This window comes from Thioalkalivibrio sp. ALM2T, assembly GCF_000381505.1.
In the GTDB taxonomy this organism is placed as follows: Bacteria; Pseudomonadota; Gammaproteobacteria; order Ectothiorhodospirales; family Ectothiorhodospiraceae; genus Thioalkalivibrio; species Thioalkalivibrio versutus.
Window position 1 is genome coordinate 57,439 of record NZ_KB906560.1, and the last position, 105,890, is coordinate 163,328.

At 66.2% G+C, this 105,890-nt stretch carries 110 protein-coding genes, 2 tRNA genes and 6 pseudogenes (1 of these 118 running past the window's edge); 55 read left to right on the plus strand and 63 right to left on the minus strand.

Annotated elements, in window-relative coordinates:
• On the plus strand, positions 1 to 251 hold the 3' end of the coding sequence (locus tag F816_RS0107135) for an EAL domain-containing protein (protein ID WP_019594154.1). It extends 2,149 nt beyond the left edge of the window; only the last 251 of its 2,400 coding nucleotides appear in the window; the start codon falls outside the window, past its left edge; it ends in the stop codon at positions 249 to 251.
• Between the two features lie 345 nt (positions 252 to 596).
• On the opposite strand, the gene F816_RS0107140 is transcribed toward F816_RS0107135, so the two are convergent.
• Positions 597 to 1,136, minus strand: a complete 540-nt coding sequence (locus F816_RS0107140; RefSeq protein ID WP_026333182.1) for a DsrE family protein — start codon at positions 1,134 to 1,136, stop codon at positions 597 to 599.
• Between the two features lie 312 nt (positions 1,137 to 1,448).
• Here F816_RS0107140 and F816_RS14960 point away from each other — a divergent pair, with 312 nt between their 5' ends.
• Entirely contained in the window at positions 1,449 to 1,718 is a 270-nt protein-coding gene (locus F816_RS14960; protein ID WP_019594156.1) for a hypothetical protein, read from the plus strand.
• A gap of 66 nt (positions 1,719 to 1,784) precedes the next feature.
• Here F816_RS14960 and F816_RS0107150 read toward each other — a convergent pair whose 3' ends face one another.
• The 3 genes from F816_RS0107150 to F816_RS0107160 form a co-directional block, all read right to left on the minus strand.
• Positions 1,785 to 2,480, minus strand: a complete 696-nt coding sequence (locus F816_RS0107150; RefSeq protein WP_019594157.1) for an MOSC domain-containing protein — start codon at positions 2,478 to 2,480, stop codon at positions 1,785 to 1,787.
• Positions 2,481 to 2,552: 72 nt separating this feature from the next.
• Entirely contained in the window at positions 2,553 to 2,696 is a 144-nt protein-coding gene (locus tag F816_RS14965) for a hypothetical protein (protein ID WP_019594158.1), read from the minus strand.
• A gap of 103 nt (positions 2,697 to 2,799) precedes the next feature.
• Positions 2,800 to 3,864, minus strand: coding sequence for a triacylglycerol lipase (locus F816_RS0107160; protein ID WP_026333183.1), 1,065 nt, complete (start codon positions 3,862 to 3,864; stop codon positions 2,800 to 2,802).
• A gap of 83 nt (positions 3,865 to 3,947) precedes the next feature.
• Between F816_RS0107160 and F816_RS0107165 the strand changes: the two genes are divergently transcribed.
• Complete coding sequence (locus tag F816_RS0107165; RefSeq protein ID WP_231363389.1) at positions 3,948 to 4,742, plus strand: nuclease-related domain-containing protein; 795 nt, start codon at positions 3,948 to 3,950, stop codon at positions 4,740 to 4,742.
• Between the two features lie 15 nt (positions 4,743 to 4,757).
• Entirely contained in the window at positions 4,758 to 5,459 is a 702-nt protein-coding gene (locus tag F816_RS0107170; protein ID WP_026333184.1) for a DUF4197 domain-containing protein, read from the plus strand.
• On the opposite strand, the gene F816_RS0107175 is transcribed toward F816_RS0107170, so the two are convergent.
• From F816_RS0107175 to F816_RS0107190, 4 genes are all read right to left on the minus strand, one after another.
• Positions 5,453 to 6,682 (minus strand): bifunctional diguanylate cyclase/phosphodiesterase, encoded by a 1,230-nt coding sequence (locus F816_RS0107175; RefSeq protein WP_019594162.1) that lies wholly within the window; start codon positions 6,680 to 6,682, stop codon positions 5,453 to 5,455. The two genes, F816_RS0107170 and F816_RS0107175, sit on opposite strands and share 7 nt — an antisense overlap.
• Positions 6,683 to 6,924: 242 nt before the next feature.
• The gene (locus tag F816_RS0107180) at positions 6,925 to 7,863 is read right to left on the minus strand and encodes a hypothetical protein (RefSeq protein ID WP_019594163.1); all 939 of its coding nucleotides are present in this window, start codon (positions 7,861 to 7,863) and stop codon (positions 6,925 to 6,927) included.
• A 19-nt stretch (positions 7,864 to 7,882) separates the two neighbouring features.
• Entirely contained in the window at positions 7,883 to 9,025 is a 1,143-nt protein-coding gene (locus F816_RS0107185) for a hypothetical protein (protein ID WP_019594164.1), read from the minus strand.
• Positions 9,026 to 9,227: 202 nt separating this feature from the next.
• Positions 9,228 to 10,238, minus strand: a complete 1,011-nt coding sequence (locus F816_RS0107190) for a TIGR00341 family protein (RefSeq protein ID WP_019594165.1) — start codon at positions 10,236 to 10,238, stop codon at positions 9,228 to 9,230.
• Between the two features lie 141 nt (positions 10,239 to 10,379).
• On the opposite strand from F816_RS0107190, the gene F816_RS0107195 reads away from it, so the two are divergent.
• Entirely contained in the window at positions 10,380 to 11,621 is a 1,242-nt protein-coding gene (locus F816_RS0107195) for an HD-GYP domain-containing protein (RefSeq protein WP_019594166.1), read from the plus strand.
• A gap of 36 nt (positions 11,622 to 11,657) precedes the next feature.
• On the opposite strand, the gene F816_RS0107200 is transcribed toward F816_RS0107195, so the two are convergent.
• The 4 genes from F816_RS0107200 to F816_RS0107215 all read right to left on the minus strand — a co-directional run bounded on the left by F816_RS0107200 (position 11,658) and on the right by F816_RS0107215 (position 15,523).
• Complete coding sequence (locus F816_RS0107200) at positions 11,658 to 11,972, minus strand: hypothetical protein (RefSeq protein ID WP_026333185.1); 315 nt, start codon at positions 11,970 to 11,972, stop codon at positions 11,658 to 11,660.
• Positions 11,973 to 12,168: 196 nt separating this feature from the next.
• A complete protein-coding gene (locus F816_RS0107205; RefSeq protein ID WP_019594168.1) occupies positions 12,169 to 13,281 on the minus strand; it encodes a flagellin in 1,113 nt (370 codons plus the stop codon).
• A gap of 108 nt (positions 13,282 to 13,389) precedes the next feature.
• Positions 13,390 to 14,028: a peptide-methionine (S)-S-oxide reductase MsrA gene (msrA, locus tag F816_RS0107210; protein WP_019594169.1), complete on the minus strand. Its 639-nt coding sequence runs from the start codon at positions 14,026 to 14,028 to the stop codon at positions 13,390 to 13,392.
• A gap of 187 nt (positions 14,029 to 14,215) precedes the next feature.
• Entirely contained in the window at positions 14,216 to 15,523 is a 1,308-nt protein-coding gene (locus F816_RS0107215; RefSeq protein WP_019594170.1) for a PAS domain S-box protein, read from the minus strand.
• A 97-nt stretch (positions 15,524 to 15,620) separates the two neighbouring features.
• On the opposite strand from F816_RS0107215, the gene F816_RS0107220 reads away from it, so the two are divergent.
• On the plus strand, positions 15,621 to 16,514 hold the full coding sequence (locus F816_RS0107220) for a hypothetical protein (RefSeq protein ID WP_026333186.1): 894 nt from the start codon (positions 15,621 to 15,623) through the stop codon (positions 16,512 to 16,514).
• Positions 16,515 to 16,658: 144 nt separating this feature from the next.
• On the opposite strand, the gene F816_RS0107225 is transcribed toward F816_RS0107220, so the two are convergent.
• The 8 genes and pseudogenes from F816_RS0107225 to F816_RS0107255 all read right to left on the minus strand — a co-directional run bounded on the left by F816_RS0107225 (position 16,659) and on the right by F816_RS0107255 (position 25,079).
• Complete coding sequence (locus F816_RS0107225) at positions 16,659 to 17,696, minus strand: phosphotransferase (RefSeq protein WP_019594172.1); 1,038 nt, start codon at positions 17,694 to 17,696, stop codon at positions 16,659 to 16,661.
• Positions 17,693 to 17,977, minus strand: a complete 285-nt coding sequence (locus F816_RS0107230) for an MliC family protein (RefSeq protein ID WP_018144242.1) — start codon at positions 17,975 to 17,977, stop codon at positions 17,693 to 17,695. The genes F816_RS0107225 and F816_RS0107230 overlap by 4 nt, the downstream gene beginning before the upstream one ends.
• A 134-nt stretch (positions 17,978 to 18,111) precedes the next feature.
• Positions 18,112 to 20,592 carry an EAL domain-containing protein gene (locus F816_RS0107235; RefSeq protein WP_019594173.1) on the minus strand — a complete coding sequence of 827 codons (2,481 nt, stop codon included), beginning with the start codon at positions 20,590 to 20,592 and terminating at the stop codon, positions 18,112 to 18,114.
• 171 nt (positions 20,593 to 20,763) lie between these two features.
• Positions 20,764 to 21,147 carry a hypothetical protein gene (locus tag F816_RS0107240; RefSeq protein ID WP_019594174.1) on the minus strand — a complete coding sequence of 128 codons (384 nt, stop codon included), beginning with the start codon at positions 21,145 to 21,147 and terminating at the stop codon, positions 20,764 to 20,766.
• Positions 21,148 to 21,353: 206 nt separating this feature from the next.
• Positions 21,354 to 21,968 (minus strand): annotated as a pseudogene (locus tag F816_RS14070) (diguanylate cyclase); the annotation flags it as partial.
• A gap of 295 nt (positions 21,969 to 22,263) precedes the next feature.
• Positions 22,264 to 22,678: pseudogene (locus F816_RS14075) on the minus strand (PAS domain-containing protein); the annotation flags it as partial.
• Positions 22,679 to 22,735: 57 nt separating this feature from the next.
• The gene (locus tag F816_RS0107250; RefSeq protein ID WP_019594177.1) at positions 22,736 to 23,515 is read right to left on the minus strand and encodes a hypothetical protein; all 780 of its coding nucleotides are present in this window, start codon (positions 23,513 to 23,515) and stop codon (positions 22,736 to 22,738) included.
• 7 nt (positions 23,516 to 23,522) lie between these two features.
• Positions 23,523 to 25,079 (minus strand): EAL domain-containing protein, encoded by a 1,557-nt coding sequence (locus F816_RS0107255; RefSeq protein ID WP_019594178.1) that lies wholly within the window; start codon positions 25,077 to 25,079, stop codon positions 23,523 to 23,525.
• 199 nt (positions 25,080 to 25,278) lie between these two features.
• Here F816_RS0107255 and F816_RS14510 point away from each other — a divergent pair, with 199 nt between their 5' ends.
• The gene (locus F816_RS14510) at positions 25,279 to 25,458 is read left to right on the plus strand and encodes a hypothetical protein (protein WP_081622680.1); all 180 of its coding nucleotides are present in this window, start codon (positions 25,279 to 25,281) and stop codon (positions 25,456 to 25,458) included.
• Here F816_RS14510 and F816_RS0107260 read toward each other — a convergent pair.
• Entirely contained in the window at positions 25,438 to 26,394 is a 957-nt protein-coding gene (locus F816_RS0107260; RefSeq protein WP_019594179.1) for a pentapeptide repeat-containing protein, read from the minus strand. The two genes, F816_RS14510 and F816_RS0107260, sit on opposite strands and share 21 nt — an antisense overlap.
• Before the next feature lie 85 nt (positions 26,395 to 26,479).
• Positions 26,480 to 27,406, minus strand: a complete 927-nt coding sequence (locus F816_RS0107265) for a patatin-like phospholipase family protein (RefSeq protein WP_019594180.1) — start codon at positions 27,404 to 27,406, stop codon at positions 26,480 to 26,482.
• A 149-nt stretch (positions 27,407 to 27,555) separates the two neighbouring features.
• Between F816_RS0107265 and F816_RS0107270 the strand changes: the two genes are divergently transcribed.
• The 3 genes from F816_RS0107270 (at position 27,556) to trxC (ending at position 29,856) form a co-directional block, all read left to right on the plus strand.
• Positions 27,556 to 28,131, plus strand: a complete 576-nt coding sequence (locus F816_RS0107270; RefSeq protein ID WP_026333187.1) for a hypothetical protein — start codon at positions 27,556 to 27,558, stop codon at positions 28,129 to 28,131.
• 38 nt (positions 28,132 to 28,169) lie between these two features.
• The gene (locus F816_RS0107275) at positions 28,170 to 29,048 is read left to right on the plus strand and encodes a cupin-like domain-containing protein (RefSeq protein WP_019594182.1); all 879 of its coding nucleotides are present in this window, start codon (positions 28,170 to 28,172) and stop codon (positions 29,046 to 29,048) included.
• Between the two features lie 373 nt (positions 29,049 to 29,421).
• Complete coding sequence (gene trxC / locus F816_RS0107280; RefSeq protein WP_026333188.1) at positions 29,422 to 29,856, plus strand: thioredoxin TrxC; 435 nt, start codon at positions 29,422 to 29,424, stop codon at positions 29,854 to 29,856.
• Between the two features lie 58 nt (positions 29,857 to 29,914).
• Here trxC and F816_RS0107285 read toward each other — a convergent pair whose 3' ends face one another.
• Complete coding sequence (locus tag F816_RS0107285; RefSeq protein WP_019594184.1) at positions 29,915 to 30,271, minus strand: hypothetical protein; 357 nt, start codon at positions 30,269 to 30,271, stop codon at positions 29,915 to 29,917.
• Positions 30,272 to 30,588: 317 nt separating this feature from the next.
• On the minus strand, positions 30,589 to 31,581 hold the full coding sequence (locus tag F816_RS0107290) for an MDR family oxidoreductase (RefSeq protein WP_019594185.1): 993 nt from the start codon (positions 31,579 to 31,581) through the stop codon (positions 30,589 to 30,591).
• 172 nt (positions 31,582 to 31,753) lie between these two features.
• Between F816_RS0107290 and F816_RS0107295 the strand changes: the two genes are divergently transcribed.
• Entirely contained in the window at positions 31,754 to 33,190 is a 1,437-nt protein-coding gene (locus tag F816_RS0107295) for a diguanylate cyclase (protein ID WP_019594186.1), read from the plus strand.
• 15 nt (positions 33,191 to 33,205) lie between these two features.
• On the opposite strand, the gene F816_RS0107300 is transcribed toward F816_RS0107295, so the two are convergent.
• From F816_RS0107300 to F816_RS0107310, 3 genes are all read right to left on the minus strand, one after another.
• Positions 33,206 to 33,529 carry a hypothetical protein gene (locus tag F816_RS0107300; protein WP_018170090.1) on the minus strand — a complete coding sequence of 108 codons (324 nt, stop codon included), beginning with the start codon at positions 33,527 to 33,529 and terminating at the stop codon, positions 33,206 to 33,208.
• A 137-nt stretch (positions 33,530 to 33,666) separates the two neighbouring features.
• Complete coding sequence (locus tag F816_RS0107305) at positions 33,667 to 34,410, minus strand: class I SAM-dependent methyltransferase (protein ID WP_019594187.1); 744 nt, start codon at positions 34,408 to 34,410, stop codon at positions 33,667 to 33,669.
• A gap of 123 nt (positions 34,411 to 34,533) precedes the next feature.
• Positions 34,534 to 35,238, minus strand: a complete 705-nt coding sequence (locus F816_RS0107310) for a TVP38/TMEM64 family protein (RefSeq protein ID WP_019594188.1) — start codon at positions 35,236 to 35,238, stop codon at positions 34,534 to 34,536.
• A 136-nt stretch (positions 35,239 to 35,374) separates the two neighbouring features.
• Between F816_RS0107310 and F816_RS0107315 the strand changes: the two genes are divergently transcribed.
• Complete coding sequence (locus tag F816_RS0107315; RefSeq protein WP_019594189.1) at positions 35,375 to 36,907, plus strand: AAA family ATPase; 1,533 nt, start codon at positions 35,375 to 35,377, stop codon at positions 36,905 to 36,907.
• 135 nt (positions 36,908 to 37,042) lie between these two features.
• On the plus strand, positions 37,043 to 37,504 hold the full coding sequence (locus F816_RS0107320; RefSeq protein ID WP_019594190.1) for a glycine zipper 2TM domain-containing protein: 462 nt from the start codon (positions 37,043 to 37,045) through the stop codon (positions 37,502 to 37,504).
• Positions 37,505 to 37,525: 21 nt separating this feature from the next.
• Here F816_RS0107320 and F816_RS0107325 read toward each other — a convergent pair whose 3' ends face one another.
• Positions 37,526 to 38,890 (minus strand): diguanylate cyclase, encoded by a 1,365-nt coding sequence (locus tag F816_RS0107325; RefSeq protein WP_019594191.1) that lies wholly within the window; start codon positions 38,888 to 38,890, stop codon positions 37,526 to 37,528.
• Positions 38,891 to 39,132: 242 nt separating this feature from the next.
• Between F816_RS0107325 and F816_RS0107330 the strand changes: the two genes are divergently transcribed.
• Positions 39,133 to 39,621 carry a PleD family two-component system response regulator gene (locus tag F816_RS0107330; RefSeq protein WP_018144221.1) on the plus strand — a complete coding sequence of 163 codons (489 nt, stop codon included), beginning with the start codon at positions 39,133 to 39,135 and terminating at the stop codon, positions 39,619 to 39,621.
• An 18-nt stretch (positions 39,622 to 39,639) separates the two neighbouring features.
• Here the strand turns inward: F816_RS0107330 and F816_RS0107335 are convergent, their stop codons facing one another.
• The 4 genes from F816_RS0107335 to amrB form a co-directional block, all read right to left on the minus strand.
• Positions 39,640 to 40,650 carry an adenosine deaminase gene (locus F816_RS0107335; RefSeq protein ID WP_019594192.1) on the minus strand — a complete coding sequence of 337 codons (1,011 nt, stop codon included), beginning with the start codon at positions 40,648 to 40,650 and terminating at the stop codon, positions 39,640 to 39,642.
• Between the two features lie 76 nt (positions 40,651 to 40,726).
• Positions 40,727 to 41,341, minus strand: a complete 615-nt coding sequence (locus tag F816_RS0107340) for a rhomboid family intramembrane serine protease (protein ID WP_018175744.1) — start codon at positions 41,339 to 41,341, stop codon at positions 40,727 to 40,729.
• The gene (gene amrA, locus F816_RS0107345; protein WP_019594194.1) at positions 41,331 to 41,909 is read right to left on the minus strand and encodes an AmmeMemoRadiSam system protein A; all 579 of its coding nucleotides are present in this window, start codon (positions 41,907 to 41,909) and stop codon (positions 41,331 to 41,333) included. The genes F816_RS0107340 and amrA overlap by 11 nt, the downstream gene beginning before the upstream one ends.
• Positions 41,906 to 42,706, minus strand: a complete 801-nt coding sequence (amrB, locus tag F816_RS0107350) for an AmmeMemoRadiSam system protein B (RefSeq protein ID WP_019594195.1) — start codon at positions 42,704 to 42,706, stop codon at positions 41,906 to 41,908. Before amrB ends, amrA begins: the two co-directional genes overlap by 4 nt.
• A gap of 85 nt (positions 42,707 to 42,791) precedes the next feature.
• Between amrB and amrS the strand changes: the two genes are divergently transcribed.
• From amrS to F816_RS0107390, 8 genes and pseudogenes are all read left to right on the plus strand, one after another.
• Positions 42,792 to 43,937: an AmmeMemoRadiSam system radical SAM enzyme gene (gene amrS, locus F816_RS0107355; protein WP_019594196.1), complete on the plus strand. Its 1,146-nt coding sequence runs from the start codon at positions 42,792 to 42,794 to the stop codon at positions 43,935 to 43,937.
• Positions 43,938 to 43,972: 35 nt separating this feature from the next.
• Positions 43,973 to 44,296 (plus strand): annotated as a pseudogene (locus F816_RS14080) (Hsp20/alpha crystallin family protein); the annotation flags it as partial.
• Between the two features lie 305 nt (positions 44,297 to 44,601).
• Positions 44,602 to 44,784 (plus strand): annotated as a pseudogene (locus tag F816_RS14085) (Hsp20/alpha crystallin family protein); the annotation flags it as partial.
• 79 nt (positions 44,785 to 44,863) lie between these two features.
• On the plus strand, positions 44,864 to 45,895 hold the full coding sequence (locus F816_RS0107370; protein ID WP_019594199.1) for a DUF2235 domain-containing protein: 1,032 nt from the start codon (positions 44,864 to 44,866) through the stop codon (positions 45,893 to 45,895).
• Positions 45,896 to 45,977: 82 nt separating this feature from the next.
• Entirely contained in the window at positions 45,978 to 46,358 is a 381-nt protein-coding gene (locus tag F816_RS0107375) for a DUF2237 family protein (protein WP_018144213.1), read from the plus strand.
• A 153-nt stretch (positions 46,359 to 46,511) separates the two neighbouring features.
• Positions 46,512 to 48,836: an HDOD domain-containing protein gene (locus F816_RS0107380; protein WP_026333189.1), complete on the plus strand. Its 2,325-nt coding sequence runs from the start codon at positions 46,512 to 46,514 to the stop codon at positions 48,834 to 48,836.
• Positions 48,837 to 49,047: 211 nt separating this feature from the next.
• Positions 49,048 to 50,295 (plus strand): HD domain-containing phosphohydrolase, encoded by a 1,248-nt coding sequence (locus F816_RS0107385; protein ID WP_051080091.1) that lies wholly within the window; start codon positions 49,048 to 49,050, stop codon positions 50,293 to 50,295.
• A 74-nt stretch (positions 50,296 to 50,369) separates the two neighbouring features.
• Positions 50,370 to 51,647: an EAL domain-containing protein gene (locus F816_RS0107390; RefSeq protein ID WP_026333190.1), complete on the plus strand. Its 1,278-nt coding sequence runs from the start codon at positions 50,370 to 50,372 to the stop codon at positions 51,645 to 51,647.
• Positions 51,648 to 51,824: 177 nt separating this feature from the next.
• Here F816_RS0107390 and F816_RS0107395 read toward each other — a convergent pair whose 3' ends face one another.
• Entirely contained in the window at positions 51,825 to 52,415 is a 591-nt protein-coding gene (locus F816_RS0107395) for a CPBP family intramembrane glutamic endopeptidase (protein WP_019594203.1), read from the minus strand.
• A gap of 159 nt (positions 52,416 to 52,574) precedes the next feature.
• Positions 52,575 to 54,194: a BCCT family transporter gene (locus F816_RS0107400; protein WP_019594204.1), complete on the minus strand. Its 1,620-nt coding sequence runs from the start codon at positions 54,192 to 54,194 to the stop codon at positions 52,575 to 52,577.
• A gap of 252 nt (positions 54,195 to 54,446) precedes the next feature.
• Between F816_RS0107400 and F816_RS0107405 the strand changes: the two genes are divergently transcribed.
• Positions 54,447 to 54,752 (plus strand): hypothetical protein, encoded by a 306-nt coding sequence (locus F816_RS0107405; protein WP_019594205.1) that lies wholly within the window; start codon positions 54,447 to 54,449, stop codon positions 54,750 to 54,752.
• Positions 54,753 to 54,935: 183 nt separating this feature from the next.
• Here F816_RS0107405 and F816_RS0107410 read toward each other — a convergent pair whose 3' ends face one another.
• The 5 genes from F816_RS0107410 to F816_RS0107430 all read right to left on the minus strand — a co-directional run bounded on the left by F816_RS0107410 (position 54,936) and on the right by F816_RS0107430 (position 58,932).
• Positions 54,936 to 55,202 (minus strand): DksA/TraR family C4-type zinc finger protein, encoded by a 267-nt coding sequence (locus F816_RS0107410; RefSeq protein ID WP_019594206.1) that lies wholly within the window; start codon positions 55,200 to 55,202, stop codon positions 54,936 to 54,938.
• 96 nt (positions 55,203 to 55,298) lie between these two features.
• Positions 55,299 to 56,495, minus strand: coding sequence for a tryptophan synthase subunit beta (gene trpB / locus F816_RS0107415; protein ID WP_019594207.1), 1,197 nt, complete (start codon positions 56,493 to 56,495; stop codon positions 55,299 to 55,301).
• 148 nt (positions 56,496 to 56,643) lie between these two features.
• Positions 56,644 to 57,267 carry a phosphoribosyltransferase gene (locus F816_RS0107420; protein WP_019594208.1) on the minus strand — a complete coding sequence of 208 codons (624 nt, stop codon included), beginning with the start codon at positions 57,265 to 57,267 and terminating at the stop codon, positions 56,644 to 56,646.
• A 43-nt stretch (positions 57,268 to 57,310) separates the two neighbouring features.
• Positions 57,311 to 57,844 carry a macro domain-containing protein gene (locus F816_RS0107425; RefSeq protein ID WP_019594209.1) on the minus strand — a complete coding sequence of 178 codons (534 nt, stop codon included), beginning with the start codon at positions 57,842 to 57,844 and terminating at the stop codon, positions 57,311 to 57,313.
• 92 nt (positions 57,845 to 57,936) lie between these two features.
• Positions 57,937 to 58,932 carry an LLM class flavin-dependent oxidoreductase gene (locus tag F816_RS0107430; protein ID WP_019568634.1) on the minus strand — a complete coding sequence of 332 codons (996 nt, stop codon included), beginning with the start codon at positions 58,930 to 58,932 and terminating at the stop codon, positions 57,937 to 57,939.
• A 92-nt stretch (positions 58,933 to 59,024) separates the two neighbouring features.
• On the opposite strand from F816_RS0107430, the gene F816_RS0107435 reads away from it, so the two are divergent.
• Both F816_RS0107435 and F816_RS0107440 read left to right on the plus strand, forming a co-directional pair.
• Positions 59,025 to 59,498, plus strand: coding sequence for an aminoacyl-tRNA deacylase (locus F816_RS0107435; RefSeq protein WP_019594210.1), 474 nt, complete (start codon positions 59,025 to 59,027; stop codon positions 59,496 to 59,498).
• Between the two features lie 101 nt (positions 59,499 to 59,599).
• On the plus strand, positions 59,600 to 60,037 hold the full coding sequence (locus F816_RS0107440) for a nucleoside deaminase (protein ID WP_018950818.1): 438 nt from the start codon (positions 59,600 to 59,602) through the stop codon (positions 60,035 to 60,037).
• A gap of 51 nt (positions 60,038 to 60,088) precedes the next feature.
• Here F816_RS0107440 and F816_RS0107445 read toward each other — a convergent pair whose 3' ends face one another.
• The 6 genes from F816_RS0107445 to sohB form a co-directional block, all read right to left on the minus strand.
• The gene (locus F816_RS0107445; RefSeq protein WP_019594211.1) at positions 60,089 to 61,162 is read right to left on the minus strand and encodes a succinylglutamate desuccinylase/aspartoacylase family protein; all 1,074 of its coding nucleotides are present in this window, start codon (positions 61,160 to 61,162) and stop codon (positions 60,089 to 60,091) included.
• 97 nt (positions 61,163 to 61,259) lie between these two features.
• Positions 61,260 to 62,165 carry a 30S ribosomal protein S6--L-glutamate ligase gene (gene rimK, locus F816_RS0107450; protein ID WP_018144195.1) on the minus strand — a complete coding sequence of 302 codons (906 nt, stop codon included), beginning with the start codon at positions 62,163 to 62,165 and terminating at the stop codon, positions 61,260 to 61,262.
• On the minus strand, positions 62,162 to 62,665 hold the full coding sequence (locus tag F816_RS0107455; RefSeq protein ID WP_019594212.1) for an ATP-dependent zinc protease: 504 nt from the start codon (positions 62,663 to 62,665) through the stop codon (positions 62,162 to 62,164). The genes rimK and F816_RS0107455 overlap by 4 nt, the downstream gene beginning before the upstream one ends.
• Positions 62,666 to 62,769: 104 nt before the next feature.
• A complete protein-coding gene (locus tag F816_RS0107460; RefSeq protein ID WP_019568638.1) occupies positions 62,770 to 63,234 on the minus strand; it encodes a DUF302 domain-containing protein in 465 nt (154 codons plus the stop codon).
• 194 nt (positions 63,235 to 63,428) lie between these two features.
• Positions 63,429 to 63,932: a DsrE family protein gene (locus F816_RS0107465; RefSeq protein ID WP_019594213.1), complete on the minus strand. Its 504-nt coding sequence runs from the start codon at positions 63,930 to 63,932 to the stop codon at positions 63,429 to 63,431.
• 77 nt (positions 63,933 to 64,009) lie between these two features.
• Positions 64,010 to 65,095, minus strand: a complete 1,086-nt coding sequence (sohB, locus tag F816_RS0107470) for a protease SohB (protein ID WP_019594214.1) — start codon at positions 65,093 to 65,095, stop codon at positions 64,010 to 64,012.
• A gap of 47 nt (positions 65,096 to 65,142) precedes the next feature.
• Here sohB and F816_RS0107475 point away from each other — a divergent pair, with 47 nt between their 5' ends.
• The 4 genes from F816_RS0107475 to F816_RS0107490 all read left to right on the plus strand — a co-directional run bounded on the left by F816_RS0107475 (position 65,143) and on the right by F816_RS0107490 (position 69,046).
• Complete coding sequence (locus F816_RS0107475) at positions 65,143 to 65,532, plus strand: hypothetical protein (RefSeq protein ID WP_019594215.1); 390 nt, start codon at positions 65,143 to 65,145, stop codon at positions 65,530 to 65,532.
• Positions 65,533 to 65,827: 295 nt separating this feature from the next.
• Positions 65,828 to 66,715, plus strand: a complete 888-nt coding sequence (locus F816_RS0107480) for a LysR family transcriptional regulator (protein WP_255349500.1) — start codon at positions 65,828 to 65,830, stop codon at positions 66,713 to 66,715.
• Between the two features lie 107 nt (positions 66,716 to 66,822).
• Positions 66,823 to 68,607: an N-acetylglutaminylglutamine amidotransferase gene (locus tag F816_RS0107485; RefSeq protein ID WP_019594217.1), complete on the plus strand. Its 1,785-nt coding sequence runs from the start codon at positions 66,823 to 66,825 to the stop codon at positions 68,605 to 68,607.
• Between the two features lie 7 nt (positions 68,608 to 68,614).
• Positions 68,615 to 69,046 (plus strand): DUF488 domain-containing protein, encoded by a 432-nt coding sequence (locus F816_RS0107490; RefSeq protein WP_019594218.1) that lies wholly within the window; start codon positions 68,615 to 68,617, stop codon positions 69,044 to 69,046.
• An 83-nt stretch (positions 69,047 to 69,129) separates the two neighbouring features.
• Here F816_RS0107490 and F816_RS14090 read toward each other — a convergent pair whose 3' ends face one another.
• Both F816_RS14090 and moaB read right to left on the minus strand, forming a co-directional pair.
• Positions 69,130 to 69,834, minus strand: coding sequence for a hypothetical protein (locus F816_RS14090; protein WP_155998540.1), 705 nt, complete (start codon positions 69,832 to 69,834; stop codon positions 69,130 to 69,132).
• A complete protein-coding gene (gene moaB, locus F816_RS0107500; RefSeq protein WP_019594220.1) occupies positions 69,831 to 70,376 on the minus strand; it encodes a molybdenum cofactor biosynthesis protein B in 546 nt (181 codons plus the stop codon). The genes F816_RS14090 and moaB overlap by 4 nt, the downstream gene beginning before the upstream one ends.
• Positions 70,377 to 70,435: 59 nt before the next feature.
• Between moaB and rluB the strand changes: the two genes are divergently transcribed.
• The 4 genes from rluB (at position 70,436) to F816_RS0107520 (ending at position 73,630) form a co-directional block, all read left to right on the plus strand.
• On the plus strand, positions 70,436 to 71,458 hold the full coding sequence (gene rluB / locus F816_RS0107505) for a 23S rRNA pseudouridine(2605) synthase RluB (RefSeq protein WP_019594221.1): 1,023 nt from the start codon (positions 70,436 to 70,438) through the stop codon (positions 71,456 to 71,458).
• A 5-nt stretch (positions 71,459 to 71,463) separates the two neighbouring features.
• A complete protein-coding gene (locus tag F816_RS0107510; RefSeq protein ID WP_019594222.1) occupies positions 71,464 to 72,105 on the plus strand; it encodes an endonuclease III domain-containing protein in 642 nt (213 codons plus the stop codon).
• A 79-nt stretch (positions 72,106 to 72,184) separates the two neighbouring features.
• On the plus strand, positions 72,185 to 72,400 hold the full coding sequence (locus tag F816_RS0107515) for a lipopolysaccharide assembly protein LapA domain-containing protein (protein WP_018144183.1): 216 nt from the start codon (positions 72,185 to 72,187) through the stop codon (positions 72,398 to 72,400).
• A gap of 42 nt (positions 72,401 to 72,442) precedes the next feature.
• A complete protein-coding gene (locus F816_RS0107520) occupies positions 72,443 to 73,630 on the plus strand; it encodes a nitrate/nitrite transporter (RefSeq protein WP_019594223.1) in 1,188 nt (395 codons plus the stop codon).
• A 45-nt stretch (positions 73,631 to 73,675) separates the two neighbouring features.
• Here F816_RS0107520 and F816_RS0107525 read toward each other — a convergent pair whose 3' ends face one another.
• Positions 73,676 to 74,395, minus strand: a complete 720-nt coding sequence (locus tag F816_RS0107525) for a hemerythrin domain-containing protein (protein WP_026333191.1) — start codon at positions 74,393 to 74,395, stop codon at positions 73,676 to 73,678.
• Complete coding sequence (locus tag F816_RS0107530; RefSeq protein ID WP_019594225.1) at positions 74,388 to 75,014, minus strand: hemerythrin domain-containing protein; 627 nt, start codon at positions 75,012 to 75,014, stop codon at positions 74,388 to 74,390. The genes F816_RS0107525 and F816_RS0107530 overlap by 8 nt, the downstream gene beginning before the upstream one ends.
• Positions 75,015 to 75,069: 55 nt before the next feature.
• Between F816_RS0107530 and F816_RS0107535 the strand changes: the two genes are divergently transcribed.
• From F816_RS0107535 to rnk, 5 genes are all read left to right on the plus strand, one after another.
• Complete coding sequence (locus F816_RS0107535; protein WP_026182008.1) at positions 75,070 to 75,468, plus strand: hypothetical protein; 399 nt, start codon at positions 75,070 to 75,072, stop codon at positions 75,466 to 75,468.
• Positions 75,468 to 75,920, plus strand: coding sequence for a glycine cleavage system protein H (locus F816_RS0107540; RefSeq protein ID WP_018144178.1), 453 nt, complete (start codon positions 75,468 to 75,470; stop codon positions 75,918 to 75,920). Before F816_RS0107535 ends, F816_RS0107540 begins: the two co-directional genes overlap by 1 nt.
• 10 nt (positions 75,921 to 75,930) lie before the next feature.
• Complete coding sequence (locus F816_RS0107545; RefSeq protein WP_019594226.1) at positions 75,931 to 76,599, plus strand: thioredoxin family protein; 669 nt, start codon at positions 75,931 to 75,933, stop codon at positions 76,597 to 76,599.
• Between the two features lie 49 nt (positions 76,600 to 76,648).
• On the plus strand, positions 76,649 to 76,996 hold the full coding sequence (locus tag F816_RS0107550; RefSeq protein WP_019594227.1) for a rhodanese-like domain-containing protein: 348 nt from the start codon (positions 76,649 to 76,651) through the stop codon (positions 76,994 to 76,996).
• 340 nt (positions 76,997 to 77,336) lie between these two features.
• Entirely contained in the window at positions 77,337 to 77,747 is a 411-nt protein-coding gene (gene rnk, locus F816_RS0107555) for a nucleoside diphosphate kinase regulator (RefSeq protein ID WP_019594228.1), read from the plus strand.
• A gap of 15 nt (positions 77,748 to 77,762) precedes the next feature.
• On the opposite strand, the gene F816_RS0107560 is transcribed toward rnk, so the two are convergent.
• From F816_RS0107560 to F816_RS0107575, 4 genes are all read right to left on the minus strand, one after another.
• Positions 77,763 to 79,196 carry a DNA polymerase Y family protein gene (locus tag F816_RS0107560; RefSeq protein WP_019594229.1) on the minus strand — a complete coding sequence of 478 codons (1,434 nt, stop codon included), beginning with the start codon at positions 79,194 to 79,196 and terminating at the stop codon, positions 77,763 to 77,765.
• Between the two features lie 160 nt (positions 79,197 to 79,356).
• On the minus strand, positions 79,357 to 79,989 hold the full coding sequence (imuA, locus tag F816_RS0107565; RefSeq protein WP_019594230.1) for a translesion DNA synthesis-associated protein ImuA: 633 nt from the start codon (positions 79,987 to 79,989) through the stop codon (positions 79,357 to 79,359).
• 319 nt (positions 79,990 to 80,308) lie between these two features.
• Positions 80,309 to 80,926: a transcriptional repressor LexA gene (lexA, locus tag F816_RS0107570; RefSeq protein ID WP_019594231.1), complete on the minus strand. Its 618-nt coding sequence runs from the start codon at positions 80,924 to 80,926 to the stop codon at positions 80,309 to 80,311.
• A 362-nt stretch (positions 80,927 to 81,288) separates the two neighbouring features.
• Entirely contained in the window at positions 81,289 to 81,780 is a 492-nt protein-coding gene (locus tag F816_RS0107575; RefSeq protein WP_018144171.1) for an Lrp/AsnC family transcriptional regulator, read from the minus strand.
• A gap of 179 nt (positions 81,781 to 81,959) precedes the next feature.
• On the opposite strand from F816_RS0107575, the gene F816_RS0107580 reads away from it, so the two are divergent.
• Positions 81,960 to 83,645 carry a 2-isopropylmalate synthase gene (locus tag F816_RS0107580; RefSeq protein WP_019594232.1) on the plus strand — a complete coding sequence of 562 codons (1,686 nt, stop codon included), beginning with the start codon at positions 81,960 to 81,962 and terminating at the stop codon, positions 83,643 to 83,645.
• Between the two features lie 143 nt (positions 83,646 to 83,788).
• Here F816_RS0107580 and F816_RS0107585 read toward each other — a convergent pair whose 3' ends face one another.
• From F816_RS0107585 to F816_RS0107595, 3 genes are all read right to left on the minus strand, one after another.
• Complete coding sequence (locus F816_RS0107585) at positions 83,789 to 84,232, minus strand: type II toxin-antitoxin system VapC family toxin (protein ID WP_019594233.1); 444 nt, start codon at positions 84,230 to 84,232, stop codon at positions 83,789 to 83,791.
• A complete protein-coding gene (locus F816_RS0107590; RefSeq protein ID WP_026333192.1) occupies positions 84,216 to 84,443 on the minus strand; it encodes a type II toxin-antitoxin system Phd/YefM family antitoxin in 228 nt (75 codons plus the stop codon). The genes F816_RS0107585 and F816_RS0107590 overlap by 17 nt, the downstream gene beginning before the upstream one ends.
• Before the next feature lie 91 nt (positions 84,444 to 84,534).
• Positions 84,535 to 85,377, minus strand: coding sequence for an ion transporter (locus F816_RS0107595; protein ID WP_019594235.1), 843 nt, complete (start codon positions 85,375 to 85,377; stop codon positions 84,535 to 84,537).
• Positions 85,378 to 85,529: 152 nt separating this feature from the next.
• Between F816_RS0107595 and F816_RS0107600 the strand changes: the two genes are divergently transcribed.
• The gene (locus F816_RS0107600; RefSeq protein WP_019594236.1) at positions 85,530 to 86,132 is read left to right on the plus strand and encodes a bifunctional 2-polyprenyl-6-hydroxyphenol methylase/3-demethylubiquinol 3-O-methyltransferase UbiG; all 603 of its coding nucleotides are present in this window, start codon (positions 85,530 to 85,532) and stop codon (positions 86,130 to 86,132) included.
• Between the two features lie 39 nt (positions 86,133 to 86,171).
• Here F816_RS0107600 and F816_RS0107605 read toward each other — a convergent pair whose 3' ends face one another.
• Genes F816_RS0107605 through F816_RS0107615 form a run of 3 tightly spaced genes read right to left on the minus strand, consistent with a single transcriptional unit; the run spans position 86,172 to position 90,041 of the window.
• Entirely contained in the window at positions 86,172 to 86,774 is a 603-nt protein-coding gene (locus F816_RS0107605; protein ID WP_019594237.1) for a nucleoside triphosphate pyrophosphatase, read from the minus strand.
• Entirely contained in the window at positions 86,767 to 88,602 is a 1,836-nt protein-coding gene (gene oadA / locus F816_RS0107610; protein WP_019594238.1) for a sodium-extruding oxaloacetate decarboxylase subunit alpha, read from the minus strand. Before oadA ends, F816_RS0107605 begins: the two co-directional genes overlap by 8 nt.
• A gap of 20 nt (positions 88,603 to 88,622) precedes the next feature.
• Positions 88,623 to 90,041, minus strand: a complete 1,419-nt coding sequence (locus F816_RS0107615) for an acetyl-CoA carboxylase biotin carboxylase subunit (RefSeq protein WP_019594239.1) — start codon at positions 90,039 to 90,041, stop codon at positions 88,623 to 88,625.
• Between the two features lie 130 nt (positions 90,042 to 90,171).
• Between F816_RS0107615 and F816_RS0107620 the strand changes: the two genes are divergently transcribed.
• The 14 genes from F816_RS0107620 to F816_RS0107685 all read left to right on the plus strand — a co-directional run bounded on the left by F816_RS0107620 (position 90,172) and on the right by F816_RS0107685 (position 103,042).
• Positions 90,172 to 90,693: a DUF177 domain-containing protein gene (locus tag F816_RS0107620; RefSeq protein ID WP_018175778.1), complete on the plus strand. Its 522-nt coding sequence runs from the start codon at positions 90,172 to 90,174 to the stop codon at positions 90,691 to 90,693.
• Positions 90,694 to 90,803: 110 nt separating this feature from the next.
• A complete protein-coding gene (gene rpmF / locus F816_RS0107625) occupies positions 90,804 to 91,001 on the plus strand; it encodes a 50S ribosomal protein L32 (protein ID WP_018144163.1) in 198 nt (65 codons plus the stop codon).
• Positions 91,002 to 91,100: 99 nt separating this feature from the next.
• Entirely contained in the window at positions 91,101 to 92,129 is a 1,029-nt protein-coding gene (gene plsX, locus F816_RS0107630) for a phosphate acyltransferase PlsX (protein ID WP_019594240.1), read from the plus strand.
• The gene (locus F816_RS0107635; RefSeq protein ID WP_019594241.1) at positions 92,126 to 93,088 is read left to right on the plus strand and encodes a beta-ketoacyl-ACP synthase III; all 963 of its coding nucleotides are present in this window, start codon (positions 92,126 to 92,128) and stop codon (positions 93,086 to 93,088) included. Before plsX ends, F816_RS0107635 begins: the two co-directional genes overlap by 4 nt.
• A 63-nt stretch (positions 93,089 to 93,151) precedes the next feature.
• Positions 93,152 to 93,628, plus strand: a complete 477-nt coding sequence (locus tag F816_RS0107640; protein WP_019594242.1) for a CYTH domain-containing protein — start codon at positions 93,152 to 93,154, stop codon at positions 93,626 to 93,628.
• The gene (locus F816_RS0107645) at positions 93,618 to 94,253 is read left to right on the plus strand and encodes a uracil-DNA glycosylase (protein ID WP_019594243.1); all 636 of its coding nucleotides are present in this window, start codon (positions 93,618 to 93,620) and stop codon (positions 94,251 to 94,253) included. The genes F816_RS0107640 and F816_RS0107645 overlap by 11 nt, the downstream gene beginning before the upstream one ends.
• 284 nt (positions 94,254 to 94,537) lie before the next feature.
• Positions 94,538 to 96,364, plus strand: a complete 1,827-nt coding sequence (gene uvrC / locus F816_RS0107650) for an excinuclease ABC subunit UvrC (RefSeq protein ID WP_019594244.1) — start codon at positions 94,538 to 94,540, stop codon at positions 96,362 to 96,364.
• Positions 96,365 to 96,373: 9 nt separating this feature from the next.
• Complete coding sequence (gene pgsA / locus F816_RS0107655; protein WP_019594245.1) at positions 96,374 to 96,925, plus strand: CDP-diacylglycerol--glycerol-3-phosphate 3-phosphatidyltransferase; 552 nt, start codon at positions 96,374 to 96,376, stop codon at positions 96,923 to 96,925.
• 75 nt (positions 96,926 to 97,000) lie between these two features.
• Positions 97,001 to 98,350 carry a sensor domain-containing diguanylate cyclase gene (locus F816_RS0107660; protein ID WP_026333193.1) on the plus strand — a complete coding sequence of 450 codons (1,350 nt, stop codon included), beginning with the start codon at positions 97,001 to 97,003 and terminating at the stop codon, positions 98,348 to 98,350.
• A gap of 42 nt (positions 98,351 to 98,392) precedes the next feature.
• Positions 98,393 to 98,468: transfer RNA gene (locus tag F816_RS0107665), tRNA-Gly, on the plus strand.
• A 91-nt stretch (positions 98,469 to 98,559) separates the two neighbouring features.
• A tRNA-Cys gene (locus F816_RS0107670) sits at positions 98,560 to 98,633 on the plus strand.
• Between the two features lie 139 nt (positions 98,634 to 98,772).
• Entirely contained in the window at positions 98,773 to 99,867 is a 1,095-nt protein-coding gene (locus tag F816_RS0107675) for a diguanylate cyclase (protein ID WP_019594247.1), read from the plus strand.
• Between the two features lie 269 nt (positions 99,868 to 100,136).
• Entirely contained in the window at positions 100,137 to 102,581 is a 2,445-nt protein-coding gene (locus F816_RS0107680; protein ID WP_019594248.1) for an EAL domain-containing protein, read from the plus strand.
• A 242-nt stretch (positions 102,582 to 102,823) separates the two neighbouring features.
• Positions 102,824 to 103,042 (plus strand): nucleotidyltransferase family protein, encoded by a 219-nt coding sequence (locus tag F816_RS0107685; RefSeq protein WP_019594249.1) that lies wholly within the window; start codon positions 102,824 to 102,826, stop codon positions 103,040 to 103,042.
• 112 nt (positions 103,043 to 103,154) lie between these two features.
• Here F816_RS0107685 and F816_RS0107690 read toward each other — a convergent pair whose 3' ends face one another.
• The 4 genes and pseudogenes from F816_RS0107690 to F816_RS0107705 all read right to left on the minus strand — a co-directional run bounded on the left by F816_RS0107690 (position 103,155) and on the right by F816_RS0107705 (position 105,326).
• Positions 103,155 to 103,418 carry a BrnA antitoxin family protein gene (locus F816_RS0107690; protein ID WP_019594250.1) on the minus strand — a complete coding sequence of 88 codons (264 nt, stop codon included), beginning with the start codon at positions 103,416 to 103,418 and terminating at the stop codon, positions 103,155 to 103,157.
• Between the two features lie 13 nt (positions 103,419 to 103,431).
• A pseudogene (locus F816_RS14095) lies at positions 103,432 to 103,700 on the minus strand (BrnT family toxin).
• Between the two features lie 64 nt (positions 103,701 to 103,764).
• Positions 103,765 to 104,919, minus strand: a complete 1,155-nt coding sequence (locus tag F816_RS0107700; RefSeq protein WP_019594252.1) for a transposase — start codon at positions 104,917 to 104,919, stop codon at positions 103,765 to 103,767.
• Between the two features lie 164 nt (positions 104,920 to 105,083).
• Positions 105,084 to 105,326 carry a type II toxin-antitoxin system Phd/YefM family antitoxin gene (locus F816_RS0107705; RefSeq protein ID WP_019594253.1) on the minus strand — a complete coding sequence of 81 codons (243 nt, stop codon included), beginning with the start codon at positions 105,324 to 105,326 and terminating at the stop codon, positions 105,084 to 105,086.
• Positions 105,327 to 105,559: 233 nt separating this feature from the next.
• Between F816_RS0107705 and F816_RS14975 the strand changes: the two are divergent.
• A pseudogene (locus F816_RS14975) lies at positions 105,560 to 105,890 on the plus strand (IS3 family transposase); the annotation flags it as partial.

Sequence of the window (105,890 nt, forward strand, 5' to 3'; positions counted from 1 at the left end):
TGAAGATTGACGGTGACTTTGTTCGGGACATCAACACCGATCCGGTCGATCTCGCAATGGTGCGTGCCATACACGAGGTGGGACAGATCCTGGGGCTGACCACGATTGCGGAACACGTGGAAAATGATGCCATCCGGGCGCGCCTCGCGGAGGTTGGCGTTACTCACGGGCAGGGCTACGGCCTGGCGCGTCCGGAATCATTGGCCGGTCCGGTACGCGTCCATCGGGCGAGCGAATGGGCTACGCCCTGATGCGGATGGTGTATCCCGGATGGCCAACCGGGTTTACCCGTGATTCCTTACGCCCCCGGGAAGGATGGGTTCGCGACGATGGTCTCGGCCGTTCTTCACCGGCATAAAGTGGTCGCCCGGCAATGGAGCGCAGGCGTGCGAAGGCGGATGCGAGTGAGGGCAACTGGCTGATCGGGCGGGAGGGGGGGGCCGACGCCGATGATGGAATTCCAGTGCGGACGGACATGAGGGCAATCCCTGTCTCGCCTGCTCGGGCCATCGGAAAACGGGACGTAAAAGCCTGGTGACCGGGAAAATCGCCGGGTCTCTTCCGAGGCCCGGCGAGTTGATGGGCGTTGCCCTGCGTTAATCGATCTTGATGTAGGCAAAGCCCTTGTCATTTTGTAGTTCGGCGAGCCGAACTACACCGGATGGTACGAGATCCACGTTGCCGTGGACGTCACTTGCATCCAGCCGGACACGGGTCCGGGTGATGTCACACAGCTCGTACTTGACCCCATGCGCCTGGTGCAGGCCGGATAGTCGTGTGCGCAGTTCGTCGCGCTCCTCCTGAAATTCGGCATCCACCTCGAATGGGGTTTCCTCAAGGTTGTCGTCGGTGGCAAAGCGGATGCCATCCGACATGAACACGACCCGCACGTCCACATCCATGAACTCGTTCTGGTAGTGCGTCATCATGTTGTTGATGCTGGTAAGCATCGAGGAAAGTCGATGGGGATCGCCATAGTCCACGTGGTAGACGACCTTGGCCTCGGGCTCGAAAGCCCCCGCGGATGCGCTCCATCCGAGTCCGACAAACGCGGCACAGGCGAGTGTGGCCAGAAGCTGGGGTCGCCGCCTGGCGGGAGCCCGGCGGTTCGTGGCCGGGGATTCCGAATATTTCATTTGAGTCTCCTTTGATGAGTTTTCAACGTTCGTTATTGGTTTTTTTCTGGTGATTCGCCCGTTACACCCCTGTTCCGGGCATGGGTACTCTAAACCGAGTCTATCGGTGACGCCAGCTCATGCGCGGGCGCTGTCCCGGGGGCAGCAGAACGGCAGAAAGCGAACTCGGCAACACGGGCTGACGGAGTTCTTCAGATTCGCGGTGGGGGGCTTGTTTGCCGGCCTGTTGCCGGCAAGCATCCTGCAGGCGCATGCCTTGCACGTGTCGAATTTCATTTCGAGGTTTCGGTGCCGGAGCGGACCGAGTCCCACGTGAAGCTGGAGCTGGAACGGGTGCTCTGCGCGGATGGAATGGTTGGTGATGACGAGCAAGCGGGCAGGCGCGGGATTGCGGAAGGTGAAGTGGTGCTTGCAGCTGTTACGGAGGGTGCCGAATTGCTTGTGCCGGGCGCCCGGCGTCAAGGCGCCCGAGGGTTTTGCCGCTACAAGCGGTTGGGGCTTCTTCCGACCGTAGGCGTCACATCGCTCGAGCGGATGGTCGCGGCGCTTGAAGGGTCGGAACGAGACCTTCGTCATCGCTGAAGCGCAGATTTTCTGCAACGGCGCGCGCGGGCGGGACGCGCGTTTTCCCGTTTGGTAGGGGGCGGGTTAGCGTTTGGCGGGCTCACCAGTGAGGCGCTGCTGGCTGCTGGCATCGGGTGCGCGGCGCAGCTTTCTCCGGGCCTTCTCGCGCCAGTTGGGGGCGAGGGTCTCGCAATCGGCGAGTAGCTGCAGGTGCTGGTGGTTCGGGCGCCGGTAGACCGCGACCATTGCGGCGGCGATGCTGAGGCTTTCGGGCTGGCGTTCGAGCCGTTCGATCATGTCGCCCGCGGTGAGGGTGCCGGGTTCCAGTACGCGGTAGAACCAGCCGCAGCGCCCGGTTTCCTGGACCTCGCGCGCGAGGCCCGGGACGTCGAAGCGGGCGTCGAGTTTCCAGCACGGGGTGCGGGGCTGGCTGACCTGCACCCGGGCGGTACCGATGCGATAGATGTCGCCGATGTGCACGCTGTGTTCGTCCATGCCGTGGCTGGCCAGGTTTTCGCCGAAGCCGGGGGGCACGAAGCGGGTGGCGCGATCCGGGTACTGCTCCTGCCACCCGGGGTACCGATCGAGGCTGTAGTGGAGCAGGGCACGCTCCGCGCCGCCGTGGTTTTCCGGGTCCGCCTGTTCGTCACCGGCCAGGCCGAGGGGCCCCAGCACGACCGGGCCTTCCAGCGGCTGCTTGTCGATGGCGCTGGCGCGGCCCCTGGCGTAGTCCGCGGTTACGCGGCCGGTGTAGATGCCGATGAGTCGGGCGGTGGTCATGCAGGGGCACTCCCGGGCTGGCGCGGAGTTTCGACGATACAACAAGTCCGCATCCGGGGGACGGCGGCTCGCTCAGCGTCCGCGCAGATACAGCAGGCGGGCGACAAAGGCGATACCGAGGATGATCCAGCCAATGGGATAGGGCAGTACGCCGGAGAAGAAGGCGGTCAGGCTGGCGACGAGCAATGCGCCAATTGCGAGCAGCGGGATGTCCATGCCCTTGAGAACCGCGATGCGGCCCCAGGTTCCGCGCGGACACCGCATGACCGCCCGCAGGGTGGCGAGGCGTGCGGCCGGCGTGGCCGCTTGGTGACGGGCCTCACCTGTCGCGGCCGTGGCGCCAGTGGTCGAGGATCTCCAGGATTGCGTCGATGGCCGGGGGCTCGTCCGTCAGCGGCCCGGGTACCAGCAGCCCGCGATGCGAGGCCTCGAGGATCAGCGGGTCCGGATGACCATCCAGGTGCAGGGATTCGACCGGCACCACGCCGTCGCCCAGCTCGTCGTCCGTCTGCTCCCACCATTCGCTGATGCGTCCGGCCACCGCCTCGAGGTCGATCTGTTCGTCCAGCGCGGCCAGACTCTCACGCATGGCGGGGGTGGGTTCGGGCAGTTTTCCGCCGATGATGCGGACCGGTATGTCGTCCGGCCAGGGGCGTGCGTTGAGTTCGGCCAGGAAGTGGCTGCCCGGGCGCAGGTCGATCTTGGCCGCGCCGGTGCCGTCGCGCAGGCCGGCAAACAGCGAGAAGCGCTGCTGCTGGATGTCGGCCAGCCACTCGCGTACCTCCAGCCAGACCCGCAGCCGGGCCCACTCGGAGCCATGATTGGGGGTGGCCACCAGGATCACGCCGTCGATGCGGGGTCCCTTCGCGCTCGGCGCGGCGCCTACTGGGTGGCGGTAGCGGGTGATGAAGTCGCGAATGACCAGGCCGCCCATGCTGTGGCCAATCAGGATTACTGGATGGTCCGGATCCAGTTCGCCCCAGTATTCGGCCAGCAGGTCGGTGCTGTGCTCAATGGCCTGATCGTTGGGGTAGCGAAACTCCCAGCCGTTGACCTCGGCTGCATCCAGGGCCTGCGCCAGTTCGTCCCAGATGTTGCCGGGTTCATCCAGGCCGTGCAGCATCAATACATCGGGTGGCGCGGATGTGCCGAATGTCTCGGAGCGGGGCACGAAACCCACCAGTTCCTCCGGCAACTCCATTGCCTCGGGAAACCACTCGTGCAGGCGATCCTGTACTTCAATGCGCAGCGCGCGTTCCTGTTCCGGGTGCTGTTCCGTCCAGCTTAGCCAGGCCGCCAGGACCATTAGCGGCAGTACGACGAGCATGCCCACCACAATCAGGCGAGTGCGCAGGCGAGGCTTTGGACGTGTGCGGCGGCTCATGGCGTATCACCATCCGACATGTGTCGCGCCTCGGCAAGGGTCGGGTCAGCTTTCTCTTTCGGAGCCTGCTAGGCACAGTGCACATGGAGATTTCGCCGAACAAGGAATTCACTATGGCGGGAAAGTCACCTTTAAAAGCCAAGCCTCTGCGTAACCCTGGGGAGTCGTTGGCACGTCACATCGATGAAACAGTTGACCGGGAAGCGATGAAGTACGTGCTTTTCGCTCTCGTGCTTCTGGCGTTCGCGGCTTTGGAGTGGATCCGAAGCGTTACCGGGACGGAGCCGATCCCTGGGGTGTTCTCCGTCGTGGCGTTGGTCGCGGTGGTGGTGGCTGCCTATAAGGTCGTCCGGACAAAAAAGAAGGTTCGGGCGATGAAGTTGGGTTTGGATGGAGAAAAAGCGGTTGGGCAGTATCTTGAACGCCTGCGGGCTAACGGTGCGCAAGTGCTTCATGACTTTCCAGGGGAGGGTTTCAACGTGGACCATGTGGTGGTCCATCCAAGCGGTGTATACGCCATTGAGACGAAGGCTTATTCGAAGCCTGCGACAGGTGAGCCGCAGATCGTGTTCGATGGCGAGCACGTCGAGATTATGGGGCGACGGCCCGAAAGGGATCCGATCCGACAAGCGCGAGCCTGTGCTTCCTGGGTGCGTGAGAGGATCGAAGAAAGTACGGGGAAGAAGGTTCCGGTACGCCCGGTTGTCGTGTTCCCCGGGTGGTTCATCCAGCCCACGGCCCAGTCCAAGAAAAGCGACGCATGGGTGCTGAACCCCAAGGCCCTGCCCGCATTTATCGCGCATAGTGACACGGTTCTGGCGGATTCGGACGTACATTTGATTGCGTCTTCGCTGGGTCGTTATGTCCGTAACTCGTAGTTCTGGAGACGCTCCATGAGGATCCCGGTTTTGCCTTTTTTGCCCCTGTTGCTGATCCCGTTTCTGCTGACCGCGTGCGCCGGACTGGATGTCCGCGACTTCGGCCTCGATGGGGGTGGTGGTGATCGTGCCGAGGAGGCGATCCGTGAGGCCCTGCGGGTGGGCACCGAGCGCACGGTGGAGCGGACCGGCCGCGAGGATGGCTACTGGGGCAACGCGTTGATCCGCATCGGTCTTCCGCCGGAGCTGGAGCAGGCCGGTGATACGCTGCGGCGCGTCGGGTTTGCCAGCCAGGTGGACGATCTGGAGCGGCGGATGAATCGTGCGGCGGAGTCCGCAGCGCAGGAGGCTGTTTCGGTGTTTGTCAGTGCCATCCGCGGGATGCGGCCGGAGGACGTGTATGGGGTGCTGCGCGGGGCCGATGACGCCGCCACGCAGTATCTGCGCGATGCGTCGGAATCCACCCTGCGCGAGCGCTACATGCCGATTGTGCAGGAGCAGATGGAGCGGGCCGACGTCTATCGGGTGTACCAGCCGCTGCGCGACGCGGCGGGCCGCATTCCGGGCCTGTCGGGGCTGGACGTCGATCTGGATCGCTACGTGACCGATCACGCCCTGGATGGCCTGTTTACCATCCTCGCGGACGAGGAGCGTCGCATCCGTGAGGATCCGGCCGCCCGCACGACCCAGCTCCTGCGCGACTATTTCGGTCAGTAGCGCACTGCGTGCAGATGGCCGGTGTGCGGCGTGTCGGTAAGCAGCAGGGATGGGATCTCTTCGGCCCGTAACGGGCGGGCGAAGTAATAGCCCTGGATGCAATCGAATTTCAGTTCGCGGCCGATTGCCAGTTGTTCCTTCGTCTCCACGCCCTCGGCAATGGTCCGCAGGCCCAGCGACTCGGCCAGCAGGACCATGCCGCGCGAGAGGTCGTGGGCGGACGGATCAATGCCGAGTCCGGAGATCAGCTGGCGGTCGATCTTGAGGATGTCGATGGGGAAGCGGTTGAGGTAGGCCAGCGAGGAATAACCCGTGCCGAAGTCGTCGATGGCGAGCTGGATGCCGAGTGATTTGAGCTGCTTCAGGGCATCGGTGGCCGCGTCCATCGCCAGCACCGTTTCGGTCAGTTCGATGTGCAGCAGCTCCGGCGGTAGCCGATGGCGATCCAGCGCGGCCGCGACATGGGCCGCCATTTCGGGGCGGACGATGTCGTGCGCCGAGAGGTTGATTGCCACATACCATGCGGGGCGGCCGTGTTCGGCGGCCAAGGCCTTCCACGCACCTGCCTGGCGGCAGCCCTCGTCCAGGGCCAGATCGCAGATGTCATGGATTAACGTGGAATCCTCCGCTACCTCCAGGAATTCCGCAGGCGAGACTTCGCCACGAATCGGATGCTGCCAGCGTATGAGTGCCTCGGCGCCTACATAGCGCTCATGCTCAAGCGAGTAGATGGGCTGGTAGCGCAGGAAGAACTCGTTGTGCCGGAGCCCGCGCCGGATGTCGAACTCCTGGCGCATCCGCCGCAGTTCTTCGGTCACCGGATGCAGGGCCGGGATCACCAGCCACGCCATCAGCTGACCGATGCCCACAAAGAACCCGGTGCGGGTCAGCCAGCGCTCGGTTTCCTGGGCGATTCCGGCGTGGACGTCCACCGGGGTGAGAGGTCCGGCCAGCACGCCGGCCACCAGGGCCACCGCGAGGGCGGCACCCGCGCCGAAACGCGCGGCGGCAAACAGAATGGGCACGTAGTAGAAATGCGGGACGATGCTGTCCGCGCCGCCGGCGGTGTAGACAATCACCCAGGACAGCGCCAGGCCGCCGATAATCAGCAGGCTGGCAGTGACGAACGACATGCCCACCCAGGCCCGCAAGGTGCTGCGCGCCAGATGGTCGGAGTACCGCGCGCCGCTGCCGGAAGGCAGGTCCGAATGGACTCTGGGCATCACACCCCCCCTTTGGATCACTCCATGACCCGTTGCTGCATGATGGGCCTATGCCGCAGCTGGCCCTCTTGAGGCGCGCCCGACCGTCCCGTCGGTCGACCTCTCAATCGAGTGTAGTGCATGCACCTTGAATCAGGGTGTCAGGACAGCGTGTTGCAGGTGCCTGCGGCTACGAAGAGGAGCTTGTCGAGAATGTTTCAGAACCCGGCGCGGGGTCAGCCCCGCACCGGGGTGGTTCGTTGCTATTCGCAGGCGGAAGCCGGGGCGGGCAGATTGCCACGTACGCAGGTGCTGATCTCGCGCGGGGTCTCGTTGCTGCGTAGACGTACGAAGCGGCCGTCGATCTCGCCTGCGGCGTTGGTCGGGTAGTGGTCGCCCATGTGCATGCCGGCCCCGTGCAGCACCCAGTAGTTCAGCAGGTGATCATCGCCGTGCGGCTGTTCGAGATAGACCAGGGTCGCACCATGCCCCATCTCGGTGACAATCAGGCGACGGACGAGCTCGCCGGCTTCAAAATCGGCATAGCCGAGGCCGTGGCTGGCGACCGAGCCACCACGGCCACCGATGTCCGGCGTGTGATTGGTCTGGATCAACCGGAAGCGCCCGTGAGGCTCGCCGTTTCGCATCTCGCCATCGAAGCGCATGACCATCTTCATGCTGCTATCGACCGCAGAGGCAGCGTACAGTTGGCGGGCCTCTTCGATGCTGGAGACCGCGGCCGGCTCCATGGCCTGGTGGTTCTGGTACCACGTCATCCAGAAGGAGACCGGCCCGTTATCGACGGCGTTCGGGCAGGCACCGTCGGCGTGCAATTCGAAGCGGTCATGGCCCAGGTCCACCGACCCGCGTCCTTTGTTGGTGACCAGGGCGCGGGCAAAGATCACCTCGGAAGGGGTATCCAGGCTGGCCATGGCGCGGTAGCGATCGTCCCAGGTGCATGGGGTGGCGCTCCGGCCCGGTAGTGCCTGGCGGCTGGCCTGACGCGCATCGCGTGATCCCCGTTCGGACCGGTATGCGTCCAGCAGCACGCGGGTTCCGGGTTCCAGCAGGTCCGTTTCCACAGCCTGGATGTTGCGGTCGAACTGGCGGTCGGCGCCCGGGGTGGCGTGGGCCACTGTGGCGGCCAGACTCAGGGAAAGCCCAACGACCAGGGCGTGGGCGGGGATCAGACGGGTTCGCATCTTTCGGTTCTCCGGTGGGTTATTGCCATTGCAGGTCCATGCGTTGCTGCATTCGGTGCCATTCGGCGGTGATGATGTCGCCCGCCATACGATGGGCGGCGCCCATGCGCGGACGGGCTTCGGGGTAAAGGAGCAACAGGGCCTCGCTGGCGCGGGCGAAATCTCCTCGGGTTCGGTAATGGACCATGGTGTGCACGAGAAGACTGTCGAGGTCGTCGAACGAGCGATCGGCCGATTGGCGGTAGCGCACCATGCGTTCCGGCGTCAGTTCGAGCTGCCGATGTGTCTGCGACAGCCCATCGAACAGGGCGAAGAAGCCCATGCCCAGTTCCGCACCCTGACGCAGGGCGTGGTCGCCGAGTTGGCGCTGGAGGGCCTCTCCGGCGCCGAACAGGCCGGCGTCGTGGTCGCGGGCGAGCAGTCCAAAAAGGCTGCCTGCGGCATGGGCCGACGGGTTCCGGGGCTGGGCGAGTTGATGCACTCGCTGCTCCAGGCGCCGATGCCCCGCATCCAGAAGGAGTTCAAGGGCCGGGGCGCTATCCTCGCCGAGCGCCTGTACCACGCCCTGCCGCTGACCGGGTCGCAGCCGCTCAAGGTCCCGTACGACGCTGCCGACATCCCGTGACCCGATACCCAGGCGTTCCAGCTCCTCGCGCAAGGCGCCCTCCGGGTCCTCCAGAACCTGGGTCAGGTGCCGTACCTGATGTCCGGCGCGTTCGCCTACCAGCCCTCGACTGCCCAGCTCGCCGAGGATGGCGGTCAGCTGCTCGAGGCCGCTGGCGGAGGTGCGACCGGGCTCGGTTGCAGCCGCCAGGGCGTTGCCAAAATCCATGGCGGGAATGCCGGAAGAGCGGCTGGCTTGTTCGAGAATGCCCCCGAGCCGATTCGACTGCTGGGCGCCGTAGGCCGTCGCGGCGGTTTGCAGCAGCCGCCCGGCGAGGCCGGCAATGTCGCGGGAGGATTCGCCCACCGCTTCGTCGACCCAGCCGGCCAGTTCGCCGTCGGTGGTGTAGGGCGAGAGGTAGTAGCCCGTATTGTGGGGCAGCGGTTCGGGGGTGGGCGTGGCCAGGGCCTGCGTGGGCACCAGCAGGCCCAGCCCGATCAGGCTGCAGCGGAACAAGGGGCCGATCCTGGCTAACAGGCCGTACATGCGCATCGGCATGGGGCGCTTTCCTCCCGGGCGGGTGGATGCAACCCATTCGGAACCATTCCGGAATGTTCGCCACAAATCGCGACTTATTGCCACCCAGGGTCGAGATTAGATGACGGTGATCACAGGGTCAAAGGGGTGTGTTCAACGGTTGGGTGCCCGAAAAACTACGCCTGCCGATGTACCCTCTCGTTCGCATGGGTGACGCAGGGCGCTAGAGCGTGACGTCGGCTTCCAGGATCAGGAACACGAGGAGGGCAAGGGTGATGGCCCAAAGCAGGAGGTAGCCGGCCATGCTTTGGGCGGCGGCCGCGCGCTGGGCGCGCCCGCGTGGACGTACACCCTGGTAGAGGAATACCAGCTTGGCCGACAGGTTCACGCAGACCACGTTGACCGCGAGCAGCAGCGCCGCCATGTAGGCGGCGGAGAACTCGCCGGAGCCGAGCATGATGCCGACGGTGGCAGCGGGGGGCAGCAGGGCGACCGCGACCATCACGCCCACCAGTACGGTGGGCAGACCGGTGGTCAGCGACAGCACCGCGGCGGCGCCGGAGGCCAGGGCCAGCGCGACCGAATCCAGCCCGACCTCGGTGCGCATCTGCAGCTCGCGGGCCCCGACGTCCACGGACATGACCAGGGCGAGGATCGCGCCGATCAGGATGGCGCCGCCGAGCCCCACCGCATTGGTGCCGAGCGCGCGGCCAATCAGTCGGGTATCGGCCATGGAGGTGCCGAGCGCGAGCGCCAGGTTGGGCCCCAGCAGGGGTGCGATCACCATGGCCCCGATCACGACGGCCACGTTGTTTTCCAGCAGTCCGATCGCCGCGACGATGGTGGAGAGCACGGTCAGGAGCACGAACTGGCCGGTCAGGTCGGCGCCGCCCGCGACGTTGGTGTAGAGCTCCTCGCGCGATACGGCCCGGGCCTTCTTGGCGGCCTGTTCCTGGTCCGCGCCGTCGTCTTTGCGTTCCTGGAACGGGTCGGGCAGGACGGCCTCGACCGGCAGCACCAGGATGCGCGCCGTCTCGGAAGTGCTGAGTACACGGTAGAGGTCATCCATCAGGCGTTGCCGGTATTCGGTGCTGACCAGCATGTGGACCGCCATGCGGTCGCGGTTCTCGTCCACCCCGTGCCAGAGGACGTCGATCGCTAATCCCTCGGCAATGCCGAGCACCGTGTCCAGGTGCCCAGCCGGGCCCACCACCTCGATGATCTTGCTGCTCATGGTTCTCCCCCTGCGGTTTCCCGGATGGTAGCAAGGGCTCTCGTTAGGCGCCGTTAGACGTGATTTGTGGGATCTCGAATCTGGACTGATAATTGGCCCCCCGGGGCGGGACCCCGGCCGTTAGTGCAAACCGAGCTGCGAATGCTGAAAAAGATCAAGGTGGAGGATGTCGCCCCCGGAATGTACATCCAGGAGCTGTGTGGCTCGTGGATGGAGCATCCCTTCTGGCGCACGCGCTTTCTTCTGGACGACCCGAAGGATCTCGAGACACTGCGCAACAGCAGCATCCGCGAGGTGTGGATCAACACCGCCAAGGGGCGCGACCTGGAAGGCGCGAGAGAGGCCGTGATGGAGGCGGAGCGGGAGGCCGACGTTCAGGCCTCGCTGGAGGCGGCGGCCACCGTGGAGCGTCACCAGGAACCGGTCTCCACTGCGGAAGAGCTGGAGCGGGCCGTCACGATCTGCCGGAAATCCCGGCAGGCGATGACCTCGATCTTCGGCGAGGCGCGTATGGGCCGGGCGGTGGATACGGAACTGGCGCGCAAGGTGGTGGAGGAGATCACCGATTCGGTGACTCGGAACTCCCGCGCCCTGGTGAGCCTGACCCGGCTCAAGAACGCCGACGATTACACCTACATGCACTCGGTCGCGGTATGCGCCTTGATGGTTGCGCTGGGGCGTGAACTGGGGCTCGAAGAGGTAGAACTCATGGCTGCCGGCGAGGCCGGTTTGATGCACGACATTGGCAAGGCCGCCATGCCGCTGGAGGTGCTCAACAAGCCGGGCAAGCTGACCGACGAGGAGTTCGCCGTGATGAAGCGCCATCCATCCGAGGGACACCGCATCCTCCAGGCGGCTGACGAGGCCCTGCACCCGATCACCCTGGATGTCTGCCTGCATCACCACGAAAAGATGGATGGCTCCGGGTATCCCGAGGGGCTCACAGACGAGCAGATCAGCCTGTTCGCGAAGATGGGCGCGGTCTGCGACGTCTACGACGCGATCACGTCCAACCGCCCGTACAAGGCTGGATGGGATCCGGGTGAGTCCATTCGGAAGATGGCCGAATGGGCCGACGGGCACTTCGACCCCAAGGTGTTCCAGGCCTTCGTGAAGAGCCTGGGGATCTACCCCGTGGGGTCGCTGGTGCGGATGGCGTCGGGCCGGATTGGCGTGGTCGTCGACCAGTCGGACGGGACACTGCTCAAGCCGGTCGTGAAGATCTTCTATTCCACGAGCTCGGGCTGCCGGATTCCGCCCAAGATCGTGGATCTCTCGGCGCCCCATCACCAGGAAGCGATTGCCGGTCGCGAAGATCCGGCCGCATGGCCGTTCCCGGACCTCGACGAGCTCTGGTCTGGCCTGCCTGTTGGCGCCTGGTAAAGAAGACCCTCCTGCGCCCTTACCGGATGTGTGGCGTCAGAACAGGCCGCAGGCGGGGCCTGTGCGCGCGGAGCGCACCCCGCGTATATCCGGATGAGCCCGCAGTTCTTCCATCATCTCGCTGTACAGTCCATCCGGCACATCCCGTGCGAAGGTGATATCGACCCGACCGCTGTTCCGCATGTTGTAGGCGGTGAAGGCGTCCGCGTCATAGTCGAACAGGATATGGGACAGCGCGTCTTCGGAAGCGCGGGCCTCCGGTGTGGTCGCATGAGTGGTGGCACAGCCGGTCAGGGCCAGAGTCAGGAAGAGGCCAGCGAGCAATACTGGTAGCGAGAGCCGAGTTTTCATGGCGATCCCTGCGCGTTGAAAATGGGCAAGCCGGTGGGTCCGGCCGTTGGCGACTCCAATGCGCGATCAAAACGGGCGAAACGCGCGGGCCTTGCGAACGTCCAGCGGAGTGGCCACCACTTTCCCTTATGTTAAAAACGTCTGAAATGCAAGGGTTAAGTGGCATTGATCTCGCTTCCGATGGTGCGTGTTTCGTTTAAGCGAGTAGCCGCAGGATCGTCTGTGGGGCGAGGTTGGCCTGGGCGAGGACGGCGATACCGGCCTGTTGCAGGATCTGGGCGCGAATCAGGGCGGCCACCTCGGTGGCGTAATCGGTATCCAGGATGCGGCTGCGGGCGGCCGAGAGGTTCTCGCTGCTGATGGCGAGGTTGTCGATGGTCGACTCGAAGCGATTCTGGACCGCACCCAGCCGGCTGCGCCGGGCGCTGATCTGATCCATGGCCTGATCCAGGCGGGCGAAGGCAGCGGTAGCGCCCTGGGACGTGCTCAGGTCGATGGCGGTCAGGTTTCCGCCAATGATGTGACTGGCCGACAGGTTGAGCGTGACGAGTGCGGCGTCGCCGCTGATTGTGATCGTTTCCTGCGCCGTGATCTCCAGGCGCCCGTCCTGGGTCGCAAAGGCCCGGCTCGGGGATGCGAGTACCCGGTTCACGGCGGTTGCCAGTTCCTCAAGCGAGCGATATTCGCCGTCGGGTACCGCGATCTCGTTGGCGTCACCCATCTGGATGCGGAAGTCGCCGTCGACGGTGACGGGGCCCGTTTCGAACAGGCTGGTGAGGTCCTCGGTCCGGGCGGAGGCGACTGCGCCAAGATCCTGGGTGCGCATGCCGCTGCCCAGGTCCACGGCAAGGGTTTGCCCGGCGTTGGCGCCGATCTGGAAAAACGCGGTTGGCGCGCTACCGTCAAGTAGGGAGCGTCCGTTGAATGTGGTCTGCGTGGCGACCCGGTTGGTCTCGGCGAGAAGCTGTCGGGCCTCCTGATTCAGGGCTTGGCGATCGGAGGGCGACAGGGTCCCGTTGGCGGCCTGCAGGGCCAGCTCGCGTATGCGCTGGAGGTTGTCACTCATCGACCCGAGTGCACCTTCGGCGGTGCGCGCCAACCCGATGCCGTCCTGCGCATTGCGCATGGCCTGATTGAGGCCGCGAATCTGGGTGGTGAAGCGTTCGCTGATCGCCAGCCCTGCGGCGTCGTCGCGGGCGGAGTTGATCCGGCGGCCGGAGGCCAGGCGTTGCAATGCCACCTGCAAGGCGCCCTGGGAGAGGCGCAGATTGCGCTGTGCATTCAGCGACAGGAGATTCGTATTGATCACCCGGACCCTCGCAGCCCGCGATCGCGGCCTACCCCGGTGCCATGCCGCCGGGAACTGTAGCCGGAACTCTCCGGGTACAGTTTGTTAACGGCCGATTTGAGCCGAACTTTAGCGCGTGGGTGAGGGCGTTGAATGCTTGCGTGGACGGTCGTTCGGCGGACCCCATAGCGCCTGCAGGCGTTCCTCGCGGCCGCACTGTGCCACATAGTCGGCATAGCGTTCCGGGTGATTCCGGTAGTAGTCCTGGTGAACATCTTCGGCCCGATGGAAGGGCTTCGCGCCGAGGATGCGGGTGGCGACCGGGAGGTCGAACCGTTCCGAGTGGTCGAGTGTGGCGCGTGCGGCTTCGGCAATCGTCCGTTGCTCGGCATCCTGCGCAAAGATGGCGGTGCGGTAGTGAGCGCCGCGATCGCAGAACTGCCCATGGGCATCGGTCGGGTCGATGCTGCGCCAGAAGATGTCCAGGATCTCGGCGTAGTCGATACGTGACGGGTCGTAGACGATGCGTACGGCCTCGACGTGGCCGGTGTTCCCGGTCACGACTTGCCAATAGCCGGGATTGAGGGTGTGGCCTCCGGTATACCCGAGTTCGGTCTCGAGGATTCCGTCGCGTCCGTCAAAGGGCGGTTGCATGGACCAGAAGCAGCCACCGGCCAGGACCGCTTGTGCCCGCTCTTCTGTCTGAGCCGCAGAGGGCAACACCAGCAGGACGAGCGTCGCAAACCAAAATGCACGAATGATGGGCATGGGGTGTATCGAAGGATGCGCTATGGGATGTCGGACCAGGACTCGGATGAAAGGTGCCCATGCGCCCATCCGTTGACGGACAGAAGCAGGTCTTTCGGTGGGAACGGATATTGTTGCGCGGGCGGCACGCCCTTGCACGGTCTGGATTACAACGGCGACGGTGAGCGACGCGCCCAAAGGGCTCGCCTCACGCGCGACTATCGTGGGGGATTGAAGAGACGGACTCCACCACGAGATTGGCGCCTTCGCGGATCTCGCTGACGATGCCCTGGACGGCCTGGACCTGGGCGTCGGCTTGTTCGGCAACCTCGCGGACCGTGCCGATGCGTTCGGCGATTTCGCGCGTACGTTCCAGATTGCCGTTGAGTACCTCGGCGATGCGGGTGGTGGCTTCGCGGGTGTTGGCGGCAAGCTTGCGCACCTCCTGGGCGACCACAGCAAAGCCGCGCCCCTGCTCGCCGGCGCGGGCCGCCTCGATCGCGGCGTTGAGCGACAGCATCCGGGTGGTCTCGGCCACGGTGCGGATGGTCTCGATGATGGACTCGATGTCGCGCGCCTCGGCGTTCAGGCGCTCGACCGCCTCCTGGGCCTCGCGAACTTCAGTACGGATCTGGTCGGTGTGCTGGGCGTTCAGACGCAGCGACTCTTCGCCATTGCGGGCGCTGGCGGCGGTCTTCTGGGCCATGTCGTGGGCGACGGCCGAGGCCTCGCGGGTGCGCTGCGCCGTATGCACGCTGGCGGTGATGTCGGTGGCAAACTTGATGACCTTCTCGACCTGGCCTTGTTGGTCGAGAATCGGATTGTAGGTGGCCTCCAGCCACAGCTCCTGGCCGTTGGCCTTCAGGCGCCGGAACTTCCCGCTCATGAGCTGGCCCTGCGCCAGGCGCTCCCAGAAATCGGGATGATCGCGATAGAAGGTATCGTCGCAGAAGATTCGATGATGCTGGCCGTGTATGTCGTCGAGGTTGTAGCCGACCGCCTGGAGGAAGTTGTCGTTGGCCTTGAGGATCTCGCCTTCCGGGGTGAACTCGATCACCGCCATGGAGCGGTCCAGGGCGGTGAAGACGGCTGCCTGGTCGCGCAGTTGTTCCTGCTTTTCGGTGACGTCGTAGGCGATCTTCGCGATCTTCTCCACCTGGCCCTGGGTGTCGCGCACGGGGAAGTAGGTGGCTTCCAGCCAGATGGTTTCGCCCGTGCGCGTCACTCGGGGGAAGGTTCCGGTATGCGATTCCCCGGCCGCCAGGCGGCGCCAGAAGTCGCGGTACTGCAAAGAGCGTGCGTACTCGGGGCTGCAGAACATCCGGTGGTGCTGGCCGATGACGTCCTCGCGCGGGTGGCCTATGGTCTTCAGGAAGAGCTCGTTGGTATCGAGGACCTGGCCGCGCGGGGTGAACTCGATGTAGGCGACGGCCTCCCGAACTGCGTCGAGCACGGCCGCGTCGGTGGTTCCCGTAGCAGGATGGGCCGTCGGCGAAACGGCGGGGTTGAAGAACATGGCGAGCTCCTTGTGACCGGGTACGGTAGAGGCCGTTGAAAACAATGTACAGGTAATGTACAAGAAAAGTACAGATGTTTTCTGCTAGGAGCGATATATGGTTGATTGGGCAAGAATCGGGGTACCAGCCGCCGCCCTCTGGTTGGGAGTTGCGGTCCTGCTGGCCGGATGTGGGGGCACCTTCCCGCAGCCCGGTCCGGATCCGGAATTCGACGACGGACTGAGTGCGGAGGCCCTGTTTCAGCGAACGCTTGCGGCCCACGGCGGGGACCTGCGCGAATACCCGGGTGATCTGAATCAGGCGACCGATGGCGAGTGGGGGCGCGTGATCCAGCGCCTCCAGCCGCTGGTAGCCGACGGCGAATACCGTGGCCAGGGCGAGGAGCGTTATCGCCCCGCCGATGATCTGTATGCGGTCCACTACACCGGTCCCGAGGGCACCAAGAGCGTCTTTCGCGACGGTGACGAATTCCGCTTGTATTACGATGGCGAGCGCAGTTCGGACCGCGACCGGATTCGCGCCAGCGCGATGACCACGGACGCCGGCGAGCTGTTCCACTACGGTCCGAGCTTCGTCAAACACCGGGCGACCGACATGGAGCGGCTGGCGGACCAGCGCGAGGGCGGTGTGAACTACCGCCGGGTACTGGCCACCATTGAGCCCGGGTTCGGCGAGGCGGATGAAGACCGGGTGGTGATGTGGATCCACCCCGAAACCGACCTGCTTTATCGCGTGCATGTCACCCTGAACGGCTTTGGCCCCACCCAGGGTGCCCACGTGGATACGACCTTCCTGGAGTACGCGGAGATCGAGGGGTACACCCTGCCTACGCGCTTCGAGGAACGGGTGCGCGGGCCGCTGCGGCTGTTCGTGCACGAGTGGTGGGTGACTGGTCGGGACAGCGGACGCGACTGGGCGCCTGCGGATGTCCGTGGGCCCGGTTTCTCGGGGGCTGCGGCGCCCCCCGCGGCGGATACTGCCGCACCGTAAGGGATGTGTTCGGGGGTGCCGTCATCGGCTCGCCATGAACGACGTGAGCCGACCCAGGGTCGATCTGCCGACTCCAAATGCCCCCGCAGTTCCGGATGCGCCGGCGGTAGCCGATTGCTTGTGGGGTTGCTGTGCGGTCGGGCCCTACTGGCTGGAGCTCGCGGAAGCGCTCGAATACGCCCCCGATGGGGTGTCGGACAAGCCACCTTCCTGAAGGCGTTGGACCACGGCCAGTGCCGTGCGGCGGCTGTAGTCGTGGATCTTCCAGTGATCCGGCATCCAGCCGACCAGGAAGCGGTAGAAGTCGGCCTGGGCAATGGGGAACAGCGCACGCCACTCGTGCTCGATGGCATCGGCTTCCGTGCCCTTGCCCCGTTCGTTCAGGGCCTCGCGCAATGCCGCGAAATAGGCATCCAGCAGGTCGGCCTCCCCGTTCTCCTGTTCCCGTTCGTCCAGGCAGCTCCCGAGGAAATAGGCCACATCGCGCATGCCGCAGCCGCCCCCGACATACTGGAAATCCACGGCTGCGACGGCGTCGCCCTCTGGCGCAAAGCAGAAGTTGGCGACCTTGGCATCGCCGTGGACCAAGCTGCGATAGCGGGCGCCGGTCAGGGCGTTGTTGAGGGTCGCTGCCGTCTCGCGAATCGCGGGGTCCTCGATGGCGGCCCACTCGTCCGGGCGGGTGGCCAGATGCCAGTAGCTGCCCTCGGGCCACAGGCCGGTGGGCTCCCGCCCCATGAAACGCGCGTGGAAGCGGGCGAGCCAGCGCAGGCAGAGCCGCGCCTCGGCGCGGGTCAGGTGGTCCTTGCGCTGCGGGAAACCGGCAGCGTCGAGGTCCTCCAGCACGATCAGGTGCTCGCCGCCGATGGTCGCGGTATCCAGACAGCGGGGCACACGGGTGCTGGCGTCGCATTGGTTGGCCCAGTCGCGGTACCAGGCCATCTCCACCTGATAGGAGCGGACCTTGCGCTGATGCGAGCGGTTGTTGCTCCAGCCGCGCGGATGGTCCAGTTCGTCGGGGAACACGATGTGCTTGAGGATGACTGTGGGGGAGTCGCCGCCTTCAAGAAGGTAGCGCACGATCTCTCCGTAGCCGCTCCAGAGGGTCTGGATGACCGGGCCGCGCACCGCCGTGCGGGCACTGGTGGCCTGCAGGACGAAACGGGTCGCTGCGTCGGTCATCCGCGGTCGGGCAGGGCGCGACAGCTCCAGAACACGCCCAGCATCTCGAGCATGGCGGCGTCGTCGCGGGTCCAGAACACGATGTCGTCGGTGGGATTGGCGTAGCGCCCGCCGTAGGCCGTCTCGGTGGCTTGTAGTCGGGCGCGGGCCCCGTTGAAGGCCAGCACGGCCTGCTCGCCCTCGAAGGTGGCGGTGAGTTCGGGGCCGTAGGCGCAGATGTAGGCCACCTCGCGCGGGGCATCATCGCCCCGCGGCAGCGCGCTGCAGCCGGCGATCAGCATGATTCCTGCCAGAACGATTGCTAGGCGCACGCGATGGTCTCCGGTTAGTGATGGTCCATCGTAGGGAAACACGGATCGATGTGCATGCTCGCTGCGTCGTCGCTTGGGCGCGCGAACATGGCGCGGGGAACCGCTCAGGCGCTGCGGCCAGGCTGCGTGGCGGCGGACGAAGCGGGCTCGGCGAGCATCTGTTGGCAGTCGGCGGCTGGCTGCGGGCGGGCAAACAGGAAGCCCTGCAGGGTCTGGCAACCGGCCTCCTGCAGGAAGGCTTGCTGGGCCTCGGTCTCCACGCCCTCGGCGACGGATTCGAGGCCCAGGTTATCCGCGAGGCTGAGGATGGTGCGCACGATGGCGCCCGCGCTCGACTCGGTCTCCAGGTCCGCGACGAAGCAGCGATCGATCTTCAGCACATCCAGCGGAAAACGGCGCAGATAGGCCAGCGATGAATACCCGGTGCCGAAGTCGTCCAAGGCTACGCGCACCCCGCGCTCGCGAAACTGGCCCAAGGTGCGGATGACCTGGTCGGTATCGGCCATCAGCATGCTCTCGGTGACCTCCAGCTCCAGGGCGTCCGCACTCAGGTGGGTGTGTTCCAATACCCGGTCGATGCTGTGCGCTATCTGGCGATCCCGAAACTGGGGGGCGGCCAGATTGACGGACACGCGGACCGGTGGCAGCCCGGCCTGATGCCATTCCCGACACTGACGGCAGGCCTCGGTCAGTATCCACTGGCCCAGTTCGACGATCAGTCCGGTCTCTTCGAGGATCGGGATGAAGGCGCCCGGCGAATGCACGGTGCCGGCTCCATCCTCCCAGCGCAGCAGGGCCTCGACGCCGACGATACGGCCATCGCCGGCCGCCATCCGCGGCTGGTAGTGGAGAAAGAAACCTTCCTGGTGATCGACCGCGCGCCGCAGTTGGCCCTCCAGCGAGACGCGTGTGCGCACGTCGTTGTTGAGCTCGCCGGAACAGAACTGGATGGCATTGCCCTCGGTGCGTTTGGCCTGATGCATCGCGGATTCGGCGCGGCGCATCAGGTCGGGCGCATCCTGGGTGTCGTGGGGATACACGGCGACCCCGACGGAACCGGGCACATAGAGCTCGTGCTCGCCAGCCTTGATGATCTGGCGCAGTGGCTCCAGCAGGCGGGTGACCGCGCCGGCGACCGAGCCGGGAGACTCCACCGGGAGCAGGGCGCCGAACTCGTCGCCGCCCAGGCGTGCCAGTACGCCACCGACCGGCAGACGGTTTTCCAGACGCCGGGCCACATGTTGCAGGACCTCGTCGCCGGTGGCCTGGCCCATGCCTTCGTTGACGCTCTTGAAGCGATCCAGGCCGATGTGGGCCAGCACCAGTGGACGCCCCAGGCGCTCGGCATCGGTGACGGCCTGGTCGGCGCGTTCGGCAAAGCGGGTGCGGTTGGGCAGGCCGGTGAGGGCGTCGTGGTAGGTGATGAAATGGAGGTGGCGTTCCGCTTCGCGCCGTTCGGTGATGTCGTGCACCACGCCGGCCATGCGTTGGGGTCGGCCCTGGGTATCGAAGTCCACGCTCCCGCGCTGGTAGACGATGCGGACGGAGCCATCGGGGCGGACGATGCGGTGCTCGATGTCGTATTCCGATCCTTCGGGGGTGAGGGCGTCGTCGACCGCGCGCTGCACGCGCTCGCGATCGTCCGGGTGCACCGCCTGCATGAACGCCTCGTGGGTAGCACCCCATTGGTCGTATTCGAGGCCGAAGATGCGGAACACCTCGCTGGACCAGCGGATGCCCCCGGCGTCGAAGTCCGAGATCCAGTTGCCCAGATGGGCGATCTGTTGCGCCTCCTGCAGTTCCGCCTCGCGCTGTTCCAGCGCCTCGCGCGCCGCGCGACGCTCGGTGATGTCCTGGAACGAGACCACGGCGCCGGTAACACGGTTGCGGGCATCGAACAGCGGGGCGGCGTTGATCAGTACCGGGAACCCGTGTCCCGCGCGGCTCCAGAAATACTCCTCGCAGGCCTGCAACGGCTCGCCGGTGCGCAAGACCCGGTAGACCGGGCATTCCGTGGCGGGGAAGGCCTGGCCGTCGGGTCGGCTGTGGTGCGACAGTTCGTGCGAATTGTGGCTCAGGGCCTCGTCTTCGCTGGCGAACCCGAGCAGTTCGCAGGCCGCGGGGTTGAGGAAGGTGTAGTTGCCATCGGCGTCGATGCCGAAGACGCCCTCGGCCAGGCTCCCCAGCAGGTTCTCGCGCAGGAGTTCGCCCTGCTTGCGGTCCGTGACGTCGATTCCGAGGGTCTGAAAATGGGTGATCTCGGCGGCCTCGTTGAAGAAGGCGCGGCTGGTCCAGCGGATCCAGCGGTCGGCCCCGTCGCCGCGGCGCACCGGGTTCTCGATGGTGCGCACGGGCGCGTCGGGGGTATAGCGCAGCAGGTCGGCGCGGTTCTCGGGCTGCCGCTCTTCGGGGAGGTCATGGATCCAGCGGTGCCCGAGCAGGCTGCCGGCGGGCGCCGCGAAGTACTCGTGGGCCGCCCGGTTGGCATAGAAGATGGTGGTGTCGGGTCGATAACAGATGATGATGAAGGGGTGGTTTTCCACCAGGTCCTCGTACTGGACCTTCACCCCGGACGAATCGCTCATGCATTTCCCCTGTCGGACGCGTCCCGCTGGCTCCTCCCATACGAACGCGTTGTCCCGAGTTTGTCAGGGGAATTCTGAAGGCGCAAACCGTATTCAGGAGGCAGATTTCAGGGGCGGTCAAGCGGCGTCAACGCGGCGCGGTTCAGTGGGGCGCGGGTGCGGGCGGAGATGTCAGCGCCGGCGTTCGCCGGAATCGAGTTCATCCAGCGGGTCGTGGGCGTCCTCGCGCTGGCGGACGCGTTGTTCGTGTGTCCGGGGGTCGGTAAGGGAGGGATCCGCCTGCACGTTTCGCACGACCAGGAAGGTCCATACCGTCGCAAACACCCACAGGAACAGACCGATTGCCAGCGGGAAGCCGCCGTAGCCGGAGATGCCGGCCAGGCCGGTCAGCAGGGCATAGGCGATCGACACGAGGGCGGCCGCCCAGGCAATGGCAATTGGCGCGGCGCAGCTGTGGGCGGCGGCGCCGTAGCGGTACGCCGCCACCGGAGGCAACACGATGCCGAGAAAACGGTAGAGCGCAGGTTCCCGCGCGGGTTGATGCAGGCTGGTCATGTCGATCCCTCCCTCCGGGGTGCCGCTTTCCCCGGAGTCTGGTCCGAATCCGGGATGTTTTCCACGTGGCCCGGCGACCGCTGCGCGAGGACTGGACGTGGATCACGGCCCTGGCGCTCGGCCCGGCCGCGGATGGACTGCGTTCCGGCCCCGCGCGGGGCGTGGTCCGGTTGCTATCCGTTCAGATCACCGGCGTTGGGGTTGGTTCAGGCCCTGGGTTTGGCGGTGTCGGCCGTGGCAATGGCGACCCGGTCGCGCCCGCCGCGCTTGGCCTGGTACAGGGCGCGGTCCGCGGCCTCGACCACCTGCGTGGCGTGGCGGGTCTCGTTGGGGGTGAGGCAGCCGACCCCGGCGCTGGCGGTCAGTGTGGGGGCCACGCGGGAACTCGCGTGCGGGATCGCCTCCTCGCGGATGCGCTGCAGGCAGCGCTCGGCCAGCGCGTGGGCCGCGTCGATATCGGTGCCCGGCAGGATCAGTACGAACTCCTCCCCGCCCCGGCGTGCCAGCAGGTCCTGTTCGCGGCCGACGACGCCGGCGAGGCAGGTGGCAATTCGCTGCAGACAGCCGTCGCCGGCCGGGTGTCCGTAGCGGTCGTTGTATTCCTTGAAGTGGTCGATATCGAGCATGACGGCGGAGAGCGGGCGCTGGTCGCGCCGGGCGTGGGCCCACTCGCGTTCGAGTACGAGGTCGAACTGCCGACGGTTGGTGATGCCGGTGAGCGTGTCGCGGTAGGACAGGGCCTCCAGTTCGGACTTCAGGCGCAGCAGTTCTTCTTCCTGTTGCTTGCGCGCGCTGATGTCGAACATGAAACCGACTTGGGCAACACTGACCACTGTTCACGCTCGCGTTGGAACCCCAGGTTTTCCGAGACAAGGCGCGTCGTGCAGCGGGTAGTGGTTCTACCCGCAAGCGGCGCAACGCAGGATCGGGGAACCTGGGGTGCCAACCCCGCAAACCATTCAATGCAGGGGCTCGGCCGCCCGTTGTTATCAAAAACGGGCGCGCGCACGGCGTTGCGGTTCCCTTGTGCAGAATGACTGCACGGCAGTCACCGCGCCTTGTTCGCACGCAAAAGCGACTCGAGCGCGAGCGTGAACAGTGGTCAGTGTTGCCCTGGCGCCTCAACCTCGCCGTTTTTGCGCATTACGTGGACGACATCGCGGATCCAGATGTAGTGCCCGTCCCGCGTCAGCGCACGATAGTCGGCCTCGTGGTCGACCCCGGACTGCGACTGGGTCACGCAGAAGTTGACGACCGAGTCGCGGTCGTCGGGGTGCATGCGTTCCACCCAGTCGTCGATGCTGACCCAGCTCTCCGGCGTCCAGCCCAGCAACGCCTCGATCTGCGGGCCGATATAGGTGAAGCGCATGGTCGCCCAGTCGATCCTCCACGGGATGGCGCGGGTGGATTCCAGCAGCGTGCGATAGACGGTGCTGTCCGGTTCCATCTCGGGGTGCGTGGTGGGCGATTCGATGCCCGGTCCCGGGGCCGTCCCTGCGTTCTCCGCCTCGTCGGCTGCGGTCGCGTTCATGGCGAATCGAGTCCTTCTTTGGGGCGCACAGGCGGTATTGCGTGGTGGTTGGATTGATCAGCTGGCGGCGAGGGGCTGGATCCGCAGCTCGATCTGCGGGGAGAACGCCTCGCTGCCGAGGTTCCCGGCCGGGGTGGTGGTGCCGAAGACGCGCAGGACCAGGCGTTCGGGGGCGACCCCGGCGTTCTCCAGGCGGCGGCCCGCGGCCATCGCATCTGCCTCCGTGCCCTCCGATGAGGTGTCGGACGCGTCCATGCCGTGTCCATGCGCGATGACGGTCACCAGGCTGGCACCAAACTCGTCGAGCAGCCGGCCGATGGTATCCAGTGCGCGGGCCTGGTCCGCACCTTCCGGCAGGGTCACGCGGATACCCGAATCCTGATGATCGATCGCGCTGGGCTGTCCGGACAACTCCTGGCGCAGGCGGGCCCCCAGGACGTCCATGTAGTAGCCCAGGCGGCCGGGGTCCAGGGTTTCGTGACCCTGTTCCCTCAGCAAGACGCGTCGTTCGCTTTCGGCACTGGACGAGCGGGCGATGTGCAGGCCCAGTGACGGTTCGGTGGGTTCCGTCGAGCGGGTTTCCGTCTCCGTCTCGGTATCCGTATCTGCGGCCGTATCCGTATCCGTATCCGTATCCGTTTCGGGCTGGCTATCGGTGCCTGCGGGTGGCGCCGTATCGGTTTCCGGCGCCGCGGGTTCGGAGGCGGGGCGGTCGCCGGTGGGAGTCGGTGCATCCTGCTCCACCGGCAACAGGGCGCAGCCCGAGGCCATTGCGGACAGTAACAGGGGGAGCGCCAGGATGCGGCCCGAGCGACGGGTGTTCGAAGATTGGAACATGGTCTCCTCAGTGTTGGCTGCACCAGTCGAGGAAGGCCTCGGCGGACAGGGGACGGCTGAAGTGGTAGCCCTGTCCGCCTTCCACGCCCTGCGCGCGCAACCATTCGACCTGGTGGGCCGATTCGATGCCCTCGGCGACGATCTGCAGATTGAGCGAGCGGGCCATCTCGATGATGTGGCCGATGACATGGCTGGTCACCGCTTCGTGGGCGATGGCATCGGCAAAGGACTTGTCGATTTTTAGTGTATCGAGTTCGAAACGTTCCAGGTAGGAAAGGCTTGAATATCCTGTGCCAAAGTCGTCGATGGCGATGCGGTGGCCGCGCCGACGCAGTTCCCGCAGGCGGGCGCGTATGGCGTCTTCGTTGAGCAGGGAGCGTTCGGTCAGCTCCAGCTTGATTGCGGAGGGTGCGACACCTGCCTCGCGCAGGGCCTTGCGCAGCGCATCCCCGAAGCGGTCCGACGCCAGGTCGTGGCCGGTAATGTTGAGGTTGATGGCCTGCTCGGGATGCGCCCGCAGGTTGTCGCCCAGATCGCGGAGGATCGCGCGCAGGATCGCCAGGGTCAGATCGGTGGCCTGCCCGGTGTCCTCCGCGAGCGGCACAAAGACATCCGGGCGGATGGTCTCGTCGCCCTCGCGATGCCAGCGGGCCAGGGCCTCGGCACCCCGGCAACGGCCGTCCGCGAGGTCGACGATGGGCTGGTACTCGACACTCAGGCGCTCGTTGGCAATGGCCTCGCGCAGCTCGCTGGCCAGGCTCAGGTGGCGGCGCAGGTAATGCAGGACCAGGAGTAGCCAGAGGGTCACCAAGAGCAGCCCGAAGATGCCCGCCACGATCAGGGTGGAAAGGTAGCGATCCCAGAAGGCCGCCAGCGGCTGCGCGGCAATGATGTCGACCGGGAAGAGCGTGTCCAGCGAGAAGCGGCTGACGATGCGCCCCTGGGCGCGGTCGACGCTCAGGCCAATGGGGGTGATGTCGGGTGATGGCAGGTCGGCGTCAGCGGGATAGCGGCTCATGGGAAGGCCTTCGACCCACAGGCCGACCCGTTGCTTGTCCAGCAGGCCCGGACTGATCAACAGGCGTGGGTCGATCGCGACATCATGCTGGCCGAAGCGCATCAGAAACAGCTCCACACCGCCCACGGCGGTGTCCGCGCTCGGCCACCAGGCGACCACGCCGGTGTTGTAGATGCGGCTGGCGCGCGGTGGCGTGAGGGCCTCGCCCTGGACAAACCCCGCACCGCACTGGCGTTCGGCCGCGCGCCAGTACCCGATGGCACGCACATGAGGCCGTGCGATGGCCGCGTCCTGAAGGCGTTCCAGGTGCTCCGGGGAGCAGGGTTCCTGGTCCAGTTGGTTGAGGCTGTCCAGCAGTTCGCGGGCGTCCACCAGCGCGGCTTCGGTCTGTTCGCCCAGACGCTGGGAGAGTTCGGCCAGGCGCTTCTCCTCGGCGACCACGGATTCCTGCCACAGGAACCAGCCCAGGGCGGCGAGCGGCAGCAGGATGCCGAGCAGGGTCGCGGCGGAGACCGAGAGCAGGACCTTGTCGCGTCGGGTGATCATATTCACCAGGGGCTGGAATCGAACGGATCGAGCGTAGCACGGGGCGGACCTCAGGCCGGTACCCGTAATGTCACGGAGATTCGGCACCGTCTATGGTCAGAATGAGGAGTCCGCGTCGGGAGGTGTGGCCATGAACCAGGATCGGGAAGAGGGCGGAGATGGGGGCGCGACGACGTCGCACGAAACATCCGGAACGCGAATGCCGCAGGCCGTGCGCAGCCGGATCAGCATGCATGACGGTGTCACCGTCTGGTGCGACTGCTGTTCCTGCGAGGCTGAGCCGTACTGGGCGGAGGTGGCGGAGGAGCTGGGAATTGATCCGGATCCGGGCGTGGCACGTGGAGGGCGCGCCCGCGGGTCAGTCGCAGCTCCCGACTGAGTCACGGGCGCAGATGCGGCCGTCGGTCCAGATGCTGCGGCTTAGGTAAGCAGCGTCCAGCTGGGCACCGGAGAGGTCGGCATCGGTCAGGTTGGCGTGGGCGAGATTGGCATTCTCGAGGTTGGCGTCGACCAGGCGAGCCTGGATCAGGTCCGCGCCGGTCAGGTTGGTTCCAGCCAGATTCGCGCCCTCTAGTCCGGCCAGGGCGAGGTCCGCGAAACGCAGATCCGCGTCGGTCAGCCGTGCACCATGCAGGCGCGCCCCGGCCAGGCGGGTGCTGTGAAGTGACGCGCCCGTCAGGTCGGCATTGCGCAGGTCGGCGCCGGCCTTGTCACAGTAGTTCCAGTTGACCCCGGGCCCCGCGGCCTGTTCGCAGTTGGGCCCGGAGTCACGCTCGAAGGCAATCCCGAAGGCGAGCAGCAGGCCGACGGCGAGGGTGACTGCAAGGCCACCCGCGATCCAGGGCCGTGGACCGCGGACCCACTCACTCCAGGGTGGCGCCGGCCGTTCCAGGATCTCGGCCCATTGTTGGCGATGGGCGATCGTCGCGGGCGATTCGGGACAACGGCGGTCCCCCTTGCGGCGCTCGCGGATCTCGGCGGGCGGGTTGTCGTCGCGCCGTTCCCGCCGGCGTTCGTCCTCGCGCAGGCGGGCCTGCTCCAGGCGTTCGCGGCCCTCCGGGGTGTGGGCGTTCTGCAACTCTTCGGGGATCAGGTGAGGGCGTTGGTCGATACGCCACCAGGTCTCGCGGTCGCGGCTGACCTGGTCATCCGGGCGCAGCCGGCCCAGGATCAGGAAGCGCCCGATCGAGCGCTGAGGGTAGGGCCCGCATACCTGATCATCGCGTCGGGTAAACCACAGTTCATGGCGTCCGTCGCCGGTTCCCGGGGGCGGATCTATTGCGTCTGGCCGGGGATCGGGGTTATCGCTGGTCACGGTTCTTGCTGGCTTCCCTTGGCACCGCGTCCGTTACGGTGGATGCCGCGAGTATAGGGCATGGAACCGGGCTTCTGGGCACGGGTTACCGGCTGGGGGCCGGGGGCTGGATGCCCCAGGTATCGAGCTGGTCGCGGAGTTCCCCGGCGGCGGGCTCCGCCTTCTCCAGGATCTCGTCGATCCGGTTGAAGTGCAGCAACCGGATGCCTCCGGTATCCGGTACCAGGTAGAGATCCGGCGGGTCGAGGCGGGTCATGTGGCGGATGATGGAGCCCTGCATGATGCTGAAGCTCTTGAACAGCAGGTCGGTGATGCCGATGTCCTCGGTGGCGTTCGGCGAGCCATTGCCGGATACGTCCACGGCGATCACGTAATCGTATTCGCCCTGCAGCAAATCATAGGGCAGTGGATTGGAGGCCCCGCCGTCGATCAGGATCTGGCAGTCGTCGCGCCGGACCGGTTCGAACAGGCCGGGCACTGCCATGCTTGCCTCGATCGCCAGGAACAGGTCGCCCTGGTCGATCACCACGCTCTCGCCGGTGCGAAAGTCGGTGGCGACCACGGCGAAGGGGATGCGCAGGTCGTCGAAGTCGCGCGCCTCGGTGTGCTCGGCGAGGAAACGCAGGAACTCGCCCGAATCGAACAGGGCATTGCGGCCCAGGCGCAGGGGGACAAGGTCCAGCAGCTTGATCTCGGAGCGCGCCAGCCCGGTCAGGGCATCGAGCTCGGATCCGGAAAAGTCGTCGAACAGATCGAAGATCTCGTCGGCATCGAGCCCCGCGGCGTACAGCCCGCCGATCACGGCGCCGATGCTGGTGCCGGTGATGCGGTCGGGCAGGACCCCCCGGTCGTCGAATACCTGCAGCATGGCGATATGCGCCAGCCCTCCGGCCCCGCCCGAGCCCAGCGCCAGGCCAATGGTGGGGGCGGGCGGTTCAGCGGTGTCTGCAGCCAGTGCGACCGGGGCGGTGGCCAGGAACAGGGCGAGAAAAAGGAACGACAGCCGTCTCATGGGGCGATGCGCTTCCGGGGCGTGTGGGTGTCATGCTGCTACCCTGAGCCCGAATGCACTGACGGGCAAGCAGAGGGGCGCGCATGCGGGTCAGAACAGGGAGTGGCGAGAGGGTCCCGCGCGGCTTCAAGTGGGGCTATCTCGCCTTCGTGCTGGTGCTGGTTCCGGTGTATGCCGTGGTGCACGGCTGGTTCAATTTCCTCTGGTTTTCCAACGTGGCGTTACTGGGCGGGCTGTTGGCGGCCTGGCTGGAGAGTCGCCGGATCGCGAGCATGATGCTGGTGGCCGTCGTGCTTCTGGAGCTGGGCTGGGTGCTGGATTTCCTGCTGAGCATGGCGGTCTGGGGCTGGGCCCCGCTGGGGGTTGTGCACTACATGTTCAACCCCGAGATCCCGCTGTTTGTGCGCCTGCTGTCGCTTTACCACCTGCCGCTTCCGTTCGTGCTGATCTGGATGGTCTGGCGTCTCGGGTATGACCCCCGTGCCTGGCGTTACATGGTGGTGCTGGGCTGGGTCATCCTGTTGCTGACCTTCGCGCTCGCGGATGTCGACAACAACGTGAACTGGGTGCTGGGTCCGGGTGGGCAGGTGCAGGAGTGGATGCACCCTGTTGCATGGCTGGCGGTGGTCATGGCGGTATGTTCCGGGGTGTGGTGGCTCACGCATCTGCTGTCTGCCTGGCTGTTGCCGCAGCGCAGCATCGCGCGCTGCGGGCGGGCTTGGTAGGCTGACGGGCTTCCCCGAGCGAGGAAACGGGAGCGGAAATGATCGAGACTACGCCGGTAGAGCGGGTCGGGCTTGTCGAACCGGACACGTTCCTGCGGCAGTACAAGGCGGTCGCGCAACCGGTGATCCTGGAGGAGCTGACCCGGGAGTGGCCGGCACGGGAGCGCTGGACACCCGACTATTTTCGCGAGGTCGCCGGGGATGCCGTGGTGCCGCTGTACGACAGCCGGCCCGCGCGCGACAACGAGCATCAGCACGCCGCGTCCCTGCACATGCCGCTGGCGGAGTATCTGGACCTTCTGGAAGGGGGCGAGCGCGATCTGCGCCTGTTCTTCTTCAACCTGTTTGCCGCCCGGCCGACGCTGGCGCGCGACTTCGAGTTTCCCGACATCGGTTTGCGACTGTTCCGCAAGCTGCCCGTGCTGTTCATGGGCGGCAAGGACGCGCGCGTGCAGATGCACTTCGACATCGACCGCCCGGATATCCTGTTGTGCCACTTTGGCGGGCCGAAACGCGTACTGCTGGTCGCTCCCGAGTACACGCCGTACATGTATCACGTGCCTTTCTCGTTCAGTGCGCTGGCCTCGGTGGACTTCGAGGATCCCGACTACCAGCGCCATCCGGCGCTGCGGCATGTGCGGGGCCACCTGGCCGAATTGCACCACGGGGACGTGCTCTATATCCCGCCGGGGTTCTGGCACTACGTGCTGTATGACGACATCGGCTTTTCCATGGCACTGCGGGCGTTTCCGCGTGACCTGCCGAATGTCGCGCGGATGCTGAGCAACCTGCTGGTGACGCGGACCATCGAGGGCACCATGCGCAAGCTGGTCGGGCAAGCTTGGAACGACCGCAACGAACGCCGCGCGGTGGAACGCACCGCACATTTTCTCGCCCGGCATCCAGGGAAACACTGATTAATGTACGCGCTCGCGCTCGAGTCGCTTTTGCGTGCGAACAAGGCGCGGTGACTGCCGTGCAGCCATTCTGCACAAGGGAGCCGCAACGCCGTTCCCACGCCCGTTTTTGATCAACAACGGGCGGCCGAGCCCCTGCTTTTAATGGCTTGTGGGGTTGGCACCCCAGGTTCCCCGATCCTGCGTTGCGGCCCTTGCCGGTAGAACCACTACCGGCTGCGCACCGCGCCTGGTCTCGGAAAACCTGGGGTGCCAACGCGGGCGTGTACATTGATCAGTGTTTCCCCAGCGGCCTGATGGATCCATGCACGCGCTCGCGGAGTAAGATCAGGGTGCTGGCCTTTTCTTCTTCTGCCTGGAACGAGGTGCTGCCGTGAGTGAAGCCCTGCACGTGGTCTGTCCGCATTGTGACGCGGTGAATCGAATCCCTGCGACACGGCTGGGTGCCGGCCCGAAGTGTGGCCAGTGTCATCGGTCGTTGTTCGGCCAGGAGCCGCTGGAACTGACCGCCACGAACTTCCTCCGCCACCTCGAGCGCAACGATATCCCGCTGTTGGTGGACTTCTGGGCGCCGTGGTGCGGCCCCTGCAAGATGATGGCCCCGCAGTTCCGCCTGGCCGCGGCGGACCTCGAGCCGACCGTGCGGCTGGCGAAGGTGAATACCGAGGCGGAGCCGGAGCTGGGCCGGCGGTTTGCGATCCGCAGTATCCCGACCCTGGCGCTGTTGCGCGGCGGACGCGAAGTGGCGCGCCAGGCGGGCGCGATGGGGGCGGCGGATATCGTGCGCTGGACCCAGAGCCAGGTTTAGCCGGGCAAAGGTGGCTTCGTCGCGGTCGTCAGCATCGTCGGGTGCCGACGGTGATCAATCAGCGGCTGCCCAGTTCGCGCCAGGCCTCGTGGCCGCAGCTCATGCAGTGGTATTGCGCCTCGAAATGCCCCGGCTGGTTCGCACGTTCCCGGATCGTACCGTCCTGGAAGGTGAAGCTGCGCAGGGTGCAGCGCGGGCATTTTTCGACCGGGTCGCGGGGGGCACGTGGCTCGCTGGCCGCAGGCGTGTGGGTACCATCGGTCCTGTCGGCGGTGTCCTCGATTGCCTGGTTGAGCTCCCGGGTCAACTCGGCCGTGACCCGGTGGGCGGCCTCTGTGGTGTCCTCGCGGGCCATGGCCTCCAGCTCGGCCAGACGGTCACGGATGTGCTTTAGACGGGCTTCGAGTTCGGTCACGGGCGCCTCCAGGGTGGTATGCCCAGCATAGTCGGTTCGCGTTCGACGGGGCTGGTGGGCCATGCGGTTAATAAGGTAACGCTCAGCCGTCGCACAAGTGTTGTGGGCAAGGCGCGCAAGCGCAGGACTGGCCTTCGCCCATTCAAGCGAGCGGAACGCAGCCCACGGCGCTTGTGCGACGGCCCTTCGGGAGTCACTGTGCTGGCGCGACTCGGCGTTGCGTTTCTTGGCAAGGACGCTGCCATTCCCTGCGAAACGCGCCTTGATTCGCGCCAGCACAGTGGCTCTGAGCGTTACCTTATTAACCGCATGGCCCACTAGTCCAGCCGGACTACTGTACGGCCGCGGATCTGGCCCTTCAGGATCGACTCGCCGTAGTCCGGCAGGTCTTCCAGGCCGATCTCGCTGGTGATGGCGTCGAGATCGGCCCCGGGGAGCAGCGCCGCCAGGCGCTCCCAGGTGCCCCGCCGCCGCTCGGCGGGGCACAGGACCGAGTCGATCCCCAGCAGGTTGATGCCGCGCAGCAGGAACGGCAGGACCGTGGTCTGGAGCTGCGCGCCGCCGGCCAGGCCACAGGCGGCCACCGAACGTCCGTACGCCATCCCGGCCAGTACATGGGCCAGCATGTCGCCGCCGACCGTGTCCACACAGCTGGCCCAGCGTTCGCCCAGCAGCGGCTTGGCCGGCGCGTCGGCCAGCGCCTCGCGAGCCACGATGGTGCTGGCGCCCAGTTGGTGCAGGTAGTTGGCGTTCTCCGGGCGTCCGGTTACGGCGGTGACCGTGTAGCCCAGGCGTGCCAGGAGCCGCACGGCGATGCTGCCCACGCCGCCGGAGGCACCGGTGACCAGTACCTCGCCGGTGTTCGGCTGCAATCCGTGGTCTTCCAGGGCCTGCACCGCCAGCATGGCGGTAAAGCCGGCAGTGCCCGCGGCCATCGCCTGGCGCGCGCTGTATCCGGACGGCTGAGCGATCAGCCAGTCGCCGCGGACGCATGCGCGCTGGGCGTAACCGCCCCAGTGGGCCTCGCCGACACGGTAGCCGGTCAGCACGACGGGATCGCCCGGGCGGTAGCGCGGGTCCGCCGATTCGAGCACGGTCCCGGCCAGGTCGATGCCCGGCACGTGGGGATAATCCCGCACCAGGTTGCCCCGCCCCTGCAGGATCATGCCGTCCTTGTAGTTGAGTCCCGAATAGTGAACCTGGAGCAGGACTTCGCCCGCGGGCAGGTCGTCGAGGGTGAGTGTCCGGATCGTGGCCACCGGGCCGTCGGGCTGCTGTTCCAGGAGCAGGGCCTTGAAGGGTTTGGTCATGCGAATCAGCGTCTCGTCAGGGAATGCAACGGCAGCCTAACAAACGCCCGGCTTTTCTGACGCGAAGGCCGGGGAATGTTGCTAACCTCATTGGGATGGGCGAACGGGATTGCGCATGTTCGCCGGGCGGCGTTGCGCCACGCGCCGATTGTTTCCCGTTGCGAGGATCATCATGGCGGCAGACCCTTCCGGGTGTTTCCATTCACAGATCATTGAATACGCCCCGGTCTGGGTGAATACCCTGGATCCCGAGGGGCGGGTGACGCTGTGGAATCGGGCGGCGGAACGGATCACTGGCTATAGCCGCGAGGAAGTCGTGGGGCACGCGAGTATCTGGGAATGGCTTTTCCCCGACTCGGACTATCGCGCGGCGGTCTACGCCGAGGGGAAGGCCATCATTCACGACGGCCGCGAGATCGCGGGTCTGGAGTCCACCATCCGCACCCGCAGTGGCGAACAGCGCACGCTGTCCTGGTATGCCCAGCGGTTTTTCGATGCCGAGGGCACGCTGCTTGGGGCCAGCGTGATGGGCGAGGACATCACCGAGCGCAAGCAACTGGAACTCAGGGCACAGCACCAGTACCGGTTGCAGGAGGTGGTGTCGGCGATCTCCGCGCAGTTTGCGGACCTGTCGGCGGACGCGGTGGACGCGGCCGTTGTGCAGGCCCTGCAACGTCTGGGCGAGTTCTTCCGGATGGGGCGAGCCTACGTGATCTGTTTTCGCCCGGACCATGAGACGATGGACCTGGTGAGCGAGTGGTGCGCGCCCGGGGTCACCCCCTTCCTCGACGAGATGCAAGGGATACCCATGGAGGCGCATGGTTGGGTGACCCGCCAGATTCGGCAGGGACACCCGGTGCACGTCCCCGATGTGGGCGCCCTCCCCGAGGCTGCGGTGGTGGAGCAGGCCGAGTTCCGGCGCCAGGATATCGAGTCCCTGTTGCTCATCCCGTTGATCAGTGATCAGAAGGCCTTCGGGCTTTTGGGCCTTGATTCGGTGGCCCGGCACTACGAGTGGAGCTCCGAACAGATCGCCGTGCTGCAGGTGGTAGCCGATATCATCGCCGGCACCTTCGCGCGCAAGGAGGTGGAGGCGGAGCTGGCACGCCAGGCGCGGGTAGATGGCCTGACCGGCCTCGCCAACCGGCGCGAATTCGATGCCGTGCTTGAGCGCGAGTGCGGTTCGCGGCGCGAGGTGAACCTTGCGCTGTTGATGATCGATATTGACCACTTCAAGCCGTACAACGACCGCTTTGGCCACCAGCGTGGGGATGACTGCCTGCGCCAGGTCGCTGAGGTATTGCGCGCCGCGGCACACCGGCCCACTGATCTGGTGGCGCGTTATGGCGGCGAGGAGTTTGCCTGCATCCTGCCGGACACCACGCTGGAGGGTGCGCGGGCGGTCGCCGAGCGGGTGCGCCGCAAGGTCGAGTCGTTGCAGCTGGGCCACCCGGATAATGTGACGGATGCGGTGACGGTCAGTCTCGGGGTATCCGCGGTCGACGGGGGGCGATCCGTGGCGCCGGAGGATCTTCTGGGGGAGGCGGACCGGCAGCTTTACCGCGCCAAGCGCGAGGGACGCAACCGGGTCTGCGCGGCGGGGCTCTGATTACCCCCGCCGGGGTTATTCTGCGCCGGCGGCGCGCGTCGGGCGTTCGCGCGGATCGGCGGAGCGGGCGTCTTCGCGCTCAAGCAGGGTGACGACCGGGACCGACTCGCTGTCTTCGCTCACCAGCTGATCGCCTTCCATCCACGGTGGCGGCAGCTGCGGACGCATGTCCTGGACCTGGGCGAAATTCGGGAACTCCACCTTGGAGAACAGTTCCGCGGCGGATTCCTGCGCCTGCGGGTTTTGCAGGGTCAGCACGAAGCCGGTGGCCAGCACCAGCAGGGAAAACTGGAAGCGCTGATCGCTGTAGGTGGAACGTGAACGCAGCAGGTCGAGCATTGGATGGTCTCTCGGGAGTCTTGCCTGCATAGACAGTACGCCCGGACGAGGGTTTCCATCAAGCAGGCCCGGTGCGGAGCGGGGTTTTGAGTTGCCACCGACCCGGGTCGTGTAGGGGCAGCCGGGGGCGTGTTGCTTCAGGAGGCGCGACGGCAGACCAGAAAGACCTCTTCGACGCCGTCGGTGGCGACCATGCCGGGGGTCAATTCGAGGGGCTTTTGCAGGCGCAGTCCCAGGGGCATCAGGAAGCGGTTGTAGACCTTCATCGCGACCGGCCGATGACGTTGCAGGAACCACATGCCGAGGTCATTGAGGCGCGAGGATTTGGGCTTCATGCCGAAGATCGCGCTTTGCTCGATTCGCAGGTGGTGGCGTTCCAGCAGTTGCATCAGCTTGGCCGGTTCATAGCGTCTGTAGTGGCCGACGATGTCGTCGAACGGCGTCCAGTACTCCGGGTGTAGCGGGGTGGAGAGCAGTACCCGCGCCCCGGGCGCCGCCACCCGCGAGAGCTCGGCCAGGGCCGCCTCGTCGTCTTCCACGTGCTCGACGATATCCAGTGCGCACACCAGATCGAAGCTCTGGTCGGCATAGGGCAGGGCGGAGATGGGGGCGGTGTGGGTGATGCCGCCCGCGCTTTCCAGTGCGGCCAGGGCCGGTGGGCTGATATCGACAAAGTGGGTGCCGGCGATCGGCAGGCGCGGGCGCATGCCGGGCCCTACTTCGAGCCGGCGGGTATGCGATTCGGCCAGGCTGGATACCAGGCCCCAGGTGTTGAAGCGCTCCGGGTGCACCAGACGCGTGTCCGCCCACAAGCCATCGTAGAAGCGCTGGTTGACGTCGCCGATGTCCGAATGTTGCTGCGGGGCAGTATCGTGGGTCACGCGGTGGCCGGGCTTGAATGGTGCGCAACAGTGTAACCAACCTGACGGGTGGTCACAGGCTGGCTGGGTAGACTCCGGGAAGCCGTTCTCGGTTTGACGGGCGGGTCAGCGCCATCCGCGGTGTCATTCGTCGGTCTCAATGCGCCGTGAGTGGCGGCGCTGAATCCGGTGGCGCAGCGCGGCCCCCAGTAACAACAGCATCGCCAGCACGAACAGGGGCAGGAGGGTTTGCGGTTGCAGGGCCTTGCCGCTCGCAAGGGCGTCGGTGGTCCCGTGGATGGCGGTGGCGTACACGCTCCACTTGACGGCGAGCCCGAGCACGGCTGCCAGCAGGAAACGGCCAAGTGGAAGGCCCAGCGCGCCGGCGGCGTAGTTCACCATCGAATGGGGAAAGCCGGGGAGCACCCGCAGCGCGATCTGCGTGGCGAGGCCACTGTGGCGGTGCAGGAAATCGGCCAGCCAGGCGTCTTCGCGGCGTTCTTGATCGGTATGGCGCGCCAGGCGGGCGGACACGCGGTACGCACCCCAGGCACCACTGACGCTACCTGCGAGGAGCAGACCGATTGCTAACAGGGGCGGATGGAACGGGGCGATCAACCAGAGGATGAGCGTGCCGGGCAGAGCAAAGGTCAGCATCAGGGCCATCAGGAGCACCAGCCCTGCCGTGGCCCAGGGGCCGCCCGCGACGGCATCGCCCCAGGCCAGCAGGCGGACCGGATCGCCGACCCACAGCGCGATGCCGATGCCCAGTGCGATCAGTAGCACCAGCAGGCCGCGCCCGATGTTGGCGCGGGAACACCCGTTGGGTCGGGGGCGGGGGTGCGTCATGGAGCGGGGCCTCCGGGGAGCGTCCGGCGTGATGCGGTCAGAGTAGCGGATGCGCAATCACAAGGTTCGGTGGGCAGGTCGCATCGGTGCCGCGGATCGGTACACTCGGCTCAGGCACCCGGGGAGGAGACGCGCATTGAGCAAGAAGCTGGAGAATCAGACGGCACACAAGATCCTGCGCGGGCTCAAGTCGCACTATCCGGTGTTCTACCTTCTCGGCTGGGACGAAGACCGCATGGAGAGGCTGCTGCGTTCGGTCGCACGCTCATTCTACGGCGAAGACGGCCACCTGGAGGTCTGGTCGGCGAGTCACGGGTTTGGCGAGCACGACGACCCGAATGCACCGACGACGGACCCGGTAGCGGCAGTGGCGCGGGTGGCGGCCGGCGAGACGGATGCCCCGCGCATGGTCCTGCTGAAGGATCTGCCCATGTGGTTCGATGACAACCCGGCGCTGGTGCGCGGAGTGCGCGACCTGTACTACCAGCTGAAGAAGGGACGCAACGTGGTGTTCCTCAGCTGCCCGTTGCTGAAGCTGCCGGAGATCCTGAAAAAGGAGGTCTTCCTGGTCGAGGTGGAGCTGCCATCCGAGGCCGAGGTGCTGGAGCAGCTCGAACACACCCGCGGCGCCGAGGCGGTCCCGCGCGAGCAGTTGTTCCGGGTGGCGGCGGGAATGCGCGGCCTGTCGCTCAACGAGGTCGGGCATCTGAGTGCGCGGCTGTTCCGCGGCAAGCCGATGGCCGAGGCCGACATGCTGGCCGAGATCCAGGAGGAGAAGGGCCAGATCCTGCGCAAGGAGAGCTGCCTCGAGTTCTATCCACCACAGCGCTCGCTGGAGGATATCGGCGGTCTGGATAATCTGAAGGAATGGGTGCGCACACGCGCCGACCTGTTCACCGAGAAGGCCTGGAATGACAACGTCCCGCTGCCGGCCGGGGTGCTGTTCATGGGGGTGAGCGGCTGCGGCAAGAGCATGGCCGCCAAGGCGATCGCTACCGCCTGGAACCTGCCGCTGGTACGGCTGGACATGAGCCTGGTGCTGTCCGGCAGTTTCGGTACCCCGGAATACGCCTTTGCCCGGGCCACCCGGATCGCCGAGGAGATCGCGCCGATGGTGCTGTGGGTGGACGAGCTGGAGAACGCCTTCGGTTTCGACAGTCACGCTGCGGGCAGCGCTGGCAATGTAAACATCTTCTCCAGCTTTCTCACCTGGCTGCAGGAGAAGTCGCCCCGGGTGTTCGTGGCGGCGACCGCGAACCGCATCCAGCAGCTCCCGGCCGAGCTGATGCGCAAGGGGCGCTTTGACCAGCTGTTCTTCCTCGACCTGCCGAGCGTGGAGGAGCGCAAGGAAATCCTGCGCATTCACGTCCAGCGTCACGGCGGTAACCTGGAGGACTTCAACCTGAACTACATGGCGGCCAGCACCGAGGACTGGAGCGGGGCCGAGATCGAGCAGGCGGTGAAGTCGGCGCGGATCGACGCCTACCAGGAGGGGCGGGTGTTCAACCAGCGCGACGTGATCCGCAATGTCATCAACACGGTACCGCTGTCGCGGACCATGGTAGAGCAGATCCGCGAGATCAAGAGCTGGGTCTTCCAGCGCGCGATCAATGCGTCGAAGCCGGAGCCGAAGGGCGCCGCGTCCGGTCCGCCGAAGCCGCCCGGCTGACCGCCCGGCCTGGCTTTCCGGGCGCCGGAGCGGTGGGCCCCGGGTGGCCTATACTCCGGTCTGGGGGACGCCAGAGCCGGCACGGGTCCCGGTCCCCCACGGGTTCGGATACGGGTCGCCGGTGGAGGAATGCTCATGTGGCGCAATGTTTCTTTCGCGATGGTCCTGGCGGCGGTCCTGGGTCTCGGCGGCTGTGCGACCTATCAGGGGTCGCAGGAACAGGCCGGGATGGTGATCGGCGGCGTGCTGGGGGGCGTGCTTGGCTCGCAGGTCGGCTCCGGGCGTGGCCGGACCGCGGCGATCATCGCCGGCACCCTCGCGGGCGCGGCGATCGGTGGCTCGGTGGGCCAGTCCATGGACGAGGTCGACCGGTTGAAGACGGCCCAGACCCTGGAGAGTGTGCGGACGGGTGTGCCCTCGCGGTGGGTTAACCCCGACAGCGGCAACCAGTACACCGTGGTGCCGACGCGGACCTACGAGACCACCGCCGGCCCGTGTCGCGAATACACCATCGACGCGGTGATCGGAGGCCAGACCGAGCAGGTGTACGGGACCGCCTGTCGGCAGCCGGACGGCAGCTGGCGTATTCAGGGCTGAGTGGCGGGCCTGGTCCGCGTCTCAGACAGACGGTTCCGGGGTCGGTTGCCCCGGCCCGGGCGAGTCGTCGGCGGTACGGGTGTCCCGGAAGTCGGATTCGGCTCCAGCATCCAGGGTGCGCGAGACGACGCAGTCACGCCCCTCGCTCTTCGCCTGGTAGACGGCCTGGTCGGCGACCCGGAAGAGGTCGTTCATGTCGATCTCGCGACCGCAGGGACGACTGGTCACGCCGAAGCTGGCGGTAATGGTCAGTCCGGCGGGCTTGAGTTCGCGCAGTTGCTGGCGCAGCTCCTCGGCACGGGTATGGGCATCAAACAGGTCGCACTCGGGCAGGACCAACAGGAATTCCTCGCCGCCGAAGCGCAGGGCGACATCGACCTCGCGCCCGGTAGTGCGCAGTAGTTCGCCGATGCCAACCAGGACCTCGTCGCCCACCAGATGGCCGTGGCTGTCGTTGATCTGCTTGAAATGGTCGATATCCAGCAGGATCAGGCTGAGGGCCATGTCCTTCTGGTTGGCTTCGGTGAAGAAGCGTGCAGCGCATTCGGCCAGGACATTGCGATTGCGCAGGCCGGTGAGGGGATCGATCATCGCCATGTCGTAAAGTTTCTGGCGCTGGCTCTGGACTTCCTCGAGCAGGCGCTTGTTCGCCAGGAGGTTGCCGATGCGGGCGCGGACCTCGTCTTCCAGCACCGGCTTGGTCACGAAGTCGTTGACCCCCAGGCGGAAGAGCTCGGCGCGTCGGTTTGGGTCGTCGAGGCCGGACATCGCGACGATCGGCAGGCTGGTCTTGTCGGGGAAGCGGTGGCGCAGGCGGCTGACCAACCCCATGCCGCTGATGTCGCCCTCGACCAGGATATCGCTCAGGACCAGATCCCAGGTGCCCTCGTCGAAGGCATTCAGGGCGGCGGAGGCGCTGCGAAAGTGCGCTACTTCCAGGCCCATGCCCTCGAGGATGCGAGTCATCACCCGGGCGACGGTGGGGCTGTCCTCGACATACAGCACATGCCCCTCGTGGGCGTGTTCCACCGGCCGGCCGTAGCGTGCGGCCTGGTGGAACAGGTCACGGATGTTGGTCTTGTCGTGGAGATCGGTGGCGCCGGCCTCGAAGGCCGCGCGGCGTATGTCGTGGTCCTGCTTGGTGGTCAGCAGGATCAGTGGCAGATCATGGCCGGCGGGTTTGGCGCGTGCCTGGCGGCAGAACTCGATCCCGCTCATGTCGGGCAGGGTAATGGAGGCGCAGACCAGCTCGAGGTCGTTTTCCTCGATGCGGGCGAGGCCCTCCGCACCACTTGCGGCCATGATCGGCTTGTGGCCGGCGGCCAGGACCATGCGGCTCCATAGCGCCCGGAACACACGGGAGTGGTCGACGACCAGGATCTTCATGGCCGGCCGTCCATTGGGCGGTCTCGCCGGGGCGCGGTCGTGACCGGCGGTCGGAGGGTGTCTGCCGTCATGCTGGGCCCTGACTCCATTCAGTGATCCGCAGGCAAATCCGGATAATGCGCGTCTTCGCGCCGGGCTTCAAACGGGCCGTCAAGGCGCGCTGGACAGGGCGTACGGGCACGGGAACAATGCGGTCATCTGGCGTGCGACAAAACACTACAGCCAGGGGAAAGGAGTCCGGCATGAGCTACATGCAGCGAATGGGGAGTCTGCTGCGGTTCGGCAAGGCCGGCGAGCGGCGTACAAAGGCACGCCAGGAGGCCGCTCGCGGGCTGCGGGTGCTGGTGGTGGATGATTCGCGCACGGTGGTCGCGCTGCTCACCAGCATGCTCAAGCAGAACGAGCTGGAGCCGATTGGCGTCGGCGATGCCGAGGAGGCGCTGGCTTTGGCGCGCGAGAATCCACCGGACCTGATCTTCCTGGATATCCTCCTGCCCGGGATGACCGGGTTTGCCATGCTGCGTCAACTGCGCCGGGACCCCGCCACCGCGAAGGTGCCGGTGATCATGATCAGCGGCAACGAGGACGCGGTCGAGCAGTTCTTCCTCGATCGCATCGGCTCCGACGACTTCATGAAGAAACCCTTCGGCCGCGGAGAGGTGTTCACCCGCATCGAGCGCCTGGTGGCAAAGGGGCGTCTTCCGGCCCGTCCGACGCGCTTCTCCGGGTAGGAATCCCGCACTCGCGTTTCAGGCGGCGTGCCGGGCCCGCCAGTCGCCGATCTCGTCATGCAGGCGCTGTTTTGCGCTGGCCTCCAGGAACGCGGCGTCGACGGCGTTGCGTGCCAGTTTTTCCAGGTCATCCAGGTCCAGCTGCAGGGCCGCGGCCGTGGCGCGGAAGTTTTCCCCCACGTAGCCGCCGAAATAGGCCGGGTCATCCGAGCTGATGGTGACGCATAGCCCCGCGTCCATCAGGCGCTTCAGGTTGTGTTGTTCCAGGCGCTCGAACACGCACAGCTTGATGTTGGACAGCGGGCAGACGGTCAGCGGGATCTGCTCCCGCGCCAGGCGCTGCATCAGGTCGGGGTCCTTCTCGGCCTGGACGCCGTGGTCGATGCGCGCGACCTTGAGCAGGTCCAGTGCCTGCCAGATGTAGTCCGGTGGCCCCTCCTCGCCGGCGTGCGCGACGGCGGGGAATCCCTCGGCCCGCGCGCGCTCGAACACGGCCTGGAATTTCTCCGGCGGGTTGCCCAGCTCCGCCGAGTCCAGCCCGACTGCGTGGATGTGCTCGCGCCAGGGCAGGGCGGTCTCCAGGGTCTCCATCGCGGCCTCGGCGCTCAGGTGGCGCAGGAAGCAGAGAATCAAGCGGCTGGTGATGCCGAGTTCCCGTTCGCCGTCGGCCAGCGCGCGGTGGATGCCGTCGATGACCGTCGCAAAGGGCACGCCGCGTTCGGTGTGGGTCTGCGGGTCGAAGAAGATCTCGGTGTGGCGGACGTGGTCGTCCCGGCAGCGTTCGAGGTACGCCCAGGTCAGGTCGTAGAAATCCTGCTCGGTCAGCAGGACGCAGGCGCCGGCGTAGTAGATATCCAGGAAGGATTGCAGGTCGTGAAACTGGTAGGCGGCCCGAACCTCCTCGACCGAGGCATACGGGAGATCGACATCGTTGCGCTCGGCCAGGGCGAACATCAGCTCGGGTTCCAGGGAGCCCTCGATGTGCAGGTGCAGCTCGACCTTGGGGAGCGTGGCGATGGCGTCTTGCATGGCGGGATCCTGCGGTGTCGGGGAGGAAAGTGCGCAGAGGCTAGAACTGCCTGGGGCGCCCGACAAGTAACCGGGGTCACCCGAGGGGCGAGAGCAGTTCCTGGAAGAACCGCGCCAGCAGGCCGGGTTCCAGCCACAGCATGAAAGCGATGCCCCAGGCGCCGCCCCACAGGTGGGCGCTGTGGTTGATGTTGTCGCGGTTCTGGCGCTGGGCATAGAGCGAATAGCCGACATAGAGCGCCGCAAACACGATGGCCGGGACCGGGATAAAGAACACGAACAACAGCGACCACGGCTGCAACAGGATGTAGGCGAACAGCACCGCGGAGACTGCGCCGGAAGCGCCCAGGGAGCGGTAGCCCGGGTCACGCAGATGGCGCAGGTGGCTTGGCAGGCTGGCGAGGACGATGGCGGCCAGATAGAACAGCACGAAGCCGCCCATGCCGATCGCCGGCACCAGCACGCGCTCCATGGCCATGCCGAAGAAAAACAGCGTGATCATGTTGAACGCGAGATGGGTGCCATCGGCATGGATGAAGCCGTGGGTCACCAGGCGCCAGTATTCGCCGCGCTGCACCGACGGTGGATGATGGATCATCGCCTGCAACCAGCGCGGGTTCTGCCATGCGAGCAGGGAGACCGCGACCGTGGCAACGATCAGGTACAGCGTCACACTCGGTTCAAAGTTCACCGGTAACTTCCAACGATCCGTAGCGCCAGGCCTGCAGGCCGTCGGGCCAGCCGCCTGGCGCCAGCCCGGCCTTGTGGAGCAGGGCATCGAGGAAGGTCTCGGGATCGGGCAGTTGTTCCCAGACCGCAGGGAGGAAGGTGGCGCGGCGCGCTCCGGCCTGGAGGACCAGGCCGTCCCGGCCCGGTTGTAGCTGATCCAGCAGGCCCTTGCGGTGCGCGGCCTCCATGGGTCGCGACGCGGTCAGCAGCGTGACCGAGTAGGCGAGACCGGCCAGTTCCGACGTGCGCAGCGGCGGAAAGCGCGGGTCATTGAGCGCCGCCGCGCGGGCGTTGTGCAGGACGTCCGCGGCCAGAGGACGGTGGGCCTCCAGCGTGCCGATGCAGCCGCGCAGGGCATCGCCTTGCTTCAGGGTGACGAAGCTGGCGCCGGGGTCGGGTAGCGGGTCGGGCTCCTGTTCCAGTGCAATGGGGCGGGCGGGGGCCTGGTGCGCGGCCCGCCGGATGGCATCCGCGGCCAGTTCCAGCAGGCGCTCGCGCGCCGGCGCGGGCAGGTCGATGGCGTGCGTCATTGCAGCATCCAGGCACCGTAGCCGACCACCTGGTCGCGCGGGCCGGCGGTGTCGCCGGAGTTGCGCTGATCCAGTGTGGTGATGCTGAGACCGCGCTGCCGCGCGAGCCGCAACAAGCCCGCCAGCGGCCGGCAGCCGCAGGCCTGTTCCGGCCCCAGCGCGTGTTCGTCCAGCTGTTCGATGGCACGGGTGGTGGCCGTGTCCAGGCGGCACGCGGTGGCATAGTCGTGGAAGTGGGAGAGATCCGAACTCACGACGATCAGGGTCTCCGGGCCGCCCCACAGCCGTTCCAGCACGCTCGCGACCTGCTCGGACGAGGCATCCCCGACCACCAGCGGGACGAGTTCGAATGTCCCCAGTGCCACCTGCAGGAACGGCAGGTGGGCCTCCAGGCTGTGTTCCGGTCCGTGGGCGATGTCCAGTGGCTGGACGCCGGGCAGGTCCGCGATGGCTTCCAGGGCTTCGTGGTCCACGGGGATGTCTCCCAGCGGGCTGCGGTAGGCCGTTGCGGTAGTGGTCGCGATGCCGCGGAAGGGCACGCGATGCGATGGACCCAAGAGGATGACGCGCCGGATCTTCCCCGCCAAGGGGCGGGTGTGCGCATAGACCGAGGCTGCCACTGGGCCGGAGTACGGGTAGCCGGCATGCGGCGCGATCAGGGCCTTGGGCGGCGCCGCGTCCGCTACGAGCGGGACCGCATCGAGCAAGCGGGTTACCGTGGCGCGCAGCTCCCCGGGCTCGGCCGGGTAGAACTGGCCCGCGATGGCGGGCTCGCGGATGCGGGGCTGTGCCGTCATTGAGGGGCTCCATCAAGCATTATGTTGTTGAATATTGGGGTTGTGCCCTCATATTCAAGACCATGAATCACGGTCTGGACTGGATATGAACGACATCCCCGAACACGACGCATTCACCGTCGCCACGCGCTATTGGCATGCCCTGGAGGAGGGCCGCGTACAGTGCGATCTGTGCCCGCGCTACTGCAAGCTGAAGCCCGGACAGCGCGGCGCATGCTTTGTGCGCGCCAATCTCGACGACGCCGTGGTGCTGACCAGCTATGGGCGTTCCTCCGGGTACTGCGTGGATCCGATCGAGAAGAAGCCGCTCAATCACTTCCTCCCGGGCAGTCCGGTGCTGTCGTTCGGCACGGCCGGCTGCAACCTGGCCTGCAAGTTCTGCCAGAACTGGGACATCAGCAAGTCGCGCGAGATTGACACGCTGGCCGATCGCGCCGATCCCGAGACCATTGCACGTGCGGCCGAGGCGCTGGACTGTCGCGCGGTGGCCTTTACCTACAACGACCCGGTGATCTTCCACGAGTACGCCATCGACGTGGCGGCGGCCTGCCGCGCGCGGGATATCCGCACGGTGGCCGTGACGGCCGGTTACATCACCGAGCAGGCGCGCGGCGAATTCTTTGCCGCGATGGATGCGGCGAACGTGGACCTGAAGGCATTTACCGAGCGCTTCTATCACAAGCTGACCGGGGCCCATCTGCAGCCGGTACTCGACACTCTGGAATGGCTGGTGCACGAGACCGATACCTGGGTCGAGATCACCACGCTGCTGATCCCGGGAGAGAACGACAGCGATGTGGAGATCACCGCCATGGCGCAATGGGTCCGGGAGCATCTGGGGCCGGATGTGCCGCTGCACTTCACCGCCTTCCATCCGGATTTCAAGATGACCGAACACCCGCGCACGCCGATCGAGACGCTGCAGCGGGCGCGTCGCATCGCTCGCGAGCAGGGTCTGCATCACGTGTACACCGGCAATGTGCATGACACGGAGGGCCAGAGCACCTGGTGCGCGGGCTGCGGGCAATGCGTGATTGGCCGCGACGGGTACGAACTCTCGGACTGGAACCTGACCGCCGATGGCTGTTGCAACGCCTGCGGGGTGTCGCTGCCCGGGGTCTTCGAGGCGCGCCCCGGCAACTGGGGCGCCCGGCGTCAGCCGGTGCGGCTAGCCGATTTTCGGGGGGCTGATTCGCAGGGCTTGAAAAGGCCCTCTCCGCGACCTAGTTAACTTGGTAGACAGGATGTGCAACGGAGGTGATTACCATGGACCTGCAAAAGCTCAAGCCGTGGAACTGGTTCAAGCGCGAGGAGACCGCGAGTCCGGAGGTCGTGCCGGCTCGGCGCGAGGGCGCCGACCCCTTGCTGCGCATGCACCGCGAGATGGACCGGATGTTCGAGGACTTCTTCGGCTCGGCCCTCGGCAGGGGTGGGGGTGATGTCGCCGCCTCGCTGCTGCTCAAGCCCCGTGTGGATATCGCCGAGAGTCGGAAGGCCTACCGGATTAGCGTCGAGGTACCGGGGATCGAGGAGGACGCGGTCGATCTGGCGGTGGACGGCGACGACCTGATCATCTCTGGTGAGAAGCGCTAGGGAAACACTGTTTCATGCACACGCTCGCGTTGGCACCCCAGGTTTTCCGAGACAAGGCGCGTCGTGCAACAGGTAGTGGTTCTACCTGTAAGCGGCGCAACGCAGGATCGGGGAACCTGGGGTGCCAACCCCGAAGGGGCTCGGCCGCCCGTTGTTGATCAAAAACGGGCGCGCGCACAGCGTTGCGGTTCCCTTGTGCAGAATGACTGCACGGCAGTCACCGCGCCTTGTTCGCACGCAAAAGCGACTCGAGCGCGAGCGTGTACATGAATCATGTGTTTCCCTAGGAGACCGAGGAAGATGACGCGGGCTATCATCGTGTGGAGCGGGCCTACGGACAGTTTCGCCGTATCCTCAGCCTGCCCGGGGACGCCGATATCGATGCCATCCAGGCGCGGTTCAAGAACGGTGTTCTGAAGATCGACATCCCCCGGCGCAAGGATGACGCCCGGCCGGGCGTGCACCGGATCGAGATCGGTTCCTGAGAGGGGCATCACACGGCGGCCTGCCGTGCGGTGAATGATCGCCGGGACCGCCCCGACGACAAGGATGTGAGACCAGCGAATGACACGACGGATCGTGATCTGTGCGGACGGAACCTGGAATCGCCCGGAGGAGGACGTCGAGTCGGACGTGCCGACCAATGTCCTGCGCCTGGCGCGGGCCATTGCGCCCGCCGATGCCATGGGCGAACCGCAGCAGGTCTACTACGACTGGGGCGTGGGGGCGTACTACGCAAAGATCTCGGGTGGCGTGACCGGGCGTGGCATCCACAAGAACATCCAGGATGCCTATCGCTACATCGTGCAGAACTACGCCCCCGGCAGCGAGATATTCCTGTTCGGTTTCAGCCGCGGGGCGTACACCGTTCGCAGCCTGTGCGGCTTGATCAACAACTGCGGGGTCCTGAAGCGCCCCGACGCACGGTTGATCGAGCAGGCCTTTCGGCACTACAAGAACACCGGCGCCAGCCATGCGCCCGAGGGCGAAGCCTCGCGTACCTTTCGCGCGAAACATGCACATCCCTCGCGGGAGATTCGCTTTGTTGGCGTCTGGGATACGGTCGGCGCGTTGGGAATCCCATTCTCTCTGCTGGGAATGTTCGATCGTACGGACGAGTTCTACGACACCAAGCTGGGGCCCAACGTGCGCATCGCCCGCCATGCCATGGCGATCGACGAGACACGAGCCGACTTTGAGCCCACCCTGTGGGATCCGCGCCCGGGGCTGGATCTGAAGCAGCTGTGGTTCAGTGGCGTGCATGCCGACGTGGGCGGCGGCTACGCCCCGGATGCCGAGGGGCGTCTCGCGTCAGAGGCCCCGCTGGCGTGGATGATCGAGCAAGCCCGGATGGCCGGGCTGCAAGTGGAGGGGTATCTGCCGGATAACCTGCGCCCCGACCCGCTGGCGTCGCTGCACCGCTCGCGGCGGCACATCTATCGCCTGCGACGGCGCTATCGGCGTCCGTTGTACCTGTCGGGTCACCCGACCGAGGTGCATCCGAGTGCCCTGGAACGCTACCGGAAGGATGTCGACTACCAGCCCGGGAACCTGCGCGCGTTTCTGGACGAATGGGGCTGGCCGGACGCCGACTGAATTCCCGCGGACGGAGTAAACGCTCGCGTTGGGAGGCCGGGTCTCCGTTATCCTGTAGGAATAGCAGACGGAGATTCCCTCAATGCAGCCATTTCCCTCGAAGAACGTGTTTGGCGGGGCCCTGGAGCCCTGCAGTCGCGGACCGGTCACCGGGTTTTATCGCGACGGCCGTTGTGCCACCGGCTACGACGACCAGGGCATGCATACCGTGTGCGCCGAGCTCACCCGCGAGTTTCTCGATTTCTCCCTGGCACGGGGGAATGATCTGATCACGCCGGTTCCGGAATTCGGCTTCCCCGGCCTGGAGGCCGGGGATCGCTGGTGCCTGTGCGCTGCGCGCTGGCTGGAGGCCTACCGGGCGGGGGCGGCGCCCGGGGTCTTCCTGCGTGCGACGCACGAGGAGACCTTGGCGGTGATCCCGCTGGACATCCTCAAGGAACACGCGCGCGACCCAGCTGATTGAGATGGAGGCCCTCCTCGGAGGGTCGGTGGGGGCCGGGGTGGGCCCCGTTGAATACAGGGAGAAGACGGATGGATCCGTACATGGTGGGGCTGACAATCGTTCGGGTCGATAACGTGGGCATGGGGAATCGGGGGGTGGCCGATGGTTGACCGCATGGCCGTGCCCGAGATCGAACGCTTCCGGATCACGCGGACGTTGGGTACGAGTGCCCGCGACGGGCTTTATGTCGCGCACGATCCGCTGCTGGATCGGCAGGTCGCGATTCGAACGCTGACCAACGTCGCGGCAGACGCTTCGACCCGCCAGGCATTGCTTGAAGACGCCCGCCGGTTAAGCCGCTTTCGACACCCGAACATCGCTCCAATCTTCGAGGCGGGGGACTACGCCGAGGGCGTCTACCTGGTGTTCGAGTACGTCGAGGGCGAGACCCTGGAGCAGATCCTGGCGCGCGGACCCTTGCCGATCGATCGCGCCCTGGCCCTGATGCGCGAGCTGCTGGATGCGGCGGCGGCGGCGCACGAGCAGGGCATCCTGCACGGGGCCCTGCAGCCGGCGAACGTGACCGTGAACCCCGAGGGACATGCGCGGATCACCGGGCTGGGCATGGCGCTGCCCGACGTGGCCGCGCGCGGCGAGAGCCACCTGCCGGATACACCCTACTATCTGGCGCCGGAACGGCTGGCGAACGAGGCCGCGACCGAAGGGTCTGACGTGTTCTCCCTGGGGGCCTTGTTCTTCGAGATGCTGACGGGCGAGCGCGCGTTTGCCGGTGATAGCCCCGCGGCGATCCGGCAGGCGATGCAGGCGGGGGCGCTGGAGCCACCCTCCGGTCGCACCGGCAATGGCGACGAACGCTTCGACGCCCTGGTACTCCGGGCCACCCGCCCGGATCCCGCCGAGCGTTTCGCATCGGCCCGCGAGTTTCGCGAGGCGCTGGTGGTGGCCGTCGAGGGCGAAGGCCAGACGGGCGACGGGTCGCAGGACTTCATCCTGCGGCGGATCCGGCGCAAGCCTGATTTCCCCGGCATCTCCAGCCACATCCGCGAGATTACCCAGTGTTCCGACGACACCATGAAGCGCTCGGTGGCCGAGCTGTCGAATGCCGTGCTGAAGGACTACGCCACCACGCAGAAGCTGCTTCGGCTGGCGAACTCCCCCTTTTACAGCAACTTTGGCGGCAATATCCGCACCGTTTCGCGCGCGATCGTGCTGCTCGGCTTCGAACAGGTGCGCACGGCGGCGCTCGGGCTGGTGCTGTTCGAGAACCTCAAGGGCGGACGTCATTCCGGACGCCTGATGGAGGCGCTGGTCGGCACCCTGTTCAGCGCGATGCTGGCGCGTGATCTGGCGGAGCAGGTCGGCGGGGTGGAGAGCGAGCGGGCGTTCGTCTGCGCGCTGTTCCACGATATCGGTCGCATGCTGGTGTTGTACTACCTGCCGGAGGAGGCGGACGAAATCCGCATTCGTGTGGGTCAGGGTACGAGCGAGGGCAGTGCCGCCCGTCAGGTCCTGGGGATCTCCTACGAGGCCCTGGCGCGCAGCGTGCTGGAGGACTGGAACTTCCCGCGCGAGATCGTTACATCGGTGGAGCGGGCACCCTCGGGCATGCTGCCGGCAGCGCGGGATGCCGACCAGCGCCTGCATCGCATCGTCACCCTGGCGTCGGAGATGGGGCAATGCATTACCCAGGCGGATCGCGACCAGCAGGGCGCTCTGCTCACCGATCTGCGCAGGCGCTACGAACGTGCCCTGGGCGTGGATGCCCGCGGCATGCAGCGGGCCATCAAGTCCGGGCGCGAGCATATGGATCATTTCCTGACGGTGGTCAAGCTGCCGCCGGAGGGCCGCGAGCCGTTGAACCGGCTGAAGGCGAACCTGGGTGTGCAGATCGATGACAGCGACGCGGCGGATATCGAAGCCGCGGAGGGGAGCGGCGAAGCGGCGGCAGCCGCAACCGCCGATCCCGCCGCCCAGGCCGCGGCACTGATGGAGACCCTCACCGACATGCTGGACAGCATGGTGGGCGAATTCGAGCTGAACACATTGATGCAGACAACGCTCGAGACCCTGTACCAGACACTCGGTCTGCGTCGGGTAATGCTGATGCTCGCCGATCGCGAGCATCGGGTGCTGGTGGCGCATACCGCCTTCGGAAAGGATGCCGAGACGCTGTCCGGGCGGCTGCGACTCGCGCTCTCGGGCAAGGGCGACATCCTGTCGCTGGCCCTGGAACAGAAGAAGGACCTGGTCATCACCGACAGCCACGAGGCCTCGATCAGTCGTTATATCCCCGACGAGTTCCGCCAGGCCCTGGATGCGCGCAGTTTTCTGCTGCTGCCGCTGGCGGTGCGCGATCGTTGTATCGGGCTGCTGTATCTGGAATTGCCGGCCGGCGCAGCCGTGGAACCGACGGTCCTGCGGGCCCTGAAGGCCGTTCGCAATCAGATGGCTCTGGCCATTCGGCAGGCGCGCGATTGACGCCGCCCCCACCCGCGGACGCGCGCGGGTGGGGGCGGTCTGCACAGTGTCGATCGCTCCCCCTCAGTCCGCCGGATGCCGGCTTTTGCGAACGACTAACGGATTCTGCACTCAATCGCTGTTGCCTCTCGATAAGTGGCGCTAAGGTGGAGATGATGCAAAGCTGGTCGAACATTATGGCGGCCAGATGCGACAGTTGGACAACAGTGGTATGCCCTGGGGACTGTTACAACAGGAGATCCCGGTTTCCGATCTGCAGGTTGGTATGTACGTCAGCCGGCTCGATCGTCCGTGGCTGGAGACGCCCTATCTGGTCGAGGGGGTGCGGATTCGCTCGCAGGACGATATCGACGAGCTCGCTCGCCATTGTGTGCATGTGTTCGTTGATCTGGAGAAGAGCGCGCCGGCGGCGCTGAGCCGGCTGTCATCGGCCGCGACGTCCGCGCGGACTGCCGTGACGGCCTCGAGCCCGGCCGAGGCCGCCCAGTTCCGCGGCATGACGGTTTATCGCGATCACTGCTCGGTGGAGCAGGAGCTCCCGGCGGCAAAGGAGGCTCAGGCGATTGCCGGGCGTGTGCTGGAGCAGATCCGAGCCGGCATGGAGCGCAATCCCGGGATACGTCTGGCGGCGGCCCGCGAGGCGTCCGAGGCGTTGCGCGAGAGTGTGGAGCGCAACCCCGACGCCCTGCTGCTGCTGGCCAGGCTTAGCCACTCGGACGATGTGCTGTACGGCCACTCGCTCAATGTCGCGATCCACCTTCTGGCACTGGGCCGGCACATGGGGCTGGATCGAGCCGAGTTGTCGATCCTCGGGCTGGGTGGCCTGCTGATGGATATCGGCAAGATGCAAATGTCGCGGGCGCTCCTGGGGCGCCGCACGCGGCTGTCCCCGGATCAGCGGCGTGAGATTCAGCGCCATGTGGAATATGGCGAGGCGATCCTGCAGCGCTCCCACGGGATCCCGGAGGGCGTGCGCGACATTGTCGCCCAGCACCACGAACGCGAGGACGGGCGTGGCTACCCACGGGGTCTGGTGGCCAACCAGATCAATGCCTATGCGCGCATGGCGGCTATCGTGGATTCCTACGAGGAGATGCTGACGGAGGGCGGCCTGGCCGGGACCCCGTTCGAGGCCCTGAAGGAATTGCGGGAGAACGCACGCTGGGGGCTGAATTCGGCGCTGGTGGATCAGTTCACCCACTGCGTGGGGCTGTTTCCCGTGGGCAGCCTGGTGGAGCTGGACAACGGCGAGGTCGCGATCGTGCTGAGTCACCGCCGCACGCAGCGCTTCATGCCCCGGGTGATGCGCATCCTCGATCCGTCCCATATGCCGTATCCCGACCCGTGGGAGCTGGATCTTGGGTCGTCTGCACCGGATTCCGAGGGGGCGCGGCGGCAGATCCTGCGCGACCTTCCGGCGGGTGCCTACGGGGTCGATCCGGCGCGCTATTATCTTTGAGCAGATGCGTATTCCGTATTGGGGACCGCATCTACTGATTTCGCCGCATGGGCGTAGCCGCCGGACTTCTGTCGATGTCGAAGCTGTTTGAATATCACGATTTTCTCCGTGCCCTGGACGGGATTTCCCCGTGCCCGCAGGAGGCCGGGGCGCAAGCAGCCGTGACCGTCATCGAACTGGAGGGGCTAAGGGACGTGGACGCGGCCCTGGGGTACGCCGCGGGAGACGAACTGATCCGGAACGCGGGTCAGGCGCTGGCCCGCGCCCTGGCGGACGGCCTGGTCGGTATCACCGGACGCCATCAGATCACCTGTGCGCAGCCGGCCGTGGCCGGGAGTGGGTTCGCCGAACTGGCGGCCCACAAGATGTTGCGGGTGTTGAGTGAACCGTTTGCCTGTGGTGAGCGGCAGGTGCTGCTTTGGCCGCGTGCCGGGCTGGCGCTGGCGGGCCCCCGGGTGGTGCGCCCGCAGGATTTGCTGGCTCATGCCTATGCCGCAGTTCGGCAGGCGCGACGGGCTCGGGCGCGCCTGCGCCTGTATGCCCCGGAGGCGGCGGTGACCATGCTGGAGGGCGTGGATCTGTGGTCCCAGCTGGGGCAGGCCATCGAGGAGGGAAGCCTGCACCTCGAGTATCAGCCACAGGTCGCGCTGGCATCGGGCTGCGTGCAATCGGTGGAAGCCCTGTTGCGCTGGGATCACCCGCAGTATGGCTCGATCCGTCCGGACACCATGGTGCGGGCGGCGGAGGGAACGGACCTGATGCCCCGGCTGACGCACTGGGTCTTCAACACGGCCCTGCGCCAGTGTGCCGAGTACCGCCAGGCCGGACTGGACGCGGGGGTCTCGGTGAACTTTTCTGCCGATGACCTGCAGGAACGGGAGGTGGTGGATCTGGTGGCGCAGTCACTGGAGGTCTGGCAGGTGCCGGCGGAGAGCGTCACGGTGGAGCTGACCGAAACGGCGGTGATGGAGAGTCACGACGCCGAGGCGCGTGCGGCCCTGCACGGGATGAAGGACCTGGGCTTGCGGGTGTCCATGGATGACTTCGGTATTGGCTATTCGTCGATGGAGCGGCTGCTGCGGATGCCGCTCGACGAGCTCAAGATCGACATGACCTTTGTCCACGAACTGGTGTCCAGCCGGCCGCACCAGCGCATCGTGGAATCCATGATCGGGCTCGGCCAGAAGATGGGCTTGAGCGTGGTGGCCGAGGGCGTGGAAGATCAGGAAACCCTCGACCGCCTGCGCGCTCTGGGCTGTGATCTGGTGCAGGGTTTTTATCTCGGCCGGCCGGCGCGCCTGGCGCAATTCATGGAACAGACGCGCGCGGGCCGTGACCCGGGCGCGGGCTGAACGCGCCCAACCCGTCCTCGTTGCGGCGCGCCAGCGCACCGATCCCGTAGTCCGGAAGCCTGTCGCGTGCTCCGGGAACAAACAATCGGTCACGTCGCCCCCCGCCTGTGGATGGTCATCCAGCAGTGGCAAGGCGGGGCTTGGCCGGCCCGTTCGTCGTGGGTGATCCCTGGGTGATCATGCGCCGCCCCTGCCGGCATCGCGTGAACGCAGGTACCAGTGGATGACGATCCAGTCGTACAGGGCATGGGTGACGACCACCACCAGCAGGTTGCCGGTCAGGTGATAGAGCACCCCGAGGTAGAGCCCGATGACGGTGGCGAACACGAAGTACAGGCGGCTGATCGAATGGGCGAGCCCAAACACGATCGCCGCGGCGACGATCGCCCACTCGGGTGACCAGCGTTCGGTCAGCCAGCCCTGCAGCACGCCGCGCACCAGGAGCTCCTCGCCCACGCCGGCGAGGATGGAGATCAGCAGCACGGCGCCAGGCAGGGCGTGACGAAAGAGCGGGTGCACGAAATCTCGGACCTGGTCGGCCAGTGCGCGGTAGGGCTCCCAGCCGCTGATCGCGAGCGCGCCGAGCAGCATCAGCATGGGTAACACGGCAAGGGTGCCCAGTGCGGCGGCCTCCAGGCTCCAGTCGATTCGCTCGTCGAGCGAGATGCCGGCCACCCGGGCCAGGATCAGGGCAAGCGGGATCAGCGCGGCCTGAAAGGCCAGTCCGGCCAGCAGCGGGTGTCGCGCGACCGTTTGACGGAAGCTCATGGGTGTTGGGCCGGGGCATGTGGACTCATCCGCGAGAGGATGCCCGATTCCGGGGGTGGTTGTCCCCAACGGAACGGCCCCGCGGCGCCGAGACCGGCGGGCGCGGGGGCCGGGTAGGAGGCTGGATGGCCTGTGGTGGCCATCCGACGGGGGCCGGCGTCAGGTCTTGGCTTCCTCGATGCGGATCAGGGCTAGTTCGTGGAACAGTCCCTTCATCAGGCTGACGCACATCAGCAGCAGCACGATGACGAATGGCAGGCCGGTGCTCACCGCCCCTGCCTGCAATGCATTGAGGGCCGCTGCACCGCCAACCGCGAGCAGGACCCCCGCAACCACGCCCTCGGTGGTGGCCCAGAACAGGCGTTGGGACTGCGGGGCATCGGTCTTGCCGCCTGAGGTGATGGAGTCGATCACCAGGGAGCCCGAGTCCGAGGAGGTGATGAAGAACACCAGCACCAGGGCGATCGCCAGGAACGAGGTGATGGCGGTGAACGGCAGGTGCTCCAGCATCTGGAACAGGGCCAGGGAGGAGTCGGAGATGCCGTCTGCCAGGGCCCCGATGCCGTCCCGCGCCTGGGTCAGCCCGGAACCCCCGAAGGCGCTCATCCAGACCACGGTGACCAGGGTCGGCACCAGCAGTACGGCGGTGACGAACTGGCGCACGGTGCGGCCGCGGGAGACGCGGGCGATGAACATGCCGACGAACGGCGACCAGGAGATCCACCAGGCCCAGAAGAAGATGGTCCAGGCATGGTAGAAGGTCTCGTCCTCGCGCCCAACCGGGTTGCTGAGCGGGATGAAGTACTGCACGTACCCGGTGACCGTGGTGCCGATGTTGGAGAGGAATGCGAGGACGCCTCCGGCGATCATCACGAACAGCAGCAACAGCGCGGCGAACAGCAGGTTGATGTTGCTGAGAAGCTTCACCCCGCCATGGATGCCGCGCATGATCGACAGCAGGGCGATGATGGTCACGCCGATGATGATGGCGACCTGGGTGTTCAGGCCGGAATCGATGCCGAACAGGAACTCCATGCCCGAGGCGGCCTGCTGTGCACCCAGACCGAGTGAGGTCGCCAGGCCGAACATGGTGGCGAGCACGGCAAGGGTGTCGATCACGTGGCCGATCGGGCCCCAGACGCGCTCACCGAGGAGGGGATAGAACGCCGAACGGATGGTCAGCGGCAGGCCCTTGTTATAGGTGAAGAACGCGAGTGCCAGGCCGACGACCGCGTAGATCGCCCAGGGGTGCAGGCCCCAGTGGTACATGGTGGCCCCCAGCGCGGCCTGCCGGGATTCTTCGGTCCCGCCTTCGATCCCCAGCGGTGTGCCGAACCATTCGGTGAAGTAGCCCACCGGTTCGGCGACGCTCCAGAACATCAGGCCGATGCCCATGCCCGCGGCGAACAGCATCGAGAACCAGGAAATGACCGAGAATTCCGGCTTGGCGTCCTGGCCGCCGATGCGGATGCGCCCGATGGGCAGGACGATCAGGGCCAGGCAGAACAGGACAAAGATGTTGCCGGCCGACAGGAACAGCCAGTCGAAGGTGCGGCCGATCCACTGACGTGTGTTGTCGAGGTGCTCGTTCGCCTGTTCCGGAAAGACCAGGGACAGGATGACGAATACGATAATCAACAGGGCGCTGGTGACGAAGACCGGATTGTGCAGGTCCAGCCCCAGCGGGTTGATGTTCTGCTCGCCGATCTCGTGCTCGGTGTCGTATTCGGCTTCCAGTTCCTTTTTCTGCTCTTCGAGATCGTGCGGATTCTCGTTCACCGCCTCCTCCTCGCTTCTTGTTTTTATCGGGTGCCTGCGTCAGCCTCGGCGCGCGGCGACCTCGTTGAGTAAAGACGGGCAATCGGCAAATTGCAAAGCCCTTTTGCAGATTGGTTGCACGGGCGTTATGGGGACACGGATCCGCGTCTCCCGGAGGCAGCAGGCGCACACAGGGCATGCTCGCAGTGGCCCCGCGGTCCAAGCACCGTTACCGTAGTAGCGACGATGAACCCATGTGCAGAGGGGAACCGAATGAAGGCCTTGTTGATTGATCCGGAGCAGCAGACGATCGAAGCCGTGGACGTCCAAGGGCGTGACGACATCGCCCGGCTGATCGGGTACGACACGCTCGAGTCCGACGAGATCGGGCCGGATGGTGATCGCCTGTTCTTCGACGAAGAGTGCTTCCTGCGCGGAACCACCGGGCGCTTTCAGATCGACAGCGTGATCCCGGTTTCCGGCAAGGGGCTGGTGGTTGGCAGTGACGACGATGGCGCGACCCTTAAGGACGTCACATCCGATCTGGAGTCCATCCGGGGCCGGATGAAGTATCTCTAGGGGAACACTGATTGATGTACACGCTCGCGTTGGCACCCCAGGTTCCCCGATCCTGCGTTGTGCCCCGAAGACATCAAAAACGGGCGGGTAGAACCACTACCCGCTGCACGACGCGCCTTGTCTCGGAAAAACTGGGGTGCCAACGCGAGCGTGTACATTAATCCGTGTTTCCCTAGGGCGGGCTCAACGCAGCTGACTGTCCTTGGAGGCCCGCCGGTTGTAGGGGCTGGTGGCGTGTTGTGCCGCGTCCTCCGCCTCCTGGCAGCCCACGCACAGGCGCACGCCCGGCAGGGCCTGGCGCCGGCCTTCGGGAATCGACGCCCCGCATTCCTCGCACTCTTTCAGACCTTCTCCGGTGGGAATCTGGCTGCGCACCCGTTGCAGGGCGTCCTCGGCCGTGTTGTCGATCTGCTCCTGCTCCGCACCGTCTTTTGCCCATCCGCCTGCCATCGCGAGGCCTCCGCCCGTGGTCAACAAGACTGAGACCGGCGCAACCTGGCCTGAAGTTCCCGTAGCGCCGCCTCCGAGCCGTATTGGCGAGGCGGGCTATCCGTGTCCGAACTCGCGGGCGACATAGTCGATGTCCTTGTCGCCACGACCGGAGAGGTTGGCCAGGATCGTCGTGCCGGGGTTCTCGCGGCCGTGCTTCATGGCCCAGGCGACGGCATGGGCGCTTTCCAGGGCCGGGATGATGCCCTCGGTGCGCGAGAGCTGGTAGAAGGCTTCCAGGGCCGCGTCGTCGTTGATCGCGTGGTAGGCGACGCGTTCGGTGGTCTTCAGGTAGGAGTGTTCCGGGCCGACGCCGGGGTAGTCCAGGCCGGAGGCGATGGAGTGGACCGGGGCCGGATTGCCTTCCTCGTCGGCCAGCAGCATGCACTTGAAGCCGTGGATCATGCCCGGCTTGCCGTAGGTCATGGTGGCGGAGTGCTCGCCGAGCTTGGTGCCGCGCCCCAGCGGCTCCACGCCGTTGAGTTGCACCTGAGAGTCCTCGATGAAGCCGGCAAACATGCCCATGGCGTTGGAGCCACCGCCGACGCAGGCGACCACGTGATCAGGGAACTCGCCGCCACTCATCTCCAGGTACTGCTCGCGGGCCTCGATGCCGACCACCGACTGGAAGTTGCGCACCATCAGCGGGAACGGGTGCGGCCCGACCACGGAACCGATCGCGAACAAGGCCTCGTCCGCCTGTGAGAGATAGGACTGGAAGGCGGAATCCACGGCCTCCTTCAGCGAGCGACCGCCGAAGGAGACGGGCACCACCTGGGCCCCCATCAGCTTCATGCGGGTCACGTTGGGTGCTTCCTTGGCGATGTCGATCTCGCCCATGTGGATCTCGCACTCCATGCCGAAGTAGGCGGCCGCGGTGGCCAGCGCGACACCATGCTGGCCGGCCCCGGTCTCGGCGATCAATTTCTTCTTGCCCATGTGCTTGGCCAGCAACGCCTCGCCCATGCAGTGGTTCAGCTTGTGTGCGCCGGAGTGGTTCAGGTCTTCGCGCTTGAGATAGATATGCGCGCCCACCGAGCGGCTCAGGTTATGGGCGTAGTACACCGGCGTCGGGCGCCCCTGATAGTGCTTGCGGATGTAGCGCAGTTCGTTCAGGAAATCGCCGGAGCGCGCCAGTGTCCGATAGGCGTGGTTAATCTCGGCGAAATGCGGTTCCAGCTCCGGCGGCAGGAAGGCGCCGCCGAATTCGCCGAAGTAGCCTTCCGGGTTGGGGAAATCCTTGAGATACGCCATGGGCAGTCTCGATGCCAGGTTGGTGGGCTGGGTGGAAAGGCCCGTTGGGTCGGATCGGGTTTCGTGACCCGGGGTGACCGGGCCGGGTCCATATCATCCGTTCCCCGAACCCGATTGCCAACCCGGGTGGATCCCGGTCCGCGTCGTCCTACGCGGAAAAGGGCAGGTCGTTGTAGCGGATTACGCGGTCCAATTGAGCGGCGTCGAGCTCGAGGCCGTAGTCCTGCAGCAGACGCGTGCGCAGCTCGGTGGCGGTGGTCGGGGGCGGGTCCATTTCGTGGGCGAACTGGCCGACATCTTCGATGACGGCCCAGGGGTAGAGGATCCAGCGCCACTCCTGCACGGCCTGACTGTGGAAATCGGCGGGGCACTGGGTGCTGGCCTTTTCATGCAGCACGGCGGTGCGCACGGCGGCCGGTTGGAAGCCCTCCAGATGGGGGCGGGCGGCCACCAGGGTGTCGCCGGAGTCGTTGACGTCGTCGACCAGCAGGACCCGTTCGCCGCGCACATCCCCGGCCAGCGGGATCGTAACGGCCGCTCGCTGTTTTTCGCGCGCGCCCGAGGTGTAGTGCTCAACCTTGAGGCTGAGCAGCTTGTGCACTCGGAGGAAGTCGCACAAGAATCGCGCGGGCATGAACCCGCCGCGGGTGATGGCTACGATCGTGTCCGGCCGAAAGTCGCTGGCCCGTATCTGGCGTGCCAGATCGTCGGCGCGGCGGACCACCTCCTCGACCGGGATCAACTGCACGGGCATCTTGCGCGGCGGGTTCATCGGTGGAGCTCGTGGAGGTGTGAAGCCGTGGGAACGGCGGTGATCATGCCGTCAGTTCGCCAAGGATGCGGGTGTGGATCTCCAAATCGCCCTCGGTATGCAGCACGAAGCGGACATGGCCGACGGCATCCAGTCGTGGCGTGGCGGCGATCACGGTTTCCAGAGCGATGCGGGCGGCTTCCTCGACGGGGTAGCCGAAGGCCCCGGTGGACAGCGCGGGAAATGCGATGCTGTAGGCCCCGGCTTCTTCGGCGCGGGTGAGGGCGTTGCGATAGCAGGCAGCCAGCAACCGGCTGGCCGGTTCGTCGTGCCCGTAGACCGGTCCCAGGCAGTGGATTACGAAGCGATTGGGCAGGTTGTGGGCACCGGTCAGTACGGCCTGGCCGGGTTCGATCGGGGCCAGGGGCTGGCATTCACGCTCCAGGCCGGGCCCCGCGGCGTGGTGGATGGCCCCGGCCACGCCGCCGCCGGGCCGCAGCCAGGCGTTGGCGGCATTGACGACCGCGTCCATGTCGCGCTGGGCGGCGATATTGCCGGTGATGCATTCGATGGTGATGCCGTGGACCTTGGCGCGCATGTGTCCCCCTGTTTCTGAATGGACTCGGCCACTCCAGCCGTCGCCTCAAGCATAGAGCCCCATTTCGGTCGGGTGAACAGGTGGTCCGGTTTTCACATGGTGATTCGGTCGCGCACCTCCGCCGTTAGTTCCAGTGAGCGCCGGCGCGCCGCATGGTCAAAGGTCGAGGTGGTCACGATCAGTTCGTCGGCGCCAGTCTGGTCGAGAAACTGGCGGATCTCGGTTTCCACCGTGTCCGGCGCGCCAATCGCGGAACAGGCCATCGTCTGTTCGACGATCGCGCGTTCGGCGCGGTCGAGGCGTTCGCGGTAGCCCTCGATCGGCGGCTGGATCGGTTCGGGGCGACCCCGCCGCAGGCTGACAAAGGCCTGTTCCATGGAACTGGCCAGCGTCCGCGCCGCGGCGTCGGTGTCGGCGGCATACACGTTGTAGCCGAGCATCGCATAGGGACGATCCAGCCATGCGGAAGGCCGGAACTGGCTGCGGTACAGCTCCAGCGCGTTCATCAAATGCCCGGGCGCGAAGTGCGAGGCAAACGCATACGGCAGGCCCATCTGCGCGGCCAGCTGGGCACCGAACAGGCTGGAACCGAGGATCCAGACGGGCACGTGCTGGCCGGCGCCGGGGATGGCGCGGATCACCTGGTCCGGCTGGGGGTCGTCGAAATAGCCCAGCACCTCGGCGACGTCACGCGGGAACTGGTCGGGGTCGATATCCGGGGCCCGGCGCAGGGCGCGCGCGGTGGTCGGGTCGGTGCCGGGTGCGCGCCCCAGCCCGAGGTCGATGCGGCCCGGGTACAGCGCGTTCAGGGTGCCGAACTGTTCGGCGACCACCAGCGGGGCGTGGTTGGGCAGCATGATGCCCCCGGCACCCACCCGAATGCGCTGTGTGGCGGCTGCCACCTGGCCGATCACCACCGCCGTGGCTGCGCTGGCGATGCCGGGCATGTTGTGGTGTTCCGCCAGCCAGTAGCGCTGGAAGCCGAGGGCCTCGGCGTGTTGCGCAAGATCGAGGGTGTTGTGCAAGGCGTGGGTGGCGTCCCCGTCAGCGGTGATCGGGGCCAGGTCGAGTACGGAAAAGGCAGTCATATGCTTGATTGTACCGACCTGCTGGATCCGTGCAGACGTAGGCGATCCCGGTGGGGTCTATAGTCGAAGGAAGACACTGCGGAGCGTGCGCCATGAGTATCCCCGGGACCCTGAACAACTTTCTGGCGGAACATGCGGTGGCCTACCAGCTGGTGCCCCATCCGCATTCCAATTCGGCCAGCCGCACGGCTGAGGCGGCCCATGTGCCGGGCGACGCCGTGGCCAAGGCGGTGTTGCTGGTCGAGGAGGATGGACAGTACCGATTGGCCGTCGTACCGGCCACGCGCCGCGTAAAACTGGGGCAGTTGCACCGGTTGTTGGGCGAGCACGTGGGCCTGGCTACCGAGGACGAGGTGGCCAGCGTCTTTGCTGACTGCGAACGCGGTGCAATCCCCGCTCTGGGCGCGGCTTACGGGCTGGAAACCCTGCTTGATGACAGCGTGCTGGAACAGCGCAACGTGTATTTCGAGGCCGGCGATCACGCGTCGCTCGTCCGCCTGCGCGAAACGGATTTCCTCCATCTGCTCGGCCAGCCGCGGCGGGGCCAGTTCAGCGCCCACATCTGACGCCCGCTCCATGAGCGTCTCACGCGTGGGGCGGATTCGATCTTGCAATGCCACATCGTCTACCGTCAGCCTGAATTCGTTGCGACAACTGGGTGACGACGATGGATCCGTTTCTGGAGATGGCGCTCGACGAAGCGCGTACGGGGTTGGGTGAGGCGGGGATCCCGATCGGTTCGGTACTGGTGCACCGGGGCGAGGTGATTGGGCGCGGGCACAACCGGCGGGTGCAGCAAGGCAGCGCGATCTTGCATGCGGAGATGGATGCGCTGGAGAACGCCGGCCGGCAGCCGGCGCAGGTGTATCGCGAATGCACGCTCTACACCACGCTCTCGCCCTGCGCGATGTGTAGCGGCGCGATCGTCCTCTACGGTATTCCGCGAGTGGTGATCGGGGAGAACGAGTCGTTCCTGGGGGAGGAGGCGTGGTTGCGCGGTCACGGCATCCAGGTGGACGTGGTCCAGGACCCGGGCTGCCGCGAACTGATGCGTGCGTTTATCGAGACGCACCCCGAGCTGTGGCACGAGGATATCGGCCACTGAGCCGGATAGCCGGCGCAAGAGCCGCGCCCGGCGTGTCCCTCTGCGTCTCCTTCAGGGCGTCTCGAGCCGCTGCTGATCGGCGTAGGGGTAGTCGCTGGCCTCCAGGTTTTCCTGAAAGGTCTCCAGGCGTTCCACGGCGAGGTCCGTGCGGTTGAACTGGGCAATGTGGAACAGTGCGTCCCCTTCGTTGATCAGGGGCAGGTTGAGCTGACCAATGATGATGCCGGAGGCCGGGGCGAGGATCTCGGTCTCGGTTTCGCCAAACGGGTCGGAGATGATCGCCAGGCGGGTCTGGTCGCGGACCACGCGGTCCCCGTGGCGCACGAAGGTGCGCAGGATGCCGCTTTGGGGCGCACGGACCCAGCCGCTGGTGCGCGCCATGATGGGTTCCTTGCGCGGGCGCCGGCGTACGGCCGGCAGCATGCCCAGATGGCGCATCACCTCGATGATGCCGTGCACCCCGCCGCGGATGGAGAGCTCGTCGAAGCGCAGGGCCTCGCCGGCCTCGTACAGCAGGATGGGGACTTCCCGTTCCGCGGCGGCCTCGCGCAGAGAGCCGTCGCGCAGGGCCGAGTTGAGAATCACCGGGGCCCCGAAGGCGCGCGCCAGATCGAGGGTCTCGGCGTGATCGAGGTTGGCGCGGATCTGCGGCAGGTTGGAGCGGTGGATGGCGCCGGTGTGCAGGTCGATGCCATGGGTACTGTTCTGCACGATTTCGCGCATGAACAGGCGCGCCACGCGAGCCCCCAGTGAGCCCTTCTGCGAGCCGGGGAAACAGCGGTTCAGGTCACGCCGGTCGGGCAGGTAGCGGCTCTGGTTGATGAAGCCGTGCATGTTGACCACAGGGATGGCAATCAGGGTTCCCTTCATGCGCCGCAGGGCCGGGACTTTCAGCAGGCGGCGGATGATCTCGACGCCGTTGATCTCGTCGCCGTGGATGGCGGCGCTGACAAACAGCACCGGCCCTTTGCGCCGACCGCACAGCACCTGTACCGGCATGTTGGTCGGGGTGTGGGTGTACAGCGCTCCCAGTTCCAGCTCCACCGTGCGCCGCTCGCCGGGGCGGACGGTGGTGCCACCAATGGTGATCGGCTTGTTGCGCAGTGAGCGGGGTATGCCGGGCATCAGGGAGCCACCGAATAATGCGCATACGCCCGCGCGGGTCGCTCTTGCGTGCGGTCCACCCGCTGCGAGTGAAGTGTAGCCCTGCGACTCGAGGACACTAGCCGCTCCCTTTGGTCTTCGTCCGGTTGGGCTTGGCGTTTTTCTCGATGAACTCGATGATCATGCCCGCCACATCCTTGCCCGAGGCATTCTCGATGCCCTCCAGGCCGGGCGAGGAGTTCACCTCCATCACCACCGCACCGTGATTGGAACGCAGCAGATCCACGCCACAGACGTTCAGGCCCATGACCTTGGCCGCGCGTACGGCGGTGGCGCGTTCTTCCGGAGTAATCCGGCACAGGGAGGCACTACCGCCGCGGTGGAGGTTGGAGCGGAACTCGCCGTCCTTGGCCTGGCGCTTCATCGCTGCGACGACCTTGTCGCCGATCACGAAGCAGCGGATATCCGAGCCCTTGGCCTCCTGGATGTATTCCTGCACCAGGATGTGCTGCTTCAGGCCCATGAAGGCCTGGATCACGCTCTCGGCCGCCTGCTTGGTCTCGGCGAGTACCACGCCCAGCCCCTGCGTCCCTTCCAGCAGCTTGATCACGCAGGGCGCGCCGCCCACGGTCGCCAGCAGGTCATCGATGTCATCCGGCGAGTGGGCAAACCCGGTCACCGGCAGGCCGATGCCGCGGCGCGAGAGCAACTGCAGGCTGCGCAGTTTGTCGCGTGAACGCGAGATTGCCACCGACTCGTTCAGCGGGTAGACGTTCATCATCTCGAACTGGCGCAGGATTGCGGTCCCGTAGAAGGTGATCGATGCCCCGATCCGCGGGATGACCGCGTTGAACTGGTCGAGGATGTCGCCCTTGTAGTGGATCTGCGGGCTGTGCGCAGTGATGTTCATGTAGCAGCGCAACGGATCCACCACACGGACCTCGTGGCCGCGCTGTTCGGCCGCCTCGACCAGGCGTCGGGTGGAATAGAGTTTGCTGTTGCGCGAAAGGATGCCGAGTTTCATTCAGGCGCCTGCTGGGCTGTAGGGATTTGCGGTCGGTGGCTGGCGACAAACGAGGCCTGGGGGTCGACAAGAAAGCGACCGCGCATGGCCTCGCGGCCGAGCAGCATGCGAAAGAGCATGGTATCGCGGCTGGTCAGGGAGAGTTCAACTGGCAGTACTACGGCACCGAGTTGCACCCGGGTGGCGATGAAGTAGCGCTCCCCGGTGTGCCCGCCGGAATCCGTCACCTTGCGGACATCCAGCACCGGTGCCTCGCACCAGACTTCGGTCTCGCTATCATGCTGGTGGGGGTGGATGCCGAAGCGCACCCAATCGTGGTCATCACGCGTGAAGGGTTCGATCTGGAAGGTATGCAACGCCGAACTGCGGGCTCCGGTATCGACCTTGCACTTGATCGCGGGGATGCCGAGGTCGGGCAGGCCGACCCATTCACGCCAGCCGAGGATGGGCCGGTCGCGGATGTCGGGTGAGGTTTGGCTGGAAGGGGACGGGCGATCCACGTCGGCTCCCGGAAAGGATGGAAGCCTCACTATAACCAATCGCCCGCCCGGCGCGAGTGAACGTCAGCAGGGCTGCGCCCGTGCGGCGGGGATTGAGCAGGTGCTCAGTCCTCGGCGATTGCTGCGTTGGTCAGGTTGTCCAGCGCGTTGCTCATGGTATCGAGGATGTCATCGCGGTCCTCGATGCCGTGGCGCTCGGCCATCCATTCCGGATCGTTGTAGGCGAGCCAGGTCTGGCCGTCTGCGTCGGTCCACGCCAGCGCCTTCATTGGCAGGTCGATGCCGGCAGTCTGCTGGCTGGTGAACAAGTGGCTGCCGAGCGCCGGGTTGCCGAACATCAGGAGTTCGGTCGGGCCGAGTTCGATATCCACGCCGTCCGCCTTGGCGGCGTGGTCCCAGCGCAGGGCGACGCCGATATCGTTGGCTTCCAGGGCATTCTCCAGCCGATCCAGGGTCTCGGAGGCGGAATGCGGGCTGGCCTTGGCGATCATCCCGGGTACGTCGGCGGCCAGCGCCGGGGTCGCGATCAGGGCCAGGGGCAACAGAGCGGTCAGTAGCGTCTTCTTCATGACAAAGTCCTTGTGCAGCAATGGGTGCGTCGAGCGAGTGGCGATGATCGACCGGGTGGTTTCGTCATCACGTCCGGAAAAGGTAGACGACCCATGCAGAATTTTCAGCGACCGGTCCGCGGAAGCGTGACCGGGTCATGGGACAAGGCCCGTGCACGGTGCTCGGCCCTGGGTGGCCGAACACCGTTCGAGGATTACTGCATCAGCAGATAGCCTTCGTGCTGCAGTTCGATGATCTCGGCATCGGCCATCGGTACTACGTTCACGAAGCCATGCACGTCTTCCACGTCGATGCCGCGCAGGCGTGCCGAGGCCTCGCACATGCGGAACTCGATATTGCCGGATTGGGTGAGCGAGCGGGCGCGGCGCATCAGTTCCTCGTGCTCGCCAAACTCGTCGCGAGTGAAATACGGCACCTCGGCACCGTGCAGCACCAGGACGATGTGCGATTCGAACGGGTCCGCCTCGTAGACGTTGTTCAGCATGCTCACACGGTCCAGTGCGCCCTCCAGCTCGCTGGGGCTGCTGGTATACACGTCGTAGACCACCTTGCGGGGCTCGTACTGCCGGTCCATCTTTTCGGCCGAGCCCCAGGGCAGGTTGTCGTCCGCGCCGGCCACAAGCGGCGTGGCCATGAGACTGGCGGCGGCCAGCAGGATCAGCAGAAGACGGGTCAGTAGGTGGTTGTTTCGTTTCATGGGGGACTCCGATTGTTGCAGTAGATCGTGTGAGGTTGACGCGCTCGCCCGCCAAAGCGTTCCCCGGCAAGTGGACATTACATCCGGGTTTCCGGCCCCTGGCTGCGCAAAACGCGCTCGAGGATGGATTCCATCGCAAAGGTGATGCGCCGGCCCAGGGTCTGCGGGCGGTGATAGGTCAGTTCGAAGACGTCCGCCTCGCGGGTCAGCTCCAGTAACAGATCGTCGCTGGTGCGCAGTTCGTCGGCCAGCCCCATCTCGCGGGCCTGTTCGCCGTACCAGTGTTCGCCGGTGGCGACCTGGTCCAGGTCCAGTTGCGGGCGGTAGCGGGCGAGAAAGGTCTTGAATAGCTCGTGGGCCTCTTCCAGTTGTTCGCGGAATTTCTTGCGGCCCTCGTCGGTGTTCTCGCCAAGCATGGTCAGGGTGCGCTTGTATTCGCCAGCGGTCAGCAGTTCGATGTCGATATCGTTGCGCGACAACCAGCGGTGAAAGTTGGGGATCTGGGCGACCACGCCAATCGAGCCGAGCACCGCGAATGGCGCGGCGACAATGCGGTGACCGACTGCAGCCATCATGTAGCCGCCGCTGGCGGCGACGCGGTCCACCGCCACGGTCAGGTCCAGCCCGGCTTCGCGCAGGCGTGTCAGCTGGGCGGCCGCGAGCCCGTAGGAGGGTACCAGCCCGCCGGGGCTCTCCAGGCAGACGATGGCGCGGTCCTGTTCCGGTCGCGCCATGGTGAGGATGGCCGTGACCTCCTCGCGCAGGCTCTCGACGCTGGAGGCGCGGATATCACCGTCGAAGCGCAGGACGTACACGCGCGGGCGTTCGGCATCCGCCTCGCGGTCGGAACGCGTGCCACCGAGCTTGTCGGTTTGTTCGGTTTCGGTTGTGGCGGTCGAGTCCCCCATCCCCTTGCGCGGCAGCTTGCGTGCGGCCCAGTGGCGCAGGCGTTCCATCCGCCCGCGGCGGCGCTCCACCGCCCGGCGCACGGTCTTCTCCATCCGCTCGAAACGATCGTTCAGGCGTTTGACGTGCAATCGGTCCGGCTTGCCCTCGCGCGACCGGCCGACCAGGCCGGCGATCGCACTCAACACGATGAGCCCGGCGATGACGGCCGTGGCGGCCTTGGCGACGAAAAGTCCGTACTCCTGAAGAAATTCCATTGGCTGTCCTTGATGAGCCGGGATGTCCGCGCAGGCATAATGCCAGCATGGATACCAATACAGTTGAAGACCCTCGTAGCGCGGGACGGTTTCACGGCCAGGAAGGTTCCGCGGCCGGTCCGACGCCGGAGCCGATCATCCATGCCGGGTATGCGACCCTGAGTCTGCGCCAGGTCGATGCATGGAACGGCGTGCCCAAGGGCACGGCCTTCCGTATGTTCAAGGCGCGCAAGCATCAGCTGCGCGAGGGCGTGGACTTCTTCTACATCCCGGAAGGCCGCGACCCCGAGCTCACCGAGACCCTGCGCCTGGACGGGCGGATCTATCCCTCCACCGTACACCTGGTCCTGCTGACCGGCGCGGCTTATGCCCGCATGCGTGAGGAATGGCATGCGCGGACCCACAATCCGGGCTGCGGCTGCCCCGAGGAACACTAGGGAAACACTGATCAATGTCCGCACTCGCGCTCGAGTCGATTGTGCTCGCTGACCCGGCAGAGCGACTGCCATGCCCTCGCTCTGCCCAAGGGAGGCGCAACGCCGTCAGCGGGCCCAACTCTAGAAGGCAAACGTGGCCGAGGCGCGTCATTCAATGGTTTGTAGGGTTGGTGCCCCAGGTTTCCCGACCCTGTGTTGCGACCAGAGACAGACAAAAACCGGCCGGTAGCATCACGCTCGGTGGCGCGCCGCGCCAGGTCTCGGGAAACCCGCGGCACCAGCGCGAGCGGGTAGATTGATCCGCGTCACTCTCGAACAGTGGCGCATGCTGCAGGCGGTGGTGGACGCCGGGGGCTTTGCGCGTGCTGCGGAACGGGTGCACAAGAGTCCGTCGAGCATCAACCACGCGGTGCAGAAGCTGGAAGAACAGCTGGGTGTGGACGTCTTCGAGATCAAGGGCCGCAAGGCGGTGCTCACCGCGGCTGGCGCGGCGCTGTTGCGCCGGGCCGGCCACCTGCTGGAAGAGGCAGCGGAGATCGAGACCCTGGCCGGGGCGCTGGCCGCCGGGGTGGAATCCGAAATCCGGCTGGCAGTGGATCAGCTCCTGCCGCGGGCGCCGGTGATCGGGGCCCTGGAGGGGTTCTCACGGGCCTACCCGGCCACTCGCATCCAGCTGCACGAGGTGGTGCTGAGCGGTGGGCCGGATCTGCTGCGCGAAGCGGCGGTGGACATCCTGCTGGGTCCGGAACTGCCATCCGGCTACCTCGGGACCTGCCTGGGCGAGTTGTCGATGGTGTGCGTGGCGCACCCTTCGCATCCCCTGGCGCAGGGTGAAGCGCCGCTGACCCGGCGCGATCTGCAGCCGCACCGCCAGGTCGTGGTGCGGGACTCGGGTGACCAGGCCTCCGGTGAGGGCGGCTGGGTGGAGGCGGACCAGCGCTGGACGGTGTCGCACATGGGTACGGCCTGCGAGATCCTGCGCTCCGGTATCGGCTTCGCCTGGATGCCGGAGGACCGGATCGCCGAGGATCTTGTCGCGGGAGGCCTGGTCGAACTGAATCTGGAGGCCGGGGCGCGGCACGCGGTGCCGTTCTACATCACGCATGCGGACCGTGACCGCGCCGGCGCGGCCAGCCAGTCCCTGATGGACGCACTGGAGCAGGCCTTCCGAGGCGAGCCTTAGTAGCCAATCATCGCTTGTGGGAGTGGGCTTGCCCGCGAAGCCCCCGCCCGCGCCGGACAATGGCCACAAAGCACAACCCAACACGAAACCACAACAAGGAACCAACCATGTGCGGGATCGCAGGAGAATTCGTCTGGGGGGACCGGCGCGCGAGCAGCGAGGCCGTGGCGCGCATGCTGCCCTGCCTGGAGCGGCGCGGGCCGGACGCCGATGGCCTGTGGGCCTCCGGTCGAGTCGCCCTGGGCCACCGGCGGCTGTCGATCCTGGACCTGTCGCAGCGCGCGCACCAGCCGATGTTCGATCCGGAAACCGGGCTTGCGCTGGTGTTTAACGGCGCGATCTACAACTTCCGTGCGCTGCGCAGCGAACTCGAAGGACGCGGCCACCGTTTCTTCTCCACCGGCGACACCGAGGTCATCCTGCGCGGCTACGCCGAGTGGGGCGAGGGCATCGTCGCGCGGCTGCATGGGATGTTCGCGTTCGCACTGTTCGATGGCAACGCCCAGCGTCTGCTGCTGGCGCGTGATCGCATGGGCATCAAGCCGCTGTACCTGGCCCGCGTCGGCGAGGGCATCCGCTTCGCCTCCAACACCCAGGCGCTGCTGGCGGCCGGCGACGTGGACACCGAGCTGGATGCGGAGGCCCTGCACATGCTGTTCTCGCTGCACGCGGTGGTGCCCGCGCCGCGTACCGTGCTGCGCGGCATCCGCAAGCTGGAGCCGGGGCACTACCTGAGCATTGATGCACGTGGGCAGGAGCGGCTGCAGCGCTACTGGACGCTGCATGCACACCGCCCGGCCGAGCCGGTATCGGACGGCGAGTGGCAGGAGCGCATCGAGCATTCGCTGCGCCAGGCGGTGCGCAAGCGGCTGGAGGTGGCCGATGTGCCCGTCGGCGTGCTGCTCTCCGGCGGGCTGGATTCGTCGTTGCTGGTCGCGCTGGCGATGGAGGAGGGTGCGCAGGATCTGCGCACCTTTACCGTTGGCTTCGAGGACCAACCGGAGGAGAAGGGCTCCGAGTTCGAGTATTCCGACCCCGTCGCGGAGCGCTATGCGACCGACCACCAGGCCACGTTGATCCCCAACGATCAGGTGCTGGCCCGGCTGCCGGAGGCCGTGGGGGCGATGGCCGAGCCGATGTTTGGCCAGGATGCGGTCGCGTTCTACCTGCTGTCCGAGCAGGTCTCGCAGCATGTGAAGGTCGTGCAGTCCGGGCAGGGCGCCGACGAGGTCTTCGGCGGCTACTTCTGGTATCCGCAGATGGCGGAGGATCGCCATGGCGACTGGGTAGAGCGCTTCCGGCGCCACTACTTCGACCGCGATCATCCGGAGATGGCCGAGATGCTGCGTCACCCGCCGGCGAACGACGTCACTGGTGACTGGCTGCGCGAGCAGTTCGCCGAACTGGAGACCGACCGCGCGGATTCTTTCATCGACGCCGTGCTGGCGCTGGATGCGACCACGCTGATCGTGGACGACCCGGTCAAGCGCGTGGACAACATGACCATGGCCTTTGGCCTGGAGGCGCGGGTGCCGTTCTTGGACCACGAGCTGGTGGAGACCGCCGCCGCGATGCCGCCGCACCTGAAGCTGGGCGATGGCGGCAAGGACGTGCTGCGCCGTATCGCGCGCGGCCGGTTGCCGGACGCGGTGCTGGATCGGCCCAAGGGCTACTTCCCGGTGCCGGCGCTGAAGTACGTGCGCGGCGATTTCCTCGAGTTCATGCGCGACATCCTTACCTCGCGCGCCGCGCGCGAGCGGGGCCTTTATCAGCCGGCCTACATCGACAAGTTGCTGGACGCGCCCGACCAGTACTTCACCCGCATCCAGGGCTCCAAGCTCTGGCACGCCGCCCTGCTCGAATACTGGCTGCAGACCCACGTGGACCGGTAATCGCCGCATGGAACGGGTGCGGATCCGGCGCGTCTACGACCCGGTCGACCCCGGGGATGGGACGCGTGTGCTGGTCGACCGCCTGTGGCCGCGTGGGGTGAAGAAATCCGCGCTCGCGCTGGATGCATGGGAAAAGGCAGTCGCGCCGTCTACCGAACTGCGCCGTTGGTTTGGCCACGACCACCACCGTTGGCGCGAATTCTGCCGCCGTTATCGGACCGAACTCGACGCGGCCCCCGATGCGTGGGGCCGACTGCTGGGGTATGCCCGCCGGGGGCGCCTGACCCTGCTGACCGCCACCCGCGACGTGGAATGGGGCCATGCCTCATTCTTGCGGGATCTGCTCGAGGCGGAACGCGCCGAGGAAACCACCAACAGCGAGCGGGCCTCACCGGTGTGCTTCGCCCCCGACGAGCCCGATCAAGAAGAGCCGGATTGAGCCCTCGGGAGCCTTGTCGCCGATGCCGTGACGGTGGGCCTTGCCCGATGACGGTGTAGTTACCGGATACGCCCGATTGATCCTTATCCAGTGCGAAACAGGGGCGTGGGGTGTTGCGCGTGTCGGGTTTCGCGCCAGAACAGGACAATGGCAATACAGATGAAGGCGGGCATCACGATCTCGAGTCCCTCCTCCAGGCTGAGAAACAGGACGTTGGAAAGGGGCAGTTCCACGCCGAAGTCTTCTTTGAGGATGCCGGGAGACCGGTCCAGTGTCTTGGTGATGAACAGCAGGGCGAAGCCCGCGGTTAGCCAGAGTCCCGAGGCGCGGCGCCATCCGCCTTCGAGGATTATGAAGCGGAACACCCGGACCAGCACAAACAAAAGCGCCACGATCAGAACAAGCGCGATCGCGCCGGCCAGTACCTTGGCCCACAGGGGGTCATTGCTGAACTGGTAGTAGTCGTCCTTGAGCATGCTCTCGCCGGTGAACGTCTTGTGCCAGTCGTGTTCTCGGGCCGCAAATCCGGCAAACAGCACGGCAAAGGCCCATGACTGGATATGGCGGCGAGAATGAAGGGCGACCACCAGCACGATGGCAAGGAGCCAGAGCAGGGTGCTGGTGTTCTCGAGCGGCCCGTGTTCCTGCATAAGCTGGGCCGTAGAGCCTTCTCCAAGCAGCCAGGGCATGAGGGCGAGCAGGAGCGTTGCGATGCTGGTAATGGCCAGTATGGCGGCGAGGTGATGGCTCCACCGGTCAGGCAATGGGTGGTTTTGGGTCGCGGTCATTTCGGGTGGTTCTCTTTCAGGCGGGGCATCAGCATGGTGAGGTTGCAGGGCATGGTGCGGTCGTCGAGCTGGGCGCGGATGATGCGATCCCATGCGGTGCGGCAGGCGCCGGTGGAGCCCGGCAGCACGAAGAGATAGGTCCCGTTGGCGACGCCGGACAGGGCGCGCGACTGCAGGCTGGAGGTGCCGATCTCATCGAAGGAGAGCATGCGGAACAGCTCGCCGAAGCCCTCGATGGTCTTGTCCAGCAGGACCGAGGCGGCCTCGGGGGTGCCGTCGCGGCCGGTAATGCCGGTGCCGCCGGTGGTCAGCACCGCGTCGATAGCGGGATCGGCGATCCAGCACGAGAGTTCGGCGCGGATGGCATAGATGTCGTCCTTCACGATCTTGCGCTCGGCCAGCCGGTGACCGGCGCTTTCAAGGCGTTCCACCAGGGCGTCGCCGGAGCGGTCCTCCGCGAGTTCGCGGCTGTCGGAGACGGTGAGCACGGCGATGTTCAGCGGTGTCTTGACGGGCGTGGTTTCCGGCGCGGAATCGGTCATGGCAACGTCCTGTTGGTGTATCGTGGCGTCCATCTTAATGAGTTGCTGGAGTTCCGGGAATGTCGGAGCGGGTACAGAAGGTCCTGGCGGCGCGCGGGCTGGGTTCGCGGCGCGAGATCGAGGGCTGGATCGAGCGCGGCGAGGTGCAGGTGAACAACCGCACCGTGAAGCTGGGCGACCAGGTCGACGAGCACGACGTGATCCGCGTGCGCGGGCGCATCGTGCGGCGCCCGGAGCATCCGCATCGGTGGCTCGTGTATCACAAGCCGGTGGGCGAGATCTGCAGCCGCTCGGACCCCGAGGGGCGGCGGCCGGTGTTTGCCAGCCTGCCGCGGTTGAAGGGGCAGCGCTGGGTGGCCGTGGGACGGCTGGACCTGAATACCTCGGGCCTGTTGCTGTTCACCACCGATGGCGAACTGGCCAACCGGCTGATGCACCCGAGCATGGCCCTGGAACGCGAGTACGCGGTGCGCGTGTTGGGCGAGGTGCCGCCGGCGACCCAGGACATGCTGCGCGAAGGTGTGGAACTGGAGGATGGCGCGGCCCGTTTCGACAGTCTGGAAGAGCAGGGGGGGGAAGGCGCCAATCACTGGTTTCATGTGGTGGTCAGCGAAGGCCGCAACCGGCTGGTGCGCCGCCTGTGGGATGCGGTCGGGGTCACGGTCAGCCGCCTGATCCGGGTGCGCTACGGGCCGGTGGTCCTCGGGCATGGGCTGAAGACCGGTGCGGTGCGGGATCTGGAGACCCGCGAGGTGGCCGGGCTGTACGAGGCGGCGGACCTGCCCGTGCCGGACTCCGTACCCACGCGTGGGCGCGGCGGTCCGCGGCGCGATCCGCGTGGCAAGCCGCGGGACAAACGCCCCGGTAAGACGGAGTCGGTGGGCAAGGCGGCGCCGGCGGGCAAGGCCCGCACCAGCCGGGCGGCGCGCGAGGACGGCTGGAGTTCGTCGCCGCCGAAGAAGCCGGGCAAGTCTTCGTCCCCCGCGGGGCGCGGCGGCTCCCGGGGCGCGAAGCCTGCGGGTGGTCGACCCGGCGGCCGCTCGGGCGGCGGTGGCAAACCGGGCGGTAGCCGTCAGCGGTAGCCCCCGTGCGGATCCCCGAGCTTCTGGATGCCCTGCGCGCGGAGTACGGCGACCTGCAGTGGTGGCCGGCGGAGACTCCGTTCGAGGTGATGGTCGGCGCGGTGCTGACGCAGAACACCAGCTGGACCAACGTCGAGAAGGCGCTGGCCAACTTGCGCGGTATCGACGCGCTGTCGCCGGAGGGCTTGATGGCCCTGAGCCGGGAAGAGTTGGCCGCACACATTCGTCCCAGTGGCTATTTCAACGTGAAGGCGGATCGCTTGCTCCACCTGCTGGCCTTCCTGGAGGCGTCCGGCGGGATCGAGGGTCTGGCGGCGCTGGACACCGACGCGCTGCGCGCGGCGCTGCTGGGGGTCAAGGGTGTCGGGCCGGAGACCGCCGACGATATCGTGCTGTACGCCTTCGAGCGCCCGGTGTTCGTGGTGGATGCCTACACCCGCCGGTTGTTCGAGCGTCTGGACCTGCCGCAGGCACGGGCTCCGTACGATGCGCTGCGCGCGCACGTCGAGGTGGCACTGGGGCCGGATGTGGCGGCGCTGAACGACCTGCACGCGCTGATCGTGGAACATGGCAAGGAGCGCTGCCGGCCGCGTCCGCGCTGTGATGCCTGTCCGGTGCGGCAGCACTGCACCCACGCCGAGGCCTGAAACCCACCGCCCGGCCGGTTGACGCCCGCGGCGGGGCGCCGGAACCTGAGAGGCATGTCCGACTGACCAGGGAGGTCCCATGCGTTACCTGTACACCCTGTTGATTATCGTGTTCGTCGCGGTGGTTGCGATCTTTGCGATCCAGAACCTGCGTCTCGTAACGCTCAACTTCCTCACCCTGTACGTAACCCTGCCACTGGCGCTGCTGATTGTCGGAATCTACCTGCTGGGCCTGGTCTCCGGGGGTGCCCTGGTCGCATTGCTGAAGCGCTGGATACGCGGCGCCAGTCGTTGAGCCGCGTGGTGTCCTTCGGGGCGGCATCCCTCGATGGCTGACATGATCCGCCGCCATCCGCTGGCGGTGATCGTGGTGGCGCAGCTGTTCGGGACGTCACTGTGGTTTTCGGTCAACGGGGTCGGGCTGTCGCTGCAGCAGGCACTGGGGTGGTCGCCCGCCGAGATCGGCTGGCTCACGATAGCCACCCAGCTCGGTTTCATCACCGGGACCCTGGCGGTCGCCGCCACGGGGCTGGCGGATCGCTTTCGCGCCAGTCGTGTGTTCGCCATTTCGGCGCTTTTCGGGGCCGGGCTCAACGCCATCTTCATCCTGCTCGCCGGCGTCTGGGAGCTGGCCCTGCTGACGCGCTTTCTGGTCGGGCTGGCACTGGCCGGGGTCTATCCGCTGGGCATGAAGCTGGTGATCGGCTGGACCCCGCAGTACAAGGGCTGGGCGCTGTCCTGGCTGCTCGGAATGCTGACCCTGGGGACCGCGCTCCCGCATCTGCTGCGTGGCGCCACGCTCGATTTCCCGTGGGCGGTGCCCGTGCTTCTGGCCTCGGGCCTGGCCCTGCTGGCCGCGCTGATGATCCTGCGTCTGGGGGATGGCCCGCATCTGCCGCCACCGGGGCGCACGCCGGGGCTCGGGAAGGGCTTCCATGCCCTGGCACGGTGGGATTTTCGCGCCGTGGCCGGGGGCTACTTCGGGCACTGCTGGGAACTGTATGCGTTCTGGACGCTGGTGCCTCTGCTGGTAGCCCGTGAGCTTGCACGGATGGAGGCCGATGCGGCCCTGATTCCGTGGCTGGCCTTTGGCGTGATCGCGTTGGGTCTGGCGGGCTGTGTCTGGGGCGGTCGCCTGAGTCGGGGCCTGGGAAGCCTGCGTGTGGCGCGGGTGGCACTGGCAACCTCGGGCCTGGCCTGTCTGCTGTACCCGCTGCTTGCGGGGCAGTCGCCCTGGTTGCTGTTCGGCCTCCTGGCGCTGTGGGGGCTCACGGTGATCGCGGACTCGCCCCAGTTCTCCGCGCTGGCCGCGGACAGCGCGCCGGAGGATGCCGTGGGTTCCGCGTTGAGCGTGATGAATGCAATCGGCTTTGCGCTGACCCTGCCGGGCATCTGGCTGACCGGCTGGTTATGGGCGGATGGCGGGGTTTGGGTCCTGTGGTTGTTGCTGCCCGGCCCGTTGCTTGGGCTTTGGGCGCTGGCGCGCCTGTCGGCGCCGCATCGCGCCCGGGAAGCCGTGGATTGATTATAGAGTGCCGGGCTGCGGCGGCCGCGCAGCCCTGCGGGGCGCTCAGTTGCTGTGGGGTGCCGGGTCGGGTGCCGTCAGCAGGGTCTGTGCGCGCTGGAACAGATCGGCGGCGGCATCGGGCTGTTCGCGCAGGGCGCGGCTCCAGTGCGGGAACAGGTTCTGTTCCTCGCGGCCCTCGTGCTTGGCCAGCGCGCCGGAGATCAGGGCGAAGAACGGGGCCACGGCCCAGGCCTCGTCCACGCCTTCGCTGAATTCGTGTTCCAGCATCGCGGTCTGTTCCAGGATCTCGTCGTGCTCGCGCAGCATGATCGAGGTGGGATCCTGGCCGTTCGGGCTGCGGGGCAGGTCCAGCAGGGGGACGATCAGTTCGTTCTCCACCTCCACGTGGCGCCGCAGGCCGTCGACATAGGCGTGGAAATCCGGCGCTGCGCCTTCGAGGTCGCCGGCGTTGATCTTGTGCAGGGCGCTGGCGAACAGGCGGTCGATGCGCAGGTGATCGCGTTCCAGCAGGTCGACCAGGTCTACCGGGGCGACGTCCTCGCGGCGTTGTACCGCGAGCTTCCACAAGGGCGGGCCGTCTTCGAGCACCTGCCAGTGGATGGCCTGACGCAGCTGCAGGCTCACCGCGTCCATCAGCAGCTTCGGTTCTTGATCCAGCCAGACCTCGAAGACCTGACCGCTGCGCAGTTCGCGCAGGGTGTAGTACGCGCGGGTGTGGGCATGCTCGGCCAGGCCGCGGAGGTCGAGTACGAAATCAGCCACGGTCTGCGCCCACGATGCCTCGGCGTGCGGCCATGGCGGCACCGATGGCGCGGCGGTCTTCCGGGCTTAGCAGGTGCTCGGCAAAGGGGAGTACGGCGCGCTCTTCCAGATCGAGGTGGATGCGGTATTGGCGTATCCAGGCGTCGGCCCCGTCGAGGTCCGCCGGCTCGCCCGCGGCGATGCGTTGCAGGGCCGGCTCCAGGCGATCCCAGCCGGCCTCGATCTCGTCGTGCTCGGCGGACAGGCGGTCCAGCCATTCGCACAGTTGCGGGTGACTCTCGGGGTGGCCGCAGTGCTGGCGCAGTACGGGGAACAGGTCCTGGTCCTCGTCCGCGTGGTGGTTGGGCGCTGCCTCGTGAAAGTAGTTCAGGACCCGTTGCGCGGCGCCGCGTGCCTCTTCGTCGGCGCCTTTGTCGGCCAAATGGGCGGGCAGGCGCTCGAGGATGTCCAGAGAGTTGAGGATTCGGCGATGGCACGCCCGCAGCAACTCGATGGGCTGCTGGAATCCGGGAACACTTTCGTGGAGTTGCGCGCGCATCGGGTATCGGACCTTCGCATGGTGGTCAAGAAGCAGGCGACTTTCGCCGAAGCGCTCGCGCCTCGTCTTGATCTCGATCAATGTAAATTGAATATAGCTTAAAGTATGCTGTGCGAAACTTGGCCTGGAGCTTTTGATGCACCCTCGGAACCGGATGTTCATCCTCGCGGCCCTCGCCTATGCCCTGCTGGGCGGGCTGCTCGGCATCCTCTGGCTGGCCCATCCCGGCCTGATCCCCGGCAATGTGCCGCGCATCCACGGCCACCTGATGCTACTGGGGTTCGTGACCATGATGATCTATGGCGTGGGCCTGCATGTGTTGCCGCGTTTTTCCGGACGTTCGCTGTTCTCCGAGCGCCTGGGCCATGTGCAGTTCCTGTTGGCCAATCTCGGGCTCCTGGTGATGATCGCGGGCTGGCTGGTCTTTCATAACCCGACCGTCGCGGTCGGCGGGGCGATGGCCTGGGGGGCGATGATCCTGTTCGCACTGAACATTGCACTCACCGTGCGTCACTACGGTCCGAAGGGGGCGTAATGAGTCATACGGAATACAACGGCTGCGAGCTGCCGGACGACCTGTTCTATGACCTCGATTATGTCTGGGTCCGTCCGGAGGACGACGGCACCTTTACCCTCGGGATTACCGATCCCGCCCAGACTATGGCGGGGCGGGTGCAGTACTTCCGCTTTCGCAAGCCGGGTTCGCACCGCGCCGCGGGCAAGCCGGTGGCGCGGCTGGAGTCCGGCAAGTGGGCGGGGGGCATCCCTACGCCGTTCGACGGCACCATTGAGCGCATCAATCCGGCCGTGGAGGCCGATCCGGGGCTGGTGAACGTGGCCCCCTATACCGATGCCTGGGTCGTGGTGATGCGCCCGGACGATCCGGAAGCGGCGCTGGAGCGGCTACATACCGGGGCCGAGGCGATTGCCGGTCTGAAACAATGGGTCGATCGCTACGACATTCACTGCATGCGCTGCGCGGACTAAGGGCGGGATCATGAAGGTAGAGCTGCTGGTATCCGAGTGGTGTGCCTCCTGCCACGATGCCGAGCGCATCTGGCGCGAGGTGGCGGAAAACAAACAGATCGACTTCGCGGTGGTCGACATGGGCCAGCCCGAAGGGCGCGAACTGGCGACCCGGCTGCGCATCCGGTCGATCCCGGCCGTGGTGGTGGATGGCGAGCTCAAGCACATTGGGCTGCTGGATCGCACCGCCGCGACCGCACTGGTGGCGGAGGCCCCGGAACGCACACAGAAGGCCGCGCGCCATGTCGGGCTGGGGTTGTCGGCCTCCAGCCGGGCCTCGGTGCTGGGCGCGATGATCTGGCTGCTGATCACGGGTGCCGCGTTGCCACTGGGCGGGTTCTTCCTCGAGGGTGCGGCGCGTCCGGCCGCGCTGCATGGCTTTACCCTGGGTTTTCTTCTGTTGCTGATCATGGGGCTTGGCGAGCACATGCTGCCGCGCTTTACTGGCCACCCGATCGCCAGTGGCTGGCTGTGGGCCTGGACGCCGCAGGTCCTGGTGCATCTGGCCGTGCTGGGCATGGGGCTCGGCTGGATCCTGGGCGTTGCGATGTTGACGGCGGTGGGTGCGGTGGCGGCGCTGGTCGGGCTGGTCCTGTTCACCCTTCGGGTGGTCCCGCTGCTGGTACGTTCGTCGTTGTGACCCGGGCGCGAGCTAGACTTGTGGTTCACGCAGCCAACGGAGTCCTCTTGTGAGTCTTTTCGAGAAGCGTATTCGCGAGCTGGAACAAAGCCTGCCGCATCTGGAACCAGGGGAGGTGGCGCGCTGGCTCGAGGAAGGGAAACCGTTTCTGCTGGTGGATGTGCGCCAGCCCGAGGAGGCGGCCGCGGGGACGATCGAGGGTGCGATCAACATCCCGCGGCCCAAGCTAGAGGCCGGTATCGAGTCTCATATGGCGGATGCGGACCAGCCCGTCGTGGTGTTCTGTGGCGGTCGCGGCCGGTCCCAGCTCGTGGCCGACAGCCTGCGCACGATGGGTATCAATGCGCATGTGCTGCGCGGGGGCTACGCGGCGTGGCGGGAGACTTGGCCTCGGTGAGGCCGCAAGGCAAAGGCTAGGGAGACGCTGATTCATTCGCACGTCTGCGCTCGATCGATTTTGCTCGCTGACAAGGCGCGGTGCGCAGCGCCGTAGTCACCCTACGGTCAAGCGCCGCAACGCAGGATCGGGGAAAATGGGGCACCAACGCGGACGTGCGAATGAATCAGCGTCTCCCTGGGCGCGGCTCCGGCTTACGAGCACTGTGATGGGCGCTATGGCTTTTTTGCCGGGTCTTGGCTAGTCTCCTGAGTAAGTTTCCCGGTTTCCGGAAATTCCCTGAATATTCTTGCCTGGCGCGTCTCCCCGGAGGCGCGTTCTGCATTCTGGAGTAAGTAAATTGAACAAGCCGAAGATCATCGTCTCCGCCACGGACATGGAGCGCCTGGACAAGCTGCTGGAGTCGCTTCCGGATGGCAGTTTTCCCGGCAAGGCCGATCTCGAGTCCGAGCTGGATCGCGCGGATGTCGTGGATTCGCACGATGTCCCGGGTTCGGTGGTGACGATGAACTCGAAGGTCCGGTTCCGGGTGATCGAGTCCGGCGACGAGTTCTCGATGACACTGGTGTACCCACGTGATGTGGACGAGAGTGGCGGCACGCTGTCGATCCTGGCGCCGGTGGGCAGTGCGCTGCTGGGCCTGTCCGAGGGCGACGAGATCGAGTGGCCGCGCCCGGGCGGGGGGCAGATGCACGTGCGCATCGAAGAGGTCGAGTACCAGCCGGAGCGCGCGGGCGAATACCACCGCTGACGCGACATCCCCCCCTCAGCCCCAGTAACCCTGGCGATACCACTGGGCGCTGCGCAGGCAGCGGTACAGCCAGAGCCGGCGGCCCTGACGGTCGCGGCTGCAAGCGTAGTCGCGGCGCGCGTCCTGGCCGTGATCCCACCAGCCGTCTTCCAGTCGTCCCAGCCATTGGGGCTGGTTGGGGGGCGCGGCGGGCTCGGGGCCCTGTAGCCAGAGGGCCGTTCCGCAGGCCCGTTGGCCCGGGGTTGGAGCGGTGGGGGCCGGAGTGGTGGCGAGATCGTGTCGCGGCCGCTGGGCATCCTCCGGTCTCGGTGTGCGGCGGTTGATCAGACGGGCGACGGCCTGCTCGCCCAGCCGGGCGCGCAGGCGAGCCAGCACGGCAGGTAGCTGATCGGCCGGTGGTCTGCTTGCCGGGTCTGCGGCGAGCAGACTGTCGCCCCGGGCCGGTGGGTCCAGCAAGCGGGGTGCCTGCAGGCGCAGGCCGATCACCGCCGCCGGCAGGGTCTCGCGATCCAGCCGGGTCTGCCACAGGGGTAGCCACTCGTCGGTGCGAATGCCCGGCTGCCCGCGCTCCAGTGAGATGCGGGTACACGCCTCGCGGTGGGCCAGTTCCAGTGTCATCCCCTGCAGGCTGCGGTTCAGGCCGCGCAACTGCGCCTCGGCCTGGCGCAGCAGCCGCTTGAGCGGGAAGGCCAGGGTCGCCGTGATGTGGATCTCGTGCTCCAGCCGCAGGGACAGATCCAGCACCGGGGGTGGCGCAAAGCGGGGCAGGGTCTCCGCGCGCCGCGCCAGCAGGCGGTCCAGCAGGTCCAGTAACTCCGGTCCGTGGCGTCGGGCCAGTTCGGGGCGCGACAGGCGCAGCAGATCGCCCAATTGGCGGAGGCCCACGGCGCGCAGGCCCTCGCGGGTCGCGGCGGCCAGCGGCAGGGCCTCCAGCGGAACCGGGGACAGGATGCGGCGCAGGGCCTCGGGGTCTTCCGCGATCGCGGGGTTGCGCAGACGGGCCAGCAGGCGCGCGGCGGCGGGGCTGCGGGCCAGGCCAATACGGGGATGGAAGCCCAGTTCGGTCAGGGTGTCCCGCGCTTGGTCGCGCAGGGCCTCGAGGCCGCCGAACAGGCGGCGGCTGCGCCCGACCTCCACCAGGATGCGCTGTGCCTCCGGCTCCGGGTGCACGTGGTCGGAGAATCGCAGCAATACGCCGGCCAGCATCTCCAGTTGGGCCTGCAGGGTGTCCGGGGCATGCTCGACCAGTTCCGGGGTATCCAGCACTGCCAGGGCATCCCCCAGCGCCATGCCGGGACGGGCACCCGCCTGGCGGGCGGCGCGGTTGGCGGCGTGCACCCGGGGGGCAGGGTCGGATTCCACCACCAGCAGGGGACGCTGCAGCCGCCCGGGGTCCGGCTCCGTCCGGGCCAGCGCGTCCAGCGCAAGGTGCGGCAGGTCGATTGCCATCCAGTGTTCCTGCCGCGGCCGGGCGTCGCGGGTGGCGGTATGCGTCTCCGGTGGCCGGGGTGCGGTGGCGGGCAGGGCTGCGGCCGGAAGCAGGCTCAGTTGTTGTCGAACCGGCTCCGGGTGTGTGGCCGCACGCGAGGGACGGGCAGGCTGGCCCATCTCAGGCCTCCGGTGGTTCGGGAACCTGCAGGGGGTGGCCGGAGCGGGCCCAGTGGCCGGCCCCCTTCAGGCAGTGCAGTTCCAGGCCGGAGGCCGCGGGCTGCCAGCGCAGGCGCTGGTGGGCCGGCGAAGGCTGTGCCGCGGCGCCCGGCGGCCGATACAGGATCGCGCAGGCCCGGCTCTCGCTGGCAGCCAGACGCAACCGGCGCAGCAGGGCCGTCTCCACGGGGTCGCGCAGCCAGGCGAGCAGGACGCCGAACGCCGGGTCGCGCAGGCACTGCTCGCCGGCCCACAGGGTGTCGCGATCATGCTCGGTATGGATCAGCAGCACCCGCTCCGGCGGGATGCCGAGGGTCTGCCAGCCGGGTAGCCAGGGTGTGGCCGGCGGTGCGATCAGCGCGATCCAGTAGCCGTCGCGGCCGCAGGCGGCGAGCATGGGGACCAGCAGCCGGGTCTCGCCACAGCCGAACGGGGCGCCCAGCAGTTCGATCAGCTGGCCGCGCGGCCAGCCGCCGCCCAGGGCCCGGTCCAGTTCCGCATGGCCGCTGGGCCAGACCGGGGCATTCGGGGCCGGGGCGGCACTGCGCCCGCGCCAGAGCGCCGGGTGGTCGAGCAGGGTATCCAGCGCGCTCATGGCTTAGGGAACACTGGTTCATGTACACGCTCGCGCTCGCGTCGCTTTTGCGTGCGAACAAGGCGCGGTGACTGCCGTGAAGTCATTCTGCACAAGGGAGCCGCAACGCTGTGCGTACGCCCGTTTTCATCAACAACGGGCGGTCGAGCCCCTGCCTTCAATCGTTTGTGGGGTTGGCACCCCAGGTTCCCCGATCCTGCGTTGTGCCCCGAAGACATCAAAAACGGGCGGGTGGAACCACTACCCGCTGCACGACGCGCCTTGTCTCGGAAAAAAACCTGGGGTGCCAACGCGAGTGTGTACATGAGTCGGTGTTTCCCTAGGCCTGCGGGTCGAGATCGCGCAGCACGCCGACGCCGATCCCCTCGATGGCCAGTTCCTGGCGTTCGAGGTCGATCTCGATGGGGGCGAAGTCGGGGTTCTCCGGGAGCAGGCGCACCTTTGGGCCGTCCTGCGCGAAGCGCTTGACGGTGACCTCGTCCTCGATGCGGGCGACCACGATCTGGCCGGGCCGGGCCTCCGGGGTCTGGCGCACGGCCAGCAGGTCGCCGTCGAGGATGCCGGCGTCGCGCATGCTCTCGCCGTGTACGCGCAGGAGATAGTCCGGGCGGGCGCGGAACAGGGCGTCGTCGACCCGGTAGTGGCGCTCGATATGCTCGGTGGCAAGGATCGGCGAGCCGGCGGCGACGCGCCCGACCAGCGGGAGTTCGGCCGGTGCGCCACGGGCGGCGCCCGGCAGGCGGATGCCGCGGGAGGTGCCGCCCAGCAGTTCGATCGCGCCTTTCTTCTCCAGGGCTTTCAGATGGCACTCGGCCGCGTAGGGCGAGCGGAAGCCGAAGGCCCGGGCGATCTCGCTGCGGGTCGGTGCCGTGCCCTGGGTGGCGACGGTCTCGCTAATGTAGTCGAAGATGGCTTGCTGGCGTGCAGTGAGCGACACGGGGCACCCTCCATTTACTGTCTATATATACAGTACAGGGGTGGTTGGCGCGAGGACAAGAGCGGCGCATCCATCCGGAGTGCGTGTTTGCTCCTGACGGCCGGTTTGTTCCACCACGAAGTGCGCGAAGAAGATCAGGGGCGGTTGCGCCACAGAGAATTACGGAGAAAACCCAAGGAGGTGTCGCGGCCTGGACGCAGGATGCTGTTGAGCGAAGCGAAACGCATCGATCCGGGAACCTGGCCACCTTGGGATGGCTACACGATGCGATTCGCTCTGCTCATCACATCCTACCGGCCGTTGCCTTTCTTCGTGCCTTCGTGCGCTTCGTGGTCCATCCGTCCTGGGTCTTGAGGTGGTATTCAGGTGGGGGTGTAGTCCAGTGGCAGGGCAGTACGGTCGACCACGCGGCGCAGCACGAAGCTGGAATGGACGCTGTCCACGCCCTCCAGTCGGGTGATGCGGCGCAGCAGGAATTCCTGGTAGGCATCCATGTCGGGGACGACCACCTGCAGCATGTAGTCCGCCGACTGGCCGGTGATCAGGTAGCAGTGCTGGACCTCGGGGTAGCTCGCCACGGTCTCCTCGAAGTGGGCGAAGCGCTCCGGGGTGTGGCGGTCCATGCCGATATGGATCAGGGCGGTCAGCTCCAGCCCCAGGCTGCGCCGATCCAGCAGGGCTACGCGGCTCAACAGGACGCCGGCCTGTTCCAGCGCACGCACCCGACGCAGGCAGGGGGAGGGGCTGAGCCCCACGCGATCGGCCAGGGCCTGATTGGACAGGCTCGCATCCTCCTGCAGGATCTCGAGGATGCGGCGGTCATAGCGGTCGAGTCGGTGTGGTTCGGGTTTCATGGTTAAATATTGCTCTAATGTGGCTTTATTGCGCAAGGATAGTGCGCAACTATTGCGTTCTTAGGGAAAAACGCAAGGTTATGCCGGGGACAATGCGTTAGGATAATGCACAGATAGAAATCCGGAGCGCGGCACCCGACCCCACAGCGAGGCTGCGCCCCTCACAGGAGACGAACACGATGGCCTTCGATCACACCAAGTACGCCCCGTTCCCGCCGATCGACAAGTCCGATCGCCGCTGGCCGGCGCAGCAGACCACTGTCGCCCCGCGTTTCTGCGCGGTGGATCTGCGCGACGGCAACCAGGCGCTGGTGCACCCGATGAGCGTGGAGCAGAAGATGCGCTTCTTCGAGGTGCTGGTGGGGGTCGGTCTGACCGAGATCGAGATCGGCTTCCCGTCCGCCTCGCAGATCGACTACGACTTTACCCGCCGCCTGATCGAGGAGGACCGCATCCCCGAGGGCGTTTACATCCAGGTTCTGACCCAGGCGCGCGAGGACCTGATCCAGAAGACCTTCGCGGCGCTGGAGGGCGCCCCGCGCGCGGTGGTGCACGTGTACAACTCCACCAACCCGGCGCAGCGCGAGCAGGTCTTCCGCATGGATCGCGACGGCGTGCGCGGCATTGCCGAGAACGGCGCGCGCTGGGTGCGGGATTACGCGGCGAAGTACCCGCAGACCGACTGGATCTTCCAGTACTCGCCGGAGAGCTTCTCCACCACCGAGCTGGACTTCGCGGTCGAGGTGGTTGATGCGGTGAATGCGATCTGGCGCCCGGACCAGGGTCAGAAGGTGGTGATCAACCTGCCGGCCACGGTCGAGTCCGCCACGCCGAACGTCTTTGCCGACCAGGTCGAGTGGTTCTGCGACCACGTGCAGTACCGCGAGCATTTCTGCGTGTCGCTGCATACGCACAACGACCGGGGCACTGGCGTGGCCGCGGCCGAGCTGGGGCTACTGGCCGGGGCCGACCGCCTGGAGGGCACGCTGTTCGGCAATGGTGAGCGCACCGGCAACATGGACCTGGTCACCGTCGGCATGAACCTGTACTCGCAGGGCATTGACCCGACCATTGACCTGTCCGACATGGAACGGCTGATGGACGTGTACAAGGAGTGCACCGACATGCCCATCAACCCGCGCCACCCGTGGGCGGGCGAGCTGGTCTACACCGCTTTCTCCGGCAGTCACCAGGACGCGATTCGCAAGGGCCTGGCGCATTACAAGGAGCGGGGCGGCCACTGGAACGTGCCCTACCTGCCGATCGACCCGAGCGATCTGGGCCGGCGTTACGAGGAGGTCGTGCGCATCAACAGCCAGTCCGGCAAGGGTGGGGTCACGCATGTGCTGGAGCGCGACTACGGCATCGAATTGCCGCGCTGGCTGGCGATCGAGTTCGCCCGCATCGTGCAGAAGGATGCCGAGACTTCGCAGATCGAGGTCTCCTCGAAGCGCATCCACGAGCTGTTCGAAAAGCACTACCTGACGCCGGTTACCGGCTGGGATCTGGTGCGTTACGAGATCGAGAAGGACGGTCCTGTGGTGCGGCTGGATGCGACCATGGGCCCGCCCGGGCGTGAATCCCGCCTGCGCGGCGAGGGCCACGGCGCGGTGGCGGCGCTGACCTCCGCCATGGAGGCCGAGCGTGGCGTGCAGGTGAAGGTCACCCACTTCGACGAGCACGCGATGGAGTCCGGCACCGAGGCGCGCGCCATGGCCGCCGTGGATGTGCAGGTCGATGGCGAACGCTCCGTGGGCGTCGCCCTGGGCGAGGACACCACGGCCGCCACGCTGCAGGCTGTGCTCAACGCCACGGGCCGCCGCCTGGGTGAACGCGCTGCCGAACCGGCTGCCGTCAACGCCTGATTCCGGCGGGGCCCCTGCCAGTCTGCGGGCTACCGTAGGGTGCGTTGAGCAAAGCGAAACGCACCGTTCACCCAGGCGTCTGGGTCGCGATGCGATTCGCTGCGCTCATCGGCATCCTACGGATGGGTTTGATGTCGGAGACGTCAGAATCGACGAACGGTCATCCCCATCGATGAAGCCGCGTCCGCGAGGACGTTGTCTGCGGTGGCGATTACTGGAATCTCATGGTGACGCGCGGTTGCGATGTGCAGTGCGTCCAGTGTCCGCAATGGGTGTTCGGGATAGCGGGTGATCAGGTTGGTCGCTTCGTCGAACAGTGAGTCGTCGAAGGGATAGAGTTGTAACGAGGTGCTGAAAATGTCGTCCTGGAAGGTGGCGAAGATAATCGTTTCCAACTCCTGCGATAGGTCTCCCATGCGTCGGCGTCGTGCGAGCAGGGACCGCAGTTCGGTCGCTACCAGGCGGCTGATGATCGCGACGTCGACGCGCTGCAGATAGTCGACGAAGGCCTCGGATCCCGGTTCGTTCAAGTACCACTTGGCCAGGGCACTGGTGTCGAGGTAGCTCCGTTCATCCGCGCTCGTCACGCTCTTCCTTCAGGAGGGTTTCCGAAGGAACCAGTGGTCCGGTTCGCTGGCGAAGTTCGTGGTGGTCGGGGCGCTGGCGCCCGCGACGAACGGGCAGGACCCGTGCAATGGGCTTTCCGTGACGGGTGATGGTGATTTCCCCGGACGCCTGGACGATTTCGTCCAGGCGTCCAATGGAGGCTCGCATCTCGCGGACGTTAAGCTCTTTCATGGTGTCACCCTCAAATGCGCTTCACATGTCGATATTGAAGCACGCCGCCGTGTGTTCGGCAATGACAAGGCCGAGTTGGTCGCAAAGGCGTCTACCGTACGCGCTTCTCCAGCATGGTCTGCATGCGGGTCAGGCGTTCCTGGAGTTTGAGGGTTTCCTGCTGTATCTCGTGGATCTCCGCGTGCAGGGCCTGGTTCTCTTCGTGCACGCTGTCGTGGATCATCTGCTGCTCGATCTCCATCGAGCGGTCGTGCATGCGCTGCATGGCGTCCACGATGATGGCGATGAATAGGTTCAGCACGGTGAAGGTGGCGATCAGGATGAAGGGCACGAAGAACGCCCAGGCCCAGGGGTAGACCTCCATCACCGGGCGTGCGATGTCCTCGGACCAGCCCTCCAGCGTCATCACCTGGAACAGGCTGTACATGGTGGCTCCGAGCGTGCCGAACTTCTGCGGGAAGGATTCACCAAACAGGCCGGTAGCGATGATCGCGAACACGTAGAAGATCAGCACCAGCAATCCCATGATGGAGATGATGCCGGGGATTGCCCGCAGCAGCGCCTCCACGATGAAGCGCAGCTTCGGCACCATGGAGACCAGGCGCAACAGACGCAGCACGCGCAGCACGGAGAATGGCCCCGAGGCCGGGATCAGTGCGATCCCCACCACGAAGAAATCGAACACGTTCCACGGGTTGCGCCAGAACCGCAGGCGGTAGACGAACAGCTTGGCCAGCACCTCGGCGGTGAAGATCGACAGGATGATGGCGTCCGCACTCAGGATCACCGGGCCCATCCAGCCCATCACGGTGTCCGAGGTCTCGAGCCCCAGGGTGAGGGCGTTCAGCAGGATCAGGCCAATGATGAAGCGCTGGGTCAGCCGGGCCTCGATAAAGTGTTCCAGGCGTGCGCGCAGCGTGGGGGTTTCGCTCATGGTGTCGAAGATCGTTGGAGTCCTTGGGGACGCGCAAGAGTAGGGTAAAGCCGGGGTTCCGGCAATCGCGCGAGCGCAAGCAGGCGCCACGTCAGGAGTGCCTGGCAGACAGCACGAACGGACAGATTCCCGGGAACGGAAGGAGAGCACGGATGTGGGATGAACGTTACGCCGAGGACGACTACGTCTACGGCACTGAACCGAATGATTTTCTGCGCGCGGCAGTGGCCAACGTGCCGCGCGGGCGCGCCCTGTGCCTGGCCGAGGGGGAGGGCCGCAACGCGGTGTTCCTGGCGCAGCAGGGGTTCGAGGTGCTGGCGGTGGACAGCTCCGCGGTCGGCCTGCAGAAGGCCCAGCGCCTGGCCGAGGACCGGGGGGTGCAGATCGAGACCCTGGTGGCGGATCTCGCCGACTACGCCATCGAGCCGGACTCCTGGGATCTGATCGTATCGATCTTTTGCCATTTGCCAGCGGACGTTCGGCACCGCCTGCACACCGAGGTGGTCGCGGGCCTGCGCCCGGGCGGGGTGTTCATCCTCGAGGCCTATACGCCGGCGCAACTCGAATGGGGCACGGGAGGTCCGCCCACTGCGGAGTTGATGATGACGCGGGAGGCGCTGACCGAGGAGCTGGACGGGCTGGAGTTCGAAGAGGCCGTGGAACGCGAACGCGACGTGATCGAGGGGCGTTTCCACACCGGGCGCGGCGCGGTGGTGCAGGTCCTGGCGCACAAGCCGCGGCAGGACTGGGGCTAGACTCGGGCGTGCCCGTACTCAGAAGTTGCCGCGCTCGGTTCAGGCGGGTGCGGGCGGGACGGCGACACCGGCCTCGCGCAACCAGTTTCCCAGGGTGATCAGTGGTAGCCCCACCAGGGCGGTTGGGTCGTCGCCGCTCATGCGCGCGAACAGGCTGATGCCCAGCCCCTCGGACTTGAAGCTGCCGGCACAGTCCAGCGGCTGGTCCAGTGCAACGTAGCGCCGGATCTCCTCGGGGCTCAACTCGCGGAAGGTCACGGTGAACGGGACCTGGCCCGTTCGGGCCTTCCCGGTGGCCGTGTCCAGCAGGCACAGGCCGGTGTGGAACGTAACCGTTTCCCCGGACAGCGCCGCGAGTTGCGCCTCGGCGCGGACGCTGTCGCCGGGCTTGCCGAGGACCTGCCCGGCGTGGCTGGCGTTCTGGTCGGAGCCGATGACCAGATGGTCGGGATAGACATCGGCGACCGCCCGGGCCTTGGCCTCGGCCAGGCGTGCCACCATCGCCTCGGGCAATTCATGCGCCAGAGGGGTCTCGTCCACCGCCGGGCGCGCGGTCTCGAATGGCAGATGCAGCCGCTCCAGCAGTTCGGCGCGATAGCGCGAGGTGGAGGCGAGGACCAGTCTTCGTGCGGTATCAGCCATCGTTGCCGTCGATCTCGATCAGGGCGTCGTCCGGATTGGCGGCAGCGCCCTTGGTGACATTCACGGCGGTGATCGTGCCGGATACGGGAGCGGCGATTTCCGATTCCATCTTCATCGCTTCCAGCACCAGCACTGGCTGCCCGGCTTCGACCTTGTCACCCTCGGCCACCAGCACGTCGATGATGGTGCCGGGCATGGAGGTGGTGACGTCGCCCGGCCGGGTCGCGCGGCGCGACTTCTTGCCTCCGCTGCCCCCGCGGCTGCGTTCGGCGCCGCCGTTGCCGGCGGTCTCGATGCTGTCCAGGGTCTCGATCTGGACCTCTTCCGGCATTCCGTCGACCGTCACGTACATCGGGCGGGTGTCCTCCCGGTGATGGCCGGAGCCATTGACCTGGATGTGGTAGGTCTCGCCGTGGAAGGTGACGTTGAACTCCACCGGGGCCGGGCAGCCGGCCTGGGTGTTCTCCGGCAGGTTGAGCGGTTCCGGGCTGAGCGTGCCGTCGCGGCGCTGCTCCAGAAATTGCCGTCCTACTTCGGGGAACAGGGCGAAGGTCAGGACATCCTCCGGGCCCCCGGCGAGGTCTCCGATCTCGTCAGTCAGGGTGGCCATCTCCGGTTTCAGCAGGTCGGCCGGGCGGCAATCGATGACATCGGCATTGCCGATGGCCTGTTGCCGTACGACGCTGTTGATCGGGCCGGGCGCCCGGCCGTAGTGCCCGGTCAGGTATTGCTTCACCTCGTTGGTGATGGTCTTGTAGCGCTCCCCGGCGAGGACGTTCATCACCGCCTGGGTGCCGACGATCTGCGAGGTGGGGGTGACCAGCGGCGGGTAGCCCAGGTCCTCGCGGACCCGTGGGATCTCTTCCAGCACCGCATCAAAGTGATCCAGCGCGTTCTGGTCACGCAGCTGGTTCGCCAGGTTGGAGATCATCCCGCCGGGTACCTGGTTGATCTGCACGCGGGTGTCGACGCCAGTGTACTCGCTCTCGAAGCGCTGGTACTTCTTGCGCACCTCGTGGAAGTACAGCCCGATCTTCTGCAGTGCGACCAGATCCAGGCCGGTGTCGTGCTCGGTACCGACGAGGGCGGCGACCAGGCTCTCCGTTGGTGGGTGGCTGGTGCCCCCGGCGAACGCCGAGATCGCGGTCTCGATATGGCGGCAGCCGGCTTCGATGGCCTGCCAGTGGCACAGCTCGGACAGCCCCGATGTGGCGTGGGCGTGCAGGTGGATCGGCACGTCCAGGGCATCCACCAGCTCGGTGACCAGCTCGTGGGTGGCGCTGGGGGTGAGCAGCCCGGCCATGTCCTTGATCGCGATGCTTTGCGCGCCCATCGCGACCAGCTCTCGGCCCAGGGCGACGAATTCGGCGGATGAATGCACCGGGCCGGTGGTGTAGCAGAGCGTGCCCTGGGCATGGCCGCCGGCCTCGCGGGTTGCCTCGATCGCGGTGCGCAGGTTTCGCGCGTCGTTCATCGCGTCGAAGATGCGGATGATGTCGATGCCACCGGCCACCGAGCGCTCGACAAAGGCGCGCACCACGTCGTCGGCGTAGTGGCGATAGCCGAGCAGGTTCTGCCCGCGCAGCAGCATCTGCAGCGGGGTGTTCGGCAGCGCGGCCTTCAGCTGGTGCAGCCGCTCCCAGGGGTCCTCCTTGAGAAACCGCATGCAGGCATCGAAGGTGGCACCGCCCCAGACCTCCAGCGAGTGAAAGCCGATGGCGTCCATCTGCTCGCAGATCGGCAGCATGTCCTCGGTGCGCATGCGCGTGGCGATCAGGCTCTGATGGCCGTCGCGCAGGGTGACATCGGTGATGTGAACTCGATCCATGGTCAGTCCGGTGGCCGGGGTTATAACCCGTGGTGGGCGGCGAGGGCTGCGGCAACGGCCACCGCCAGCTGGCGATCCGAGCGCTTGCCGGGGAAGTGCGTCAGCTCCGGGTGGGCCGCGACGAACCCGGTATCGAAGTGCCCGCTGCGGAAGGTCGGGTGGTCAACGATGGCCAGGTGGAACGGGATGGTGGTCTTGACCCCGAACACGCCCATGTCCCGCAGCGCACGATTGGCGCGGGCCAGCAGGTCGTCCCATTCCAGGGCCCAGCAGGTCAGCTTGGCGCACATCGAGTCGTAATGCGGCGGGATAGTGTAGCCGGTGTAGATGGCCCCGTCGGTGCGCACGCCCGGGCCGCCCGGAGCGAAGTAGCGGGTGATGCGGCCGAAGCTCGGCAGGAAGTCGTTCTTCGGGTCTTCCGCGTTGATGCGGAACTCCATCGCATAGCCGCGACGGGTGATCTGGGATTGTTCGTAGCGCAGCGGCTCGCCGGCGGCGATGCGCAGCTGTTCCTGCACGATGTCGACCCCGGTGATCATCTCGGTAACTGGATGTTCTACCTGAAGCCTTGTGTTCATCTCCATGAAATAAAACGAATCATCCGTGTCCATCAGGAACTCAACGGTGCCGGCGTTCTGGTAGCCGACGGCGAGCGCGGCGCGCACCGCCAACTCTCCCAGATACTGGCGCTGCGCCTCGTCCAGCTGTGGCGAGGGGGCGATCTCCACCAGCTTCTGGTGGCGGCGCTGCACCGAGCAGTCGCGTTCGAACAGGTGGATCGCATGGCCGTGGGTATCGCCGAGGATCTGCACCTCGATGTGTCGCGGGTTGACCACGGCCTTCTCGAGGAAGATCTCGGTGCTGCCGAAGGCGCGGGTGGCTTCGGAGCGCACGCGCTCGAAGTTGTGCTCCAGAGCGGCGGCATCCTCGCACAGGCGAATACCGCGTCCGCCGCCGCCATTGGTGGCCTTGAGCATTACCGGGTAGCCGATGCGCTCGGCCACCTCCAGCGCCGCGGTGACGCCCTCCAGGTTGCCCTCCGAGCCGGGTGTGACCGGTACGCCGGCCTCGATCATCGCCCGGCGCGCGGCCACCTTGTCGCCCATGCGGCGGATCACCGCGGCATCCGGGCCGACCCAGATCAGATTGCGGGCGGCGCAGGCCGCGGCAAAGTCGGGGTTTTCGGAGAGGAAGCCGTAGCCCGGGTGCACCGCGTCACAGCCGGCGGCGCGCGCGACGCTGATCAGGCGATGGATGCTGAGATAGCCGCCCATGGAGTCCGGGCCGATGGCGTAGGCCTCGTCGGCCTTCTTCACGTGCAGGGCGTGGCGGTCGGCATCGGTATAGACCGCGACCGAGATGATCCCCAGTTCGCTGCATGCCCGGATCAGGCGCACGGCGATTTCGCCCCGGTTGGCAATGAGCAGCTTGCGAATCAAACGGAAGGCCCCGGGCAGGTCGATGACAACCCGAGTATCGACGTCGTTTGGGGCGGCTGCAAGTTTCTGTTTCGCTTTGACAGATCGCCCTCGCGCGCGTATATTCCGCGCCCTTGCAACCGAGCCGTTTATGAGTCGCATCCCCGTTTCTCTTGACCCGTGGCAACCGCGTGCGCGGCACCTGGAATTCGAGGGTGACCTGCGTGCGGAAGAGCTGCCGCGGTTACGTGCCGATGCCCTGCCGGGACACCCGTTGCGGGTGCACGCGCAATTCCAGCTGGAACGCGGGGCGCTGGACGAGATACGGCTGAGCGGGACGATTACCGGCGAGCTGTGGCAGACCTGCCAGCGTTGCCTGCAGCCGATGGCATGGGAATTCCGCCTCGAACCGGATGCTGTGCTGCTGCCGCCGGAAGGCACTCCGGCCGGCATGAGCGAGGGCGATGACTTTGTTGCTCTCGAGGCGGATGGCCTGTTGCGCCCCGCCGCATGGGTCGAGGAAGAGATCCTGTTGGCGTGGCCACTGGTGCCGCGCCATGCGGACTGCGAACCCGCCGCCGGGGCCGAATTCGAGGAAGGCGAGGGTGCCGAGAATCCGTTCGCGGTGCTCGAACAACTCAAGAAGGGCGGCCCGGACCGGGGCGGCTCATGACGTGAGCGCCGGCCGGGGCATTGTCCGGGCCGAACCGTTATACTTGCGCCCGATTTGATACCGGGCTCACTCCCGTCGCCACGGGATTTTGATCAATCTGGAGATGCATCATGGCTGTTCAGCAACGCCGCAAGACTCGTTCCAAGCGCGATATGCGCCGCTCCCACGACAGTCTGACGGGCGCTACTCTGTCGACCGACCCGACCACCGGCGAGATCCATCGTCGTCACCACATGACTCCGGATGGCTTCTACCGCGGTCGTCAGGTGATCCAGCAGGCCGTCGAAGTCGACGAAGACGAAGATTAAGGTCCAGGGAATGACCGTCCCGGGGCCACGGCTGCGTTTGCGCCGTGGCCTTTCCGCGTTTGAATACGGCCGCTGTGCGGTCGTCCGTCGGGCCCGAGCATGACTGCCAGTTTTACCATCGCACTGGACGTGATGGGCGGCGACCACGGTGCGTCCGTCATCCTTCCGGCTGCGCGCCGTTCACTGAAAGTCGCAGACGATTTCCGCCTGCTGCTGGTCGGTGACCAGGAGACCATCGAGTCCGGGGTGTCCGGCTGGTCCGCGAGCGAACGCGAGCGGGTCGAGATGGTGCATGCCAGCCAGGTGGTCGGCATGGACGAGCTGCCGGCCGTGGCCCTGCGTACCAAGCGCGACTCCTCCATGCGGGTCGCCATTGACCAGGTGAAGAACGGGGCGGCCCAGGCCTGCGTCTCCGCCGGCAATACGGGTGGTCTGATGGCCACCGCGCGGTACGTCCTGAAGACCCTCCCCGGTATCGATCGCCCGGCCATCGCCACGGCCCTGCCGTCGATGAACGGGCATACCCACATGCTTGACCTGGGCGCCAATGTGGATGTCGAGGCCGCGCATCTGTATCAGTTCGCGGTGATGGGATCGGTGCTGGCGAATGCCGTGGACGGCCTGGAGGCCCCGCGGGTCGGCCTGCTGAACATCGGCTCCGAGGCGATCAAGGGCAATGACCGCGTGCGCGAGGCCGGCCGCATGCTGGAAGAATCCAGCCTCAACTACATCGGCTTCGTCGAGGGGAACGATGTCTACTGTGGCGATGTGGACGTGGTGGTCTGTGACGGCTTTGTCGGCAACGTCGCGCTGAAGATCAGCGAAGGCGTGGCCAAGATGATCTCCTCCAAAATGAAGGCGGAGTTCGATGCATCGGTGTTTTCTCGATTGTCCGGCCTGTTCGCACTGCCGGTACTGCGCCGGATCCGTCATCGGTTCGACCACCGCCGCTATAACGGTGCTTCGCTGCTGGGCCTGCAGGGCGTGGTGATCAAGAGCCACGGCAGTGCCGACGAGCTGGCCTTCGAGCACGCGATCCGCATTGCCCGCATCGAGGCCGAGGCGAATATCTCGAATCGGATCGACAAGCAGCTTGGCCAGCTCCTGGGCCAGGAGACAAGCGAGTGAAGCATGCACGCATCAGCGGGACCGGGAGCTACCTGCCCGAGCGCATCCTGACCAACGCCGAGCTGGAGGCGATGGTCGATACCTCGGATGCCTGGATCCGCGACCGCACTGGAATCCGCGAGCGGCATATCGTCGCCGAGAACGAGGTGACCTCGGATCTCGCGCTGAAGGCCGCCGAGCGCGCAATGGACGCCGCCGGCATCCGCGCCGCCGACCTCGACCTGATCCTGGTCGCAACCACCACCCCCGATCAGATCTTCCCCAGCACTGCGTGCATCCTGCAGGCCAAGCTGGGTGTGGGGGGCTGCCCGGCCTTCGATATCCAGGCGGTGTGCAGTGGGTTCGTATACGCCCTGGCCACTGCCGACCGCTTCATGCAGAGCGACGAGATCCGGCACGTGCTGGTCGTGGGGGCGGAGACGCTCTCGCGCATTACCGACTACACCGACCGCGGCAACTGCATCCTGTGGGGCGACGGTGCGGGTGCCGTGATCCTGTCGCGTTCGCCGGACCCGGGCATCATCTCCACGCACCTGCATGCCGACGGCCACCACAAGAGCCTGCTGGAGGTTCCGGGTGGCGTGTCGCAGCCGGACACCAACCCGGATCTCGACTTCATTCGCATGGAAGGCCGAGCCGTCTTCCGCGTGGCAGTGAATACCCTGGACCAGATCGTCGACGAGACCCTCGAGTACAACGGGATCGACAAATCCGAGCTGGACTGGCTGGTGCCGCACCAGGCGAACATCCGCATCATCCAGGCGACCGCGAAAAAACTGAACATGTCCATGGACAACGTCGTGGTCACGGTGGATCGCCACGGCAACACCTCCGCCGCCTCCATCCCGTTGGCGCTGGACACCGCCGTGCGCGACGGCCGCATCAAGAAGGGCGACCTGATCCTGACCGAGGCCTTTGGCGGCGGATTCACTTGGGGCTCCGCGCTCATCCGGATGTAACCGGGGTCCGTGGCGATTGCCGGGAGCTCCCGGCGTCCTGGGGAAACACAAGGAGCATTCGGCATGGGCCGCGAGATCGAACGCAAATTCCTGCTGGCCAGTGATGCCTGGCGCGAGCGCATCGTGCGTTCGCAGCGCATGCGGCAGGGCTACCTGTGCGGCAACGACCGTGCCTCCATCCGCGTGCGGGTGGACGAGGCGGGCGCCAACCTCAATATCAAGAGCGCGACCCTCGGCGTGGAACGCGACGAATACCAGTACGACATCCCCGTCGACGAGGCCCACCGCCTGCTGGACACGCTGGCCGGACCGCAGGTCGAAAAGACCCGCCACTGGGTGGATGTCGAAGGCTGGGAATACGAGGTCGACGTGTTCGAGGGCGCCAATGCCGGCCTGATCGTCGCCGAGCTGGAGTTACCGAGCAGTGACGCCGAATTCCCGCGTCCGGACTGGCTGGGCGAGGAGGTCTCGCACGATCCGCGCTACTACAACACCGAACTCGCCCGGAATCCCTATCGCGAGTGGCCGGATGCCTCCTAGCGAGATTTTCGCGGCGGACTGCCGCGCCTGCCCGCGGCTAGCGGGCTTTCTGGAGGACGTGCGGGCGAAACACCCCGAGTATCACGCCGCGCCCGTGCCGTCCTTCGGCCCGCTGGATGCACGGCTGCTGATCGTTGGCCTGGCACCCGGTATGCACGGGGCCAACGCCACCGGGCGCCCGTTCACCGGCGACTATGCCGGTGTGCTCCTGTATCAGACCCTGCACGAACACGGCTTCGCCAGTGCACCGGAGAGCGTGCGCGCGGACGACGGACTGGAACTGTTCGACTGCCGCATCACCAACGCGGTCAAGTGCCTGCCGCCACAGAACAAGCCGACTACGGAAGAGATCCGCACCTGCAACGGGTTTCTGGCCGCCGAGATGACGGCCATGCAGCCACGGGTGATCCTGGCACTGGGCAAGATCGCCCACGACGCCATCCTGCGCGCGAAGGGCCTGCCGCTGTCCAGTCTGCGCTTCGCCCACGGCGCCGAACACGAGCTGGACGCACACACCCGTCTGATCGACTCCTACCACTGCTCGCGCTACAACACTCAAACCCGCCGCCTGACCCCCGCCATGTTCGACGAACTCTTCACCCGCATTCGCACCTACCTCGGGTAGGGAGTACGCGAGCAGGGGCTCCAATCTCCCCGTCATTGCGAGGCGCCACGGGGACCGCGGCCATTGACTGGAGCGGTGAGCCGTATGGGGGCAGCGTTCGGAGATGACTCGCTTGGCTCGCCCTTCAGGCCGGCCTGCGGCCGTTCAACGCGCTTTGCGCTTTGGTGCCGCGGCCCCTTCGGGGCCTCGCAAGGACGGACTGAGGGCCCCCCTGGGGCGGGATGGCGTCGGGCGGGCGGGGGCTATGCCGGGTGGCAAGGGAGTTCCGGTATCCTGAAACGATCATGAGTACCTCCGAGACTGGATTCGATCACAAGCGCTTTGTGCAGACGCTGACGCAGTCGCCCGGCGTCTACCAGATGCTGGATGCGGCCGGGAACGTGCTGTACGTCGGCAAGGCGCGCAACCTGAAGAGCCGGGTGCCCAGCTATTTCCGTGGGAGCGACGACCGCGGGCCGCGCATCCGCTCGATGGTGCGGCAGATCGCGGATATCCGCGTTGCGGTGACGCATACCGAGGCCGAGGCGCTGCTGCTGGAGGCCAACCTGATCAAGCGTCACCGGCCGCGCTATAACGTGCTGCTGCGCGACGACAAGAGTTATCCCTACATCTACGTCTCGAACCAGGAATACCCGCGCCTGGGGTTTCATCGCGGCGCGCGCAAGAAGGGCATGCGCTACTTCGGGCCGTACCCCTCGGCCGGCGCGGTGCGCGAAAGCCTGGCGCTGCTGCAAAAGCTCTTTCAGGTGCGCCAGTGCGAGGACAGCGTGTTCGCGCACCGCTCGCGCCCCTGCCTGCAGTACCAAATCGGGCGTTGCACCGCGCCTTGTGTCGGCCATATCTCCCCGGAGGACTACGCGCGCGACGTCGAGGCGTCGGTCAAGTTCCTGGAAGGCAAGAGCGAGGCGGTGATCGAGGAGCTGATGGAGCGGATGGAGGCGGCCTCGACGCGCCTGGACTTCGAGCATGCCGCACGCCTGCGCGACCAGATCGCACGGCTGCGCCAGATCTCCGAACAGCAGTTTGTCTCCGGCGGCGAGGGGGATGCCGACGTGTTTGCCCTCGCGCAGGAGGCAGGGACCTGCGCGGTGGAGATCTTCTTCGTGCGCAATGGGCAGAACCTGGGCAACAGCGAGCTGTTCCCGAACGTGCCGGAGGCGACCGAGACCGACGAGATCATGGCCGCGGTGCTGGCGCAGTACTACGCGGAACGCGAGCCGCCGGCGCGCATCCTGCTGTCGCACGAGCCGCAGGGCGCCAAGACACTGGAGGCGTACCTGGCCGAGCGGCGGGGCGGCAAGGTCGCGCTGGCCTGGTCGCTGCGCGGCGACCGCGCACGCTGGCTGGACATGGCGCGGCGCAATGCCGAACTGGCCCTGAAGACCCGGATTGCCAGCCAGGCGGGACAGACGGCGCGCCTGGATGCGCTGACCAGCGAGTTGGGCCTGGAGGAGACGCCCAAGCGCATGGAGTGCTTCGACATCTCGCACACTGGCGGCGAGGGCACGGTGGCCTCCTGCGTCGTGTTCGGACCGGAAGGGCCGATCAAGTCGGATTATCGGCGCTTCAACATTGAGGGGATCGAACCGGGCGACGACTATGCGGCCATGCATCAGGCGCTCAGCCGACGCTTTGCACGGCTCAAGAAGGGCGAGGGGCAGGAACCGGATCTCCTGTTCATCGATGGCGGCAAGGGCCAGGTGACCCAGGCGCTGAACGTGCTGGCCGACCTCGGGCTGGACCACATCAAGGTCGTGGGCGTGGCCAAGGGCGAGGAGCGCAAGGCGGGCATGGAAACCCTGATATTGAGCGGGGTAGAGGCGCCCTCTATACTCCCCGCGCATTCGGGCGCGCTGCATTGGATCCAGCAGATCCGCGACGAGGCCCACCGCTTTGCGATCACCGGGCACCGCGCCCGCCGTGCCAAGGCGCGCAAAGAGTCCACCCTGGAGGCGATCCCGGGGCTGGGGCCAAAGCGTCGCAGCGCGCTGCTGAAGCACTTTGGTGGCCTGCGCGGGGTCAGCCGGGCCGGGGTCGAGGAGCTGACCAAGGTGCCGGGGATTCACCGCCGGCTCGCGCAGGCGATTTACGACCAGTTTCACGAGAGTTGAGCCACTGCCATGTTTCCCCAATTGCCCACCTGGCTGACCTGGTCGCGGATCGTGATGATCCCGTTACTGGTGCTCGCGTTCTACGGCCTGTCCATGCCGCAGGGCGGAATCGTGGCGGCCATCATCTTCGCCCTGGCTGGCGTGACCGACTGGCTGGACGGCTATCTGGCCCGGCGCTGGGAGGTGACCAGTCGGTTCGGGGCATTCCTCGATCCAGTGGCGGACAAGCTGATTGTCGCCGCGGCCCTGGTGCTGGTGGTGGACCACAACCCCGAGCTCGGCATTGCGCTGGCCGCGATCGTCATCATCGGGCGCGAGATCGCGATCTCCGCGCTGCGCGAGTGGATGGCCGAGGTCGGCGGCAGCGCCAAGGTGGCGGTGTCGTGGGTGGGCAAGGTGAAGACCACCGCGCAGATGGTGGCGATCTTCCTGCTGCTGTGGGCCGAGGCCATTGTTGGCTTGCCCACCTTCCTGATCGGCGAGTGGCTGCTGTACCTGGCCGCCGCCCTGACCCTGGTCTCCATGATCCAGTACATGCTGGCGGCCGCGCGCTCGCAGTAAGGGGCGGCGTGTTTGTCGGCCGGGGCTTTGGGGCTACACTGCGGACACCTGCCCGGCGCTGCGCGTGGACTGCCCATGCCCGTTTCTGATCTCGATCTTGACAACATGCAGACCCTGGAGGCCCTTCAGGGGCTGCTGCCGGGTTTTGTCTATCAATTGCGCAGGACGCCCGATGGGCACTTCGACTCTCCCTACGTGGGTGAAGTGGTGGAGGCCTGGTTCGGTGTGGATCGTGCGGCCCTCAAGAAGGATGCCGCGCCGTTGCTGGACTGTATCCATCCCGAGGATCGTGAAGCGGTGATCGGGAGCTCAATGGAATCGGCCGAGCATTCGGAGCCCTGGCTTCAGGAATTCCGCATGCAGTGCCGCGATGGCACAGTGATCTGGCTGTCCGCCTATGACACCGCGCGGCGGCTGGCGGATGGCACGATCATCTGGACCGGCTTCGCCACCGATATCACCACGCGCAAGGAGCTCGAGGCGGAACTGCGCCAGAGCGAGGCGCAGTTCCGTGCCTTCGTCGAGACTGCCAGCGACGTGATCTATTCGCTGCGCCCGGACGGCGTGCTCACCTACGTCTCGCCCAACTGGACGGAGAACCTTGGCCATCCGGTCAGCGCGGCGATCGATCACTCGATCGACGAATACGTAGCCCCGGAGGATCTGCCCGCGTGTTACGCGTTCCTGCAACGGATTGCGGACACCGGGAAGAAGGAAAGCGGTATCGAGTACCGCATCCGCCACCAGGACGGGCATTACCGCTGGCACACCAGCAATGTCTCGCCCGTGCTGGACGACGCGGGTCGGGTGACGGCGTTCCTCGGCATCGCTCGGGATATCACCGAGCGCAAGGAGACCGAGGCGCATATGCAGCGCCTGGCGCATTACGATCCGTTGACCGACCTGCCCAATCGGACCCTTTTCTTTCAGATCCTCGATCACGAGCTCACGGGGGCTCGCCGAATGGGGCAGCAGGTGGCGCTGATGTTCGTGGACCTGGACGAATTCAAGCCGGTCAACGACCAGCACGGGCATGCGGTGGGCGACATGCTGCTCCGCCTGGTGGCGCAGCGCCTGTCGGGTGCCTTGCGCGACAGTGATGTGGCCGCGCGCATTGCGGGCGACGAGTTCGTGGTGATGCTGCCTCGCTTCCAGTCGGTGGAGGAGAGCCGGGCGCATGCCGCGGCGATCGGCGAGAAGATCCGAGCCGTGCTCGCGGACCCGTTCAACTGCGAGGGGACCGAGGTGCACATCTCCTGCAGTATCGGGGTCGCCTTGTTTCCGCTGGACGCGACGGACGGGCCCGCCCTGTCGCGCGCGGCGGATGCGGCGATGTACGTGGCCAAGAACGCCGGGCGCAACCAGGTGGTCGTGTTCGACCGGGCAGTGCACGGCGCCGAGGCAATTGGCTACCGTGGGTATTGACCTGCGGGTAATCTGCGGTAGAATACGCGCCGATAACGAAGAGCGGGAATAGCTCAGCTGGTAGAGCACAACCTTGCCAAGGTTGGGGTCGCGAGTTCGAATCTCGTTTCCCGCTCCAACAGATTTTTGAAACCCCGGTTCGCCGGGGTTTTCTGTTTCGGCCTCTGGAGATGCGCCAGCATCTGTGGGGCCGAAACCCACCCGATACAGGCTGGGTGGCAGAGTGGTTATGCAGCGGATTGCAAATCCGTGTACGCCGGTTCGATTCCGACCCCAGCCTCCATCACTGCAGCACCCGCGAAAGGCCGCCCCTCGAGGCGGCCTTTCGCGTTTTGCGGGCGTTGTCCTCGGGGCGGCGCGCGGATGCCAGGTTGGGGCCCATATATGGGTACCTTCGTGACGCCTGAATGAGGAAAGGTGGAATGCAGGACGAAACGATCGGCAGCGCACGAGCGGAGGCGGAACGGGTGGAGGCCCGCAAGCGGGGGGTATATCTCGTCGTATTGCCCGCCGGTATCGCGATCTTCCTGCTCAGTTGGGCCGTTCGTACACCGGGGGATGTCTTCCTCGCGTATCTCTATCCGTTGTTTGCGTTGGTCCTGGCCGCGCTGTTCGTAGCGGTGTGGCGTGCACCACAGGCCTTGTTGTGGCTGGAAGCCTGGATGCTGGCGATGGTGGCTATGATGATTCTCAGTCGTCTCGCATGGCATTTCCACGCGGGCGGCCCCCTGGACGAGCACCTTCTGGTCCTGGCCGGCGGGCATTACTGGGCGGTTGGAATCGTGATCCTGGCCGCGTTCGTGATGCTCGAGCATCGCCGGGGGTTTCGGGCCGGAGTGGCCATCCTCGTGGTGGCCACCCTGATCGCCGCCTCCGGTGCCGCAGGGGAGTGGCTGCGTGGCGAGCTTTCGCGCGATGCGGGCGTCTACCTGGTGCGGGTGCATCTGTTTCTGGCTGTCTTGTTGGCCCTGGCCAGTGTCGCGACCTCCATGCGCGATACCGTCAAAGACGCTCTGGTGCGCAGCGAGGCGCTGGAACAGGCGGCGCAGACCGATTCCCTGACCGGTCTGGCCAACCGGCGGGCGGCCGAGTCCGTGCTGCAGCGGCATGCCGCCTCGGTCCGGCGCTACGGCGTGCCGGTCGCTGTGATCGGAATGGATATTGATCACTTCAAGGCGGTAAACGATACCCATGGTCATGCGATCGGCGATGCCGTGATCGCCGGCATTGCACGAATCCTGAGATCTTCGGTGCGCGAGCCGGATTCCGTCGCTCGCTGGGGAGGGGAGGAGTTCCTCATCGTGGCTCCGGAGATCGGCCGTGAGGGCGCCCTGCAACTTGCCGAGCGCTGTCGGGAGGCGATTGCCCGCGAAGCGATCGCCGGGGTTCGCGTCACGGCCTCGTTCGGTGTAACCAGCTTCGGCCCTCAAGACAGCCTGGATGCGGTGCTGAGGCGCGCCGACAAGATGATGTACCGCGCCAAGGAGGAGGGGCGCAATCGGGTCCTTCTTGGATGACGCCGCGCGCCTGGATGCAGGCATTGTGGTGCGGAGCCAAGAAGGCGTGGTATCCGACGCGCATCAATGGGCCGAGCATGGCACTATGCGGATGTCGGTCTTTCCAAGAGAGTGTCGTGCGCGCAACGGATTGCTCCCAATCGCCTCGAACGCGGCGGCCCCTCCGGAAGCGATCGAGGGACCTGCGCGGGTTCCTCAGCCTCTCGTTTGTTGGCCTGCTGCTTGCCTCCTGGGCGCCGTCCTCCACGGCCTCCGCGCCGGATTTGCGCGTGGGGGTGTACGACAACGCGCCCAAGGTCAGCGTGGACGAGCACGGGGAGGCCGACGGCCTGTTCGTCCGCTTGCTGGACTCGATCGCCCGTCGGGAGCACTGGCAGATCGAGTACGTCCCATGCCAATGGTCGCAATGCCTTGACGACCTGCGCGAAGGCCGGCTGGATCTGATGCCCGATGTGGCCCGGACCGACACGCGCGAGGCGTTCTTCGGGTTTCACCAGATTCCGGTCGTCCAGGGCTGGAGCCAGGTATACGCGTTCCCGCAGTCGGGGTTCAGCAGTCTGGAGTCCATGGGTTCGCGGCGCATTGCCGTGCTGGAGGGTTCGGTGCAGGAAAGCCACCTGCGCCGGCAACAAATTGGCAACCCGGGTCTCGAGTACCAACTGGTTCCCTACAGCGATCTCCCAGCGGTGCTGGCCTCGGTGCCGGCCGGCGAAGCCGATGCCGCCGTCAGCAATAACTTCTACGGACGCCAGCACGCCCGCGCCTACGGGCTGGTGGAGACGCCGATCACCTTCGGCCAGGTGGGTCTGCACTACGCGGCCGCGCCGGGGGCGCAGGCGGAGCGTCTGGCACTGATCGACGCCTATCTGGAGCGCTGGAAGCCCCTGGCGGGCTCGCCCTACCAAGAGGCCCTTGAGGCCACGCTGCTCGCGGAGGGCGAACCGGGGCTACCGGGATGGGTGGTGTGGGCGCTGATCATCGCGCTGGCTCTGGTCGTCCTGTTGGCGGTTACGGGGTTGCTGCTGCGCTGGCAGGTGCGTCTGCGAACCCGCGAGCTGAGCGCGGTCAACCAGCGCCTGGAGCATGTGCTGGACAGTGGGCCTACGGTGATTTACCAGCTGGATGCTCACGACTTTTATCCGGTATGGGTTAGCCCCAACCTCCAGCGTCTGTATGGAGTCGACCTCGACGTTGCGATGCGTCCTGGTTGGCTCGAGCATCAGCTGCATCCCGCGGATCGCGCGAACGCCCTGCGCGAGAACGAACGGCTGCTGGAGGATGGCGAGCTCGTTCGCGAGTTCCGCCTGTTCGATGGCTGGGGCAAGCTGCGCCACGTGCGTGACGAGATGCGTGTGGTGGAAGGGAGCAACGGGCGCGGCGAGCTAGAGATCGTTGGCAGCTGGACCGACCTGACCGCCAGCATGGAGCAGAAGGAACAGCTCCGGCAGATGACGCACTACGATGCGCGCACCGGCCTGCCCAATCGCGCCCTGTTGCAGGACCGCCTGGGACACACGGTGGAACGCGCCATGGCGGACGGCGAGGCGCGCTGGGTTGTGCTGATGGATCTGGACCGCTTCCGCAACGTGAACGAGACCCTGGGGACCGCGGCGGGGGATACCGTGCTGCAGGGCATTGCACAGCGCCTGAGCCAGGCCCTGTCGCCCGAGGACACGGTAGCCCGCATCGGTGCCGACGAGTTCTGCCTGATCATCGAGAGCCCGCCCGTGGAAGCCTTCGGCACCTTCGTGCAGTCGCTGATCGATACCCTGCGGGCCCCCTTCGAGATCGCAGGGCGCGCGCTGGTGCTCACGGCGAGTGTCGGTGTGGCGCGCTTCCCCGGCGACGGGAAGACGCGCGAAGAGCTCTTGACCGCCGCCGAGCTGGCGATGCAGGATGCGCGGCGCCGGGGAGGGGACAGCTGGTGCGCCTACGACGCCGAGATGGGCACCCTGACCGAGCATCGGCTGTTCCTGGAAAACGACTTGCGGCAGGCCATCGTCAACCACGAGTTCGTGCTCCACTTCCAGCAACAGTTCAACCTGGCCAGTGGCGAGTGCGTGGGGGTCGAAAGCCTGGTGCGCTGGAACCATCCGCACCGGGGCATGGTATCCCCCGCGGAGTTCATCCCGCTGGCCGAGGAGACCGGCCTGATCCAGGCGATCGACCGCTGGGTGCTAGAGGCGGCCTGCCGCCAGCTCGCAGCCTGGGACGAGGCGGGCCGGAACATCCCGATGATCGCCGTAAACTTGTCGGCGCGCGAGCTGCACGACGAGCAACTCGTCACCACCGTACGCGAGACCCTGGGGCGCTTCGCCATTGCGCCCGAACGTTTGGAGGTCGAGCTGACCGAAACCATGATCATGGAGTACCCCGAGCGCGCCCTGGCGATCCTGCGCCGGCTGGACGGCCTCGGTGTGCGTCTGGCCATGGACGACTTCGGCTCCGGCTATTCCAACCTCGCGCACCTGCGCCGCCTGCCGCTGCACCGCCTCAAGGTCGACCAGTCGCTGGTACGCGACATCGGCCATTCCCGCCACAACGAATCCATCATCCGGGCCATCATCGCGCTGGCCGTCGCCCTGGAACTGGACCTCATCGCCGAGGGCGTGGAAGAAGAACCCCAGCGCGCCTTCCTGCTGCAGGAAGGCTGCGCCATCGGCCAGGGCTTCCTGCTCCACCGTCCGGCCCCCGCCGCTGACCTGTTTCGCTAATCGTGTGGTGAGGGAGTTTCTGAGCGACGAGGTGGTCTAGCCAGGCGTGAGCGTCTGGAGTGAGCGGCGAGTGAAGCCCGGTCGGATGCTATATTCGTACCCAGTTAAGTGATTGGTGGATGCATGACTTTTCGTGTAACGGCAGCCCATGATCAGGATGCGAAGCGGGCCCTGAACCGCGTCACGGGTTTGGCATCCGATGCGGCGGGGATCGTGAGGGAAGAGCTTGGGGGGCTTCTGAAGTGATCTGGTTCGGTTCATGGGCCAAGGGAACCGCCCGGCCGCATTCCGCCATCGACCTGGCCGTGATCCCTTCGCGGAAGGCGACAAGCCGGGATTGGGGCCGGCTTCGGGAGCGCATCGAGGAGCTTCCGACGCTGTATAGCTTTGACCTGGTCGACCTCAGCGAGGCAAGCGAGACGCTGCGCTCGGAGATCGAACAGTACGGGGTGCGGGTGTGACCGCGCGGGTTGGTTTCACTCGATCGCGCGTCGGGCCTTAAAGCTGTGCAGGGCGGAGTCGAGGGGAGTGATCAAGGGTCCAACACCTGGTGTCCGGCGATGCGTCGACCATTCAGGACTTCGTGGTTGGGTGATGTTCCCTGAGCCATTCTTTCAGGGCGCCATCCATGCGGGTTTGCCAGCCCTTTCCGGTCGCGCGGAAGGCCTCCACAACCTCCGGCGACAGGCGAATCGTGATCCGTTCCTTGGTGACGTCCATTGGGGGGCGGCCGGGGCGCCGCAGGGCCCGCGCTTCTTCCTCGTCCGGCTCGTGCGTGTTCGGGTCCGCTTCGATACCGGCATCAATCGCCGTTTCCTCTTCCGGGTTGTTCAGCAAGACCCGACGGCCGTTACGTAGCGTCAACGATCTGGACATAACGACTGATCTCCCGGTTATTCGCCTTGCGCAGGCTGATGATTCTTCGCACATTCTCTCGGTCCGTGAAGATGACGCAGTACAAGCGATCCCCCATCAGGGGGTATCCCAGCATGCGACATTCGCGGTAGTCCTTTCGACGATCCTCCATGGCCAGAAGGGTCTCCCACTCCAGGCTCACGGCCAGCGCGAGTGAGACCCCGTGCTTGGCCTAGTTTGCGGCGCGTCGAACTCAATCTGCATTTGATTATTGTATGTACAAAATCATTGCTGGGCCAATGGCTGGTCTTGGGTCCGGGTGGCGGGATCAGGCAGCCGACCGAGGGAAGAGCTGCCGGGCGGCCGCCATGCCTCGCAAATAGCGCGTCTGGCGGGCATCGCACCGGGCCGTGAGATGGGCCGGCGTTCCGATGGCGGAGCCGAATTGCTGCAACATGCGACTGGCCGCACGGATGAACTGATCGGGATCAATGCCCAGACGCTCCAGCAGGGGCGGGGCATCATCGTGGATGAAGCCGCGCTTGTCCTCGCGGATGACGCGCCCCGTCGCTTCCACGAGCTCCAGATAGTCCTCGAAGGCAAAGGGCGCGGCGCACTCCGCCCGGCCAGTGGCGTCGAATGGCAGTAGCGGTGCGCTGGCCAGTCGGTTCAGGGTCGTCTCCGGGTGCGGGGATTCCGTTTCGTGCGGGGCGGATCGTGAGCGGGTCGATCGTGTGTCGCATCTCGTGGCCCGGGGCGGGCCTGGCGCGGCCGTGTCGCCTGGAACCTCGGCATCGCCGGCTGCTGGTTTAGCTTCCGCTCCTTCGTCCTCGGAAGTCTCGCGCAGCAGCGCAATCCGTTCCGCGACCGAGGTGTACTCGGAGGCCTCTGGCGTGGCGGCCATCCTGGCGCGGATCGGGTTCAGGTCGACGTACGCCATGGCCGTCAGGACTGCTTGCTCGTCGAGCAGCGCCTGGCTTTTGAAACGCCCCTCCCAGAACCGTCCCGTCACGCGATCCTCGGCGTTCGCCTGGCGGGCGATCGACTCGTTCAGCACGCGCATGAACCACGACAGGTCCGCGAGGCGGGATCGGTACGTCTCCACCCAGGCATCCACGATCTTCATCTCGGCCGGGCCGAGTCGCTGTGGATCGGCCAGATACCGCTGCACCATCACCGGCCCCGAGAAGAGCTGCGTCCAGCGGCGCAGGATCTCGTCGCGCTCCAGGGGCTCGACGCGTGCATCGTCCACCCGCACAACGATATGGAAGTGGTTGCTCATCACCGCATAGGCGGCGATATCCACCGCGAAGACCGACGCAAGCTGTTTCAAGCGGTCGGCGATCCAGCCGCGGCGATGCTCAAAGGATCGCCCGGAGTGGGCATCGTGCCCGCAGAGAAACGCGCGGCGGACGCAGCGGGAAACGACGTGGTACCAGGGCGTGTCGTCCAGAGAGACGACGGTCGAGCGGGGCTGGGTCATGATGAACTCCTTCCGTGGAGTAGGTCTTGCAGCAACGCAGGTTCGTTACGTTCCTGTCGTTAGGATAGTGAATGCCTTGGAGTTTTTCAGGGCGTAGCGAAACCGCGTTCCAGGGTTCCGTTAGAGCGGGGCGAGCAAGGTGGGTTTGCCCGAGGTTCGGCGCATCAGCAGCGGGCATCGTCACGGACTCGCCGCATGAAGCTCTCATTGGTCCGGTTGTGCTGGGTATCCGTTACTTGGCGGAGCGCATTCGCATCGATCGGTTTCTTGGGGGCGGTGGCGCTGGAAAGGCGCGCGATGGCCTTGCCGCGCTTGGTGATGAGGATGGATTCACCTGCAGCGGTCCGTTCCGCCAGTTCGCTCAGGTGGGCTTTGGCGTTCGCCAAACTAACGGTCGTCTCGGACATTCCGCACTCCCCTTGGCGCAACCGTCCGAGAAATCGGTTGGCGTGAGGGACGGGTTGCAGACGCGGGGATTGCGGCCGATTGCTTCGGCGAATCCGGCTTATGTCAACAAAGTGGGTGTCCTTACCCTTTCTTAATGCTCGATGAACCATAAAAAAGCCCCGGACTAGCCGGGGCTCCAGTACTAAATGGGTGTCCCTACCCTTGCTCTAAAATAAATCTGTCCCCGTTTTTCCTGTGGGCATCCGACATCACCTATATCCCGACCGCCACCGGCTGGAGCTATCTGGCGGTCATCCTCGATCTGTACTCGCGCAAGGTCGTCGGCTGGGCCTTCGACCGGCAGATGCCGGCGAGCCTGACCTGCGAGGCCCTTCGCATGGCCCTGGAGCAGCGCCAGCCGGAGCCGGGACTGCTGCTGCACTCGGATCAGGGCTGCCAATACACCAGCGCCGCCTGGCAGCGGCTGCTGGCCCGGCACCAGATCCAGGCGAGCATGAGTCGCCGGGGCAACTGCTGGGACAATGCCGTTGTCGAGCGCTTCTTCCTGAGCCTCAAGACGGAAC

Coding starts and splice junctions, on each gene's coding strand:
- sohB (WP_019594214.1), bottom strand. CDS start 65,095: ATGGAATTTCTTCAGGAGTACGGACTTTTCGTCGCCAAGGCCGCCACG.
- F816_RS0107545 (WP_019594226.1), top strand. CDS start 75,931: ATGAAGGTAGAGCTGCTGGTATCCGAGTGGTGTGCCTCCTGCCACGAT.
- F816_RS0107390 (WP_026333190.1), top strand. CDS start 50,370: ATGTCGAAGCTGTTTGAATATCACGATTTTCTCCGTGCCCTGGACGGG.
- F816_RS0107230 (WP_018144242.1), bottom strand. CDS start 17,977: ATGCTGATCGCCGGCTGCAGCGCGCTGCCGCGGGGCGATGATGCCCCG.
- F816_RS0107405 (WP_019594205.1), top strand. CDS start 54,447: ATGAAGGCCTTGTTGATTGATCCGGAGCAGCAGACGATCGAAGCCGTG.
- F816_RS0107290 (WP_019594185.1), bottom strand. CDS start 31,581: ATGACCAAACCCTTCAAGGCCCTGCTCCTGGAACAGCAGCCCGACGGC.
- F816_RS0107190 (WP_019594165.1), bottom strand. CDS start 10,238: ATGAGCAGCAAGATCATCGAGGTGGTGGGCCCGGCTGGGCACCTGGAC.
- F816_RS0107490 (WP_019594218.1), top strand. CDS start 68,615: ATGGAACGGGTGCGGATCCGGCGCGTCTACGACCCGGTCGACCCCGGG.
- F816_RS0107465 (WP_019594213.1), bottom strand. CDS start 63,932: ATGAAACGAAACAACCACCTACTGACCCGTCTTCTGCTGATCCTGCTG.
- F816_RS0107410 (WP_019594206.1), bottom strand. CDS start 55,202: ATGGCAGGCGGATGGGCAAAAGACGGTGCGGAGCAGGAGCAGATCGAC.
- F816_RS0107620 (WP_018175778.1), top strand. CDS start 90,172: ATGAGTCGCATCCCCGTTTCTCTTGACCCGTGGCAACCGCGTGCGCGG.
- plsX (WP_019594240.1), top strand. CDS start 91,101: ATGACTGCCAGTTTTACCATCGCACTGGACGTGATGGGCGGCGACCAC.
- F816_RS0107645 (WP_019594243.1), top strand. CDS start 93,618: ATGCCTCCTAGCGAGATTTTCGCGGCGGACTGCCGCGCCTGCCCGCGG.
- F816_RS0107370 (WP_019594199.1), top strand. CDS start 44,864: ATGACACGACGGATCGTGATCTGTGCGGACGGAACCTGGAATCGCCCG.
- F816_RS0107425 (WP_019594209.1), bottom strand. CDS start 57,844: ATGCGCGCCAAGGTCCACGGCATCACCATCGAATGCATCACCGGCAAT.
- F816_RS0107165 (WP_231363389.1), top strand. CDS start 3,948: ATGGAGATTTCGCCGAACAAGGAATTCACTATGGCGGGAAAGTCACCT.
- F816_RS14090 (WP_155998540.1), bottom strand. CDS start 69,834: ATGACCGCGACCCAAAACCACCCATTGCCTGACCGGTGGAGCCATCAC.
- F816_RS0107580 (WP_019594232.1), top strand. CDS start 81,960: ATGGCCTTCGATCACACCAAGTACGCCCCGTTCCCGCCGATCGACAAG.
- F816_RS0107175 (WP_019594162.1), bottom strand. CDS start 6,682: ATGCCCAGAGTCCATTCGGACCTGCCTTCCGGCAGCGGCGCGCGGTAC.
- F816_RS0107240 (WP_019594174.1), bottom strand. CDS start 21,147: ATGACCAGCCTGCATCAACCCGCGCGGGAACCTGCGCTCTACCGTTTT.
- F816_RS0107660 (WP_026333193.1), top strand. CDS start 97,001: ATGCCCGTTTCTGATCTCGATCTTGACAACATGCAGACCCTGGAGGCC.
- F816_RS0107560 (WP_019594229.1), bottom strand. CDS start 79,196: ATGGCAATCGACCTGCCGCACCTTGCGCTGGACGCGCTGGCCCGGACG.
- F816_RS0107705 (WP_019594253.1), bottom strand. CDS start 105,326: ATGTCCGAGACGACCGTTAGTTTGGCGAACGCCAAAGCCCACCTGAGC.
- F816_RS0107235 (WP_019594173.1), bottom strand. CDS start 20,592: ATGAGCGATTCGTCCGGGGTGAAGGTCCAGTACGAGGACCTGGTGGAA.
- F816_RS0107595 (WP_019594235.1), bottom strand. CDS start 85,377: ATGAGCGAAACCCCCACGCTGCGCGCACGCCTGGAACACTTTATCGAG.
- F816_RS0107335 (WP_019594192.1), bottom strand. CDS start 40,650: ATGCAAGACGCCATCGCCACGCTCCCCAAGGTCGAGCTGCACCTGCAC.
- F816_RS0107395 (WP_019594203.1), bottom strand. CDS start 52,415: ATGAGCTTCCGTCAAACGGTCGCGCGACACCCGCTGCTGGCCGGACTG.
- F816_RS0107575 (WP_018144171.1), bottom strand. CDS start 81,780: ATGAAACCCGAACCACACCGACTCGACCGCTATGACCGCCGCATCCTC.
- F816_RS0107185 (WP_019594164.1), bottom strand. CDS start 9,025: ATGCCGATGCGCATGTACGGCCTGTTAGCCAGGATCGGCCCCTTGTTC.
- oadA (WP_019594238.1), bottom strand. CDS start 88,602: ATGGATCGAGTTCACATCACCGATGTCACCCTGCGCGACGGCCATCAG.
- pgsA (WP_019594245.1), top strand. CDS start 96,374: ATGTTTCCCCAATTGCCCACCTGGCTGACCTGGTCGCGGATCGTGATG.
- rimK (WP_018144195.1), bottom strand. CDS start 62,165: ATGAAACTCGGCATCCTTTCGCGCAACAGCAAACTCTATTCCACCCGA.
- F816_RS0107515 (WP_018144183.1), top strand. CDS start 72,185: ATGCGTTACCTGTACACCCTGTTGATTATCGTGTTCGTCGCGGTGGTT.
- trpB (WP_019594207.1), bottom strand. CDS start 56,495: ATGGCGTATCTCAAGGATTTCCCCAACCCGGAAGGCTACTTCGGCGAA.
- F816_RS0107195 (WP_019594166.1), top strand. CDS start 10,380: ATGCTGAAAAAGATCAAGGTGGAGGATGTCGCCCCCGGAATGTACATC.
- F816_RS0107380 (WP_026333189.1), top strand. CDS start 46,512: ATGGCCGTGCCCGAGATCGAACGCTTCCGGATCACGCGGACGTTGGGT.
- F816_RS0107330 (WP_018144221.1), top strand. CDS start 39,133: ATGAGCTACATGCAGCGAATGGGGAGTCTGCTGCGGTTCGGCAAGGCC.
- F816_RS0107475 (WP_019594215.1), top strand. CDS start 65,143: ATGGATACCAATACAGTTGAAGACCCTCGTAGCGCGGGACGGTTTCAC.
- F816_RS0107435 (WP_019594210.1), top strand. CDS start 59,025: ATGAGTATCCCCGGGACCCTGAACAACTTTCTGGCGGAACATGCGGTG.
- F816_RS0107485 (WP_019594217.1), top strand. CDS start 66,823: ATGTGCGGGATCGCAGGAGAATTCGTCTGGGGGGACCGGCGCGCGAGC.
- F816_RS0107440 (WP_018950818.1), top strand. CDS start 59,600: ATGGATCCGTTTCTGGAGATGGCGCTCGACGAAGCGCGTACGGGGTTG.
- F816_RS0107160 (WP_026333183.1), bottom strand. CDS start 3,864: ATGAGCCGCCGCACACGTCCAAAGCCTCGCCTGCGCACTCGCCTGATT.
- amrA (WP_019594194.1), bottom strand. CDS start 41,909: ATGACGCACGCCATCGACCTGCCCGCGCCGGCGCGCGAGCGCCTGCTG.
- F816_RS0107255 (WP_019594178.1), bottom strand. CDS start 25,079: ATGATCACCCGACGCGACAAGGTCCTGCTCTCGGTCTCCGCCGCGACC.
- F816_RS0107325 (WP_019594191.1), bottom strand. CDS start 38,890: ATGAAGATCCTGGTCGTCGACCACTCCCGTGTGTTCCGGGCGCTATGG.
- F816_RS0107220 (WP_026333186.1), top strand. CDS start 15,621: ATGGTTGATTGGGCAAGAATCGGGGTACCAGCCGCCGCCCTCTGGTTG.
- F816_RS0107200 (WP_026333185.1), bottom strand. CDS start 11,972: ATGAAAACTCGGCTCTCGCTACCAGTATTGCTCGCTGGCCTCTTCCTG.
- F816_RS0107275 (WP_019594182.1), top strand. CDS start 28,170: ATGATCGAGACTACGCCGGTAGAGCGGGTCGGGCTTGTCGAACCGGAC.
- F816_RS0107310 (WP_019594188.1), bottom strand. CDS start 35,238: ATGACGCACCCCCGCCCCCGACCCAACGGGTGTTCCCGCGCCAACATC.
- F816_RS0107225 (WP_019594172.1), bottom strand. CDS start 17,696: ATGACCGACGCAGCGACCCGTTTCGTCCTGCAGGCCACCAGTGCCCGC.
- F816_RS0107420 (WP_019594208.1), bottom strand. CDS start 57,267: ATGAACCCGCCGCGCAAGATGCCCGTGCAGTTGATCCCGGTCGAGGAG.
- F816_RS0107265 (WP_019594180.1), bottom strand. CDS start 27,406: ATGAGACGGCTGTCGTTCCTTTTTCTCGCCCTGTTCCTGGCCACCGCC.
- F816_RS0107295 (WP_019594186.1), top strand. CDS start 31,754: ATGGCGGCAGACCCTTCCGGGTGTTTCCATTCACAGATCATTGAATAC.
- F816_RS0107150 (WP_019594157.1), bottom strand. CDS start 2,480: ATGACCACCGCCCGACTCATCGGCATCTACACCGGCCGCGTAACCGCG.
- F816_RS0107300 (WP_018170090.1), bottom strand. CDS start 33,529: ATGCTCGACCTGCTGCGTTCACGTTCCACCTACAGCGATCAGCGCTTC.
- F816_RS0107460 (WP_019568638.1), bottom strand. CDS start 63,234: ATGAAGAAGACGCTACTGACCGCTCTGTTGCCCCTGGCCCTGATCGCG.
- amrB (WP_019594195.1), bottom strand. CDS start 42,706: ATGACGGCACAGCCCCGCATCCGCGAGCCCGCCATCGCGGGCCAGTTC.
- F816_RS0107590 (WP_026333192.1), bottom strand. CDS start 84,443: ATGAAAGAGCTTAACGTCCGCGAGATGCGAGCCTCCATTGGACGCCTG.
- F816_RS0107385 (WP_051080091.1), top strand. CDS start 49,048: ATGCCCTGGGGACTGTTACAACAGGAGATCCCGGTTTCCGATCTGCAG.
- F816_RS0107250 (WP_019594177.1), bottom strand. CDS start 23,515: ATGTTCCAATCTTCGAACACCCGTCGCTCGGGCCGCATCCTGGCGCTC.
- msrA (WP_019594169.1), bottom strand. CDS start 14,028: ATGCCCATCATTCGTGCATTTTGGTTTGCGACGCTCGTCCTGCTGGTG.
- F816_RS14965 (WP_019594158.1), bottom strand. CDS start 2,696: ATGGACATCCCGCTGCTCGCAATTGGCGCATTGCTCGTCGCCAGCCTG.
- F816_RS0107675 (WP_019594247.1), top strand. CDS start 98,773: ATGCAGGACGAAACGATCGGCAGCGCACGAGCGGAGGCGGAACGGGTG.
- F816_RS0107445 (WP_019594211.1), bottom strand. CDS start 61,162: ATGCCCGGCATACCCCGCTCACTGCGCAACAAGCCGATCACCATTGGT.
- F816_RS0107320 (WP_019594190.1), top strand. CDS start 37,043: ATGTGGCGCAATGTTTCTTTCGCGATGGTCCTGGCGGCGGTCCTGGGT.
- amrS (WP_019594196.1), top strand. CDS start 42,792: ATGAACGACATCCCCGAACACGACGCATTCACCGTCGCCACGCGCTAT.
- F816_RS0107605 (WP_019594237.1), bottom strand. CDS start 86,774: ATGGCTGATACCGCACGAAGACTGGTCCTCGCCTCCACCTCGCGCTAT.
- F816_RS0107375 (WP_018144213.1), top strand. CDS start 45,978: ATGCAGCCATTTCCCTCGAAGAACGTGTTTGGCGGGGCCCTGGAGCCC.
- uvrC (WP_019594244.1), top strand. CDS start 94,538: ATGAGTACCTCCGAGACTGGATTCGATCACAAGCGCTTTGTGCAGACG.
- imuA (WP_019594230.1), bottom strand. CDS start 79,989: ATGAGCGCGCTGGATACCCTGCTCGACCACCCGGCGCTCTGGCGCGGG.
- F816_RS0107180 (WP_019594163.1), bottom strand. CDS start 7,863: ATGCGAACCCGTCTGATCCCCGCCCACGCCCTGGTCGTTGGGCTTTCC.
- F816_RS0107535 (WP_026182008.1), top strand. CDS start 75,070: ATGCACCCTCGGAACCGGATGTTCATCCTCGCGGCCCTCGCCTATGCC.
- F816_RS0107700 (WP_019594252.1), bottom strand. CDS start 104,919: ATGACCCAGCCCCGCTCGACCGTCGTCTCTCTGGACGACACGCCCTGG.
- moaB (WP_019594220.1), bottom strand. CDS start 70,376: ATGACCGATTCCGCGCCGGAAACCACGCCCGTCAAGACACCGCTGAAC.
- rpmF (WP_018144163.1), top strand. CDS start 90,804: ATGGCTGTTCAGCAACGCCGCAAGACTCGTTCCAAGCGCGATATGCGC.
- F816_RS0107430 (WP_019568634.1), bottom strand. CDS start 58,932: ATGACTGCCTTTTCCGTACTCGACCTGGCCCCGATCACCGCTGACGGG.
- F816_RS14510 (WP_081622680.1), top strand. CDS start 25,279: ATGCCGCAGGCCGTGCGCAGCCGGATCAGCATGCATGACGGTGTCACC.
- F816_RS0107640 (WP_019594242.1), top strand. CDS start 93,152: ATGGGCCGCGAGATCGAACGCAAATTCCTGCTGGCCAGTGATGCCTGG.
- F816_RS0107520 (WP_019594223.1), top strand. CDS start 72,443: ATGATCCGCCGCCATCCGCTGGCGGTGATCGTGGTGGCGCAGCTGTTC.
- F816_RS0107540 (WP_018144178.1), top strand. CDS start 75,468: ATGAGTCATACGGAATACAACGGCTGCGAGCTGCCGGACGACCTGTTC.
- rluB (WP_019594221.1), top strand. CDS start 70,436: ATGTCGGAGCGGGTACAGAAGGTCCTGGCGGCGCGCGGGCTGGGTTCG.
- F816_RS0107215 (WP_019594170.1), bottom strand. CDS start 15,523: ATGTTCTTCAACCCCGCCGTTTCGCCGACGGCCCATCCTGCTACGGGA.
- F816_RS0107170 (WP_026333184.1), top strand. CDS start 4,758: ATGAGGATCCCGGTTTTGCCTTTTTTGCCCCTGTTGCTGATCCCGTTT.
- F816_RS0107140 (WP_026333182.1), bottom strand. CDS start 1,136: ATGAAATATTCGGAATCCCCGGCCACGAACCGCCGGGCTCCCGCCAGG.
- F816_RS0107600 (WP_019594236.1), top strand. CDS start 85,530: ATGTGGGATGAACGTTACGCCGAGGACGACTACGTCTACGGCACTGAA.